Below are 102,375 nucleotides of genomic sequence, written 5' to 3'. Positions count from 1 at the left end.
GACACGCCTCAAAGAATAAGGATTGCTTGAAGCAGTCAAACTTCTTTGGAAGCCCCCACTTCAAATTTTCGCTAGAAAATTAAGTGGGGGTAGTTCACACCGCCACGCTCATGATTGTATCACATCTTGTCCTTAAAGTTCGGCCACGCTGCAATATTTTTTTGCGCTATACATTCCCATTATTTTGTCGTTGCAGGATATCTCCCATCACCAATAGAATGGTATTTGTCGAAGGGCATGCGGCGGTGCCGGAAAAGGCGGAAGAAATCAAAGCGAACGCCATCGCCCGGGCGAAAGACTTGGCGCACACGTTTTAACGGGAGAACGGGTATTGCGCGGAAAATGGCCGCAAACTTGGCTCGGGAGCCTCTTCATTCGGAGAGGCTCCTTTTTTATTGGACAACCAAACCGCCGTGACGTTCATATACGCTGGTGGGGAGCCGTATGGTATAATAAACCATATAGAATGAAGAGTGGGGGTTCCTCGTTGGTGAAGGAATACGAACGATATCGCCTGGTGCGTCTGCACAGCGCGGCGGCAGCGTTGGCGGCCATGCTGTTTGGCTTGCTTTTGTTCGTTGCAGGGCGGCTCCCTTTTTCGCCTAGTTTCTATCATTCTATTCATCTTGCTTTAGGGCTTGCCGCCGTTGTCGTCTGTTGGCTTGTCGCCGTGCAAGGGTGGGCCGTGTTTCCTCACACGCTGTCGATGGAACGGCTTGTGATGGGGGCGCTGTTTTTCTCCTCAGGGACGCTGTTTTCGTTTCATTTTCTCCTTTCATTCTCAGACGTCGGTGAGGCGTCGTTGTTTTCGCTTGCCGCTCGCTTTACGCTCGCTTGGGGGCTGCTCTTTTTATTTTCGCGTCCGGACGAGGTGATGGAGCGTCGCAGCGGCCAGCGTTGGCAGGCGTTTTTAGCCGCCTTTGCTTATACAGTGGCGGTTGGGCTATTCATTCATGTTACGGCGCCGCTTTGGCTGGAAGATCGGACGAGCCGCTGGCCGCTTTGGTGGCAGGCGGGAGAAGGGGCGGTCGGTTTGCTTGATGCGGCCGCGGCTGCGCTTGTATGGCGTCGCTATCGGCAGGGCGGCTCTCCTGCACTCTTGTACTGGCTGATGGCGTTGCTGCTGTTTGCCTTTGGCCAAGTGCTGCTTCTGCTCGGCAACGGGCATGTGCTATGGGGGCAGCTGTACGAAGTGGCCGGATTTTTGTATGTCGTGCGCGCGATGTATGTGGAAACGATCGAAAAACCATATGTGGAGCTGAAACAGCACAAACAGCAGCTGGAAATGATGGCGAACGCCCTTGGCGAGGGATTGATGATGTTAGACCGGGATGGACAAATCGTTTGGATGAACCCGGAAGCCGGTCGGCTGATCGGTGTCGTCCCTGAGGAAGCGAAAGGAAAGCCGTTATTTTCCTTTGTCTCGCTCGCCGGGCCGGATGGGTCCGCGTGGGACTGGAAGCGGCTGCGCCGTGTTGTCAAACAGCTGAAAAGCGGCGAGGTGATTCGCGTCGAGGAGGAGCCGTTTCGCCGCCATGACGGCGTGTGCCTGCCGGTCGGCTACACGCTGGCGCCGGTGATGGAAAACGGTGCGCTGACAGGGCTTGTCGCCGTTTTGCGCGACATGACGGAGAAAAAAGAAAAAGAGCGGCTCGAGCGCGAGAGGGAACAGCTCGACTTTGAACTGTCGCTTGCCGCGAATATGCAACGGGCGCTTTTGCAGACATCGTCGAAGGCGGATTTGCCTTCGTACGTCGACATCAGCGTCCTCAGCGTCCCTGCCCGAGTGTTGAGCGGCGATTTTTATCACTTTGCTGTCCATCAAACATCGGTGTCCGTCGGCATTGCCGATGTATCGGGAAAAGGCATTCCAGCGGCAATGCTCATGACGCTGATGAAATTTATTCTGGACCGGACCGTTCATTACGGAACGCAGCCGCACGTGTATCTTGACCTGCTGAACCGATTCGCCTACGACTACACCGAGCCGTCGATGTTTGTCACGATGTTTGTCGGCAATTACAACGAAAAGACGCATACGTTCTCGTACGCGTGCGCTGGGCACGAACCGGCGCTTTGGTACCGGGCGAAAACGAAACAATGCGTGCCGCTTCACGCGAAAGGGTGCGCGCTCGGGTTGTTTCCGCAATTTTCGTTTGAGACGAAGTCGGTAGTGCTCGAGCCGGGTGATTTTGTGCTGCTGTACACCGATGGGGTGACCGAAAAACGCGGCGAAGAGGCGGACGATGATTTTTCCGTCCTCGCCTCGATGGTTGCCCGCGTCAATTTGGACCAGCCGGCAGCGCAAATCGTCCGCGATTTGTACGAGCATATCAAGGCGTACCACCAATACGAACAAAAAGACGACCAGACGTTGTTGTTGCTCCGCCGCCGCTGATGCCGCCCTAGCCGGCCGGCGGCGGCGTTTTTGGCTGTTACGACGGGTAGGCAGCGGCCAGCTGCCGTTTCAGCTTTTCGATCGCCCGCTTTTGAATGCGGCTGATCGTCATTTGCGAGACGCCAAGCCGTTCAGCGAGCGACCGTTGCGTCTCGCCGCGGCGGAAGACGGCGTCGATGACGATTTGTTCTTGCTCGCTCAGTTTGCCGATCGCCTGCTCTAAATCCATTCGCTCGATCAGCGACTCGATTTCGTTCGCTTCATCCGCGACGAATTCACCGATCGTCGTCGCATCCTTTTCCCCGTCTTGCACCGGGGCGTCGAGCGAAATCGCCTGGTAATGGTCGCGGCCGGCTAAAATCTCGATCGTCTCTTCCACCGATAAGCCTAAATGGGCGGCAATTTCATCTATGTTCGGCGACCGCTCGAGCTTGACGGTCAGTTCGTCGATGGCTTGCTGCACTTTGCTTCCTTTCTCTTTCACCCAGCGCGGCACTTGGATATACCACGCTTTGTCGCGCAAATAGTTTTTCATATAGCCGATCAAGCTTTTCATCGCATACGATTCAAAGTTTGTTCCTTGGTTCGGGTCGTAATGGTCAAGAAGGCGCAAAAACGACAGCCGGCCGACTTGAAACAAGTCTTCGTAAAAATCAGGGCGGCTGCGCGCCATTTTTTTCGCTGCGGCCGCAATGAGCGGCTCAAAACGCACGAGCAACGCTGTCGCCGCTTCTTCCGTCTTCGTTTGTTGATAGGCGGAAATAAGGGCGTCAAGCTTGCTCTTGGACAGAGGAGGGGGATATACAGTCATGGGCATGCTCTCCTTCGCCGTGAAGGCGGAATTTCGTCAGGCGGACTTCCGTTCCGCCTTTGGTCGTGACGCGGACGTCATCCATGAGCGCTTCCATTAAAAAGAGGCCGAGGCCGCCGACTTTCACATCTTGGAGTGGCTTGCCGGACAGCGACGCCGCCTGTTTGATCGCCCGTTTGTAGTCAAACCCTTTTCCCTCATCTTTAATGACGATGGAAAGCGCATCGGCGCTCATCTCAAAACGGAGGTGAATATCGCCGCTTCTTCCGTTGTAGGCGTGAAGCACGACGTTGTTGCACGCTTCGGAGACGGCGACTTTCATATCTTCGATTTCTTCATAGGAAAATCCCATTTTGGCAGCCAGCCCGTATAACGTCAAACGCACGATGTCAAGAAACTGTGCATCGGCTGGAATCGACAGCTGTACGATCGTTTCGTGCTCTTTCATGATTGGCCTCCGATCCTTTCTGACGCATCGTTCATTTCGGAAAAAAAGTAGGATACTCCAGTTAAATCGAACAGACGCCGCACTTTCGGCGGCACGTTTTCAATGGCAAACGGCGCCCCGAGTTGATGCCGCGTTTTTAACAGCGCTACAAACATGCCGATCCCGGTGCTGTCAATATACGTTAAATCTTCGAGACGAAGAACGAGCGGTTTGGACGCATCGCCGGCGAGCGGTTTGACGGTGCGTTGAAATTGCTCGGCTGCCGCCAGGTCCAGTTCGCCTTTTATGTATACAACGTGCCGATCCGGCTGTTCGTCATGAACAAGACGGAATTGTTTCTGATCCATTTCTTTCACCCCACTGTGCGTTTGATGGATATCCCGGTGTTGCGTTGGCGCCGACGGCTTAGCTTGTCCGGCCTTTGGCGTTTACGCTTTCTATACCCATATTTTATACTTGTTGAAACAGGGAATGTCGAATGAAAAGGGGACATGATGATGGAAAGATGGAAACAATGGGCGAAGAGAATAAAAAAGGAGATTTTTGTCCTCTATTCCGCCTGCCGCGACCGGCGTGTTCCGGTTTGGCTGCGGCAGGGGATTGGCGCATTTCCTGTTGGGGAAACAGGTTTCGCTATGGTTGCCTCAATCTGAACATTCACTTCGCTTTGACGCTGGTGTCTTTTGGGCTACAATGATAAAAGGGAAAAAGCCGATGGCAAAGGAGTTGCTCGCAATGCCGATTCTCAAAAACGACTGGGCTCCGCTGCTTGAAGAGGAGTTTCAAAAGCCGTACTACTTAAAGCTGCGCGAGTTTTTAAAAGAGGAGTACCGGACGCGGACGATCTATCCCGATATGCACGATATTTTCAACGCCCTTCATTATACACCGTATGCAAACGTCAAAGTCGTGCTGCTCGGGCAAGATCCGTACCACGGCCCGGGGCAGGCGCACGGGCTTAGTTTTTCCGTCAAGCCGGGCGTGCCGGTGCCGCCGTCCTTAGCGAACATTTTTAAAGAGCTGCATGACGACCTCGGCTGCTACATACCGGATAACGGCTATCTCGTGAAATGGGCCGAGCAAGGGGTGCTGTTGTTAAACACCGTGCTGACCGTCCGCCGCGGCCAGGCGAACTCCCATCGCGGCAAAGGGTGGGAATATTTCACCGACCGCGTCATTGAGCTCGTCAACGAAAAAGACGATCCGGTCGTCTTTTTGCTTTGGGGCCGGAACGCGCAAGAGAAAAAAGAACGGATTACGAATCCGCGCCATCTGATTATTGAAGCGCCGCACCCGAGCCCGTTTTCCGCCGCGCGCGGCTTTTTCGGCCATCGCCCGTTTTCGCGGACGAACGCGTTTTTAACCAAGCACGGACGCGAACCGATCGATTGGCAAATCGAGAACATCGGCGCCCGCGCTGAATGAAGAAAGGGGGAAGACATCATGACGATCTCTTTGGCGGCGGTTGTCGCCAAAATGGAAGACGAATTGCGCAAGGCAAAGGCGGCCCATGACCCGCAGCGGATGCGTGAACATGTCGCTGCCATTCGCGTTTTATGCGATTTGATGCTGGAAACGACAGGCCAGCCGCAGCCGTCCGTTCCGTCTGTCTCGACAGAGTCGCTTGCCGTCGGCGGGCCGATTTCGGTTGCTGGCGGGCTTTCGCTTGGAGCCGTTTCTGTCGGAGGACGTTCTCCCGACATTGACGATGAGGCGAACGGGGAGTCGTTGTTGGATTTTTGAGGGGGCAACGAAACACCGTGGAAAACGGTCTTCTCCACGGGGAATGTTGATCAACAGAACTCCGTTGAATCGCTTGCCTTTGTTTGCGCCAAAAAACAAGAAGCGGTTCACCGGCTTGGATGCGGGTCTTGCCGGTGGCGCCCCCGATGATCGGCTCTGTTGAGTGAAGCGGCTGACACCTATTCGTCATTTGTTATCGAGGAACATTTCCATTATATTAATGTAATGAGGGAAAACAATCTTTCATTAGAAAGGCGGAACAGCTATGAAAACATTCGTCCTTCTCGGCGCGCTCAATGCGTTTTTAGCCGTCGCATTGGGAGCGTTTGGCGCGCACGGGCTGGAAGGGAAGATTCCGGATCGTTATTTGGAGATTTGGAAAACGGCGGTCCAATATCAGATGTTCCACGCATTAGGGCTGCTTGTTGTCGGATTGCTCGCTGGCAAGGCGCCAAATGTCGGGCTGATCGGTGCGGCGGGCTGGGTGATGTTCGCCGGCATCGTGTTGTTTTCCGGGAGCTTGTACGTATTAAGTGTAACGCAGATTAAGCCGCTTGGCGCGATCACTCCGTTTGGCGGCGTCGCTTTTTTGGTCGCCTGGGTGATGATCGGCTATGCGGCGTTGAAATGGCTGTAAGCGAAGCGCGGGCAAGGTGTACCCCGAACAGGAAATCACGCGCCGTCCCAATCATAGAAGGCACCTTTTTTGTTTCGTTTGCCACCATGATAGACAACTGGGCGTCAGCAACTTGTGATGGACGTCGCATCGGATGAAAAAAAGCAGGCTACCCCGGGGCAGCCTGCTCATCGAACATCGGTTTTGCGCTTGCACTCAGCGCGGCGAATAGGAGGCGAGCGGCGTGGCGGAGGCACCGGCAAACGGATATTCGTAGGCGATTTCTCCTTCAAACGTGACGTAATCGAGGTAAATCATCGGGATCAAATAGCGTGTGCCTGTTTGTGGGTCGCTTAAAATGACATGGTCACGTCCAGCCGCTTCAATGACGCCGCGAAACACCTTGGCATTCCACTCACGGTTGTTTTCAAACGTCGCATAGATAGTGGCGACTTTTCCTTTGTTTAACCGTAAAATGTTTTCAATGTACGATTCTTCAATCGGCAGCATCCCTGGAATCGATGGGCCGGTGGTGGTCGGCATCGGTGTCGGGGCCGTAAACGTCGGCGCCTGCAAACCGAACGTCGGAGCGGCGGCTGTCGCCGGTGTCATCGTTGGAGCGGCAGCCGCTTGCGGATAGTAATAATACGGGTACGCCGCCGGATAGTACGGCTGCGGATACGGATAGCCGTATGGATAGGATGCATACGGTTGTTGCCGTTCTTGACCGAACGGCGAATAATAAAATGATTGTTGCTCCTCATCAAGTGGATAAAATTGATTTTCTGGATTGTTCGGCATAAAGAACCCTCCTCAATATTAAGAATAGACACGTGGGCAGTCGGATGGAGTCGGTGCAAAAAAGCAATGCGATTTGTAGCGGCCGACGTTCCACTGGCCAAACCATTGCGGTGGGCACGGTTGACCTTCAGGTGGTTTAAAAAACCAAAGGGCGTTTGTCGCTGGGTGGTAGCGCCAACCGCGGAGCACTTGGCGGGCTAGGCCTATATCCACTTCGCGCGCCCGTTGGTAAAAGTACCCTTTTTGCACCGCCTCAAAGCCTCCCGGGCTTTGAAACACCATTTGCCGGATAGAGCGGATGCCGCGGAAGTCAAGGCAGTCGGCGATGACGCGGTTGACGCCGACGTTGCCGACCATGAGCATCCCAAGCCGCCCGTCTCCTTCCGCTTCGGCTCGCATGAGCCGAGCCAACAACTTCACTTCCTCTTCTGTGTGGGCTACAATGGAGGGAGCGATCTGACCCATATCGTCACCTCAGTCGTTGTGAATTTCGACAGTAATAGGCTATTGATGGAACAGGAAAATGGTGACAGACAGACAGGCGATTTCTCGGAGGAATTTCTGATTTATATGTATGGGGCAGTTGGGCTGGATATGACAGAAACAGGGGAGGTTGACCAAAAAGGGAAACCCGTTGCGCAAGAAAGACTCGTAACATGATGTGCAAAGGGATGACGGCGGAAGAAATCGCTCGTTTGGCTGACCTTTCAGGGGGAGGAGCTCGCCGGTTGCTTGAAGAACAGGAAAATAAGCGAAGGGGCCCTGCCGCGTTTGGGCCCCTCTTTTTTATACATGGAAGAACGAAGGAACTTTTTCCACCGACAAGCGAGTGCCGACAAAAAATGAACCAAACTCGCCAAAGCGGGCGCTCACTTCATCAAAGCGCATTTCATAGACGAGCTTTTTGAACTGGAGTGCATCATCTGAAAACAAGGTGACGCCCCATTCAAAATCATCCAAGCCGACGGAGCCGGTGATGATTTGCGTCACTTTGCCGGCGTATTTTCGGCCGGTCATGCCGTGGGCGCGCATGAGTTCGCGCCGCTGTTCCATCGACAACATGTACCAGTTGTCGTTGCCTTGGCGCCGCTTGTCCATCGGATAGAAGCAAATGTAGTTCGTTTTCGGCAAAATCGGATACAAACGGCGGCGCACCTCTGGAATTTGGTACGGATCTTCGCTGCCGGACGCCAAGTAGTTGCTCAACTCCACGACTGAAACGTACGAATACGCAGGTAATAAATAGTCGGCGAGTTTCGTTTTGTTAAGCGCTGTTTCGATTTCATGCAGCTCATCCAGCGTCGGCCGCAAAATCATGAACAAAATATCGGCTTTTTGCCCGACGATCGTGTAGACGGCATGGCTTCCTTGCTTCTCGCTTTCCGTCGTCTCCCATTGGTCGACAAGCGCTAAAAACTCACTGATCGCTGCCTCGCGCTCTTCGTTTGAAAGTGTTTTCCACGCGCTCCAGTCGATCGTGCGGAAATCATGCAAACAATACCAACCGTCCAACGTTTGGGCCGCTTCGCTCATCATCGTCACTCCTTTATTCAATCAATTGTACAGTACCACTATATCATAGTTTGGCCAAAAAAGCGGGTGTCCGTGCATAAAGCAAAAGATACTGAATTGTTCCAAAAGGTGAATTATTGATTGGAAGGGCTTACGATCGTTGCGTTTTCGTATCGAAGCGGTATGCTTAATGTAGAGAAAGGCTGATGCCTGGAGACAGGCGGGCCAACCGTGAAGGAGGCATGAATCGTGACAACCGATTTATTTACGGCATTAAAAGCGAAAGTAACCGATACGGGTCGAAAAATCGTGTTTCCCGAGGGAACCGATGACCGCATCTTAACGGCGGCGAGCCGTTTGGCGACGGAGCAAGTGCTTCAGCCGATCGTCCTTGGCGATGAGCAAGCTGTGCGGGTGAAAGCAGCGGCGCTTGGCTTGCCGCTTGAAGGGGTGGAGATTGTCAACCCGCGCCGCTACGGCGGGTTTGATGAGCTAGTTTCGGCGTTTGTGGAGCGGCGCAAAGGGAAAGTGACAGAAGAAACGGCGCGCGAGTTGCTTTTCGATGAAAACTATTTCGGTACGATGCTCGTTTATACGGGAGCGGCCGACGGCCTCGTCAGCGGGGCGGCACATTCGACGGCGGATACGGTCCGACCAGCCTTGCAAATCATTAAAACGAAGCCAGGCGTTGGCAAAACGTCCGGCGTGTTCATCATGGTGCGCGGCGACGAAAAATATGTGTTTGCCGATTGCGCCATCAACATTGCTCCTAACAGTCAAGATTTGGCTGAAATCGCGGTCGAGAGCGCCCGGACGGCCAAAATGTTCGGCCTTACGCCGCGCGTAGCGCTGTTAAGCTTTTCCACGAAAGGGTCGGCCTCGTCGCCGGAGACGGAAAAAGTCGTTGAGGCGGTGCGGTTGGCGAAAGAAATGGCGCCGGATCTGATCCTTGACGGTGAGTTTCAATTTGACGCCGCGTTTGTGCCAGAGGTGGCGAAAAAGAAAGCGCCGGACTCGGTCATTCAAGGGGACGCAAATGTCTTTATTTTCCCGAGCCTTGAGGCGGGCAACATCGGCTACAAAATCGCCCAGCGCCTTGGCGGCTTTGAAGCGGTCGGCCCGATTTTGCAAGGGCTGAACAAGCCGGTGAACGACCTATCGCGCGGATGCAGCGCCGAAGACGCCTACAAGCTCGCGCTCATCACCGCGGCGCAGTCGCTTGGGGAGTAAAGAGGCGGCGAACTGAGCAAGAGGAGTCGGAACCGGTTCGTTTTGCCAAAGAATGGGCGATCTCTTGTTTCATGCATGGATTCGTGTCAAAGAAGGCGGCTGGCTGCTGTTTAGCCGCTTTCTTTTTTAACGGATTTCCGAAAGAAGTCTTCCATCTCAAGGAACGCGAAGGGTGTAACCCAGTGAGTAGGTGGGAGATGAATGTCGGTTGGCGTTAGCCAACGGCGTAAAGGGTTCTTGTGTGTGGCTTACCGTTCGGCGAACACGCACAAGTCGCTTGAAGCCTCCACCTCTAAGCGAAGCGTAGGTGGCGGGTAGTTCACTGGCCGTAATCGTTCCAGTTTGATGTGGTATAATGAGAGTGGAACGTTCAACGTAAGGGGTTTGCTGCGATGAGCCATGAATTGCTGCGGCAGCCGAAATGGCGGGTCATCGACCAGTCGCATTTCGGTCCGCTGTTTGATGCGAAACAATCGTTTGCCATCGATGATGCATTATGCACCGCGGTTGGCGCGGGACAGTCGGATGCGGTCGTCCGCACGTGGGTGCATGAGAATACCGTCGTCTTAGGCGCCGCTGATACGAAGCTTCCGTACATCGATGAGGCCATTTCGTTTTTGCGCCAGGAAGGGTATCGCGTCGTCGTCCGCAATTCCGGCGGGTTGGCCGTTGTCCTTGACAGCGGGGTGTTGAATATTTCGCTCATTTTTCCGGAAACGAAAAACACGATTGCCATCGAGCAAGGGTATGAGGCGATGTATGCGCTCATGGCCGCCATGCTTGCCTCATACGGCGCCCGCGTTGAGGCTGGGGAAATCGTCGGTTCGTATTGCCCGGGGAGCTATGACTTGAGCATTGGCGGCAAAAAGTTTGCCGGCATTTCGCAACGGCGCGTGCGCGGCGGCGTTGCCGTGCAAATCTACCTTTGCGTCAACGGGAGCGGAGCCGCGCGGGCTGAGCTTATTCGCCGTTTTTATGAGCTCGGCCGCCAAGGAGAGAAAACGAAATTCGCCTACCCCGATGTTGTCCCAACTGTCATGGCGTCGCTGTCTGAGCTTCTCGGCTGCGAGTTGTCGATCGATGAGCTGCTTGTCGCCCTTTGGCGCACGCTGCAGTCGTTTGGCGGCGAGCTGTATTCGTCTGCCCTCGAGAACGGCGAATGGAATTGGTATGAGCAGTATTGGGCGCGCATCGTCGAGCGGAATGAAACGGCGCTCAAGGGCGAGCTCCTAGCAGGAGAATAAGGGGGCGGTCCGCCCAGCAGCAAGAGCCTGCGTTCATCGCCTGACGCCGCCGGCAGGCAAAAAGGATGCTCCGTGTCTCGGCCGCACCGGAGAGAGTGCGATCAAGGCGCAGCCATGGACAGGGCATCCTTATTTTATTTACTCCGCGATTTTTTCCAAGTTGCCGTTCGGGTCCATGCGGAAGGTCAGTCCCCGCTCTTCTTCCTCTTTTAACACCATTTTGCGCGCTCGGTTGATGATTTTCACGAGCGTCTCAAAATCTTCTTGGACGGTCGACGAATTTTCTTCTAATTTCGCAACCTTTTCTTCAAGTTCTTTATTTTTTTGCTTTAATTCTTCAATTTCGCGGCGCAACCGCTCGTTTTCTTTGATCAGCGTCTCCCGTTTCCGTTCATGGGATTGGAACGTTTTCAAAAAAGCGATCACTTGATCCAGCGTCACTTGTTGCGGCGGGGAGGATGGGATGACGGCAGGCAGCTGCATCACCTCTCCCAGCTCCTCGAGTGATGGCATCGGCGGCTCGTACAGACGCCGCTTTTTCGCGCCGCCTTGTTTGGCGAGCAGCCGTTGCCGTTCTTTTCGCTGTTTTTTTGCCAACTGCAATGCTTCTTCGTAGCGATGGCGGACGACCGCGTTCCAGCGAAAGCCGCAGGCGGCCGATGTCCGGTTCAGCCTGTCGCCGACTTCTTCAAAGGCGTTGAGTTGGGTGCTCCCTTCACGCACATGGCGCAATACGGTCTCTGCCAACAATAAATCGTCTTCTTCCGTCCAAGCGTCTTGCCGTTGTTTCACTGTTCTCCACTCCTTCTTTCAATGCTAGTAAAAGCATGGACAAAATAAAATGAATTTATACGTTGCAAGTTTACAGGATTGACAAGTTGAAAGAATGAAAGGCCGCAAACTTGCAATTTTCTTCGGGAAGCGGTAGAATACACAAAGCAAACGCTGCAGAAAGGGATGACGCATAATGGCAAATGAGTTTCGCGTTTGCGACGACTGCAAGGCGCCGAATTTAAAAACATTGATTCCGCGTTTGAAAAAGCTGGATCCGGATGCGGTCATTAAAATCGGCTGCCAGTCGTATTGCGGTCCGGGGCGGAAAAAAACGTTCGCCTTCGTCAACAACCGCCCGGTGGCAGCGCTGACGGAGGATGAGCTGATTGAAAAAGTGGCTGAAAAGCTGAAAAAACGGTGACGAATCACCTTCTTTGCCGAAAGAAGGTGATTTTTTGTTTTTTCCGTCAATAATGGAGAAAGACGGAGAAAAAAGTCAACTATTTCTTTGCCAAAAGAAACGGCGTATAATAGATGTATGTTGGAGACGGAAGAGGAGGATGCGATGTATTCCGGCGGGCAGCTTGACGAAGAAAAAGTGTTTAAAGATCCGGTGCACCGATACATACATGTTCGCGACAAAGTCATCTGGGATTTGATCGGCACAAAAGAGTTTCAGCGCCTGCGCCGCATTAAGCAGCTCGGCACGACATATTTGACGTTTCACGGCGCCGAGCACAGCCGGTTTAACCATTCGCTCGGCGTTTACGAAATCATCCGCCGCATCATTGACGACGTGTTTGTCGGCCGCGATCATTGGGATCATAGCGAGCGCCTTCTTTGCCTATGCGCGGCGCTCTTGCACGATTTAGGGCACGGCCCGTTTTCCCATTCATTTGAAAAGGTGTTTCGCCTCGACCACGAAGATTTTACACAGGCAATCATTTTAGGCGATACAGAAGTGAACGCCGCCTTGCGCGAAGTGGGCGACGATTTTCCGCAAAAAGTGGCGGAAGTGATCGCCAAAACGTACCCGAACAAGCTTGTTGTGAGCCTCATTTCGAGCCAAATTGACGCCGACCGGATGGATTATTTGTTGCGCGATGCGTACTACACCGGCGTCAGCTACGGCTATTTTGACATGGAGCGCATTTTGCGCGTCATGCGCCCGCGCGAAGACCAAGTCGTCATTAAGCGGAGCGGCATGCATGCGGTCGAGGATTACATTATGAGCCGCTACCAAATGTATTGGCAAGTGTATTTCCATCCTGTGACGCGCAGTGCGGAAGTCATTTTAACGAAAATTTTGCATCGGGCGAAAAAGCTGTACGAGGACGGGTATACGTTTGCGACGAAGCCGACCCATTTTTTATCGTTTTTTGCCGGCCATGTAACGCTCGGCGACTATTTGGCGCTCGATGAAGCGATCATCCTGTTTTACTTCCAGCAATGGCAATACGAGCGGGATCCGATTTTAAGCGACTTATGCCGGCGGTTTGTCCACCGCCGCCTGTTCAAATATACGGAGTTCCATCCGACAAACGAGCAAATGGCAAAGCTGATCGAGCTGACCGGCTTGTTCAAAAAGGCCGGGATCGATCCAGACTATTACTTGGTCGTCGATTCATCGTCCGACTTGCCGTACGATTTTTACCGGCCGGGCGAGGAAGGCGAGCGCCTGCCGATTTATTTGTTGATGCCAAACGGGGAGCTGCGCGAGCTGTCGCGCGAATCGGTGTTGGTTGACGCCATTTCCGGCAAGCGGCGCACCGACCATAAGCTGTATTTCCCAGCTGATTTCCTGGAAGACTTGTCGACGAAGCGGACAGTGAAGAAAAAGATTATGGAAATTTTAAAGGGTTAGGAGATGACGGAGAGTGCTCACAGAGCATGCGAAAGTGATGAAGGCGTTGGCGGCCGCCGGGGAAATTGCCGGCCGCAAAAAGCTGCAAAAAATGATCTACATCGCGAAAAAGCTCGACTTTCCGTTTTACGAGAAATTCGATTTCCACTTTTACGGCCCGTATTCGGAAGAGTTGACGTGCCGCATCGAAGAGCTGTGCGCGCTCGGCTTTTTGCATGAAGTGAAAGAGAAAAAGAGCGGCTATGTGCAATACCGCTATACACTGACCGAAGCGGGCGAACAGTTTTTGCGCCATTACGACTGGGAGATGCCGGGCCTTGCCGAATGCATGCAGGCGATGAACGGACAAAACGCACGCTTTTTGGAGCTTGTCTCCACGGTGCTCTATTTTGAACATTTGTCAAAAGATGAGGTAAAAGAGAAAATCGCTGTCGTAAAAAGCAAGCAGCGCTATACGGAGGACGAGATCGAAGAGGCGTATGCGTATATTGAGGCGCTGCGCAGCCGATGCCACAAGAGCGCTTGTGTGTAGACGGGTGGAAAATGCGGTTTCAACGGATCGTCAGTTGGCCATAGACGAAAAGGTGTCCCATTGTTCCGGGGACACCTTCTTCATTAATGCGGCAAAAACGCCAGCTGCAAAAAGAACAGCACGGCAAGCACGTACAGCAGCAACGGCACATCGCGCCAGCGGCCGCGGGCGATTTTTAAGAGCGGGTACGAGATGAAGCCGAGCGCGATGCCGGTCGCGATGCTGGACGTGAGCGGCATGCTTAAGATGATGAGAAAGGCTGGGAACGCTTCGTCCAGTTCGCGCCAATTGATATGGGCGATGTTGCTGATCATCAAGCTGCCGACGACAATGAGCGCCGGAGCGGTGATGGCGGAAAGCCCGGCGACGGCGCTGACCAGCGGGCTGAAAAAGGCGGCTGCGATGAACAAGACGGCGACCGTGAGCGCGGTCAAGCCGGTGCGGCCGCCGGCGGCGACGCCGGTTGACGACTCGATGTACGCGGATGTCGGGCTCGTGCCGAACATGGCGCCGATCGTGGTCGCGACGGAGTCGGCCAAGAGCGCCTCGCGGGCGCGCGGCAGTGTGTTTCCTTTCATCAGTCCCGCTTGCTGGGCGACGCCGATCATCGTGCCGGTCGTGTCAAAGAGCGTGACAAGCAAAAAGGAAAAGACGACAGCGTACAAGCTGTGGCTGATGACATCGCCAACGGCCGTCAATGGATTGGCGGCGACAAGCCCTTCCGGCAGCGACGGCAGCGAGACGATACCTTTGTCAAAGTGAAGCTGCCCGGTCGCGTAGGCGATGACGCCGGTCGCGACCATGCCGTAAAAGAGCGCGCCGTTGACGCCGCGCATCATGAAAACGAGCGTCACCGCCAGGCCGATGAGCGTCAACACGGCCGACGGGGCATGCAAGTTGCCAAGCGCGACCAAATTTTGCGGATGGGCTTGGATAATTCCGGTCAGCCGCAGGCCGATAAAGGCGATAAACAGCCCGATGCCGGCGGTGATGCCATGTTTTAAGCTGTCGGGGATCACTTCGATCAGCTTGCTGCGGAGCGGGGTGAGCGACAGCAACAAAAACAACACCCCGGCCACAAACACAGCGGAAAACGCGGTTTCGTACGAAATGCCGCCGTGCGAGCCGACGACGGAATAGGCGAAATAGGCGTTCAGCCCCATGCCGGGCGCGATGGCGATCGGATAGTTGGCAAAGATGGCCATCCATAGCGTGCCGACGACGGTTGCGATGACGGTGGCGGTGAACGCCTGTTCAAACGGGACGCCGGCATCTGATAAGATGACCGGATTGACGACGATGATGTACACCATGGTGAAAAAAGTCGTCAGGCCAGCGAGAAATTCCGTTTTGCGGTCAGTCTGTTTCTCTGCGAAACGAATCATGGGCGACCTCCTAAAAACGAACAATGTCAGAAACCATTATAATAATATTCGTTTTTCCCTAAAAATGCAACGGGAGCGCTTCATGCGCCCCCGCTCTTGTGTCACTCTGTGTCGCTCAGCCGTTTTCCAGCGATGGCGTAATGGTCTTTCGTCATTTCCTCGATGAACACAACAACGCTCTCTTTTTTCGCCCCGGTTGTCTCTACAACGGCGTCCGTCACTTTTTCAACAAGCGCTTTTTTCTGTTCATCCGTGCGGCCGGCGAGCATTTTGATCGTTACGTACGGCACGGTTGTCCCCCCATTTCATTGTCGAGTGCTGTCGCGCTTATTATACCACGGGATGAGGAAGTTCAGTCCACTTTTTTCTGCTAATCATGTATACTAAAGATAGTGAATATAGGGAAAAGGAGTTTATGAAGTGGATCGAATTTTGCCGTATTCGTTAAGTGAAATTCCGTACGTGCTCTTGACGCTGGCGTTAGCATTTTCCGTGCATGAGTTCGCCCATGCGTACGTCGCCTACAAGTTCGGCGATCCGACGGCGAAAAACCAAGGGCGGCTGACGTTATCACCGTTTGCCCATTTGGATTTGCTTGGAACTTTGCTGATCTTTCTCGCCGGGTTTGGCTGGGCGCGCCCGGTGCCAGTCAATCGCTTTTATTTCAAAAATCCGCGCCTTGCCGGCATTCTCGTGTCGGTTGCCGGACCGCTAAGCAACCTCGTGCTTGCCGCGCTTGGATTTGTCATTTGGTACGCGATGATCGATTTCGGCATCATGCGGGCGCTGCCGGATTGGTTTGCGGCCGGGTTTGATCTGTTTTTCCAAATTTTTATCAGCTTGAACGCCGTCTTGTTTGTGTTTAATTTATTGCCGTTTCCGCCGCTTGATGGGTATCGTATTATTGAAGACTTGGCCCCGGATGGGCTGCGGGCGAAAATGACGCAGTGGGAAACGTACGGGGCGCTCATTTTCCTTGTTCTCGTGCTGACGCCGCTCGATCGCTATACGATTGAGCCGGTGTTTCAAGTGGCGCTGCCGTTTGTGCTTGAGAACTTGCAGTCACTTGTGGCCAGCTTGTTTATGTAGGAAGGAGGAACAAGCGGATGGAGCAAAAAAAGAAAAAAAACATCGGCTTTAATATCATCAAAGACGACCCGACCGACGGGCACCGCGGCTTTGGCGCCGGGGCATTGAGCCTAGAAAACGTGTCGCCGGTCATCATTGACGTCGAAGCGGGTGAAGCGTTCGTTGATATGGGGGCGATGCATGCCCGCAGCTCTGTTGAGCGCGGCATCAAGTTTTTGCCGGATCGCTCCGCCGTGCCAAACGGCAAGCCGTATTGGATCGTCTGGGTGACGATCGAGCGCCGCGAGGACGGTCCGTATTACGCCGGGGTGACGGCGTGCGAAATGACGATCGACCGTGAGGCGCGCCGCGGTTATAAGTTATTGCCGGAACATGTGAACCGGCTCGATAAATCGCTGAAACGGCATATCATCGTCGATCATATGGACGCTAAGTCGAAGCGGGTGCTCGCCGACTTTTTGAAAGGGCACGACATCGGGATGTGGAACCGCTCGAGCGATGAACTGAAAAAAGGACTCGAAGGCGAATTGTGACGGTTTTGTGAACATGTTTGCCTAAGGGCTTGTTCTTATCTGGAAAAAAGGATAAACTAAATCTACATGTATAACACAGGAAAACTAGGACAAGAAAATCCCCTGCGGGCAAACGCAGGGGATTTTCTTGTTTAAAACCATGGAAACCATTTCTCGAACCAGCTTTTTCCGTCTTCTTTTTTCTTCTTTTTCTTTTCCAAATGGTCGGTGCAATAGTCGGTCGGTTCTGTACCGATGAGATAGTACGTTTTTCGTTTCACCGGACAGGAGTCGGTGGCCAGCTTGCCGTTTTGCGGGTCGATGTAGACGCCGATGACGCCTTTGGTCGGCTTGAACGATTTTTTCGGCTCGCCGGCGAGGCTTTTCTCCATAAAGCGGATCCATATTTGTTTCGCGTATTGCTTTTCGTCAAAGCGGCTCATCGTTTCGCCGCGGTCGTAGCCGGTCCAGACGCCGGCGACTAGTTGCGGGGCGAACCCGATCATCCAGCTGTCCGTTTTCGTCGTCCCGGACTTGCCGGCGTACGGGCGCGTCATTTCATCGGCGATCGATTGCCCGGTGACGGTCGTATAGCCGTTAAGCTTTGGGTCGAACATTCCGGTCATTAAATGGGTCGTCACAAACGCCGCGTCGCGGTCGAGCACTTGCCGGCTCTCCGGCTTATGTTCATACAGCACGTTTCCGTTTGCGTCGACGACTTTTTGAATAAACACCGGTTCGGTTTGTTTGCCGTAGTTGGCGAGCGTGCTGTACGCGGCCACCATGTCGATCACTTTCACGGGCGAGGTGCCGAGCGCCAACGACGGCACTGCTTTCAATCTGCTTGTGATGCCGAGCGCTTTCGCTGTGTCGACGAGTTTGTCGGCGCCGATGAACTGGAGCGTTTTCACCGCAAAGACGTTGTCGGATACGGCGAGCGCCTCGGCGAGCGTGATCGGGCCGTTGGCATAGTAGTCATTGTAATTATGGGGGGTGTACGACGATCGGCCCCCGTCAAACGTAAAGGTGGTCAGTTCGCTGCGCAGTTGGGTCGATGGGGTGAATCCTTGCTCGATCGCCGCGTAATACAAAAACGGCTTAAATGTCGACCCTGGCTGGCGTTCCGCCTGCACGGCCCGGTTGAACGGGCTTTCTTCGTAGTTGCGTCCGCCGATGAGCGCCTTTACTTCCCCTGTGCGCGGATCCATGGCCACCAATGCCGCCTGGATGGCAGAATGGGGACTGATGACTTGCTTAACTTGTTCTTCGGCGATTCGCTGCAGGCGTCGGTCGAGCGTTGTGTAGACGCGCAGCCCCCCGAGCTCAATCGTCCGCTCATCAAGGCCAAGCTTCGTGCGCAGCTGCTGTTTCACAACATCTTGGAAATACGGGGCCACAGGCTGCTCTCGTTCGCGGTGGCGGATGTAAACGAGCTTGTCACGGTACGCCCGCTCCGCTTCTTCGCGGCTGATGTAGCCGGCTTCCACCATGGAGGTGAGCACGATTTTTTGCCGCGCTTTTGCCCGCGCCTCGTTGACAAGCGGCGAGTAGTAATACGGCCCTTTCGGAATGCCGGCGAGCATCGCCGCCTCGCTCAGCGTCAGCTCGCTCGCGTGCTTGCCGAAATAATAGCGCGCTGCTGCCTCGATGCCGTAGGCGCCATGGCCGTAGTAAATCGTATTTAAATAGCCTTCTAAAATTTGATCTTTGCTGTAGTTGGCTTCAAGGCGGATCGTGTACAGCGCTTCCTGGATTTTTCGCGACCACGTTTTCTCATGTGTTAAAAACAAGTTGCGTGCATATTGCTGGGTGATCGTGCTCGCTCCTTGCACTTTGTCCATGGCCTCGAGATTGGCGAGCACCGCGCCGGCGATCCGTTTCAAATCAAACCCGTGGTGTTCGTAAAACTTTCGGTCCTCAACGGCAATCGTCGCCTCGATGACGTGCGGGGAAATGTCACCGAGATGAACCCAGTACCGCTTTTGTCCATGGTCGCTTTCCCCGATTTTGCGGCCGTCGTCCGCATAAAAAATCGTCGTCTGCGGCACGGCGACCGGCGGGGCGCCTTCGATTTTCGCGAACAACACAAAGCTCCCGAGAGCGGCGAAGGCAAAGATGACGAGAAAAAAGCCGATAAAGACGGCGGCGCGCACATATTTCCACGTGCCGCGAAAACGGCTGCCCGGGATCGGTTCCATTGCGCATCACCTCAACGGTTTTGGCGTTGTTTTAGACATGCGGGCGGACGCCCGGCTGAATGCGCCGCCTTGCTTTTGTCAAGGCTTCGCCAGCGAGGTTTTCCGCTTTTTCTTACCAGTATAAAAAAAAATTTTTTATTTTAAACTTGTTCCTCTTGCATTTTTGCTAGATTGCTCTATACTTTTTCATGTTTAGTTTTTCGTTGGCTAAGGAAAACTTGTATAGTAAGCAACGCCCGGAGAAAGGATGTTACCGAATGGAACTTTGGTTTACCGAAAAGCAAACGGAGCATTTTGGCATCACCGCACGCATCGTCCGCACTTTACATACAGAACAGACGCCGTTCCAAAAACTTGATATGGTCGAAACGGCGGAGTTTGGCAACATGCTCATTCTAGACGGCATGGTCATGACAACGCAAAAAGACGAATTCGTCTACCATGAAATGGTCGCCCACGTGCCGTTGTTCACCCACCCCAATCCGGAAAACGTGCTTGTCGTCGGCGGCGGCGACGGCGGCGTCATTCGTGAAGTGCTGAAGCACCCGAGCGTCAAAAAAGCGACGCTTGTCGAAATTGACGGCAAAGTGATCGAGTGCTCGAAAACCTACTTGCCGGAGATTGCCGGCAAACTCGATGATCCGCGCGTCGAAGTGAAAGTCGATGACGGGTTTATGCATATCGCCAAAAGCGAAAACGAGTATGACGTCATTATGGTTGACTCAACCGAACCAGTCGGCCCAGCGGTCAACTTGTTCACAAAAGGGTTTTATGCCGGCATCGCCAACGCGTTGAAGGAAGACGGCATTTTCGTCGCCCAAACGGACAATCCGTGGTTTAAAGCAGACTTGATCCGCAACGTCTACCGCGATGTGAAGGAAATTTTCCCAATCACCCGTTTGTATACGGCGAACATTCCGACGTATCCGAGCGGGCTCTGGACGTTTACGCTCGGCTCGAAAAAATACGACCCGCTTGCGGTGAGCGACGACCGGTTCCATGACATTGAGACGAAATACTACACGAAAGAATTGCACAAAGCGTGTTTCGTCTTGCCGAAATTTGTCGCGGATTTAACGAAGTAAGGGGGCGCAGGCAATGCGATTTGATGAAGCTTATTCGGGCAACGTCTTTATTGGCAGCCATCCGAATTTTGAAGAAAGCGAAGCCGTCATTTACGGCATGCCGATGGACTGGACGGTCAGCTACCGGCCTGGCTCGCGGTTTGGCCCGGCCCGCATCCGCGAAGTGTCAATCGGGCTTGAGGAGTACAGCCCATATTTGGACCGCGAACTCAAAGACATCCGCTACTTTGACGCTGGAGACATTCCGCTGCCATTTGGCAATGCGGCCCGCAGTTTAGAGCTGATTGAGCAGTTCGTGAAAAAGGTGCTTGACGCCGGCAAGTTTCCGCTCGGCCTCGGCGGCGAACATCTCGTCTCTTGGCCGGTCATCAAAGCGGTGTACGACTATTACCCGGATTTGGCCGTCATTCACATGGACGCCCATACCGACTTGCGCGAACATTACGAAGGCGAGCCGCTGTCGCATGCGACGCCAATCCGCAAGGTCGCTGACTTGATCGGCCCGACGAATGTCTTTTCGTTCGGCATCCGTTCCGGCATGAAAGAGGAGTTTGAGTGGGCGAAAGAAAACGGCATGTACATCGCCAAGTTTGAGGTGCTTGAACCGCTTCGCTCCGTGCTGCCGAAGCTCGCCGGCCGCCCGGTGTATGTGACGATCGACATCGATGTGCTTGACCCGGCTCACGCCCCAGGCACCGGGACGGTCGATGCCGGCGGCATTACGTCAAAAGAGCTGCTTTCGGCCATTCACGAGATCGCCCGCTCCGACGTGCGAGTCGTTGGCGCCGATCTGGTGGAAGTCGCACCGATTTACGACCATTCCGAACAAACGGCCAATACGGCGAGCAAGCTTGTGCGGGAAATGCTGCTTGGTTGGGTAGGGAAGTGAAAAATGAGAAAAAGCGTCTAAATCGCAAGTTTGCGAGGGCACTTTTTTCTTTGGTGGGACAAAAGATGCAGGAATATGAGCGTACGGAGCGTAATAATATGTAATGTATTTACAGAAAAAGGAGAGGAGGAATGAAGATGGGCGTGAAGCTGATCAAAATTTCCGTTGTGTACTTTGTCATTGGCGTCTGTATTGGGCTTGGCATGTCGATGACCCATTCGTTTGCGCTGACCCCGGTCCATGTCCATATTAACTTGCTTGGCTGGACGGCCTTGACGCTTGCTGGCATCATCTATCATTTATTTCCACAAGCGGCGGCGACGAAATGGGCGAAAGTGCATTTCTGGCTGCACAATATCGGCCTGCCGGTCATGATGATCGGTCTCATTTTCGTCGTTTACGGTAACGAAGCGTTCGTGCCGGTGACAGCGATTGGCGGGGTGCTCGTCGTGATAGGTGTCATTCTTTTTGCTATTAACGTGTTAAAAAATGTTCGGGCGTCATCATAAAATACCGATGGAACAAAGAGGGTGTCCCAAAAGGATCGGGACACCTTTTCTTATTACCGTATGTAGGCATAAAACAATCATTAAGATAACGATATGTTGTGTGTTGTTTAAGGAAAAACAACCTTTTGGGCCAGCCCCTTTTTTTGCACACTGGAGCGGAAATCTGCCATCGGGTTTGTCCCCTCTTGAATGGAGCGGAACAGTTCATTATACTATAAACTATGACTGTTTGTTCGCAAAGGTGTGTTTATCGATATGAAGGAAACAAACGGCATCCCGGCGCGCCTCCGCCAAGTGGCTGTCATTCGCGACGGTCCGCGCCAAGAGACGGTTGTGCTTGAGGCGGACGGGGTGTATTACATAAAAGGGGAAACAGGCTATTTGCAGTTTGAGGAGGAAAACGAACTCGGGCGGGTGAACAACATTGTGAAAATCGCGCCTGACGAGGTGACCATCCTTCGCTCCGGAGCGGTCGAGATGCGGCAAACGTTCCGCCGCCGGCAAGAAACGCCGGGCCATTACGGAACGGTGTTTGGGCGGTGGGCGATGGCGGCGAAAACGGATGCGATCGAGTTTCACTATGACGATAAGCGGAAGCGGGGGCGGCTCTTTCTCTCCTACGAGCTTTTCTTGCAAAACGAGCGGAGCGGACGCCATACGTTGACGTTGACATTTAAGGGGGTATAAGCCGATGAACATTGTCGGACAAATGAAAGAACAGCTGAAAGAAGAAATTCGCCAGGCGGCGGTGAAAGCCGGGCTCGTTTCGGCTGATGAGCTGCCGGACGTCTTGCTGGAGGTGCCGCGCGACAAGGCGCATGGCGATTACTCGACGAACATCGCCATGCAGCTTGCCCGCATTGCGAAAAAGCCGCCGCGGGCGATTGCCGAAGCCATCGTCGGGCAGCTTGATCGCGAGCGCGTATCGGTGGCGCGCATTGAGGTGGCGGGGCCGGGATTTATTAACTTTTACATGGACAACCGCTATTTGACGGCGGTCGTGCCGGCGATTTTGCAGGCGGGACAAGCGTATGGCGAATCGAACGTCGGCAACGGGGAAAAAGTGCAAGTCGAGTTCGTCTCCGCCAACCCGACCGGCGACTTGCATTTGGGCCATGCCCGCGGCGCGGCGGTCGGCGATTCGCTTTGCAACATTTTAGCGAAAGCCGGGTTTGACGTGACGCGTGAATACTATATTAACGACGCCGGCAAGCAAATTTACAATTTAGCGAAATCGGTCGAAGCCCGTTATTTTCAGGCGCTCGGTGTCGATATGCCGTTGCCGGAGGACGGCTATTACGGCGACGATATCGTCGAAATCGGCAAAAAGCTTGCCGAAGAGTACGGCGACCGGTTTGTCGAAATGGAGGAAGAAGAAAGGCTTGCCTTTTTCCGCGACTATGGGCTCCGCTATGAGCTTGAAAAAATCAAAAAAGACTTGGCCGACTTCCGTGTGCCGTTTGACGTCTGGTATTCGGAAACATCGCTCTATGAAAGCGGCAAAATCGACGAAGCGCTTTCCACTTTGCGCGAGCGCGGCTATATTTACGAGCAGGACGGGGCGACATGGTTCCGTTCGACGGCGTTTGGGGACGACAAAGACCGCGTCTTAATTAAGCAGGACGGCACGTATACGTACTTGCTTCCGGACATCGCCTACCACCAAGACAAGCTGCGGCGCGGATTTACCAAGCTGATTAACGTTTGGGGAGCGGATCACCACGGCTACATTCCGCGCATGAAAGCGGCGATCGCCGCGCTCGGCTACGATCCGGAGGCGCTCGAAGTCGAAATCATCCAAATGGTGAACTTATACCAAAACGGCGAGCGCGTCAAAATGAGCAAGCGCACCGGCAAGGCGGTGACGATGCGCGAGCTCATGGAAGAAGTCGGCGTCGATGCCGTCCGCTACTTCTTTGCGATGCGCTCGGGCGATACGCATTTGGATTTTGACATGGACTTGGCCGTGTCGCAGTCGAATGAAAATCCGGTTTACTACGTCCAATACGCGCATGCCCGCGTCTCAAGCATTCTCCGCCAAGCGGAAGAGCAAAACGTGTCGTACGAAGGCGACCTCGCTTTGCATCATTTAGTGGAGACGGAAAAAGAAATCGAGCTGCTCAAAGTGCTCGGCGACTTCCCGGACGTCGTCGCCGAGGCAGCGCTCAAGCGGATGCCGCACCGCGTCACCGCCTATGCGTTTGAGCTGGCTTCGGCGCTCCATAGCTTCTACAACGCGGAAAAAGTGCTTGATTTGGACAACATCGAAAAAACGAAAGCCCGCCTCGCGTTGGTGAAGGCGGTGCAAATTACGCTGAAAAACGCGTTGGCGTTGATCGGCGTTTCCGCCCCGGAACAAATGTAACAGATGCAACAAAGGAGGGGAGCGACTGCTTCCCTTTTTGTCTGGGCATCATAAGGAAAAACAACGATGGAGGATTTGCTTGTGAAAGAAGTGGCGCTGTCGCTTGTCACCGGCATCGTTGTCGGTTTTTTGTTCACGCTGTTCCGCCTGCCGATTCCGGCCCCTCCGGCGTTGGCTGGCATTGCCGGCATTGTTGGAGTGTATCTCGGGATGCGGCTGTTTCAATGGTTGACATTGTTTTGGAAATGAATAGAAGATACAGGATGGCCAACTGATTCAATCCCGGCCGGCGCCCGCAGCGATCTCACATCGCCAACATGGAGCCGGCCGGGTTTTTTGTTTGGCGGTTTCGGCCGGGATTCCTTTGCCCTTTTGTCCGGGCGTTCGTCCAAGCGCCGGGTTTTGCACGAAAAAAGGCTGATTTTGCCAAGTTCCTCCTCGGGGAAAGCCGCTGTTAGGCGGGTTGGTGATGAACATCGCCGGCTTTTTTCGTGTTGCCTACAACCAGGCGGAAATCAGCTGGGAAATCGATTCTTTGCCGCGGTCAAGGAGCGAACGCTTCCGCCAAAAATCGAGCGTCAGCGGCTCGGCGCGCGTCAGGTCGCGTTGGATCGCCCGCTTGACCACCTGCGTGAACGCGCGGTCGAATACATAGCAGTTGATTTCGCCGTTGAGAAACAGACTGCGCCGGTCAAAGTTGGCGGTGCCGACATCGCACCATTCCTCATCGACGACAATCGTTTTGGCGTGGTAAAATCCTTGGTAAAAGCGGTAAATGCGCGCTCCGGCCTTCAGCATTTGATAAAAATACGGGTAAGCGGCCTCGCGGACAAATAAATGGTCCGCCCGCAGCGGCACAATGACCGTGACGCGCACCCCGCGCCGGATCGCGCGCATAAGCTCGTCAAACAACGGCCGGCTCGGGATAAAGTAGGGGCTGCCGATCATAATTTCTCGTTTTGCCTGCCGGATCGCATCGATATACTGCTCTTCAAGCGCGGCGCCGTCAGTCGCGACAAGCTGGTGGCGGATGGCGCCGGCGTGAAGGGGTGGGAAGTAGCGGCGTTTGTCAGCGACGGTTTTGCCCGTCGCCTCCTCCCAATCGTGCAAAAATTGTTCTTGCAAGTCGTGCACCCCTTCTCCGCTGATTTTTAAGTGATAGTCGCGCCATTCTCCGATGTTAGCATCCTTTCCACTGTATTCGCGGCCGATGTTAAAACCGCCCATATACCCGACCTTTCCATCGATGACCGTAATTTTTCGGTGGTTGCGGCGGTTGAGGCGGTAAATGAAAAACGGAAAGCGCGGCGGGCGGGCGTAGGCGAATTCGACGCCGCTTGCCTTCAGCGAACGGATGAGCGTTTTCGGCAACCCGAGGCTGCCGACCCAGTCCGTCAACAAGCGCACTTCCACCCCTTCCGCCGCTTTTTCCTTTAAAAGTTGGAAAAATGGCGCCGTCGTTTCGTCATGCTTGATGATATAAAACAAAATATGGATATGATCGCGGGCGCGGCGCAGCTCGGCAAAATAATCGGCAAATAAATGCCGTCCATTCACATACAAGGCCATATCGCTCCGCCGCTTTGGGTACACGACTTTTTTGCGCCCGTTGCGGAGGATCAGCCGGCCAAGCTTGTCATCAAGATAAACGAGTGCGAATATGATCACAATAACGGCAATGATGAGCATATTTTTCCCTCCTGTGCGTCGCTTCAGTACTTATTAATGTGTCCTACAACGCGCAAAAATAGCAGAGCGAACACCCGCTTCCGACCTGTCCGCGTTCTTCGCTGCTTGACGTTCCGCTGCACGGGCCCGGCAACGGCAAAATTCTCATAAAAAGGCTATTGACTGAACGCTCATTCATTTGTAAAATAGACGTAAGTATAATTCTGAAAATTTCTTTTGTTATAGCAATACATTCGCTGAAAAGCGGGGGAAGGGGAGAGAAGATGAACGCCTTATTGTTGGTGAACTGGCTCGCGTTTTTTCTTGTAACCGCTTACGCCGTCTATTTGTTTGCGTATGTTGTCAAAACGCGGGCGATGTACATTAAGCTCGGCAAAAAGGTCGAGTTTGATGAAAAAGTGAATGAGCGGCTGCGTAACATTTGGGTCAACGTGTTTGGTCAGAAAAAGCTGCTCAAGGACAAAAAAAGCGGGATCATTCACGTCGTCTTTTTCTATGGGTTTATTCTCGTTCAGTTTGGCGCCATCGATTTTATCATCAAAGGGCTTGCGCCGGGGGCGCATTTGCCGCTTGGGCCGCTGTATCCAGGGTTTACGTTTTTCCAGGAAATCGTCACCCTGCTCATTTTGATCGCGGTGTTTGCCGCTTTTTACCGTCGCTATATTGAAAAGCTCGTCCGCTTAAAGCGCGATTTCAAAGCCGGACTTGTGCTCCTTTTTATCGGCGGACTCATGTTGTCCGTTTTGTTCGGCAACGGGATGAGCAGAATTTGGCACGGCGAAGAGGCGACATGGAGCGAACCGGTCGCCTCGCTCATCGCTGGCGCGTTTTCCTGGGTTGGGGAAACGGGGGCTGCGGCGCTCTTCTTTATCGCCTGGTGGGTGCATTTGTTGATTTTGCTGACGTTCCTTGTATACGTTCCGCAGTCGAAGCACGCCCACTTGATTGCGGCGCCCATCAACGTCTTTTTCAGCCGGCTGACGCGGCCGAAGCTTTCGCCGATCAACTTTGAAGACGAAAGCCAAGAGTCGTTTGGCGTCGGCAAAATTGAAGATTTTACGCAAAAGCAATTGATCGACTTGTACGCCTGTGTCGAGTGCGGCCGCTGTACGAGCATGTGCCCGGCGACCGGCACGGGGAAAATGTTGTCGCCGATGGATTTGATTTTGAAGCTGCGCGACCATTTGACCGAAAAAGGGGCGGTCGTCACGTCGCGGGCCCCGTGGGTGCCTGTGTTCGCCTTTAAAAACACGAAAGGCAACCAGCTCGCGTTCGCTGCGGCATCCGAGCAGGCGGCGGCGATTGAAATGCCGAGCCTCATCGGCGACGTCATCACCGAAGAAGAGATTTGGGCCTGTACGACGTGCCGCAACTGTGAAGACCAATGCCCGGTCATGAACGAGCACGTCGATAAAATCATCGATTTGCGCCGCTATCTCGTGTTGACGGAAGGGCGGATGAATCCGGATGCGCAACGGGCGATGACGAACATCGAACGTCAAGGCAACCCGTGGGGCTTGAACCGGAAAGAGCGGGAAAACTGGCGTGAGCTGCGCGATGATGTGCATGTGCCGACCGTCAAAGAGGCGGCGAAAGCAGGAGAGGAAATCGAGTATTTGTTCTGGGTCGGTTCGATGGGGTCGTATGACAGCCGAAGCCAAAAAATCGCCCTCGCCTTCGCCAAACTGCTGAATGAAGCAGGCGTCAAATTTGCGATTTTAGGCAACAAGGAGAAAAACTCGGGCGACACGCCGCGCCGGTTAGGGAATGAATTTTTATTCCAAGAGCTGGCGACGAACAATATCGCCGAGTTTGAAAAAGCGGGCGTCAAGAAAATTGTCACAATCGACCCGCACGCTTACAACACGTTCAAAAACGAATATCCGGACTTCGGACTGGACGCCGAAGTGTACCATCATACCGAATTGCTCGCCAAGCTCATTGAAGAAGGGCGCTTGGTGCCAAAATATCCGGTAAATGAACGCATTACGTTCCATGACTCGTGCTACTTAGGGCGCTACAATGACGTCTATGACGCACCGCGGAAAATTTTGCGCGCCATCCCGGGCGTCGAGCTTGTTGAAATGGAGCGCAACCGCGAGCGAGGAATGTGCTGTGGAGCCGGCGGCGGCCTCATGTGGATGGAAGAGACGACCGGCAACCGGATCAACGTCGCTCGCACCGAGCAGGCGCTTGCTGTCAATCCGACGGTCATCAGCTCTGGCTGCCCGTACTGCTTGACAATGCTGTCGGACGGCACGAAAGCGAAGGAAGTGGAAGATCGCGTCGCGACGTACGATGTCGCCGAACTGTTGGCGAAATCGGTGTTTGGCGAGGAAAAAGAAGAAGCCGCATCATAAAAATAGTTGCATAGACAATTTATATTTTTTAAAATAATAAGTATAATGAAAGGGGAGGTGTACAGCGGTACGCCTTCTCTTTCGCACTGCTATCGAGCGAGCGTTCAGTCTGTGTTTTTGTAATCGCTTTCTTATTCGAAAAAGGGGGAGAAGGAACCATGGGGAAAACAGTGATTGTGAGCGGGGTGCGCACCCCGTTTGGAAAATTGGGCGGCGCCTTGCAAGCGCTGTCAGCGCCTGAGCTCGGCGGCGTCGCCGTCAAAGAGGCGCTTGTCCGCGCCAACGTGAGCGCCGAACAAGTTGATCATGTCATTTTGGGCACCGTCTTGCAAGGCGGACAAGGGCAGCTTCCGTCGCGGCAGGCGATGCGCCATGCCGGCATTCCGTGGCACGTTCGCACCGAGACGGTGAACAAAGTATGCGCGTCCGGCATGCGCGCCGTGACGCTTGCCGATCAGCTCATCCGTTTAGGCGAGGCTGATATCATCGTCGCCGGCGGGATGGAATCGATGAGCAACGCCCCGTATGTGCTTCCGAAAGCGCGCTGGGGGCTGCGGATGGGCGACAGCACGGTGAAAGATTTAATGGTGTATGACGGCCTCACGTGCAGCTTCACCGGCGTTCATATGGGCGTCTACGGCGGGAATACGGCGAAAGAGCTCGGCATTACGAGGGAGGCGCAAGACGAGTGGGCGTACCGCAGCCATATGCGCGCCATTGCCGCCATCGAAGCCGGGCGGCTGGCGGAAGAAATCGTGCCGGTTTCGATTCCGCAGCGCAAAGGTGAGCCGCTTGTCGTTGAACGCGACGAGGCGCCGCGCAAAGATACGTCGCTTGAAGCGTTGGCGAAACTGAAACCGGTGTTTGACCCCGAAGGCACGATCACGGCCGGGAACGCCCCAGGCGTCAACGATGGCGCTGCCGCGCTTGTGTTGATGAGCCAGGAGCGCGCCGCCCGCGAGGGGCTCGAGCCGCTGGCGACGGTCGTCGCCCACACGGCCATCGCCGTCGAGGCGAAAGATTTCCCGAAAACGCCGGGGCTTGTCATCAACGAACTGCTCCGCAAAACAGGAAAGACCGTTGACGACATTGACTTGTTCGAAGTGAACGAAGCGTTTGCCGCGGTTGCGCTTGCCGCCATTCAAATCGCCGGGCTTGATCCGGAAAAAGTAAACGTCAACGGCGGCGCTGTCGCCCTCGGTCATCCGATCGGCGCGAGCGGGGCGCGCATCATCTTGACGCTCGCCCATGAGTTGAAGCGCCGCGGCGGAGGGCTGGGCATTGCCGCGATTTGCAGCGGCGGCGGTCAAGGCGACGCCATCTTAATCGAAGTATAAAGCATGGCCTGCCGCGTCATCGCGGCCGCGCGCCGTCGAGGCGTGACGCGTCATGCCGCCTGACGGCGTTGTCGCCATACAGGAGGCGGTTTGCTTGGCGGTGGGGCGGCCGCGGTTTTGGAATATGGATGGCCTGCCGCCTCCTTGGGCGCTGCGGCCGCTAGTTTGCGATCTGAGTTGTCCCGGGACGGAGCCAATAAACGAACAAGAGCGTTTGCGAATTTTTCTATATAGGGGGATCGAGTGATGGACGTCAAAACGATTATGGTCGTCGGCGCCGGACAGATGGGGTCAGGCATCGCCCAAGTATGCGCTGTCGCCGGCTATGACGTGTTGTTATACGACATTAGCGAAGCCCAACTCGATAAAGGGCTGGCCACTATCGACAAGCTGCTCGGCCGCCAAGTGGAAAAAGGCAAGATGACAGCCGAAGCCAAAGACGCCGCGCTGTCGCGGCTCGTCCGTTCCACCGACCTGCGTGATGCCGCCAAAGCGGATCTCATCATTGAGGCGGTCGTCGAAAACATGGATGTGAAAACGAAGCTGTTTGCGGAGCTCGACGAAATCGCCCGCCCGGAGGCGATCCTGGCCTCGAATACGTCGTCGCTGCCGATCACGGAAATCGCAGCGGCGACGAAGCGGCCGGAGAACGTGATCGGCATGCACTTTATGAATCCGGTGCCGGTCATGAAACTGGTCGAAATCATCCGCGGCTTGGCGACAGCGGATGACGTATACGAAACGATCGAGGCGGTCACCCGGAAGCTCGGCAAAGTGCCGGTCGAAGTGAACGATTTTCCAGGGTTTATTTCCAACCGTGTCTTAATGCCGATGATCAACGAAGCCATTTATGCCTTATATGAAGGGGTGGCGACGAAGGAAGCCATCGATGAGGTGATGAAGCTCGGCATGAACCATCCGATGGGGCCGCTCACGCTCGCCGACTTTATCGGGCTGGATACATGCTTGTACATTATGGAAACCCTTCACGAAGGGTTTGGCGATGACAAATACCGCCCGTGCCCGCTTTTGCGCAAATATGTGAAAGCCGGCTGGCTCGGCCGCAAGACAGGCCGCGGATTTTACACGTACGAATAAGCGCGGCGGCATCAGCCGGCAATCGGTTTCGCCCATATGCCGTTGAACCGCCTAAGCCATGCATGCGGCGGCGAGGCGGGCGGCGCCAAATGCAACATCGAGCCAGCAACAAGAGGAAGGGAGAGGCCATCTCATGCAATTTCGCTTTACCGAAGAGCAGGAAATGATGCGGCAAATGGTGCGCGAGTTTGCCGCAGCGGAAATTGCCCCGTTTGTCGAGCGCATGGAGCAAGGGGAATTTCCGCGCCCGATTTTAAAGAAAATGGCGGAACTCGGCTTGATGGGGATCACGGTTCCCGAGAAGTACGGCGGTGCGGGCATGGATTTCATTTCCTACATTATCGCCATTCATGAAATTTCGAAAGTAAGCCCGACAGTCGGCGTCATTTTGTCGGTGCATACATCGGTCGGCACAAACCCGATTTTGTACTTCGGCACCGAGGAGCAGAAGCAAAAATACGTGACAAAGCTTGCCCGAGGCGAATATTTGGGGGCGTTTTGCCTCACCGAACCGAGCGCCGGCTCGGACGCAAAAAGCTTGAAGACAAAAGCGGTGCGCCGCGGCGATGTGTACGTCTTGAACGGATCGAAAATTTTCATTACAAACGGCGGCGAAGCGGATACGTATATCGTATTCGCCCGCACGAATCCGGATGAAGCGGGCAGCCGCGGCATCTCGGCGTTCATCGTCGAAAAAGGAACGAAAGGGATGGCGATCGGCAAAGACGAGAAAAAAATGGGGCTGCACGGGTCGCGCACGGTGACGATTACGTTCGAGGATGCGGAAGTGCCGGCGGAAAACTTGCTTGGCCAGGAAGGAGAAGGGTTTAAAATCGCGATGGCGAATCTTGACGTCGGCCGAATCGGCATCGCCGCCCAGGCGCTCGGCATCGCCGAGGCAGCCGTCGAGCACGCCGTCGCCTATGCAAAAGAGCGGGTGCAATTTGGCAAGCCGATTGCCGAACAGCAAGGCGTCGCCTTTAAGCTCGCCGATATGGCGACAGCAGCCGAGGCGGCGAAATGGCTCGTCTACCGCGCCGCCTGGCTGCGCGCCCAAGGGCTGCCGTGCAGCAAAGAGGCGTCGATGGCAAAGCTGTTCGCTTCACAAGCCGCCATGGACAACGCCATCGAAGCTGTGCAAGTGTTCGGCGGCAACGGCTATACGAAAGATTATCCCGTCGAGCGGCTGTTCCGCGATGCGAAAATTACGCAAATTTACGAAGGAACGAGCGAAATCCAACGCATCGTCATCAGCAAACATTTGTAACTGTATAGATGCCATTTGAAGCTTTCACATTTGCAGCTTTTACCGAGCATTGGATTGACTGTCGAGCGACCGAACAACGCCGCTTTCAGACCCATGTATGGGTCTGTGAAGCGAGCGGTTGTTCGGCCTCCCGTCACGCCTTGGCGTGACGGGGGCAAGCCTGTGGCTTGCCCTCGACAGTCGAAAAATAGATAAGCAACTTTTCCGTCAAGGATATGTGAAACTTTTTCGTTGCATCTATATAGGCATGTTGATGAACCAATCCAAACTAGATGCGAAAGCTCTATTCCTAGCTCTATTTGACTATACAATAACGGGGGAATGGAAAGATGAACTTTCAACTAAGCGAAGAACATGAAATGCTGCGAAAAATGGTGCGCGAATTTGCTGAAAACGAAGTGGCGCCGACAGCCGCTGAACGCGATGAAGAAGAGCGGTTTGACCGCAGCATTTTCAACAAAATGGCGGAACTCGGCTTAACCGGCATTCCGTGGCCGGAAGAGTACGGCGGCATCGGCAGCGACTATTTGGCGTATGTCATCGCCGTTGAGGAACTGTCGCGCGTCTGCGCTTCAACCGGGGTGACGCTCTCCGCCCACATTTCGCTCGCCAGCTGGCCGATTTACAAGTTCGGCACGGAAGAGCAAAAGCAGAAGTATTTGCGCGCCTTGGCGACCGGGGAAAAGCTCGGGGCGTACGGGCTGTCCGAGCCGGGGGCCGGGTCTGACGTCGCGTCGATGAAAACGCGCGCTGTAAAAGACGGCGACCATTACGTGTTAAACGGGTCGAAAGTATGGATCACCAACGGCGGCGAGGCGGAAATTTACGTCGTCTTTGCCGTCACCGACCCGGAAAAGCGGCATAAAGGAATCAGCGCCTTTATCGTCGAGAAAGGGACGCCGGGCTTTTCAATCGGCAAAAAAGAAAAGAAACTCGGCATCCGTTCGTCGCCGACGACCGAGCTCATTTTTGAAGACTGCCGCATCCCGAAAGAAAACTTGCTCGGCCGAGAAGGAGAAGGGTTCAAAATCGCCATGATGACGCTTGACGGCGGCCGAAACGGCATTGCCGCCCAAGCGGTCGGCATCGCTCAAGGGGCGCTTGACGCCGCAGTCGATTACGCCAAGCAGCGCGTCCAGTTTGGCAAACCGATTGCCGAGCAGCAAGGCGTCGCCTTTAAACTCGCCGATATGGCGACGGCGATTGAAGCAGCGCGGCTCTTGACGTATCAAGCGGCATGGCTTGAGTCAAACGGCCTGCCGTACGGCAAAGCGTCGGCGATGGCGAAGTTGTTTGCCGGCGACACAGCCATGAAAGTGACCGTTGAGGCGGTGCAAATTTTCGGCGGCAACGGCTACACGAAAGACTATCCAGTTGAGCGGTTTATGCGCGATGCGAAAATTACGCAAATTTACGAAGGAACGCAAGAAATTCAGCGTCTCGTCATTTCGCGCATGTTGACGCGCGATTAACGCCGCGCCTCTGTTCAGCGGCGCCGCGGCGGCTGGCCGCCGTTTGCGCACCGCTCGGCACATCGATGGACTGGCGAAGCCGTCCATTCTGCTTTGCACTCTTAGCGCCCGCACCAACGGCGGGGGGAGCGGGCGCCGCTTCGCCGCCAAACGGGGATAGGGGGGAGAGGAACCGGTCATGAAAAAGCGGGAAGTAATCGCCTCAGTCAAAGACGAAAAGCTCGTGAAAAAACGGCGCAATGAAATGATTAAAGGCGCCATTTCGCTGTTTAAACAAAAAGGCTTCCACCAAACGACGACAAGGGAGATCGCCAAAGCGTCCGGATTTAGCATCGGCACGTTGTACGAGTACATCCGCAAGAAAGAAGACGTCCTCTATCTCGTGTGCGACCGCATTTACGACGAGGTGCGGGAGCGGACGGAACAAGACCTCGGTGCCCACCATGGCACGATCGAAGGGTTAAGGCGCGCCATTGCCCACTATTTCCGCGTTGTTGATGAACTCGATGATGAAGTGCTCGTCATGTATCAAGAAGTGAAAGCGCTAAGCAAAGAATCGCTGCCGTATGTGTTGAATAAAGAACTCGATATGGCGGCGATTTTCGAACATATTTTGCGCGCATGCGTTGAGAGCGGGGCGTTGCAGCTTTCTGAAAGCGAAATCCGCCTGTTCGCCCACAACATCGTCTTTCTTGGGCAAATGTGGGCGTTCCGTCGTTGGGTGCTGCGGAAAATGTATACACTCGATGAATATATCGAACTGCAAACCAAGTTTTTATTAAAGGGGATTATGGAGAAACAGCGAGTCTAAAAGGGGAGAAGAAACGATGGCGCACATTTACCGTCCGAAGCATCACGTCCGCTTTGTGACTGCATCGAGCTTGTTTGACGGCCATGACGCCTCAATCAACATTATGCGCCGCATTTTGCAGGCGAGCGGCGCCGAGGTCATCCATTTAGGCCATAACCGTTCGGTCGAAGAAATCGTCAACGCCGCCATTCAAGAAGACGTGCAAGGCATTGCCGTCTCCTCGTACCAAGGCGGGCATATGGAGTTTTTTAAATATATGTATGACCTGCTTCAAGAGCGGGGCGCATCCCATATCCGCATTTACGGCGGCGGGGGCGGCGTCATCATCCCGCGGGAAATCAAGGAGCTGCACGAGTATGGCATCGCCCGCATTTTCTCGCCGGAAGACGGCCGACGCCTCGGCCTGCAAGGAATGATTAACGTCATGCTTGAAGAATGCGATTTTCCGACCGTGACTGCCGTGACCGATGAAATCGAACGGCTCCAAACCGGCGATGTGCAAGCCGTGGCCCGGCTCATCACGCTGTGCGAATACCGCGCCGAGGCGACGGATGAGGCGGCGGCCGCCGCTGAAGCAGCGATTGCGCAAGTGAAGACGATGGAAAAGCGTGTGCCGGTCCTCGGCATCACCGGCACGGGCGGGGCGGGGAAAAGTTCGCTCACCGATGAGCTCGTGCGCCGCTTTTTAAATGAAATTCCGGATATCAAAATCGCCATTTTGTCCGTCGACCCGACGAAACAAAAAACGGGCGGGGCGCTGTTAGGCGACCGGATCCGGATGAATGCCATCCATTCGCCGCGCGTCTATATGCGGAGCCTTGCGACGCGCCATTCCCGCTCTGAGCTGTCGCCGGCGATCCGCGACGCCATTTCGGTCGTCAAAGCGGCCGGTTTTGATCTCGTCATTGTCGAAACGAGCGGGATCGGCCAGGGCGATGCCGCCATTACCGAAGTATGCGACGTTTCGATGTATGTGATGACAAGCGAATTCGGAGCGCCAACGCAGCTTGAGAAAATCGATATGATCGATTACGCCGATTTGATCGCCATTAACAAGTTTGAACGCAAAGGCTCGGAAGATGCAAAACGGCAAGTGCAGAAGCAGTATCAACGAAGCCATCAGCTGTTTGACCGCGATCTATCGGAAATGCCGGTATACGGCACGATCGCCAGCCAGTTTAACGACCCGGGCACGAATACGCTTTTTGTCGCACTTGTCGATACGATCAACCGGAAAACGGGAACGAACTGGAAGACGAATTTGAAAACCGTTGCCAACGTTGAAAAGCATAACGTCATCATCCCGAATGAGCGCCGCTACTATTTGCGCGAAATCGCGGAGACGGTCCGCTCGTACCACCGCCGCGCCGAGCAGCAAGTCGAGGTGGCCCGACGCCTCTTCCAAATCGAAGGGGCCATCGAAGCGGCGAAGGAACGGGACGAAGCTGAAGACGTGATCCGCGCGCTCGAAACGCTCAAAGCCGATTACGAAGCGAAGCTGACGCCCGAATCGAAGCGCATTTTGGCGACATGGGAAGAGACGAAAGCGAAATATGCGGCGAAGACATTCGTGACAAAAGTGCGGGACAAAGAAATTGTCACCGAACTGACGACGAAAACGTTGTCCGGTTTGGACATTCCGAAAGTCGTCTTGCCGAAATTCAAAGACTACGGGGAAATTTTGCGCTGGGTGTATAAAGAAAACGTCCCCGGCTCGTTCCCGTATACAGCCGGCGTCTTCCCGTTCAAGCGCCAAGGCGAAGACCCGAAACGGCAATTTGCGGGCGAAGGGACGCCGGAGCGCACAAACCGCCGCTTCCACTATTTGTGCAAAGAAGACAAAGCGAAACGGCTCAGCACGGCGTTTGACTCGGTGACGCTTTACGGCGAAGATCCGGACTACCGGCCGGACATTTTCGGCAAGGTCGGCGAAAGCGGCGTCAGCGTTTGTACGCTCGATGACATGAAAAAACTGTACAAAGGATTTGACTTGTGCGATCCGCTCACCTCGGTGTCGATGACGATCAACGGCCCGGCCCCGATTTTGCTGGCGATGTTTATGAACACGGCGATTGACCAGCAAGTCGAGAAAAAAGAGGCCGAGCTTGGCCGCCCGCTCACGCCGGAAGAGTACGAACAAGTGAAAGCGTATACGCTGCAAACGGTGCGCGGCACGGTGCAAGCCGATATTTTAAAAGAAGACCAAGGGCAAAATACGTGCATTTTCTCAACCGACTTTGCCTTGAAAATGATGGGCGACATCCAAGAGTATTTCATCAAGCACCGCGTCCGCAACTATTATTCGGTGTCGATTTCCGGCTACCATATCGCCGAAGCCGGCGCCAACCCGATTACGCAACTGGCGTTTACGCTTGCGAACGGCTTTACGTATGTCGAGTATTACTTGAGCCGCGGCATGCACATTGACGATTTTGCGCCGAACTTGTCGTTTTTCTTCAGCAACGGCCTCGATCCGGAATATTCGGTCATCGGCCGCGTTGCGCGCCGCATTTGGGCGGTCGTCATGCGCGAAAAATACGGCGCCAACGAACGAAGCCAAAAACTGAAATACCATATTCAAACGTCCGGCCGTTCGCTGCACGCGCAAGAGATTGACTTTAACGACATTCGCACGACGCTGCAGGCGCTGTTGGCGATTTACGACAATTGCAACTCGCTGCACACGAACGCCTATGACGAAGCGATCACCACACCGACCGAGGAGTCGGTCCGGCGGGCGATGGCGATCCAGCTCATTATTACAAAAGAGTTTGGCTTGGCGAAAAACGAAAATCCGCTTCAAGGGTCGTTCATTATCGAAGAGCTGACCGACCTAGTGGAAGAAGCGGTGCTGCAAGAGTTCGAACGGTTGAACGACCGCGGCGGCGTGCTCGGGGCGATGGAGACGCAATATCAGCGCGGCAAAATTCAAGACGAGTCGCTTTATTACGAAACGAAAAAACATAGCGGCGAGCTGCCGATCATCGGCGTCAATACGTTCTTAAACCCGAATCCGCCGTCAGAGGAGGAGCTGAACAACATCCAGCTCGCCCGGGCGACGTATGAAGAAAAAGAGACGCAAATCCGCAATTTGCGCGAATTCCAAGAGCGGAATAAAGACAAAGCCGGTCCAGCGCTCGAACGGCTGAAGCAAGTGGCGACAAGCGGCGGCAACATTTTCGAAGAATTGATGGAAACCGTGAAAGTCGCCAGCCTCGGGCAAATCACCCGCGCCTTGTACGAAGTCGGCGGGCAATACCGGCGGAATATGTAGAACGGCGCAAACGTTGCCAAGAGGAGAAAAGGAAGAGACGCCGGTTCAAGAGGAACGAAGGCCGTCCCGCCTGCAGGGGCGGCTCTCTTTTGCTTTTTTCGCCAAATATGTAGCATAAACCCCGACAATTTGTTTATAATGAATGGTATGTATTCCACTTGCATTCATTTGTTTCATTATATAGAAGGGGAGTGCTGAACTTGAGCCTGCAGCAGCAATACTCGCCAGAGGAATTGCAGGAGATGTCGTTCGTCGAACTGGCGAACCTCATTTTGCTTGACAAGCGCGAGGCGCTGCCGTTCGACCAAATCGTCCGCGAAGCCGCGGTATTAACCGGCATGGCGGAAGACGACATCGCCGCGCGGCTTGCCCAATATTATACCGATTTAAACATCGACGGGCGGTTTATTTGCGTTGGGGAAAACGTCTGGGGGCTGCGTGCGTGGTATCCGTTTGACCAGACGGAAGACGAAACGGTGACGATCGTCAAGCCGAAGAAGAAGAAAAAAGCGCTTGATGATGAATACGATGATTACGAAGAGCTGCTTGACGAAGAGGATCTCGATTACGACGATCTTGATGACTACGATGAGGAAGAGCTCGAGCTTGACGACGAAGAGCTGCTCGAAGACGAGGAATTCGATCTGGACGAAGACGTTGCTTTTGACGATGAGAACATTCTCGACGACGAACCGTTTGATTTGGACGATGAACCGCTTGACGAAGAGCTGGATCTCGAGGAAGCGGAGGAAGACGAATAACCGCTTGACTTTGTTTGAGGAATTCGGTACAATGTGTGTTGGGCTCTTGAAAAATGGACGAATTCATCAGTCGCTCCCTTACATATGGTAAGCGGAGCGTTTTTTTATTTGCCCTTTCGCAAACACTGTTATTGTAACTTCGGCAAGGGGGAAGACAAAATGACGAAATACATTTTTGTGACGGGCGGTGTCGTTTCTTCGCTCGGGAAAGGGATCACAGCTGCGTCGCTCGGGCGGCTCTTGAAAAATCGCGGCCTGAACGTGACGATTCAAAAGTTCGACCCGTACATTAACGTCGACCCGGGAACGATGAGCCCGTATCAGCACGGCGAAGTGTTCGTCACCGATGACGGCGCGGAAACGGATTTGGACTTAGGCCATTATGAGCGGTTCATCGATATTAATTTGAACAAATACAGCAACGTCACGACCGGGAAAATCTACTCCGCCGTCATCCGCAAAGAGCGGCGCGGCGATTACCTCGGCGGCACGGTGCAAGTCATTCCGCACATCACGAACGAAATCAAAGAGCGCGTCTTCCGCGCCGGCCGGGAAACGAACGCCGATGTCGTCATTACGGAAATCGGCGGCACGGTCGGCGACATTGAATCGTTGCCGTTTTTGGAAGCCATCCGCCAAATCAAAAGCGACGTCGGCCGCGAAAATGTCATGTACATTCATTGCACGCTTGTGCCATACATCAAGGCAGCCGGGGAAATGAAAACGAAGCCGACGCAGCACAGCGTGAAAGAACTGCGCAGCCTCGGCATCCAGCCGAACGTCATCGTCGTCCGTACAGAAATGCCGATGCCGCAAGAGATGAAAGACAAAATCGCTCTCTTTTGCGACATCGACCCGAAGGCAGTCATTGAGTGCCGCGATGCGGACACGCTCTATGCGGTGCCGCTTATGCTTCAAGAACAAAAGCTCGATCAAATCGTCTGTGAACATTTGCGCCTCAACTGCCGTGAAGCAGATATGACGGAGTGGAAAGCGCTCGTCGAGAAAGTGCGAAACTTGTCGAAAACGACGAAAATCGCCCTCGTCGGCAAGTATGTTGAACTGCCGGACGCCTACATTTCGGTCGTCGAGGCCCTTCGCCATGCCGGCTATGCATTTGATACAGACATTGAGATCCAATGGGTGAATGCGGAGCACGTCACGCGCGACAATGTGGCGGAGTTGCTGAAAGACGCGGACGGCATTTTGGTTCCGGGCGGGTTTGGCGACCGCGGCGTGGAAGGGAAAATCGAGGCGATCCGCTACGCCCGCGAGCAGCGCGTGCCGTTTTTGGGCATTTGCTTAGGAATGCAGCTCGCCTCGATTGAATTTGCCCGCCATGTTGTCGGGTTGTCTGGCGCCCATTCGTCCGAGTTTGACCCGAATACGCCGCATCCGATCATCGACTTGCTTCCAGAGCAAAAGGATGTCGAAGATTTAGGCGGCACGCTTCGCCTCGGCCTGTATCCGTGCAAGCTGCAGGAAGGAACGCTCGCCTACGCTGCGTACGGCGATGAAGTCATTTACGAACGCCATCGCCATCGGTATGAATTCAACAATCAATACCGCCATCTATTAGAAGAGCATGGCTTCGTCTTCTCCGGCACGAGCCCGGATGGACGGCTTGTGGAAATCATCGAGCTGAAAGACCATCCGTGGTTTGTCGCCGCGCAGTTCCATCCTGAATTCACCTCGCGCCCGACGCGGCCGCAGCCGCTCTTCCGCGAGTTTGTCAAAGCGGCGCTGCAATCAAAAGAAGGATATGCCGCCCTAGGCAAGGGGACGGTATAGCCTCCGGCGGCGCAGCAAGAAAGAGGGTGTCCCAACGCAACGGGACACCCTCTCTTTTTAGGCATATTCTTGCAAAATGTCATCAAGCAACACGACAAGCCCATAGTAGATGAACGAAGCGGCGGTCACGGTCGGCATGGCGATGCGACGCCCGTCTTCCGTCGGCACGAGCGGGCGGGACAGTTTGCTGTCGATATGGACAGCGGCCAGCTCCGCCAAGCCCGGCTCGTCTTTGACGAGCGCTGAGACGGCGACCGTATCAACGCCGTGCCCCTGCAGCTGTTCCACGAGGCGGATCGCTTCGTTGTCGTTGGAAAAACGGGCGAATACGAGCGCCCGGTCCGTTTCGTTCCAATCGCCCGCTTCCCTTGATTCGATGCGCGCCGCCTTTGGCAGCCGATCCGGACCGAGAAGCGCGGCGGTGACAACCGCGTCCAATTCGCCTGCTCCGTACAGCCAGATGCGCCCGTCGCCGACGACCGCCTGGGCGAGCAGGCGCGCCCCGTCCTCAAGCGCCCACTCCTCGTCCGCCGCGATTTTTTGCAGCAGCCCGATCGTTTGCGTCGCCAAAATTTTCATCATTTGGCCTCCTTTCGCCGCTATTATACAAAATCCGTAAATGATCCGAAAAGCAAGCAGGAAATACGTTCGGGAAATGCGAAACATTAATAGGGAGAAAACAGGGAATAGAGGTGCATAAATGTGGGCAACAAAATTTTAATCGTCGACGACCAGTACGGCATCCGCATCTTGTTAAATGAAGTGTTTCAGCGGGAAGGGTACGTGACTTATCAGGCGGCCAACGGCATGCAGGCGTTGGAAATCGTCCGCAAACACCATCCCGACCTCGTGCTTCTCGATATGAAAATTCCCGGCATGGACGGCATTGAAATTTTAAAGCGGCTCAAAGACATCGACCCGGACATCAAAGTGATCATTATGACCGCGTACGGCGAGCTGGATATGATTCAGGAAACGAAAGAGCTTGGGGCGCTCATGCATTTTGCCAAGCCATTTGACATCGACGACTTGCGCGCCGCCGTCAAAAGCCATCTTTCTTCGTAAAGCTCTTTTTTGTGTCAGCTGCACTAACGAAGGGAATGGTTGCTGTTTTGCCGGCAAGTTGGTATGCTTATTAACGTAGATGCATTTTGCGCCTGTCGGCCTATGTTTCGCCATGGCGACAAAGACGACGATCAACTAAGGAGGATGTAACCATGCCGTTAGTATCGATGAAAGAGATGCTCAACGAGGCGCTGCGCGGCAAATATGCGGTCGGCCAATTCAACATCAACAACTTGGAATGGACGCAAGCGATTTTAGCGGCCGCCGAAGAAGAAAAATCGCCGGTCATTCTCGGCGTCTCCGAAGGGGCGGCCCGTTACATGGGCGGGTTTAAAACGGTCGTCAACATGGTAAAAGGCTTAATGGAAGACATGAACATCACCGTTCCGGTCGCCATCCATCTTGACCATGGTTCGAGCTTTGAAAAATGCAAAGCGGCGATCGATGCTGGGTTCACCTCGGTCATGATTGACGCCTCCCATCATCCGTTTGAGGAAAACGTCCGCATTACCTCACAAGTCGTAGAGTACGCCCATGCGCGCGGCGTCTCGGTTGAAGCCGAGCTCGGCATTGTCGGCGGGCAGGAAGATGACGTCATCGGCGAAGGCGTCATTTACGCCGATCCGAAAGAATGTGAAGAACTTGTCAAACGGACAGGCATCGACTGCCTTGCTCCGGCGCTCGGTTCGGTGCACGGCCCGTACAAAGGGGAGCCGAAGCTCGGGTTTGCCGAAATGGAGCAAATCCGCGATTTGACCGGCATTCCGCTCGTTTTGCACGGCGGCACCGGCATTCCAACTGAACAAATTCAGCGCGCCATTTCCCTTGGCACATCGAAAATCAACGTCAATACGGAAAACCAAATCGCCTTTACCAAAGTGGTCCGTGAACTGCTTGCCAAAGACCCGAACGTCTACGATCCGCGCAAAATTATCGGTCCGGGCCGCGACGCGATCAAAGCGACGGTCATCGGCAAAATGCGCGAATTCGGCTCGTCCGGAAAAGCGGCGCAATAACGAGCAAACGGCAAGATCGGCCTGGCAGGCAGCTTTCGGTCGTCACCCGGGCTTGCCTGCCTGCGTCCAAATAATGACAAGGAGGGATACGTAGTGAAATTTTTCATTGATACCGCCAATTTGGAAGAAATTAAACACGCCCATGAGCTCGGCATTTTGGCCGGCGTCACGACCAACCCGAGCTTAGTGGCGAAAGAAAACGTTTCGTTCCATGACCGGCTGCGCGAAATTACATCCATCGTCTCCGGTTCGGTGAGCGCCGAGGTCATTTCGACCGATGCGGCCGGCATGATTGAGGAAGGAGAAGAGCTGGCGAAAATCGCTCCGAACATTACCATTAAAGTGCCGATGACGCCGGAAGGGTTAAAAGCGGTAAAAACGTTCAGCGAAAAAGGCATTAAAACGAATGTGACGCTCGTGTTTACCGCCAACCAGGCGCTATTGGCGGCGCGCGCCGGCGCGACATACGTTTCTCCGTTCCTCGGCCGCCTCGATGACATCGGCCATAATGGCTTAGAGCTCATTTCCACGATTGCGGACATTTTCAACATTCACGGCATCGAAACGGAAATCATCGCAGCTTCGATCCGCCACCCGCACCATGTGACGGAAGCAGCGTTGCGCGGGGCGCACATCGCCACCGTCCCGTACAAAGTGCTGATGCAATTGTTCCACCATCCGCTCACCGATCAAGGAATCGAGAAGTTTCTTGCCGACTGGAATCGGCAACAATGAAAATAAGGCGTTTGCCTCTAAAGGCAAGCGGGCTCACCCCGCCCGGCCCGGGGTGGGGTGCTGAGCCCGCCCGGCCTTGTCTTCTCATCCGAAAGGTGAAGCCACTTCCGAGCAAAGAAGGGAGACGACGATGGATAAAATCAAAATCATCGGCGGGGATCGGCTGCAGGGAACAATCAAAGTGAGCGGCGCGAAAAACAGCGCGGTCGCCTTGATTCCGGCAGCGATTTTGGCCGAGTCGCCGGTGACGATCGAAGGATTGCCGGACATTTCCGATGTGCGCATTTTAGGAAGCTTGATCGAAGAAATCGGTGGTTCGTTTTCATTTGACGGCAAGAAGGCGGTCATCGACCCGACGAACATGGTTTCCATGCCGCTTCCGAACGGAAAGGTGAAAAAGCTGCGCGCTTCATACTATTTGATGGGCGCGATGCTCGGACGCTTCAAAAAAGCGGTTGTCGGCCTGCCGGGCGGCTGCCACCTCGGACCGCGCCCGATCGATCAGCACATTAAAGGGTTTGAAGCGCTCGGCGCCACCGTCACGAACGAGCAGGGCGCCATCTATTTGCGCGCTGAGGAGCTTCGCGGAGCCCGCATTTTTTTGGACGTCGTCAGCGTCGGCGCGACGATCAACATCATGCTGGCGGCGGTGCGCGCCAAAGGGCGGACGATTATCGAAAACGCGGCAAAAGAGCCGGAAATCATTGATGTGGCGACGCTGCTCTCCAACATGGGCGCGAAAATTAAAGGCGCAGGCACCGATGTCATCCGCATCGACGGCGTCGAAAAATTATCGGGCTGCCGCCACGCCATCATTCCGGACCGGATTGAAGCCGGCACGTACATGATTGCCGCTGCAGCGATGGGCAATGAAGTCGTCGTCGACAACGTCATCCCGCAGCACGTCGAATCGCTGACGGCCAAACTGCGCGAAATGGGCGTGCGCGTCGAGACGGGAGAAGACCAAATTCTCGTCTGCGGCTCTGATGTTTTGAAAGCGGTTGACGTCAAGACGCTCGTCTACCCCGGTTTCCCAACCGATTTGCAGCAGCCGTTTACCGCCTTATTGACAAAAGCGAACGGCACAAGCATCGTCACGGATACCATTTACAGCGCCCGCTTCAAACACGTCGATGAGCTGCGGCGCATGAACGCCAACGTAAAAGTGGAAGGCCGCTCGGCCATTGTCACCGGCCCGGTCCAATTGCAAGGGGCGAAAGTGAAGGCGAGCGATTTGCGCGCCGGGGCCGCGCTTGTGATTGCCGGACTGATGGCTGATGGGGTGACGGAAATTACCGGCGTCGAGCATATCGACCGCGGCTACAGCGGCTTAGTCGAGAAGCTGTCCGCACTCGGCGCCGCCATTTGGCGCGAAAAAATGACGGATGAAGAAATCGAGCAAGTGAAAAATGTTTGATAGTCCAACAGCAAAGGGGAAGGGGAGAACAGCGATGGAACGAAGCTTATCGATGGAGCTCGTGCGCGTGACCGAGGCGGCGGCGCTCGCCGCCGCCCGCTGGATGGGGCGCGGGAAAAAAAATGAAGCTGATGAGGCCGCTACTTCAGCGATGCGCGATGTGTTTGACACCGTGCCGATGAAAGGGACGGTCGTCATCGGCGAAGGGGAGATGGACGAAGCGCCGATGCTGTATATCGGGGAGAAGCTCGGCAACGGCTACGGCCCGCGCGTTGACGTCGCCGTTGACCCGCTCGAAGGTACGAACATCGTCGCGTCCGGGGGCTGGAACGCCTTGGCGGTCGTCGCGGTCGCCGACCACGGCCATTTGCTTCATGCGCCCGATATGTACATGGAGAAAATCGCGGTCGGCCCGGAAGCGGTCGGCATGATTGATATTGAGGCGCCGATCATCGACAATTTAAAAGCGGTGGCGAAGGCGAAAAATAAGGATATTGAAGACGTCGTCGCCATCGTCCTCAACCGTCCGCGCCATGAGCGGCTCATCCAAGAACTGCGCGAAGCCGGTGCGCGCATTAAGCTGATTAATGACGGTGACGTCGCCGCCGCCATTAACACGGCGTTCGACCATACCGGCGTCGACATTTTGTTCGGCTCCGGCGGTGCGCCGGAAGGAGTGCTCGCGGCGGTTGCGTTAAAATGCCTCGGCGGCGAGCTGCAAGGAAAACTGCTGCCGCAAAACGAGGCCGAGCTCGAGCGCTGCAAGAAAATGGGCATTGACGTCAACAAAGTGCTGCGCATGGACGATTTGGTGAAAGGGGACGACGCCATTTTTGCCGCCACCGGCGTCACGGACGGCGAACTGTTGCGCGGCGTTCAGCTCAAGGGGGCGTACGGCCTCACCCACTCGGTCGTCATGCGCGCCAAATCCGGCACTGTCCGCTTTATCGAAGGGCGGCACAGCTTGAAGAAAAAACCGAATTTGGTCATTAAGTGAGACGTTCCGCCGACGGGCCGGAGCGCCTACACCGCTCATTGGAATCAAACGACGCCATCCCGCGGCTTTCCTTTCCATCCGTCTTGGCGGCGCCGGCATCGAGAGGCGCCGCTTTGCCCGGAACGAAAAAAAGATTGATTAAAAAGCGGAAAAAAGGGTAAAATAGTCGTGTTGCTTATGCAAAAATAAGCTCTGCCATTCTACTTCATTTCAGCCTTCATTATCTTCTTATACGAAATGAGATCCCTTCGCCTGTCGAACGATGCCCGAACAAACACGATGGGAGAATAGGAAACTTTGCAAAGTGTGGTGTCAAAATGGAATTAACGTTAGCGGCTTTAGAAAACATGAAGCTCAAAGAGCTGTATGAGCTCGCCAAGCAATACAAAATTTCTTATTACAGCAAGTTGACGAAAAAAGAGCTTATTTTTGCCATTTTGAAAGCGCGTGCCGAACAAGACGGCCTCTCGTTCATGGAAGGCGTTCTCGAAATCATTCCGTCGGAAGGATTCGGTTTTTTGCGTCCGGTCGGCTATTCCCCGAGCTCGGAAGACATTTACATTTCCGCTTCCCAAATCCGCCGTTTTGATCTGCGCAATGGGGACAAAGTATCCGGCAAGGTGCGGCCGCCGAAAGAGAACGAACGCTACTTCGGCTTGCTTCATGTCGAAGCGGTCAACGGCGAAGACCCCGAAATCGCCAAGGAACGCGTCCACTTTCCGGCGTTGACACCGCTTTATCCGAACCGGCAAATGAAGCTCGAAACGACCCCGGACAAGCTGTCGACCCGCATCATCGACTTGATCGCGCCGGTCGGCTTCGGCCAGCGCGGATTGATCGTCGCGCCGCCGAAAGCCGGGAAAACGATGCTGCTGAAAGAAATCGCCAACAGCATTACGACGAACCATCCAGATGTCGAGTTGATCGTCTTGCTCATTGACGAGCGGCCCGAAGAAGTGACCGACATTGAGCGGTCGGTGCAAGGAGAAGTCGTCAGCTCGACGTTTGACGAGGTGCCGGAAAACCATATCCGGGTGTCTGAACTCGTCCTGGAGCGGGCGATGCGGCTTGTTGAACATAAGCGCGATGTCGTCATTTTGATGGACAGCATCACGCGCCTCGCCCGCGCGTACAACCTGGTCATTCCGCCGAGCGGGCGCACGCTCTCGGGCGGGATCGATCCGGCGGCGTTTCATCGGCCGAAGCGCTTTTTCGGCGCGGCGCGCAACATTGAAGAAGGCGGCAGCCTGACGATTTTGGCGACCGCCCTCATCGACACCGGGTCACGCATGGATGACGTCATTTACGAAGAGTTCAAGGGGACGGGCAACATGGAGCTCCATCTCGACCGCTCGCTCGCCGAGCGCCGCATTTTCCCGGCCATCGACATTCGCCGCTCCGGGACGCGCAAAGAGGAGCTGCTCATCCCGAAAGAACATTTAGAAAAACTGTGGGCGATTCGCAAAACGATGGCCGACTCGCCGGATTTTATCGAGCGGTTTTTGAACAAACTGCGCCGCACAAAATCAAACGAAGAGTTTTTCGCGCTGCTTGAGCAAGAATGGAGAAACGGCGGCCCGCTTCGCCTATAACAAGCTGGCGGAATTTGTCGGGAATCGCCCGTTGCAAATGAGCGGAAAAGCTGTTATAATCTTAACATGTGTGTTTGGACCAACATCGATGTGTTCATACGATGAACCGTCTGCACCGGCCGGGCCGCTTCCGCGAAGCCCCGGCCGTTCCATGCGCGGTGCCCGGCCAAACCGGGAGAAGTCTTGGCTTGGCTGAGCCCGCACGAACGAATAACTCTGTTTCGATGAGATACAGGGCGGAAGGAGATGAAAACGATGAAACAAGGGATCCATCCAGCGTACAAAAAAGTAATCGTCCGCTGCGCATGCGGAAACGAGTTCGAAAGCGGTTCGGTCAAAGACGAACTGCGCGTTGAGATTTGCTCGGAATGCCATCCGTTCTTCACGGGCAAACAAAAATTCGTTTCGGCAGCGGGCCGCGTCGATAAATTCAATAAAAAATACGGCCTTAAGTAACCAAGGACGGACGAAAGCAGGCAAGCGCACCGCTTGCCTGCTTTTTCGTGAAACTAGATGGACGGCCCCTGTCGTCAGGGTGCCCCGGCCGTTTTGGCCTGGCCTGGCAGGGGCGCTCATCGTTTCGATGACAGTGTGGAGCGAAAGGAGAGGGCCCGATGTACGTGATGACGCAGTCCGGCTGGCTCGAAGTCATTTGCGGCAGCATGTTTTCCGGCAAATCGGAAGAGCTGATCCGCCGCATCCGCCGCGCTCAGTTTGCCAAACAGGAAGTGAAGGTGTTCAAACCAACGATCGACAACCGTTACCGCGAAGATGCCGTCGTGTCGCATAACGGCAATTCGGTGATCGCCATTCCGGTCGCGACGCCGGCGGAAATGTTTCGTTACATTTCCGCCGCCACCGATGTCGTCGCCATCGATGAAGTGCAATTTTTTTCTGATGACATTATCGACGTCGTCCAAACGCTCGCCGACCGCGGCTATCGCGTCATCGCCGCCGGGTTGGATCAAGATTTCCGCGGCGAACCGTTTGGGCCGGTGCCAGCGCTGATGGCGATCGCCGAGTCGGTGACGAAGCTGCAAGCGGTATGCACGGTGTGCGGCTCCCCGGCCAGCCGGACGCAGCGGCTCATTAACGGGGCGCCTGCCTCTTATGATGATCCGGTCATTTTGGTCGGCGCCAGCGAAGCGTACGAACCGCGCTGCCGCCATCACCATGAAGTGCCGGGCAAACAGAACAAATGGTACGGCCGCCCGCTTTCCGAACGGGCAGGCGAATGAAGGCGTACATATTCTTGCCTGTTGCGGACATCCTAACAGCAGGGAGGCGAAATGATGAAACGCATCTGGCTGTTAGGGGTTGTTTTGCTTCTTTCTGCCTGCTCGCTCAACCCGGATCACCCGTCCTACCGTCAGCAAAGCGAAGACAAAAACGGCACGCGGCTGATGACGGACGGACGGCCGAAAATCGATGCCGACCGCGACTTGTACAACAACTTTGACGATCCGGAAAAAACGCGGCAAAATCCGAACTTCATCAGTTTGACCGAAGGAAGCGAAAATCAGCGCGCCGATACGCGCAAAGCAATGCAGCTGATCGAGCGGCACACCGACTATCGCCCCGTTTCCGTTTGGTTTCACGGCGGCAATATGTATGTCACCGTCGATGTGCCGGATGAGTTGTCTGCTGCAGAGCGGCGGCGCGAGGCGAGCCGCATCGACAAATTGTTGACAAAAGCGATTCCGACATACGAAATTGTTGTGCGCTTGAACTAAAAGCTCCCGCTTGCGAACAGCGGGAGTTTTTGTTTGGCCTTTTTTCATGATATAATTTGAAATTAGACTGTGTGGAAAAACAGAGGTGAGTGATGTGTTTGACCGGTTGGAAGCTGTCGAACAACGGTATGAGAAGCTGAATGAACTTTTAATGGATCCGGAAGTCATCAACGATCCGAAAAAACTGCGCGATTATTCGAAAGAGCAGGCTGATTTGGCGGAAACGGTGCAAACGTACCGTGAATACAAATCGGTTCGCGACCAACTCGCGGAAGCGAAGGCGATGCTTGAGGAAAAGCTCGATCCGGAGCTGCGGGAGATGGTGAAAGAGGAAATTGACGAGCTGGAAGAACGGGAAGAGGCGCTTGTTGGAAAGCTGAAAGTGCTGCTTTTGCCGAAAGACCCGAACGATGAGAAAAACGTCATTATGGAAATCCGCGCGGCCGCCGGCGGTGAAGAGGCAGCGCTGTTTGCCGGCGACTTGTACCGGATGTATACGCGCTATGCGGAATCGCAAGGGTGGAAGACGGAAGTGATCGAAGCGAGCCCGACCGGCCTCGGCGGCTATAAAGAAATCATTTTTATGGTCAACGGAAAAGGCGCATATTCGAAGCTCAAGTTTGAAAACGGCGCGCATCGCGTCCAGCGCGTCCCGGAAACGGAGTCAGGCGGGCGCATCCATACGTCGACGGCGACGGTCGCCTGCCTGCCGGAGATGGAAGAAATCGAAGTCGAAATCAATGAAAAAGACATTCGCGTCGACACGTTCGCCTCAAGCGGACCGGGTGGGCAAAGCGTCAACACGACAATGTCGGCCGTGCGCCTCACCCATATTCCGACCGGCATTGTTGTCACGTGCCAAGACGAAAAATCGCAAATCAAAAACAAAGAAAAAGCGATGAAAGTATTGCGCGCCCGCATTTATGACAAGTACCAGCAAGAAGCGCGCGCCGAATATGACCAAACGCGCAAGCAGGCAGTCGGCACCGGCGACCGTTCCGAGCGCATCCGGACGTACAACTTCCCGCAAAACCGCGTCACGGACCACCGCATCGGATTGACGATCCAAAAGCTCGATCAAGTGCTCGATGGCCACCTCGACGAAATTATCGAGGCGCTCATTTTGGACGATCAGGCGAAAAAATTGGAGCAAGCGAACGATGCGTCGTAACGTCCACGAAGTCCTCGCCTGGGCTTCTTCTTTTTTACGCGCCCATGGAAAAGAAGAACGGGCAGCGGAGTGGCTGCTGTGCCATCATTTGGCCGTCGATCGGGCCGGGCTGTTCGCCCGCTGGCGGGAGCCGGTTGAGGAAGCGTTGTACGAACGGTTTGCGGCCGATGTGCGTCGCCATGCGATGGAGCATGTGCCGATTCAATATTTGATTGGCTATGAATGGTTTTATGGCCGGCCGTTTCTCGTCAACCGCCACGTGTTGATCCCACGTCCGGAAACGGAAGAGCTTGTGCTCGGGGTGCTCGAGCGCCTTCCCCGCCTGTTTGCCGGCCGCCGTCGGATCGATGTCGTTGATGTCGGCACCGGCAGCGGGGCGATCGCCATCACGCTGGCGCTTGAAAACGAGCGGCTGTCCGTGACCGCCACCGACATTTCCAAAGAAGCGCTCGCTGTCGCCAAGGAAAACGCCGAACGGCTTGGCGCGCGCGTCGCATTTCGATGCGGCGATTTGCTGCAGCCGTTTATACAAGGCGGACAGACGGTTGATGTTGTCGTGTCCAACCCGCCGTACATCCCGGAGATGGATGCGGCGGTCCTTTCGCCTGTCGTAAAAGAGCATGAGCCGCATACGGCGCTGTTTGGCGGCCGCGATGGGCTTGACTTTTACCGCCGCTTTGCCCGCGAGCTCCCGCTTGTGCTCGGTGTCCCTTCGCTCGCGGCATTTGAAATCGGCGCCGGGCAGGGAAAAGCGGTGGCGGCGCTCTTGGCTGCAGCGTTTCCAGATGCTGAGATTGAGGTCGCCGTTGATTTGAACGGCAAAGAGCGGATGGTATATATGACAAGAAAAAAATTAGATTGATAGGTTTAAAATGAAGCGGCGCCGTCCACAATGGAAGATGAAAGGACGGTGCCGATCATGGTGATCAAGGGACATTCGCTCGCGATTTGTTTATATATCACTCTATTAATCACAGGTGTGCTCGTTCACTTGTACGGCCAGCAGACGAACGCCGGGGCAAACACCGTTGTCGCCATTCCCGATGAGGCGATTCGCCTGCGCATCTTGGCGAACAGTGACGCCGACAAAGACCAACAGCTAAAGCGAAAAGTGCGCGATGCGGTCAATGCGCAAATCAACGGCTGGGTGGCGGAGCTTACGTCGGTGGACGAAGCGAAGCGCGTCATCCGCTCGCACTTGCCGGAGATCGAGCAAACAGTCGCCCGCGTGCTTCGCCAAGAGCAAAGCAGCCAGTCGTACCATGTGCAGTTTGGCTCAGTTCAGTTTCCGACGAAAGTGTACGGCAATTATGTGTATCCAGCCGGCACGTATGATGCCCTTCTCATTACGCTCGGGGAAGGAAAAGGGGCAAACTGGTGGTGCGTCTTGTTTCCACCGCTTTGTTTTCTCGATTTTTCCAACGGCGATGCGGTCATGATGGCGGCGAACCGATCGCCTGCCGGAACGAATGAACCGGTGTCGGCTGAGAGCGTCCGGTCAATGGAAGCCGGGTCGACGCAAAACAGCGAGGCCGCCGAAGCGGAAGCTGAGGCGATGCGAAGCGGCGAGCAGGCCATCGAGCAGGACGAACCGAAAGAGGAGAGGGATGCGATGGCGGAAACCGAAGATCGCGCCGTTCCGTCCATCCATGCGGATGGCGAGAAGGACAAAGGGGACACGGATGGTCAAGAATCGTCCTTCGTCGTCATGGCCGAGCCGGAACAGCCGGTGGAAGTCAAATTTTTCTTCAAAGAATGGCTCAGCCATCTCATTCCATAAGCATCTATCCACAAAGTTATCCACAAAAACAACAAGTTTATTCACAATTTGTGAATAACTGTGGGAAGAAATCGGGCGGCGATCTGACGCTTGTAAAAAAATCCGCCATTTTCAAGATGAATCACGGCGATGGAGAAGGTGAAACGAGTGAAAACACGTGTTTGGATTGTGGATAATATTGTTGATAAACAGCAAGTTTATCCACAAATACGAGAGGCGGCCGAATGGCTGCGGGCGGGGGAAGTAGTCGCGTTTCCGACCGAAACGGTGTACGGTTTAGGAGCGGATGCCGCCAATACGGCGGCAGTGGAGAAAATTTTTGAAGCCAAAGGGCGGCCAAGCGACAACCCGCTCATCGTCCACGTCGCCAGCCGTGCGCAAGCGGAGGCGGTCGCCACGCCGCTTCCGCCAGTGGCTGAGACGTTAATGGAGCGGTTTTGGCCGGGGCCGCTCACCCTCGTTTTGCCGAAACGAGCGGGGGCCGTGTCCGAGCGAGTGACGGCCGGGCTGCCGACGGTGGCGGTGCGCATGCCGGACCATCCGCTCGCCCTCGCCTTGATTGAAGCGAGCGGTCTGGCGCTTGCCGCTCCAAGCGCGAACCGCTCCGGCAGGCCGAGCCCGACGACAGCCGCGCACGTGCTCGCGGACTTAAACGGGCGAATCGCTGGGGTGATTGACGGCGGTCCGACGGGCATTGGCGTGGAATCGACCGTGCTCGACTGCAGCGGGGACGTGCCGGTGATTTTGCGTCCGGGCGGGGTGACAAAAGAAATGTTAAGCGAAGTGATTGGTCATGTCGCCGAGGCGGCCGGCGGCGGGGACGAACAGGCAGCGCCGAAAGCGCCCGGCATGAAATACACGCATTATGCCCCGAAAGCGCCGCTTTGGATTGTCGCCGGCCCACCGGCGTTTTTGCAGCAGCTCGTGGACGAAAGCCGGGCGGAAGGGAAAACGGTCGGCGTGTTGACGACCGAGGAAAACAAGGACCGGTATGCGGCCGATGTCGTGCTGCCGTGCGGAACGCGCCGCGAGCTGACGACCGTCGCCCATCGCCTGTACGACACGCTGCGTCGGTTTGATGAAACGAATGTCGATCTCATTTACAGCGAGGCATTTCCGGAAGAAGGCCTCGGCGCGGCGATTATGAACCGGCTGCGCAAAGCGGCCGGGGGGCGCGTGATCAGCGGCTAGATGATGGATGACGCGGCCGGCAGGCGAGAAAAAGCGGCGCCGCCGGGCTGAACCGGCAACAAAACGAAGACGGTTTGGGGGCGGTCTATCTTTCATCCGCGCGGCTCGCAACAAAATGGAGACGGTTTTCAAGGGCGGTTGCAACGGCCTTTGGAAATCGTCGTTTTTTTGTCCATCGCTGCTTTGCCGGGCTGCGGCCGTTCCGTGGGCGTGCAGGGCGGGACAACGCCGCCATTCGCCTTTGGGTTGGCAGGAAGCGGCTGGGCCACGCGCCGCTTCTAAAGAGCTCCGGACGCGCATATGCTAGCAGTAAGGCCAGTCCGGGAGGGAAGAGAAATGGGCGCGTTAATCGGCGAGATCATCGCCCTGTCGCTGATGGCGCTGGCGTTAGGGATGGATGCTTTTTCGGTCGCCCTAGGGATGGGGCTGCTGCGCCTTCGGCTCCGGCAAATTTTTTATATCGGGGTGACGATCGGGTTATTTCATATTGTAATGCCGCTAATCGGCATGTTGGTCGGCCGTTTGTTGTCGCGCGAGTTTGGAAGCATCGCGACATATGCGGGCGGGGTGCTGTTGCTATGGCTGGGCGCGCAGATGATTATGGCTTCGTTCCAGCGGGAGGACGGGTCGCAACTATTTCCGCACGGCGCCGGGCTGCTTTTTTTTGCGTTCAGCGTCAGCCTCGACAGCTTTTCCGTCGGGCTGAGCCTCGGCATTTTCGGAGCGCGGACGATGGTGACGATTTTGCTGTTTGGCCTGTTCAGCACGGTGCTGACATGGCTTGGGCTCTTTGTCGGCCGCCATTTTCAGCAATGGCTCGGCTCGTACAGCGAAGCGCTCGGCGGCAGCATTTTGCTCGCGTTCGGGCTGAAGCTGCTTTTTTCTTAACAAACGGGACGGACCGGTTTTTTCTTCCCAGTCGGGGAAAAAGCGGGCTGCCTGCTTTTTTTTGCTCTTTTCCCTATGGTATATTGATGGTAAGTCATTGATGTGAAGAGGTGGTTGTATGCCATATCGCATTTTGTTCGTTTGCACGGGCAATACATGCCGGAGCCCGATGGCCGCTGCGCTGCTGGAGAATAAGCAGCTGCCAGGCGTCGAGGTGAAATCGGCTGGCGTGTTTGCGGCGGAAGGGAGCGAGGCGTCGGTTCACGCCAAGATGGTGTTGAAGGAAAAAGGAATCGAAGCGGCCCACCGCTCCTCGCAGCTGAAAAAAGAGCATATCGACTGGGCGACGCACGTGCTGGCGATGACATCCGGCCATAAAGACATGATCGTCGAGCGTTTCCCAGAAGCGAAGGACAAAACGTTTACGTTGAAGCAGTTCGTCTCGGGAACAGACGGCGACATCGCCGATCCGTTCGGCGGGCCGATTGAAGTGTACCGGGCGGCGCGCGATGAGCTGGAGACGCTCATTGACCGCTTGGCGGAAAAGTTGCAAACAGAACAATGAGGTAAAGAAGTGAGGGGGAACACAAATGGGGGGGACAAGTCATCGGTTCGGTTTGCGCCTGAAGCTCATCGTTTTTACGACAGCGTTGGCGCTGATCACGTATTCAACGAGCGCCTTTTTCTTGTACGTTTTGTATGATCAGTGGTTCGCCTCATGGAACAAAAGCGTGTTCACGATGATCGTGCTGCTCCTTGGCATCTTTTGGTCCGGAGTGCTTGCCTATTTGGCCGCTGGCTGGATTACAAGGCCGCTGCAACGGCTCGAGGAAGCGGCGGCAAAGGCGACAGAAGGGCATATCGATGAGGATGTTCCGCTGCCCTCTTCCCATGATGAAATCCGCTCGCTGGCTGTCGCGTTCAACCGGATGCTCGGCCATTTGCGCGCCGTCGTCGCCAATGTGGAAGAGAGCGCAGCGCGCACGACGGAAAAGACAGCGGAAATGAGGCAGGCGTCCGAAACAGCGTCAAGCCGTGCACGCGATATTGCAGCGACGATTGACGACATTTCCAAAGGGGCGGCGTCTTCGGCCGAGGCGATCCAAGAAGCGGCTGCGGCGGCCGAGGATGTGCTTGCTATCGCCGTGCAAGTCAAAGAAACAGCCGAGCGAGCGGAACAGTCGGTATATGGGATGGCCGAAACGTTGAAGGCAAGCCGCGATATCACCGATTCGCTCATTAGCGGCATCGATCAGCTAGCTGACGATCAAGAACGGTCGCGGGCGGCTGTCAAGCAGCTCGAAGCACACGCCAATCAAATCGGCAACATTACGTTGCTTGTCGCGGACATCGCCGAACAGACGAACTTGCTTGCGCTCAATGCTTCCATTGAGGCAGCCCGCGCCGGCGAGCACGGCCGGGGGTTTGCCGTCGTCGCCGAGGAAGTGCGCAAGCTGGCGGATGAGAGCGCCAAGGCGGTCAAGAAAATCGCGGAACTGGTCGGCAACATTCAAAATGAAGTCGCCCGTGTGGTGGCGCAAATGGACAAGCAGGTGGCTGCTGCCAACGCTGAGGCGGCGAAAGGGGAGCGCACGAATGAGGCCATTGCGGCCATGGCGGCCTCAGCTGATGAAGTGATCCGCGCCGTCCATGACATCGCTGAGCTGGCGAAGCGTCAAATGGGGCATATGGAGCGGGCCGCGGCGCAAACGCAAGAAGTGGCGGCGATTGCTGAGCAGACGTCCGCCGGCGCGCTCGAAGTGGCGGCGGCGACCGAGGAGCAGGCTGCATCGATCAACGATGTGCATAAACTGGCTGGCGAGTTGGTGGAACAGGCCGAACAATTGCAGGCGGCTGTCGCCCGGTTTCGCACCCGTTGATGCACAGGCAAATATGATTTATCGAAAGGAGGAAGGGCGATTCCTCCCTGGCTTTCGCTATCACGGCGAAGCCTAGGGTTCCTCGCCCGAACGTGATGAAAGTTGCGATTGCTTCTGACCATGGTGGAGTTCGCATTCGTGAGGAAATTAAAGCACTGTTGGATGAAATGGGAATCGAGTACATCGATTTCGGCTGCGATTGCGAAACATCGGTCGATTATCCGGATTACGCGCTCCCTGTCGCGGAAAAAGTGGCGCGCGGCGAATTTGACCGCGGCATTTTGATTTGCGGCACCGGCATCGGCATGACGATCGCCGCCAATAAGGTAAAAGGAGTGCGCTGCGCTCTTTGTCATGACGTCTACAGCGCCAAACTGACGCGCTTGCATAACGACAGCAACATCCTCGCGATGGGCGAGCGCGTCATCGGGCCGGGATTGGCACGCGAAATTGCCAAAGCGTGGCTCGAAACGGAATTTGAAGGCGGCCGCCACGCGCGGCGGATCGGCAAAATCGCCGAGTATGAAAACGGACGCTAAGAAACGGTCGAGGCTTGGCTGTTTGGGCGGAATGAGCGGGCGTTTGCAGCGCGCCCGAAGAGAAGGAGGGGGAACATGGACGCACGATTGACCGAATGGCAGCAGCAATGGCAAACGATTTTGCGCGAATTTCGCCGGCAGGCGCCGCTTGGCCGCGGCCAGATCGTGGTGGTCGGCTGCAGCACGAGCGAAGTGCTCGGTGAACGAATCGGCACCGCCGGGTCGACGGATGTGGCAGCCATGTTGTTTGCTGAACTTGATGCATGGCGGCGCGAAACGGGGATCGAGCTCGCCTTTCAATGTTGCGAACATTTGAATCGGGCGCTCGTCGTCGAACGGGAAACGGCGCGTGTCCATGGCCTCGAGATCGTGTCCGTCATCCCAGTGCCGCAAGCGGGCGGAGCGATGGCCGCGTATGCCTACCGGCAGCTGGAAGATCCCGTTGTTGTCGAAGCGGTCCGCGCCGATGCCGGCATCGATATCGGGCATACGTTGATCGGCATGCATCTAAAACCGGTCGCCGTCCCAGTGCGTGTTTCGGTGAAACATGTCGGCCATGCGTACGTCACGCTGGCGAAGACGCGGCCAAAGCTGATCGGTGGCGCCCGCGCCGTCTATACGTTAGAAAACCCGAACAATTTCTGTTCTTTCTAACAATTTCATTCATTTTTCCTTTGAACTTGCCTAGCTGAAGCTGATAAAATAAAAACGAATATTCACTGATTTCGCATAAGGGGGAGCTATTGATGAACTACTTGCCACAACAAGATCCGCAAGTGTTTGCGGCCATTGAGCAAGAGCGGAAACGGCAGCATGCCAAGATTGAGCTCATCGCCTCGGAAAACTTTGTCAGCCGCGCGGTGATGGAAGCGCAAGGATCGGTGCTGACGAACAAATACGCGGAAGGCTATCCGGGCCGCCGCTATTATGGCGGCTGCGAGTACGTCGACATCGTCGAAGAGTTGGCGCGCGAGCGGGCGAAGCAATTGTTCGGGGCGGAGCATGCGAACGTCCAGCCGCATTCGGGGGCGCAGGCGAACATGGCCGTCTATTTCACCGTCCTGAAACCCGGCGACACGGTGCTTGGCATGAATTTGTCGCACGGCGGCCATTTGACGCACGGCAGTCCAGTCAACTTCAGCGGTGTGCAATACAACTTTGTCGAATACGGCGTCGACCCGGAAACCCATGTCATCGATTATGACGACGTGCGCGAGAAAGCGCGCCTTCATCGGCCGAAGCTGATCGTCGCCGGCGCGAGCGCCTATCCGCGCATTATCGATTTCGCCAAATTCCGGGAAATCGCCGATGAAGTCGGCGCCTATTTAATGGTCGACATGGCCCATATTGCCGGTCTTGTTGCGGCAGGTCTCCATCCGAACCCGGTGCCGTACGCCCATTTCGTCACGACGACGACGCATAAAACGTTGCGCGGCCCGCGCGGCGGGATGATTTTATGCCAAGAACAGTTTGCGAAACAAATCGATAAATCGATCTTCCCTGGCATTCAAGGCGGGCCGCTGATGCATGTCATTGCCGCCAAGGCGGTGGCGTTCGGCGAAGCGTTGCAGGACGACTTTAAAGCGTACGCGAAGCGCGTTGTCGATAACGCCAAACGGCTTGCCTCCGCCCTGCAAAACGAAGGGTTCACCCTCGTATCCGGCGGCACGGACAACCATTTATTGCTTGTCGATTTGCGCCCGCAGCAGCTGACCGGAAAAACGGCGGAAAAAGTGTTGGATGAAGTTGGCATTACAGTGAATAAAAACACCATTCCGTACGATCCGGAAAGCCCGTTTGTCACGAGCGGCATCCGCATCGGCACGGCTGCGGTGACGACGCGCGGCTTCGGCCTCGAAGAAATGGACGAAATCGCCGCCATTATTGGTCTTGTGCTGAAAAACACGGACAATGAACAGGCGCTTGAAGAAGCGCGCCGACGCGTCGCGGCTTTAACGGAAAAATTCCCGCTCTACCAAGACTAAAAATGGGGCAAATGAAAGCATACCGCCGCATCAGCCTGGCGGTATGCCTTTTTCATTCGTTCGCCAGTTGAACAGGCGCTCGTTTTCCAGTAGAATGTATAGAAGTGTACCGCATACATACGGAAGAGGAGATGACTTATGGGAAAAGTGTATGTGTTTGACCATCCGCTCATCCAGCATAAATTGACGTATATTCGCGACAAGCACACCGGCACGAAAGAGTTTCGCGAGCTGGTTGATGAAGTGGCGACGTTGATGGCGTTTGAAATTACGCGCGATCTGCCGCTTGAGGAAGTCGAGATCGAAACCCCCGTCAGCAAAGCGAAAGCGAAAGTGATTGCCGGCAAAAAGCTCGGCGTCATCCCGATTTTGCGCGCCGGCATCGGCATGGTCGACGGCATCTTGAAGCTCATCCCGGCGGCGAAAGTCGGCCATATCGGCTTGTATCGCGATCCGGAAACGTTAAAGCCGGTCGAATACTACGTCAAACTGCCGAGCGATGTCGAGGAGCGCGATTTTATCATCGTCGACCCGATGCTCGCGACCGGCGGTTCGGCGGTGGCGGCGATCGAAGCGCTGAAAAAGCGAGGGGCCAAAAGCATTAAGTTCATGTGCCTCATCGCCGCGCCGGAAGGGGTTAAAGCGGTGGAAACCGCGCACCCGGATGTGGACATTTACATCGCTGCCCTTGATGAGCGGCTGAACGACCACGGCTATATCGTCCCCGGCCTCGGCGACGCCGGCGACCGGTTGTTTGGCACGAAATAACCCGAAGCAGGCCGTTGCCCGTACGGTCGAAAGAGGGGGCCGCGTCCAAACGGGGCCCCTCTTTCGACATCGAAACAGGGACGCGTCCAGAGTGAGTCGGTTGCTGTAGGCAGGGAAGTGTCCAAAAACAAAAATATATCATTATACACCATTTTTGTGAAAAGAAAATGAGGAATTGTCACAAATTATTAATATTTGCTCTGTGTGAATGATGTTTTATGTGGGAACACATTGACATTGACCAAGCGGTATTGTATGCTTACAAGGGGTAGATTGAGAAGGTTTTCACTGTCGGAAATGATCTCTGGTCTAAACGGGCGAGGTATGGTAACCATTATGAAAAAAAATAACCGTCATCCTTTTCGGGCCATCGGCTTGATGTCAGCGATCACATCACAGCTAGTCGGCTGTACATTAGTTGGTTTATTTGGCGGCAGATGGGTTGACCGACAATTGGACAGTGAACCGCTTTTCCTTGTTATTGGTTTGTTGCTCGGCTTAGCATCGGGAGTGTTCGCCACGCTGAAAACAATTCGGCGTTTTTTTGGGGAATAAGAAACAATGATTGATAGGATCATAAAACGAATACAAAAGCAATCGTCGGTGCTAATGGTGGGTTATGCGGTAGGATGGATATTGACCAGTTATGAAGCGTGGTTTTTTAGTTTGCTCATTGGAACAGCAACAGGGCTGTACAGCATTCGCTTGCTGGCCCGGCGTGTCATAAAAGCAGGAGAAGCGATGGCCGAGGGACGGCGCCCTCCTTCGCTTGGGACCATGATTCGATTTGCGCTGGCTGCCGCCGTTGCGCTGTTTGTGTCCCGGTATCCCCAACATTTGTCCGTTATGCCGGTCGTCATCGGCTTGGCCACCCCATATATCCTATTGGTAGCAAATCATTTTTTACATAATGACTAATCAGCTGTGTAGAAAGCGAGGTGAGTATTGGTGGATCATAAGGCGCCGCTTTACGAACTGTTTGGCCTTACATTTAACTTGGCCAACGTATTAATGGTGACCATCACCTGTGTCATCGTGCTGGTTATCGCCATTGCGGCGACGCGCAACCTTTCCATGAAACCAACAGGCTTGCAAAACTTTTTGGAGTGGGTTGTCGATTTTGTGAAAGGAATTATCAAAAGCAACATGGACTGGGAGACAGGGGGACGCTTCCATTTACTTGGCTTAACGTTGATCATGTATGTATTTGTCGCTAATATGTTAGGTCTTCCATTTTCTGTCGTTGTCCATGATGAACTATGGTGGAAATCACCGACGGCTGACCCGGCCATTACATTGGCGCTGGCCATGATGGTTGTAGCCCTTTCCCACTATTATGGCATTAAGTTGCGCGGCGTTTCCGAGTATTTAAAAGGTTTTACGAGCCCAATGTGGATTATGTTTCCTCTTAAAATCATTGAAGAGTTTGCCAACACATTGACGCTCGGTCTTCGTCTTTATGGAAACATTTTTGCCGGCGAAATTTTGCTTGCATTGCTTGTCGGCGGCTTGGCTACAGGTGTTGGCGGAACGATCGCCGCGATCATTCCGACGATGGTATGGCAGGCGTTCAGTATTTTCGTCGGGGCTATTCAAGCGTTTATTTTTACAATGTTGACAATGGTTTATATGGCGCATAAAGTCAGCCATGACCATTAATGATAATATTTTTTTAAAATATCAACTTTTGATCAATAAGGAGGATTTCACAGATGGGTGTATTAGCTGCAGCAATCGCTATTGGTCTTGCCGCGCTCGGCGCGGGTATCGGCAACGGTTTAATCGTTTCTCGTACAGTTGAAGGAATTGCACGCCAGCCGGAAGCTCGCGGCATGTTGCAAACGACAATGTTTATCGGGGTTGCGCTTGTTGAGGCGATTCCGATCATCGCGGTGGTTATCGCGTTTATGGTGCAAGGACGATAACGGATGAGGAGCGCTTGTTAACGGAATGTTAACAAGCGCCTTCCACAACATGGAAGATTACAAAATAAATGGCGAAGATTAGTTGGAAACCTTCGCCATTGCTTTATGTATATGTATCAGTTTTTGTATATTCACCTAATGCATAGCTGCGCGAAAGGAATGTCCGGTCAGGAGATAAGGCCGAAAGGAGTGAACGAAACATGTTGGCACCAGGACAAACATGGGCGCTCGGTGCAACTGCTGGGGCGGTCAATAGCGGGGACATCATTTTTCAGCTTGTCGCTTTCATTTTGCTGATGATTTTGCTCCGCAAGTTTGCATGGGGACCGCTTATGGGCGTCATGAAACAGCGCGAGGAGCATATCGCGAACGAAATCGACCAAGCGGAAAAACGCCGCCAAGAAGCGGAAAAACTGCTGGCAGAGCAGCGTGAACTGATGAAGCAATCGCGTCAAGAAGCGCAAGCGCTCATCGAAAATGCGCGCAAGCTTGCCGAAGAGCAGAAAGAACAAATCGTCGCCTCGGCCCGTGCGGAAGCGGAACGGGTAAAAGAAACGGCGAAACAAGAAATCGAGCGCGAAAAAGAACAGGCAATGGCCGCGCTCCGCGAACAAGTGGCGTCGTTGTCTGTCTTCATCGCCTCGAAAGTGATTGAAAAAGAGTTGACCGAGCAAGATCAACGCAAGCTGATCGAAGCGTACATTAAAGATGTGCAAGAGGCAGGAGGAGCGCGATGAACCAAGAAGTGATCGCCAAACGGTATGCATCCGCTTTGTTCCAAATCGCGCTCGAACAACAGCAGCTTGACCGGATCGAGGAAGACGTCCGCGCCGTACGCCAAGCGTTGGCGGAAAACGGCGAGTTTTTATCGCTTCTTTCCAACCCGAATCTTTCTTTAGAAAAGAAAAAAGCGCTTGTTCGTGAAGTGTTCGCCGGCGTTTCTGCTCCGGTGCAAAACACGCTTTTGCTTCTTCTTGAGCGCCATCGCTTCGGCCTTGTGCCTGAACTGGCCGATCAGTTTATCGCCCTTGCCAACGATGCGCGCGGCATCGCTGAAGCGATCGCCTATTCGGCGCGCCCGTTGACGGACGAAGAACTGCAGGCGCTTTCTGACGTGTTTGCCAAAAAGGTTGGCAAAGCAACGCTCCACATTGAAAATATCGTCGACCCGGAACTGATTGGCGGCGTGAAGCTGCGCATCGGCAACCGCATTTATGACGGCAGCGTCAGCGGGCAGCTTGAACGGATTCAGCGGCAGCTCATTGGTTAACATTTGGAGACAGGGGTGAAAGGCATGAGCATTAGAGCGGAAGAAATCAGCGCGCTCATTAAGCAGCAGATTGAAAACTACGAATCGCAAATCCAAGTGAGCGATGTCGGCACCGTCATCCAAATCGGCGACGGGATCGCGCGCGCTCATGGGCTTGATAACGTCATGTCCGGCGAGCTTGTTGAATTTGCCAACGGCGTGATGGGCATGGCGCTCAACTTGGAAGAAAACAACGTCGGGATTGTTATTTTAGGGCCGTATACCGGCATCAAAGAAGGAGACGAAGTGCGCCGCACAGGCCGGATCATGGAAGTGCCGGTCGGGGAGGCGCTCATCGGCCGCGTCGTCAACCCGCTCGGCCAGCCTGTCGATGGCTTAGGCCCGGTGGAAACGACCGAAACGCGCCCGATCGAGAGCCCGGCGCCGGGCGTTATGGACCGGAGATCGGTGCATGAGCCGCTGCAAACCGGGATTAAAGCGATCGACGCGCTCGTGCCGATCGGCCGCGGCCAGCGCGAGCTCATCATCGGCGACCGGCAAACGGGGAAAACGTCCGTCGCCATTGACACGATCATCAACCAAAAAGACCAAAACATGATTTGTATTTATGTCGCCATCGGGCAAAAAGAATCGACGGTCCGCACCGTTGTCGAAACGCTCCGCAAACACGGCGCGCTCGACTATACGATCGTCGTCACCGCTTCGGCGTCGCAGCCGGCTCCGCTTTTGTTCTTGGCGCCGTATGCCGGTGTGGCGATGGGCGAGTATTTCATGTATAAAGGCCAACACGTGTTAGTGGTCTATGACGATTTATCGAAACAAGCCGCGGCATACCGTGAATTGTCGCTCTTGCTTCGCCGTCCGCCGGGCCGTGAAGCGTATCCGGGGGATATTTTCTACTTGCACTCCCGCCTGCTTGAGCGCGCAGCGAAATTGAGCGATGCCAAAGGCGGCGGTTCGTTGACTGCGCTTCCGTTCGTCGAAACGCAAGCGGGCGACATTTCCGCCTACATTCCGACGAACGTCATCTCGATTACGGACGGGCAAATTTTCTTGCAATCGGACTTGTTCTTCTCCGGCGTCCGCCCAGCGATCAACGCAGGGTTGTCCGTTTCGCGCGTCGGTGGGGCAGCGCAAATCAAAGCGATGAAAAAAGTAGCCGGGACGCTTCGTTTGGACTTGGCCGCTTACCGTGAGCTCGAAGCGTTCGCCCAATTCGGCTCCGACCTCGATAAAGCGACGCAGGCGAAGCTCGCCCGCGGGGCGCGCACGGTCGAAGTGCTGAAGCAAGATTTGCATCAGCCGATTCCGGTCGAAAAACAAGTGTTGATCATCTATGCATTGACGCGCGGCTTTTTGGACGACATTCCGGTTGAAGATGTGCGCCGTTTCGAGAAAGAGTTTTACTTGTGGCTCGACCAAAACGGCCAACACTTGCTTGAGCACATCCGCACGACGAAAGATCTTCCGAACGAAGACGATCTCAATCAAGCGATCGAAGCGTTCAAGAAAACGTTTGTCGTTTCACAATAAGGCCGGCGGGGGCATATCGCCCCCTCATGCCTGTTAGAACCCGTGCAGCAAAAAGGTGGTGAAACCTTTGGCATCGTTACGCGATATTAAAACGCGCATCAATGCGACGAAGAAGACAAGCCAAATTACAAAAGCGATGGAAATGGTCTCGACGTCGAAGCTGAACCGCGCGGAGCAAAACGCGAAATCGTTCGTTCCGTACATGGAGAAGATTCAAGAAGTCGTGGCCAACGTCGCGCTTGGCGCCGGCGGCGCTTCACATCCGATGCTCGTTTCGCGCCCGGTGAAAAAAACCGGTTATCTCGTGATCACGTCGGATCGCGGTCTGGCTGGCGCGTACAACAGCAACGTGCTGCGCCTCGTGTACCAAACGATCCAAAAACGCCATGCTTCTCCGGACGAATATGCGATCATCGTCATCGGCCGCGTCGGGTTGAGCTTTTTCCGCAAGCGGAACATGCCGGTCATTCTCGACATCACCCGCTTGCCGGACCAGCCGTCGTTTGCCGATATTAAAGAAATCGCCCGCAAAACGGTTGGGTTATTCGCCGACGGTACGTTTGACGAGCTGTATATGTATTACAACCATTACGTGAGCGCGATCCAGCAAGAGGTGACGGAACGGAAGCTTCTGCCGCTCACTGACTTGGCGGAGAATAAGCAGCGCACGGTGTACGAATTTGAACCGTCGCAAGAAGAAATTTTGGACGTTTTGTTGCCGCAGTATGCGGAAAGCCTCATTTACGGCGCATTGCTCGATGCAAAAGCAAGCGAACACGCCGCCCGCATGACGGCGATGAAGAACGCAACGGACAATGCGAACGAGCTCATTCGCACATTGACGCTTTCCTACAACCGCGCTCGCCAAGCGGCGATTACGCAAGAAATTACGGAAATTGTCGCCGGAGCAAACGCCTTGCAATAGCGGACTAGCAAGTTAGGAGGGAAAACGATGACAAGAGGACGCGTTATCCAAGTCATGGGTCCGGTTGTAGACGTCAAGTTTGAGAACGGCCACTTGCCGGCGATCTACAACGCCCTGAAAATTCAACATCAAGCGCGCAACGAAAACGAAGTCGACATCGACTTGACATTGGAAGTCGCCTTGCACCTTGGCGATGATACAGTACGGACGATCGCAATGGCGTCCACAGACGGCCTCATCCGCGGCATGGAAGTCATCGATACCGGTGCACCGATTTCGGTGCCGGTCGGCGAAGTCACGCTCGGCCGCGTATTTAACGTCTTGGGCGAACCGATCGACCTCGAAGGCGACATTCCGGCTGACGCCCGCCGCGACCCGATTCACCGTCCGGCGCCAAAATTCGAGGAATTGGCGACCGAAGTCGAAATTTTGGAAACCGGGATTAAAGTCGTTGACTTGCTCGCCCCGTACATTAAAGGCGGAAAAATCGGTTTGTTCGGCGGCGCCGGCGTAGGGAAAACGGTCTTGATCCAAGAGCTCATCCACAACATCGCCCAAGAGCACGGCGGGATTTCCGTCTTTGCTGGCGTCGGCGAACGGACGCGTGAAGGAAACGACTTGTACCATGAAATGAAAGACTCCGGCGTCATCAGCAAAACGGCCATGGTGTTCGGACAAATGAATGAGCCGCCGGGGGCGCGGATGCGCGTCGCCTTGACCGGTTTGACGATGGCGGAGTACTTCCGCGATGAGCAAGGGCAAGACGTGCTGCTGTTTATCGACAACATTTTCCGCTTCACGCAGGCTGGTTCGGAAGTGTCGGCGCTGTTAGGCCGCATGCCGTCGGCCGTTGGTTACCAACCGACATTGGCGACGGAGATGGGTCAATTGCAAGAGCGGATCACGTCGACGGCGAAAGGCTCGATCACCTCGATTCAAGCGATTTACGTCCCGGCCGACGACTATACAGACCCGGCTCCGGCGACGACGTTCTCGCACTTGGATGCGACGACGAACTTGGAGCGGAAGCTCGCGGAGATGGGGATTTATCCGGCCGTTGACCCGCTCGCCTCGACGTCGCGCGCGCTGGCGCCGGAAATCGTCGGCGAGGAGCACTACCAAGTCGCCCGCAAAGTGCAGCAAACGCTGCAACGTTATAAAGAATTGCAAGACATCATCGCCATCTTAGGGATGGACGAACTGTCGGATGAAGACAAACTCGTCGTTCACCGCGCCCGCCGCATCCAGTTCTTCTTGTCGCAAAACTTCCACGTGGCGGAGCAGTTCACGGGCCAACCGGGCTCCTATGTGCCGGTCAAAGAAACGGTGCGCGGCTTTAAAGAAATTTTGGAAGGCAAATACGACCATCTTCCGGAAGATGCGTTCCGCTTAGTCGGCCGCATTGAAGAAGTCGTTGAAAAAGCGAAAGCGATGGGTGTCGAAGTGTGACCCGGGATAGGGGGATTGGACAATGAAAACGATCCACGTGAGCGTCGTTACTCCTGATGGCCCGGTGTACGAAGACGATGTTGAGATGGTCAGCGTCAAAGCGAAAAGCGGCGAGCTCGGCATTTTGCCGGGGCACATTCCGCTTGTCGCCCCGCTCGAGATCAGCGCGGCCCGGCTGAAAAAAGGCGGCAAAACGCAATACATTGCCGTCAGCGGCGGCTTTTTGGAAGTCCGCCCGGACAACGTGACGATTTTGGCTCAAGCTGCTGAACGGGCGGAGGACATTGACGTCCTCCGCGCCAAAGCGGCGAAAGAGCGGGCGGAGCGCCGCCTGCAAAGCCAGCAGGATGACATCGACTTCAAGCGGGCCGAACTGGCGTTAAAACGCGCCATGAACCGTTTGAGCGTTGCGGAAATGAAGTAAAAAGCAGGGGAAAACTCCCCTGCTTTTTTTGATGAAAACAGAAGAATCGTCCGTCAAGGAGAGAGGCAAACGCTCTCTCTTTTTTCGTTCCTCGCATTCCGTCGTTTCAACAAAGATGAAGCGCTTACATGAATGGATACAGTGTTGACAGTGTTAACTTGAAGTTTTGCTGACACGGCTGGATATAAATGTTATAATGAAATCGAAGGAATTATTGAAAAATTTCATCATTAACACCATACGTATGTAGTAAACCGGAAGGGGGGCGAGCGTGTTGAGCAACGTCTATGCGAACAGTTATTTGATTATTTTCGTCTTCCTTTGCCTCGGGGTGCTGCTGCCGATCGGGGCGCTTGCGGTTGGACGCTTGTTGCGGCCGCATGTGCCGGACGAGGCGAAGGCAACGACCTATGAAAGCGGTAACATACCCTTTCACGACTCGCGCATCCAGTTTCAAGTCCGCTATTATTTATTTGCCTTGCTATTTGTGATTTTTGACGTCGAGACGGTGTTTTTATATCCTTGGGCGGTTGTTTACGACCAGCTCGGCCTGTTTGCCTTGATTGAAATGGTGATCTTCATCTTCTTGCTTGCCATTGGTTTGATCTACGCTTGGAAAAAGAAGGTGTTACGATGGATGTAAAATGGGATGGCTTCTCGCAAGCGGAAATGGAAGAAGTGAAGCGCAACGTTTTTTTGACGACGCTCGAGCAGTTAAAAGGGTGGGCGCGCAGCAATTCGCTCTGGCCGCTGACGTTCGGCCTTGCCTGTTGCGCGATTGAGATGATGGCGGTCGGCGGCGCCCATTACGATCTCGACCGGTTTGGCTCGTTTTTCCGCGCCTCGCCGCGGCAATCAGACGTCATGATCGTCTCGGGAACGGTGACGAAAAAAATGGCGCCGCTGTTGCGCCGGTTGTACGAGCAAATGCCGGAGCCGAAATGGGTGATCGCCATGGGTTCGTGTGCAACAGCCGGCGGGCCGTATGTGAAATCATACAGCGTCGTCAAAGGGGTTGACCAAATCGTCCCAGTTGACGTGTACATACCTGGCTGTCCGCCAAACCCTGCGGCGCTCATTTACGGCATTCATAAATTAAAAGAAAAAATTCGCCTTGAAGCCAAAACAGGGAAGAAGGTGTTGTAACCGATGGATGAGGAAAAAGATTTGGCCCAGCGAAAAAGAGAAGCGGCGGAACGGGCGAAGCAGTTGGCGCGCGAAAAGCTCGCCGCCAGGCAAGCAACTGAACAAGCCAAGTCATCCGACAGCGTCCCTGACGACGGTGTGAAAGCGCCTTCGGATTTGTCCACCCAACCGGCAAACAAAGAGACGGATGCAGCGCAGCCGGCATCAGCTGAAGATCTCGCAGCAGCGAAAAAACGAGCAGCGGAGGAAGCGCGGGCGAGGGCGGCGGAACTGCGTCGTCAGCGCGAGGCGGCGTCGGGAGCGGGGGCCGGGGACGACCTTGAGGCGGCGAAGAAGAAAGCGGCGGAAGAAGCGCGGGCGAAAGCGGCCGAACTGCGTCGTCAGCGCGAGGCGGCGGAAAGCGGTGCGGAGGATGATCTTGAGTTGGCGAAGAAAAAGGCAGCTGCGGCCGCGAAGGCGAGAGCTGCTGCATTAGCCAAACAAAAAGCCGCTGAAGCGTCGGGCGACGATGACGAGCTAGCCAAGCAAAAAGCGGCCGCCGCGGCGAAAGCAAAAGCTGCGGCCGCGGCAAAAGCGCGGGCGGCGGCCTTGGCGAAGCAACAAGGCGGCGCTGGCGATGAGGGGGCGAAACAAAAAGCGGCAGCGGCTGCCCGGGCGAAGGCCGCAGCCGCTGGGGAGGATGGCGGGGCGGCGAAGCCATCTGCTTCATCGCCGAACGATCCGCTGCTGCAAAAATATGTCCGAATCATTGAGGAACATCTCGGGCCGGATGTGCTCGAAGACGCGTATATCAACCGGCTGGCGAAAGACGTGCCGACGCTTGTTGTTCCCAAAGAGGCGTACTACAAAGTAGCCGAGTTTTTAAAATACAATGAACAGCTCCGGTTTGACTACTTGTCCGAGCTGCACGGAACCGATTTTCAGACGCACATGGAAGTGTACGTCCATTTGTATTCCTATCCGAACCGGCAGCCGGTGGCGTTGAAAGTCAAAATCGAGCGCGACAACCCGGAAGTCGATTCGCTCGTCCCGCTTTGGCCGGGGGCGAACTGGCCGGAGTGCGAGGCGTACGATTTGCTTGGCATCCGTTTCCGCGGACACCCGAACTTGATTCGAATCTTCCTCGGCGAACAATGGGTCGGCCATCCGCTGCGCAAAGATTATGAGCCGTATGATGCGGAGGTGTAGATGATGCTGCGCACAGAAGAAATGATTTTAAACGTCGGCCCTCAGCATCCGAGCACGCACGGGGTGTTCCGCCTCATTTTAAAAATTGACGGCGAGATCATTCAAGAGGCGACGCCGGTCATCGGCTACTTGCATCGAGGGACGGAAAAAATCGCCGAAGGGCTGCAATACACGCAAATCATCCCATACACCGACCGGATGGACTACTTGTCGGCGATGACGAACAACTATGTGCTTTGCCATGCGGTCGAAACGATGATGGGCATTGAAGTGCCGGAGCGGGCCGAGTATTTGCGCGTTCTTGCGATGGAGCTCGGGCGGATCGCCAGCCACCTCGTTTGGTGGGGGACGTATTTGCTCGATCTTGGTGCGACAAGCCCGTTTTTGTACGCATTCCGCGAACGCGAAATGATTATTAATCTATTAAATGAGCTGTCCGGGGCGCGGCTGACGTTCAACTACATGCGCATCGGCGGCGTTAAATGGGACGCGCCGGACGGCTGGATCGACAAAGTGAAGCAGTTTGTCCCGTACATGCGGGAGAAATTGGCCGGCTACCACGACCTCGTCACCGGCAATGAAATTTTCCGCGAGCGCGTAACAGGCGTCGGGCGGTATACGAAAGAAGAAGCGATCAGCTATTCGCTCAGCGGCGTCAACTTGCGGTCGACCGGCGTCAAATGGGATTTGCGCAAAGATGAACCGTATTCAATCTATGACCGCTTTGAGTTTGATGTGCCGGTGCGCGAGGGCGGCGACTGCCTTGCCCGCTATGAATGCCGGATGGCGGAAATTGAGCAGTCGCTTCGCATCATCGAGCAGGCGTGCGAGCAATTTCCGCCTGAGGGGCCGATCATGGGAAAAGTGCCCCGCATCATTAAAGCGCCGCCGGGCGAGACGTTCGTCCGCATCGAGGCGCCGCGCGGCGAGATCGGCTGCTATATTGCGAGCGACGGCAAAAAGGAGCCGTACCGCCTCAAATTCCGGCGTCCGTCGTTTTACAATCTGCAAATACTCCCGAAGTTGCTCAAAGGGCAAAACTTGGCCAATGTCATTGCCATTCTCGGGTCGATTGACATTGTGCTCGGGGAGGTCGATGGATGATGGAGCAATGGCTTGAATCGACGCCAAGTTGGTCGAACATCGCCCTGTTTTTCGGGCTTGGGGCGTTGCTTTTGGCGGTCGTGCTCGGGTTTGTCACATACGGCATTTTGGCCGAGCGGAAAGTGATGGGGTTTATGCAAGGGCGCATCGGCCCAAACCAAGTCGGCGGCCGCTTCGGACTGTTGCAAACCGTTGCCGATGTGTTGAAGCTGCTTTTGAAAGAGGATACGATCCCGAAAGCAGCCGACCGTCCGCTGTACGTGTTGGCGCCGATCATCGCCTTTACGCCGTCGTTTATGGTGCTGGCGGTATTGCCGTTTACCGATTCGTTCCGGTTCGCCGATATCGGCGTCGGCCTTCTGTATTATATCGCTGTCTCCGGCTTGACGACCATCGGCGTTGTCGCCGGCGGCTGGGCGTCGAACAACAAATACGCTCTGCTTGGCGGCATGCGCGCGGCGGCGCAAATGATTTCGTATGAAATTCCGCTCGTCATGTCAGCGCTTGGCGTCGTGCTTTTGGCCGGAAGCATGAACTTAGTGGACATTGTGAAAGCGCAAGACGATCTATGGTTCATTTTCGCCCAACCGCTCGCCTTTTTGATTTTCTTTGTGGCAGCGGTGGCGGAATTGAACCGGACGCCGTTTGACTTGCCGGAGGCGGAGTCCGAGCTTGTCGCAGGGTTTCATGTTGAATATTCAGGATTCCGATGGGCGTTTTTCATGCTTGCCGAGTATGTGTACATGTTTGCCATGGCGGCGCTTGTGACGATTTTGTTTCTCGGCGGCTGGCATCCGGTCGCGTTTCTCGGCTGGATTCCCGGAGCGGTTTGGTTTGCGTTGAAATTTTGTGCAGTTGTTTTCGTCCTCATTTGGTTTCGGGCGACGTTTCCGCGCGTGCGCGCCGACCAGCTGATGGAGTTCGCCTGGAAAGTGTTGCTTCCGCTTTCGCTCGTCAACATTGTGCTGACGGCGCTGATCAAGTCGTGGTTTTTCTAAGAGGTTGGTGATTTAGTACAAAATACTGCTAGCTCCACCTGTTTCTCAATTAGAGAAAAACTGTGGAATCAGCCTTCTTTTTTGGCGAAATGCCGTTGATTTGCTCGTAACAGCAGTTTGTCACCGGCCTTCTAAATCGAAAAGTGGACGAGGCCCAATCCGGCTTAGGCAAGGAGGCAGCCGCGCTGATGTGCATGGCCGCCCTGCGCTTTAGGGGACGGTTATGCCGGAACGCCATGTTCCCATGAGAGGGGGAGACCGATGATCGGATTAATGAAAGGATTGGCGTATACGTTAAAAGAGTTGACGCGTGAAAAAGTGACGTACGATTACCCGCACGAACCGCTCCCGCTCCCGGACCGGTTTCGCGGCATTCAAAAATTTTATCCGGAAAAATGCATCGTCTGCAACCAATGCGTGAACATTTGCCCGACCGAATGCATCCAGCTGACTGGGAAGAAGCATCCGGATCCGACGAAAAAAGGAAAAGTGATTGAGACGTACAATATTAACTTCGAAATTTGCATTTTGTGCGACTTATGCACTGAAGTGTGTCCGACGGAAGCGATCGTCATGACAAACAACTTCGAGCTCGCCGAATACAGCCGCGATGCGTTGTACAAAGATTTGGCCTGGCTGGATGAAAACGATACGAACGTAAGAAGGGAGAATAAGCCGTGAGCGGAACCGACATCGCCTTTTTCCTGCTCGCCCTCGCGGCGATTGCCGGCGGGGTGACGATGCTCCAGCTGACGAACGTCGTCCATATGGTCATCGCCCTCGTCATGACATTTGTAGGCATTGCCGGGCTGTACGTGCTGTTGTCCGCCGAATTTGTCGCTGTTGTGCAAGTGCTTATCTATTCCGGAGCCATCACGATCATCATGCTGTTTGCCATCATGTTGACGCGCCATCACACAGACGAAAGGGAGCGCCAAACGACCGGCGGCGTCTGGCATCGGGCTGTTGCCGCCATCTCGGTTATCGCCTTTGGCCTTGCCGTCTACTTCGGCATCCGCCAGCTCGACTTCGGCGCTGACGGCAGCGCGCTTTCGGGCGACAACGCGAAGGCGATCGGCAAGTCGCTTTACTCGTATTATACGATTCCGTTTGAAATCGTGTCCGTCATTTTGCTCGTCGCCTTGGTCGGGGCGATTGTGCTGGCGAAAAAAGACGGCAAGGAGGCGGGGGACGAATGACGTTATCGGCTTACTTGGCGTTGGCGCTCATCTTGTTTTGCATCGGCTTGTATGGGGCGCTGACGAAGCGAAATACGGTCATTGTGCTCATATGTATTGAACTGATGTTAAACGCGGTCAACCTCAATTTCGTGGCTTTTGCCAAATACGGCCCCCATCCCGGCGTTCACGGGCATGTATTCGCGCTGTTTGCGATCGCCGTGGCGGCGGCGGAAGCAGCCGTTGGCTTGGCGGCGCTCATCGCTTTTTACCGCAACCGGAAGACGGTTCAAGTCGATGAAGCCAATTCATTGAAACATTAGAAAAGGGGATGGGGAACGATGATGAACCTAGCTTGGGTTGTGCCGCTCTTCCCGCTTTGTTCATTTGTCTTGCTGCTGTTGTTTGGGCGGAAATGGAAGAAAGCGAGCGCCTATGTCGGCATCGCGGCTACGTTGCTGTCGATGTTGGCGGCCATTGGTGTGCTCGCCGACCGCCTCGGCGGGACGACGCATGAGGTGAATTGGACATGGATGACCGTCGGCGACGTGACGCTCACAGCCGGGGTTTCCGTTACGGCGTTAAACGCCTGGATGCTCGCAGTCGTCGCGGTTGTCAGCTGGCTCGTCCATATTTATTCGCAAGGGTATATGGCGGGAGACGAGCGGTTTTCGACCTTTTATGCGTACTTAGGGCTGTTTACGTTTGCGATGCTTGGGCTTGTGCTGTCGCCGAATTTGCTGCAGGCGTACATCTTTTGGGAGCTCGTCGGGCTTGGATCGTTTTTGCTGATCGGTTTTTACTTCTATAAGGAAGAAGCAAAAGCGGCGGCGAAAAAAGCGTTCATCATGACGCGCATCGGCGACGTTGGCTTTTTTATCGGCATGATGTTGCTCTTTTGGCAAACGCACAGCTTTGATTACGATGACATTTTCCGCGCCGTCGGCGACGGCACGCTGTCGCCGGGGATGACGACGCTCGCTGTGATCTTGATTTTCATCGGCGCCATCGGCAAATCGGGGCAATTTCCGCTCCATACATGGCTTCCAGACGCGATGGAAGGCCCGACGCCGGTGTCGGCGCTCATCCACGCTGCGACGATGGTGGCGGCCGGTGTGTACCTTGTGGCGGCATTGTTTCCGCTGTATGAGGCAAGCCATGCAGCCATGATGACCGTGGCGACGATCGGCGGGGTGACGGCCATTTTTGCCGCGACGATCGGATTGGTGCAGACGGATATTAAGCGCGTTCTCGCCTATTCGACCGTCAGCCAGCTCGGTTATATGATGTTGGCGCTTGGCGCCGGCAGCTATGTCGCGGCCATCTTCCATTTGACGACGCATGCGTTCTTTAAAGCGCTCCTCTTTTTGGCCGCCGGGAGCGTCATTCATGCCGTCCGTACGCAAAACATCGAGGAAATGGGCGGACTTTGGCAGCGGCTGCCATGGACCGCGCCGCTATTCCTCATTGGGGCGCTGTCGATCAGCGGGGTTCCGCTGTTTGCCGGCTTTTTCAGCAAGGACGAAATTTTGGCCGCCGCCTGGACGAACGGGCCGCGCCTCCTCTTTTGGCTCGCGGTTGCGGCCGCATTGTTGACGTCGTTTTATATGTTCCGGCTCTTTTTCCTCGTCTTTGCCGGGCCGGCGCGTCATCAAGGCGAGGCACATGAAGCGCCGGCGTCCATGGTCGGGCCGATGGCGGTGCTCGGCGTGCTGTCGGTCGCTTCTGGGTACATTCAAACGCCGTGGTTCGGTTCGTTTCTCGGCGAGTGGCTGACGGACGGATCCTACCATCATGAAGCGGCGCCAGGATGGATCGCGGTGGTGGCGACCATTGTGTCGCTCGCCGGGATTTTCCTTGCCTGGCTCATGTATGGGAAGCGGGCAGTGCCGCGCGACTGGCTGTCGGCGCGCGCTCCGCACACGTATGAATTGTTGCGCCATCGCTATTACATCGATGAACTATACCGGTGGACGATTGTGGCGTTCGTGTCATTCGTTAGCCGCCTGCTTGCGTATGTCGACCGCTTCCTTGTAGAAGGGCTCGCCCGGCTTGCCGCCGGCATTGTCGGCGCGGCCGCCTCGGCTGGGTCGCGCGGGCAAAACGGGCAGGCGCAGACGTATGGGGCGGTGACGGTGGCCGGATTGGCGATTTTGGTCGTCATCTTCGCGTTGACAGGGGGAGACTGGCTATGATCTTTTTATCGCTGCTTGTCTTTTCACCGCTGTTAGGCATCCTTTTATTAGCGTTTGTCCGCAAAACGGATACGAAAACGATTCAATGGCTCGGAACCGCCGCCACCGTGCCGCCGCTCTTTTTGGCGCTGTTTGCCTTCATCCAGTCGGGGCGCGGCTTTCGCCTTGAGCAGCTCGATGAGGCGCACGATTGGGTGCGGCTTGCCAACCTTCCGTTTTTAACGGATGCAGCGTATGTGATCCGCTATGAGCTCAGCATCGATGGGCTGTCGCTTGTGTTTCTCGTCTTGACCGCCGTGTTGGCGACTTTGGCGGCTGCCGCGTCCTTGTTGGTCAAAGCGGAGAAAAAAGGATATTTTATGTGGCTGCTCGCATTGGAGATCGGCATGCTCGGCGTATTTGCAGCCGCCAATTTCATCTGGTTTTTCCTCTTCCTCGAAGTGACGCTTGTCGCCATGTTTTTGCTCGTCGGCAAATGGGGCGGGTTTGAGCGCGAACGGGCGGCCTACGGCTACTTGGTGTATAACGGGCTCGGCTCGGCGCTGCTGCTTGTTGTGATCGCCGTCCTTGTCGCCCGCACCGGGACCGCAAACTTCGCGTTGCTCCGTGAGATGTTACATAACCCGGTCGCTCAAGGGCAGCTGATCGCCCCGCTCACCGAAGAGGGGCGGCATTGGCTGCTTGGCGGGCTGTTGTTGGCGTTTGCCGTCAAGCTGCCGGCCGTTCCGCTTCACCGCTGGCTCATTCGCGTGCACGTCGAAGCGCCGCCGCCGGTCGTCATGCTTCACGCCGGGGTGCTGTTGAAGATTGCGGCGTACGGGATGATCCGCTTCGGGATCGGCTTGTTTCCGGACGAGTTTCGCACGTTTGCTGGCGCCATCGCGGTGGTGGGAGTCATAAACGTATTGTACGGCGCGCTGTTGGCGCTCCGGCAGAGCGAGTTGAAACATGTGCTCGCCTATTCAAGCGTGTCGCACATGGGCGTGGTGCTCGTCGGACTCGGGGCGCTCAATGAAGCCGGCATCCAAGGAGCGGTCTTTCAATCGGTCGCCCACGGGCTGATCGCCGCCTTGTCGTTTTTGCTCGTTGGCATTCTCACGGAGCGGATGCGGACGACCGAACTGAACCGCCTTGGAGGGCTGACGAAAGCGATGCCGGTCTTTTCCGGGTACTTGTTAACCGCCGCGCTCGCCTTGCTCGGCTTGCCGGGCCTTGCCGGATTTGTCGGCGAATTCACCGCTTTTCTCGGGCTGTTTGCCACGAAGCCGGCGTTGGCGGCCGCCGGGGCGCTCGGACTGATTTTTGCCGCCGTCTATTCGCTGCGGGCCGTGCTTGAGATTACGTTCGGCCGCACTCGTGAGCCGCAGGCGCCCAGTTTGCGTGAAGCGCAAAGGGATGCTGCCGACTTGCGCGCAAAAGAAGCCGTGCCAGCGTTCATCCTCGTCGCCTTGATTGTGGCGGTTGGCGTCTATCCGCAGCTGTTGGCGGCGCCGCTCGCCGCCGCGCTTGAGACGATGATGAACGGATTAGGAGGTTGATCGATATGAACGACGTATGGCAGGCAAATTGGGGCATGATGGCGCCCGAATGGGTCATCCTTGCGGCGGCGGTTGTGCTGTTGTTGATCGATTTGGCGATGCCGAGCGAAAGAAGCCGCCGCCCGCTCGCCTGGGGCGCGGCGGCTGCCGCTGTCATTGCGTTGGCGGCGACGGCGGCGATGATTCCGGCCGATCCGGTTTCGATTTTGCATGATACGTTCCGGCTTGATGGGTTTGCCAAGGCATTCAAGCTCATCCTGCTGGCTGGAGGAGCGCTCGCCTTGCTGCTGGTCGTCGATTGGGAGCCGAAAGAAGGCGGCCGCTACCGCGGCGAATTTGCCTACATGATGCTGTTTGCCTTGCTTGGGGCGATGATGGTGGCCTCAAGCGGCGATTTGTTGACGCTGTTTGTCAGCATCGAGCTGCTTACGGTCTCGTCTTACATTTTGGCCGGTTTGCGCAAAACGGCAACGGCGTCCAACGAGGCGGCGCTCAAATACGTCATTAACGGCGGCATCGCCACCGCTATCATGCTGTTTGGCATGAGCTATGTGTTCGGTTTGACTGGAACGACAAACCTGGGCGACATTGCGCGCCGGCTGCAAGAGACGAACGAGCCGTACGTGCTCGGTTTCGCCTTTCTCCTTTTGTTGATCGGCGTTTCGTTTAAGCTGGCGACCGTTCCGTTTCATATGTGGGCGCCGGATGTATATGAAGGGGCGCCGGTTCCGGCGACAGCGTTTTTCAGCGTCGTGTCGAAAGCGGCGGGCTTCATCCTTTTGCTCCGCCTGTTTGTGACGATGTTTGCCGCCGCGCCGGCTGCCGGTCGGGATCCGTCGTCGCTCTTGTTGTCGATGCAGCCGGCGATCGCCGTTTTGGCCGGATTGACGATGATCGTCGGCAACGTTGTAGCGCTCCGGCAGCGGAGCCTAAAGCGGCTGCTCGCCTATTCAAGCATCGCCCACGCCGGCTACTTGCTCGCCGGGGTTGCCGCGATGTCGTGGGCGATGATCGATTCGCTTTGGATTTACTTGCTTGCTTATGTGTTTATGAATATCGGGGCATTTGCCATCGTGGCGCATATCGTTAACGAAACCGGCTCTGATGATTTAGCTGGGCTCGCTGGCTTATACCGACACCGTCCGCTTTTGGCCGCGGCGCTCGGGCTGTTTTTGCTCTCGCTCGCCGGCATTCCGGGGACGGCCGGCTTTATCGCCAAGCTCCATTTGTTCATCGGCCTTGTCGTCACCGAGCCGGGCCATTACGTGCTCGCGGCGGTGATGGCGGTGACGACGGTGATCTCGTATGTATACTACTTCAATTTGCTCGTTCAACTCTTTTTCCGTCCGGCTTCCCTCGCGCCGCTTGGCCGGCTGCCGGCCGGGCTGTCGGCCGCTGTCGTCGTATGCGCGCTCGGAACGCTGGCGATCGGCTGGATGCCGGGGCTTGCCTACGATGTGCTCGCCCAATTTGGGCATTTTGGCGATTTTTTGCCGTAACGGTACAATAAGGGGAGAGGGAACCCTCTCCTCTTTTTGGTTAAACAGAGGGGAAAGCGCCTCATCAAGAGGATGGGGGACGTTTGCATGATTTAGGAGGAGGTGGAGCGCGGTGATGCCCATCATCGGTCAACAGGCGCTGCTGTCGATTATCATTCATTTAGTGTTCATGGCGGTGACGTGGTGGACGCTGCAAGCTGTCCGGCTTGAAGTGCTTCTGAAGCCGAACCGCGTCGTCCAAGGGCGGCTGCTGTACATTTTATTGACGATTGCGATCGGCTCAACGGTTGCGAACTTTTTCCTCGACTATTGGGCATGGTCGACCGATTTGCCGTATTTGTTTCGCGACTAGCAGCGCCCCGTCCGCGGCAGGGCAGGCTTCATGCCGCCGACACGCTCGTTTTGGCCGCAACAGGCTATGCGATCGGCCGCGCGCTGCCGACGCATCTTCCATATGGCGCCATTGATCTGCATGGGTGGTCGGGTCTTTTTCGGCCGAGTGGACGATCCGTCCACTCTATTTTTATGCATGAAAACGATTTCAAAAATCGCCGGTTGTCGATTTTTTGGACGTATGTTCCCTGTCCTGGTGGCAACAATAACAAGTAAGGAGAGGAAGGGAACGAAGATGAGAAAAAACCGGATGAAATGGCTGTTGGCGCTCATGCTGGCCAGCCTGTTTTTCGCCGCCTGGCAATACCGGACGGAAGGCGCGCAGGGGGACGAATGGTCAAAACCGATGGAAACGATGGCGCACACGCTGGCGCAACACGGTGCTTCGCTTGGCCGCTGGGTCATTTACACAAGAGAGTATGCCCACGATATTCAAAATGATGCGGACTTTTTCAAAAAAATGGAGGAATTGAAACAAACATATCGTTCGTTTCACTGGTCGTTTGCCAAAAGCGGACATTGGCAAAAAGCGATCGGCAAAAACGAGCACGCCTTCTTCCAAGAACAAATCCAGCTCGTGATGACCGTCACAAACGGCACGCCGCAAACGTATATCCTCTATGAAGCAACGGGCCCCAAATGGAGCCGGATTGGGTGGAAAGAAGCAGCACGCCGCATTCAAATGAAGACGAACGGCCTATTTGTGAACGACCCTACATTTTATGCTTGTATTGAAGGCGAGTTCAATGGTAATATGAAAGGTGGTTTGTTCGATCAGGCTTCTCGGCTGGTGCGCGACTTTCAAGCGAAACCGGTCGAGTGGCTGCGGGAAGAGTCATTCGTTTCCCTGTCTGCATATACTGGGCAGTGGAAGAACGTTCTCCCGGCCGCCAAGCAACAGCCGATCAACCTGCAACTCGCCTTGAGGGAAAGATTGGGCGGCAAGACGCGCGTCGTTGTTGGAACCCCAATCATTACCATTGAATATTAATATAGAGAAATTGGACGCGGAGGGGAATACCTTGGAAAAGATCATCGTCCGTGGCGGAAACCGGTTGAGCGGCACCGTCAAAGTGGAAGGCGCAAAAAATGCCGTTTTGCCCGTCATTGCTGCCACCTTATTAGCGACAAAAGGAACTAGCACGATTCATGATGTGCCTGCTCTTTCCGATGTATATACAATCAGTGAGGTGCTCCGCTATTTAGGCGCCGATGTGCAAATCGCCGGCAATACGGTAACGGTCGATGCGACCGCTCCGCTGACGGTGGAAGCGCCGTTTGAATATGTGCGGAAAATGCGCGCTTCCGTGCTCGTCATGGGACCGCTGTTGGCCCGCAACGGCCGCGCCCGCGTCGCCTTGCCGGGTGGCTGTGCCATTGGTTCGCGCCCGATCGATCAACATTTAAAAGGATTTGAAGCAATGGGCGCCTCCGTGAAAGTCGGCAACGGCTTTATCGATGCAGAAGTGAACGGCCGTCTCCGCGGCTCCAAAGTATACTTGGACTTTCCAAGCGTTGGGGCAACGGAAAATATTATGATGGCCGCGGTGCTCGCGGAAGGTACAACTGTGATCGAAAACTGCGCCAAAGAGCCGGAAATTGTCGATTTGGCGAACTTTTTGAACGCGATGGGCGCCAAAGTGCGCGGCGCCGGGACCGGCACGATCCGCATCGAAGGGGTCGACGAGCTCGTCGGCACGTCCCACACCGTCATCCCGGATCGCATTGAAGCTGGCACCTTTATGGTGGCAGCCGCCATCACCGGCGGCAACGTCCTCGTGCAAGGAGCGGTTCCCGAGCATTTAAGTTCGCTCATTGCCAAAATGGAAGAAATGGGCGTGACGATTATCGAAGAAGAAAACGGTGTGCGCGTCATCGGTCCGGAAACGTTGAAAGCCGTCGACATTAAAACGATGCCATACCCAGGTTTTCCAACTGACATGCAATCGCAAATGATGGCGCTCCTGTTAAAAGCGGAAGGCACGAGCATGGTCACCGAGACCGTCTTTGAAAACCGCTTCATGCATGTGGAAGAATTCCGCCGGATGAACGCTGATATTAAAATTGAAGGGCGCTCTGTCATTATTAACGGTCCGTGCCAGCTGCAAGGCGCTGAAGTAGCGGCCACCGATTTGCGCGCTGCCGCCGCTTTGATTTTGGCTGGACTTGCGGCGGACGGCTACACGCGCGTGACCGAGCTTCGTCATCTTGACCGCGGCTATGTCCGCTTTCATGAAAAACTGGCCGCGCTCGGCGCTGACATTGAACGCGTTCGGGACGAAACAGAACAACTCGACCCGATCCAAGCGATCGAATGGAACGGATAATGGCGAAAAAACGACCGTGAACTGCTTGTTTCGGCGGGGAATGGTCGTTTTTTTTTTTGCATTCTCTCACGCCCAGACTTAAAAACGGGAATTGACGCTTATCGAACGGTCGTTTTTTGCATTCTCTCCCCCCGCTTGGCCGGCCAATGCCGGCTCTCCGCTTTCCGCTGCACGGAGGAGGGCGCGCATCCGCTCGTTCAAGGACAGGAGGAGACGCGAAAGAAAACAGTCATATATACTTGTCCGAGCCCATAACTATAAGTAACGAACGGAAGCCATGCAGGCATTGATTGATCATGTCCGCTTGGGCTTAGAAAATGCATATTGGGGGCTCGGCTATGGTGAAACGACTGAAACCGGTCATCGTACTTGCACTATGCCTGTTTGTGGCCATCCTCGTCATTCCTGCCGCGCTTGTCCTGCCGTTTTACGACGGGAAGGTGGCGAAATTGACGGAACAGTTGCAGAAGCACGAACAACTCCAGCGTTCGCAGGCAGCCGAAGGGCCGTCCATTGACGTGGCGGTTTACCGAAGCAAAGAACAGCGCGTGGAAAAAATCCCCCTTGAACAGTACGTCATCGGAGTGGTGGCGGCGGAAATGCCGGCCGAATTTGAGCTCGAGGCGTTAAGGGCGCAGGCCTTAACGGCACGAACGTACATCGTCAAACAGATGCTCGCCAACCAGCCGTTCCGCCTGCCGCAAGGGGCGAATGTGACCGACACAGTGGCGCACCAAGTGTATTACAGCGATGACGAACTGCGGAAGTTATGGGGAAGCGATTACGACTGGAAGATCAAAAAAGTGACCAAAGCGGTTCTGGATACGCGCGGGCAAATTTTAACGTACAACAACGAACCGATTGAAGCGCTCTTCTTTTCCACAAGCAACGGGTATACAGAAAATTCCGAATCGTACTGGCAAAACGATATCCCGTATTTAAAAAGCGTCGCCAGCCCATGGGACAAACAATCCCCGAAGTTTTATCAGCGAAAAACGATGTCTGTCGTTGAATTTGAGCAGAGGCTCGGAATCGTGCTGCCAAAAGACGGATCCGTCGGTGTCATTTTGTCGCGCACGCCCGGCCGTCGAGTCGGTGAGGTGAAAATCGGCGGAAAGACGTTCACGGGCCGCGAAGTGCGTGAACGGCTCGGTTTGCCGTCGACCGACTTTACGTGGGTGCGGAAAGGCGAGAACATCATCATCACGACGAAAGGCTACGGCCATGGCGTCGGCATGAGCCAATACGGCGCCAATTTTATGGCCCAGGAAGGAAAAACGTACGCCGACATCGTGAAGCATTATTACCGAGGCGTCCGCATCTCTTCAGCGACCGCCTTTTTGAACAAGTTGACCGCCAAACAATGACGGGGCGTCCGCTCCGATTTTTTTTGCATAAAATGCGGGGGAATATCAAAAAATAAGTGAAAAAAATTGTATTCGGCGTGTATATCTTTTCCTCTTTCTGTTCAAAATGGTTGCTGAGGTGATGAACATGAGAGAGGAACAAAAACAACCGTCGCTGAAGCGTTTCTTCCGCAAGCGTTGGGTATTTCCGGCTATTTATCTATCTTGCGCAGCGTTGATCGTCGCGGGCGCACTTTGGTTTCAAGCGGGCAAACAAGAGAAGTCGGGTGAAAACGACACCGTGAAAAACGGCACCGCCCAGCAGGAAAACCCGGCTGTTCCGGTCAATGAAACGGTCGAAAACATCGCGATGCCTGTGCTTGACCCGAACGCCGTGCAAGTCAAAACACCGTTCTATGATGACAAATCATCAGAACAGGAACAGGAAGCAGCCCTCGTCTTTTACGATCATACGTACCATCCGAACCAAGGGATCGACCTTGTGCGCCAAGACGGCAAAACGTTTGACGTTACGGCTGCGTTAAGCGGCACGGTAACGAAAGCGGAAAAAGATCCGATTTTAGGCTACGTTGTGGAAATCAATCATGAACAAGGGGTCACGACCGTCTATCAATCGCTCGCTGACGTGAAAGTGGAAGCAGGCGATACGGTGAAACAAGGCGAAGTGATCGGCAAGGCAGGGCAAAGCGAGTTTAACAAACAAGCAGGCATCCACGTCCACTTTGAAATTCGCAAAGACGGCCAACCGGTTAACCCGATCGATTATATTGATCAACCGTTGACCGCCTTGACCGACAAAGCCGAAGACAACGCTGGAACAGATAACGCCAACGCAAGCGAAGAGAAGAACGTGACGCCAAGCGACGAAACCGCGCCGAGTGAACAAAGCCCGGCCGAGGAAACCGAACAAACGCCGGCTGATGACAACAAAACGGCGCCAAGCGACCATGAGCAAGACCAACATGATGACACGTCTTCCTACAAAACGCCAGATGCCTCGATCGGCATGGCGAGAGCTTGATCGACATAGCGCCTGACAAAAGGAAAAGACCCTCTGTTTGCAAGACAAACAGAGGGTCTTTTTCTCGTTCAAGAGGAGCGCAACGGAAAGAAAAGGTTTCCCACGCACCGCTTCAACCGATATAATGATAGAAAAATGGATGCGCAGGCGGGTGACAAGGCAGTGAAACTAGACGACATTGACCGCAAAATTCTGGAACTGTTGATTGAAGACGGCCGCATGTCGTACGTCGACATCGGCAAAAAGCTGAACCTTTCGCGCGTCGCCGTCCGCGAGCGGGTCAACCAGCTCGTCAAACACGGCGTCATTGAAAAGTTTACCGTTGTCATCAATTCGGAGAAATTCGGCAAACAAGTGTCGGCGTTTTTCGAGGTTGACTGCGAGCCGGCGTATTTGGTCGAAGTGGCGCAAAAGCTGGCGGAGAATCCGAACGTGGCGAGCTGCTACCAAATGACCGGCCCAAGCACGCTCCATATGCACGTCCTTGTCGAAGACTTTGCCGCCCTCGAAAAATTCATCAACAATGAACTGTATGCGTTAGAAGGCATCACGAGAGTGGAGAGTCATATTTTGCTTCGCCGCTTCAAGAGCCGGACGGGGTTGAAGTTGTAGCGGGCTATGAAGCAAAAAACTTTATCAGAATATTAGATCTATTTTTTAAACAATGCTGGAAATAGTGCCTGTGTTCTTTTAAAATGGATGGAAAGAGGAAATACTCCGTTTGTTAAGAACTTGATCCAATTTGCTTAACAAAAGAAAGGGGCATGCCGGCCATGGACTACTTATACCACCCCTACCCATCGCAGCGGATGACGGTGTTTGCGAAAAACGGCGTCGTCGCAACGTCGCAGCCGCTGGCGGCCCAGGCGGGGCTTGACGTGCTGAAAAAGGGCGGCAACGCCATCGATGCTGCCATTGCCGCCGCCGCCTGTCTGACGGTCGTCGAACCGACATCGAACGGCATCGGCGGCGATGCGTTCGCTCTCGTCTGGACGAATGGGAAACTGTACGGGCTGAATGCGAGCGGCTATGCGCCAAAAGCGATCTCAATCGAAGCGTTGAAAGAGCGCGGCTATACCGAGATGCCAAAGTACGGCTTTGCCCCGGTGACGGTGCCGGGCGCGCCGGCGGCGTGGGCAGCGCTGGCGAAGCGCTTCGGCCGCCTGCCGCTTGCCGAAACGCTCGCTCCGGCGATCGCCTATGCGGAAAACGGCTACCCAGTATCGCCGGTGCTGGGCAAATACTGGGCGAACGCTTATCGGGTGTACAAAGAAGCGCTGAATGGGCCGGAGTTCGCCTCGTGGTTTGCGACGTTTGCGCCGGGCGGCCGCGCGCCGAAGATCGGGGAAGTGTGGGCGTCTCCGGATCATGCGGCGACGCTCCGCTCCATTGCCGAAACGGAGGCAGAAAGCTTTTACCGCGGCGAGCTGGCGGAAAAAATCGCCGCCTTCTCGAAGCAATACGGCGGCTTTTTGGCGGCGGACGACCTCGCCGAGTACGAACCGGAATGGGTCGAGCCGATCTCCGTTTCCTATCGCGGCTATGAAGTGTGGGAAATCCCGCCGAACGGGCAGGGGCTTGTCGCGTTGATGGCGCTCAACATCATGAGCGGGTTTGACGTGCCAAGCGTCCCGGATGTCGAGACGCACCACCGGCAAATCGAAGCCATGAAGCTGGCCTTTGCCGATGGCAAAGCGTACATCACCGACCGCCGTTATATGAGCTGCAGCCCAGACGAGCTGTTGTCGGAGTCGTTTGCCGCCATGCGCCGGGCGCAAATCGGCGCGGAGGCGCTCACGCCGGAGCCGGGGACGCCGCCCAAAGGCGGCACGGTCTATTTAGCCGCCGCCGACGGCGAAGGGAATATGGTGTCCTATATTCAAAGCAATTACATGGGCTTCGGCTCCGGCCTCGTCGTCCCAGGCACGGGCATCGCCTTGCACAACCGCGGCCATAACTTTGTCTTCGATGAACGCCATCCGAACGGGCTGGCGCCGCGGAAAAAGCCGTACCATACGATCATCCCTGGCTTTTTGACCAAAGGCGGCACGCCGGTCGGCCCGTTCGGCGTCATGGGTGGATTTATGCAGCCGCAAGGGCATTTGCAAGTGATCATGAACACCATCGATTTTGACTTGAACCCGCAAGCGGCGCTCGATGCGCCACGCTGGCAGTGGATGGAAGGAAAAACGGTGCTCGTTGAGCCGCACTTCCCGCGCCATATCGCCGAAGCGCTCGCCCGCAAAGGGCATGACATTCGCTTTGCCTTAGACGGAGGTCCGTTCGGCCGCGGACAAATCATTTGGCGCGATCCTGACACCGGCGTGCTTGCCGCCGGGACGGAGCCGCGCACGGACGGGGCGGTCGCCGCTTGGTGAGACTCACGATAAAGGGATGACTTCGATGAACCAATGGCATTTATTTCTTGCTTTTTTCCGCGTCGGCATGCTCGGGTACGGGGGCGGGCCGTCCTCGATCCCGCTCGTGCGCGCCGAAGTGGTGACAAAATACCGGTGGATGACCGATGAAGAGTTTGCGGAAATTCTCGCCATTGCCAACGCCTTGCCCGGCCCGATCGCGACGAAGCTCGCTGGCTATATCGGCTACCGTGTCGGCGGCGCGCTCGGCTTAGTGAACGCCGTCTTGGCGACGACCGCCCCGACGGTCGTGCTGATGATCGTGCTGCTGGCCGCGCTGTCGTCGTTCAAAGACACGCCGTGGGTGGCCGGGATGACAAAAGCGGTGTTGCCGGTCGTGGCGGTCATGTTGGCGGAAATGACGTGGCAGTTCGCCAAGCAGGCGCGCGCCGCCCTCGGCATTTGGCCGGCCGCTCTGCTCCTTCTTGCCTGCTTTTTGGCCTTGCAGTGGCTCGGCCTTCATCCGGCGCTTGTCGTCGCCATTTTGCTGGTGGCGGCGTTTGTCGGCCGAAGCAAGCCCAAGGCGGCGGATCGAGACAAAGGCGGAGAAAGGAGGGCGTCGTCATGATTTATTGGCAGCTGTTTCTCGCCTTTTTTTGGCCCGGCATTTTGGGCTATGGCGGCGGCCCGGCGTCCATCCCGCTTGTCGAGCACGAAGTCGTCGATCGCTATCAGTGGATGACGGTCAATGAATTCAGTGAAGTGCTGGCGATCGGCAACTCGTTGCCCGGCCCGATCGCGACGAAAATGGCCGGCTATATCGGCTATGAACAAGCCGGCATTCTTGGCGCCGCCGTCGCCGTGTTTGCGAGCGTCGCCCCGTCGCTTATTTTGCTGATGGCTCTTTTGCAGCTCTTGTACAAATGGAAAGACGCGCCGCAAGTAAAGCGGCTCACCGCCTACATCCGCCCGGCGATCGCCGTCATGCTTGGGATCATGGCGATCGACTTTTTTCGCGAGTCGTACGAAGGAGCCGGGCTCGTCCAAATGGTGTGTCTCGCTGCCGCCAGCGCCTTGTTGATGTTCGGCAAATGGCGCCTCCATCCGGCGTACGTCATCGCCTTGGCGCTCGTGTACGGGGCGGTGTTTCTCTCGCCATGAATGGCCTCTATGGCTAAAGAAAGATGGAAGGGATGCTTCCTCACAGTGACGGAAGCCTCCCTCTTGTCGTCATTGTTGCCGTTGACAGGCGAACGGGCGCCCTCTCTCACCGGGCTGTTGGCCAACTCGGCACGAGCGGCGTTTGGCATGCGCCGCATGCGGCCGGCCGTTTGACTTGTCATTCGCCCGAAGCCTCACTGCACCGTAAACGTCACTTTCGCCCGCGCGTTCGGCCAGTTTTGGTCGGCGAGCCACCACTCAAGCGTATACGTTCCGGGCTCCAGGCCGCGGAACGTTTCCTGAAAGGACAGTTCTTCCCCTTGTTTTAACGTGCGCTCTTCGTAAATTTGTGCAAACATCTTCCCTTCGCTGTACTGCTTCACCTTTTGGCCATCGCGGTACAAAATGTAGTCATACTTTTTCGAGCTCGTGAACGTCACCGTTTGCACGCGCTCCGTTTGGTTTTTGACCGTAAACGTAAACACGTAAGCATCGTTTTGCTTTTCGTATGTGAGCGACGGCTCCAACGTTCCGGCGATGATCCCTTTCCCGCCTGCGGGCGCTGGTTTGCCCGCTGGAGCGGGGCCAAGCAAATCATCTTTCGCCTGCGGGCGCTCGTTGCCGCTATTATACATAAACAGCGCACTCGCCGCCGCCACCCCGGCCAACACGGCTGCGACGCCGATCATTTTTCCTTTGCCCATGCCAGCTCCTCCTTTTTTCCTCTCTATACATATAGTCGTTTCCCATTTCCCTTCCGTTACAAACCGCAAAAAAATTGTGAAAAAACCGTTGTCCGCCTTGATATTTCTGGTATATATGCCCGATTTGTCTAATAAAATGTTACAAATTGAACAGCAATGAGAGTGGTTGAGGTGGGGATCGTTCACAACCGGCAAGCGACGCGATGAAGACGCTTCTAAGACATCCAACGAAAGCGGCGCCCATCATTGGCAAGACGAGTCTCATTTCACACTTCTCACTTCTCACATCCAACTTAGGGAGGGCGAGTGGTGTGCACGATTACATCAAAGAGCGTACGATCAAGATTGGCAAGTATATCGTGGAGACGAGGAAAACCGTTCGCGTCATCGCGAAAGAATTTGGCGTATCCAAAAGCACCGTGCATAAAGACTTGACCGAGCGGCTGCCGGAAATCAACCCGGAACTGGCCCAAGAAGTGAAGCAAATCCTCGATTACCATAAATCGATCCGCCATTTGCGCGGCGGGGAAGCAACGAAGAAAAAGTATAAAAAGCAAGCAGTGAAAAACAACTGACTTTTTCCTTGCCATCTGCCGTTTGCAGTATCATTCCGGGAGGCAAATATGGTAGAATAATCTATTAGGAATGATTTTAGGGCAGAGGCAAGGAGGAGCATGTATGTTCTCACGAGATATCGGCATTGACCTAGGCACGGCGAACGTCCTCATTTTCGTCAAAGGCAAAGGCATCGTGCTCAATGAGCCGTCCGTCGTGGCGATCGATAAACACACGAACAAAGTGCTCGCAGTGGGCGAAGAAGCACGACGAATGGTCGGACGTACTCCTGGGAATATTGTTGCCATTCGGCCGCTCAAAGACGGCGTCATCGCCGACTTTGACATTACGGAAGCGATGCTGAAGCATTTCTTAAGCAAGCTCGACCTAAAAGGCTTTTTCGCCAAACCGCGCATTTTGATTTGTTGCCCGACGAACACGACATCGGTCGAACGGAAAGCGATCAAAGAGGCAGCAGAAAAAAGCGGCGGCAAAAAAGTGTACTTGGAGGAAGAGCCGAAAGTCGCAGCCATTGGCGCCGGAATGGACATTTTTCAGCCGTGCGGAAACATGGTCGTTGATATTGGCGGTGGCACGACCGACGTGGCGGTTCTCTCGATGGGGGACATTGTCACCGCCTCTTCCATTAAAATGGCCGGGGACAAGTTCGATATGGAAATTTTAAACTACATTAAGCGTGAATATAAGCTGCTCATCGGGGAACGAACGGCCGAGGAGATTAAAATCAAAGTCGCAACGGTATTCCCAGGCGCACGGACCGAAGAAATCGACGTCCGCGGCCGCGATCTCGTCACCGGACTGCCGCGCACGATCACCGTCCGTTCGGAGGAGATCGAACGGGCGCTTCGCGAGCCGGTGTCCTTGATTGTACAAGCCGCGAAAAGCGTGCTCGAGCGCACGCCGCCGGAACTGTCGGCCGACATCATCGACCGAGGCGTCATCTTAACGGGCGGCGGCGCCCTCTTGCATGGCATCGATCAGTTGCTTGCCGAAGAGCTGAAGCTGCCGGTGTTCATCGCCGAAAATCCGATGGACTGCGTCGCCCTTGGCACCGGGCTGATGCTTGAGAACATCGACCGCGCGCCGAAATCGCAGTTGGTGTAAAAAAGGAAAAGCAGGGGATGCGGCTGCCGCCCCCGCCCGCCTATAATGGAATCAACAAGCCGCCCGCCAACGCCGGCAGCGGCTTTCTGCCACGAATTTTCATGGACAAGCGAGGGAGCTGTCATGCTAAGAGGATTGTATACCGCCGCGAGCGGCATGCTCGCCCAGGAGCGGCGCGTCGAGATGCTGACCAACAACTTGGCGAACGCCGAAACGCCGGGATACAAAGCTGATGCAGGAGCGATGAGAGCGTTTCCGGAACTGTTGATGAGCCGCCTCGAGGACGAGCCGATCCCGACCGCCCCGCCGCGCGCCATTCTGACGCAAACGGCGATCGGGCCGCTCCAGACGGGTGTCTATATGCAAGAACTCATCCCGAACTTCCGCCAAGGGGATATTAAAGAAACCGGTCTCTCCACTGATGTAGCCTTAGTCGATGGACAAGTCCCGGTCGACCCGGCAAGCGGGCAGCGCGGGGCGCTCTTGTTTGCCGTCGAAAACGGCCAAGGCGACATCCGGTACACGCGCAACGGCCATTTCACCGTGAGCCCGGACGGCTATTTAACCACGCAAGACGGTTGGTATGTGCTCGATGGCAACGGCGAGCGCATCGCCGTTCCGAATGAAACGTTCGCCGTCCGCGACGACGGGACGATCATCGCCGGAAACCGGGAAATCGCCCGCCTTGGCGTCGCCTTCGCCGCCAACCCGCAAACATTGGTGAAGGAAGGAAACGGCCTGTTCCGCAGCACGGCAGGGCCGTTGCCGCAGGCGCCCGGCAATGTCACGTATACCGTCAAGCAGCGGTTTCTCGAACGGTCGAACGTGGACGTTGAGCGGACGATGACCGACTTGCTCGCGGCTTACCGAACGTTTGAAGCAAACCAAAAAATCATCCAAGCGTACGACCGCAGCTTGGACAAGGCCGTCAATGAAGTCGGCCGCCTGAAATGATGACAAAAGGAGGACAAGCCCGTGCTTCGTTCGATGCTCACCGCCGCCAACACGATGAACGCCTTGCAAGAGCGGCTCGATACGATCAGCCATAACATCGCCAACAGCAACACCGTCGGCTTTAAACGGCGCGAAGCGAGCTTCGCTGAGCTCCTCGCCCAGCAAGTCGACCGCCTCCCCGCCGACGAAGCGCCACGTGAGACGCCAGCGGGCGTGCGCTATGGCAACGGGGCGCGCCTCGCTTCGACAATGCTTGTGTCTGCTCAAGGAACGCTCGTCGAGACCGGCCGCGCGCTCGATTTCGCCTTCACCGCCGCCAACCAATGGTTTCGCGTTCAAGTCGCCAATGCCAACGGTGACACAACGATCGGCTACACCCGCGCTGGCAACTTTTCTGTCACTCCTATGGACGGGCGTCTTGCCCTCGTGACAAGCGACGGCCGCCCGGTGCTCGATGAAGCGAATCGGCCCATCGAATTTCCCACCGGCACAACCGGCTTTCAGCTCTCCCCAACCGGAACGCTGACGGCCACTGATGCCAGCGGTGCGGTTGTTGCCCGCGTGAACCTTGGCGTCACCGCCATTGATCGTCCGCAGCTTCTCGAAGCCCAGGGCGACAACGTCTTCACCTTGCCGGATGTCCCTGGCGCCGCTCGGGAGCTCAACGGCAATTTGCGTGGCCAAATCGGCGTCAAGCAAGGCGCCTTGGAACAGTCGAACGTCGACCTTGGCGAGGAAATGGTCGGCCTGATGGCGACAAGCCGAGCGTATCAGCTGAACGCCCGCGCCATTTCCATTTCGGAACAAATGCTCGGGCTGATTAACGGCATGCGCTCCTCATAAGGAGGATCGCGATGAGTGACGAGAGGCATCAAGAACCTATGCGCTCGCCGTCTTCCCGGATGGCGAGGCGGAAAGGCCGAGTAAGAAAGAGCCCGCCGACTCCCGCCGAACCGGAAGCCCAAGCCCTTCCGGCTGAAGAGGAGGCGGCCGCGCCGCGCCGTTTCGCGCGCACCCGGCTCATCCGGATTGGGCTTCGGCTCATCATCGTCGCCGCCTTGATGGCCTTAAGCCTCGCCGCCGGCGCGGTCGTTGGCTACAGCGCCATCGGCGACGGAGCGTGGATTGACGTGTTCCGCCCCTCGACGTGGCAGCACATCCTCGACTTTGTCGAAAAAGGGACGTAAGCAGCACCTCGCCGCGTCATCGTCTTGATGATCATGAAAAAGGAGTGTTTCTATGCTTGACATCCAACAAATCCAAGCGATCATCCCGCACCGCTATCCGTTTTTGCTTGTTGACCGCATTCTGGAAATCGAAGAAGGAAAGCGCGCCGTCGGCATCAAAAACGTCAGCGCCAACGAAGCGTTTTTCGCCGGCCACTTCCCCGAATACCCGGTCATGCCCGGCGTGTTGATCGTCGAGGCGCTCGCCCAAGTCGGCGCCGTCGTCCTCCTGCAAAGCGAAGAAAACCGCGGCCGCCTCGCTTTTTTCGCCGGCATCGACAACTGCCGCTTTAAGCGGCAAGTGAAACCAGGCGACCAAATTCGCCTGGAAGTCGAAATCCTCCGCGCCCGCGGCGCCATCGGCAAAGGCAAAGGCACCGCCACCGTCGACGGCGAACTCGTCTGCGAAACAGAGCTCATGTTCGCCCTTGGTGAGAAAACAAACGGCTGACCAACGCGCGCTCCTTTGCGGGGCGCGTATGTTCATTCCCCTAAACGCCACCCCCGCATTTGTTTCATTCCCCTTGCATGAAATGCGCTCTTCTGGGAAAGATAAACAAGGACCGGTCTTACATAAGGTCACAACAACACGAAGAAAGGAGAAGGTGCCATGAAAAACAAGGCGTTGCTGTTCAAACTGTTCAGCGCTCTTGTCGCCCTCTTTTTAGCGGCCGGATGCAATGACGACAACGACAATCCGCCGCCGCCAAACAACAATCAAAACGATGTCAACGACCAAGACGTGAACCCGGCCGATGACATCAACCAAAACGATGACGTCGACAACGACAAAGACAATGACGGTATCCCGGACAACCGCGATACCGATTTGAACGACAACCAAAACAATCAACTCCCGCCGGGAGACGACACGAACAACGGACCGGGCGACGATGAGCGCGATACTGTTCCGGACCGCGAAGACCCAATTGAAGACCCGCAAGACGCTAACGACAAAGACAATAAAGACGAATAACGAAAAAAGGCTGCCGATCGAGGCGGCCTTTTCGTTTCGCCAAAATTAGTACCGATTTCGGCTAGATATGTTTCGCTTCATTCGCTATAATGGGAATGTCGATTCATGTTCGAAAGATCGGGACAGAGGTCGAACATCGGGATGTTCTTGCGGAGGAAACAGCAGTACAACCTTCCCTTTTGCATCAGAGGGGGCGTACGTACCGCGAACGTCAACCAAGAAGGAGACAGACAAGAGAGGGGGAATACTGGTGGAAGAAACAATCAGCCTGCGCGAACTGTTCGAAACGTTGCGCAAACGGCTTTGGCTCATCGTCCTGATCACCGCGCTAGCGACTGTTGTAAGCGGTGTGGTCAGCTATTTTCTATTAACGCCGATTTATCAGGCATCGACACAAATTCTCGTCAACCAAGCGAAATCGGAGCAGCAGCTCTACAACTTCAATGAAATCCAAACGAACGTGCAGCTCATCAACACGTACAGCGTCATTATCAAAAGCCCGACCATTTTGGAAAAAGTGAAAGACGAGCTCCGCCTTGACCGGACGATCGACGAGCTGAACGAACAGATTCAAGTCTCAAGCGAAAAAGACTCGCAAGTGTTCTCCGTCACCGTCCAAGATCCCGATCCTGCCTTGGCGGCTGAGATCGCCAACAAAACCGCGGAAGTGTTCAAAAACGAAATCGTCAAAATCATGAACATCGACAACGTCACCATTCTCTCGAAAGCGGAAGTGAAAGAACATCAAGCCCCGGTCAAGCCGAAGCCATTGCTGAACATGGCCATCGCCTTTGTCGTCGGCTTGATGACGGGTGTAGGGCTTGCGTTCTTGCTTGAATATTTGGACAACACGATCAAGACGGAAGAAGACGTCGAAAAACATCTCGGCCTGCCGGTGCTCGGCGCGGTCAGTTTGATCACGGCTGAAGGCGGCCAAAAAGCGAGACGCGAATCCGCCATTCCACAAACAAGAGGTGAAACCATTGGCTCGTAAACCAGCAACATCGATCCGCAAAGCGGAGCGGAGGCTGATCACATTTGACAATCCGAAATCGCCCATCGCAGAGCAATATCGGACGATCCGGACGAATATCCAATTTTCATTCATTGATGCGCCGCTTCGTTCCTTAATTGTCACGTCAACGGGGCCTGGCGAAGGAAAGACGACCACCGCGGCGAACTTGGCGGTCGTCTTCGCCCAGCAAGGGAAAAAGACGCTACTTGTTGATGCTGATTTGCGCAAACCGACGGTCCATTACACCTTCCGGTTAAACAACTACATGGGATTAACGAACGTTTTGACGGGCTCGGCGCCGCTGTTGTCGACGTGCCAAGCGACCGAAATCGACCACTTATCAATCTTAACGTCTGGCCCGATTCCGCCGAACCCTGCCGAGCTCCTCAGCTCGAAAGCGATGGCGCAATGCCTCGAACAGCTGTATGAGACGTTTGACCTTGTCGTCTTCGACACTCCGCCTGTCTTGGCCGTGACAGACGCGCAAATTTTAGCCAATCAATGCGACGGCACCGTCTTGGTCATCGAAAGCGGCGGCACCGAAATCGAAGCGGCGGTCAAGGCGAAAGAACTGCTCGAAGCGGCCAACGCCAAACTGCTCGGCGTTGTCTTGAACAAGCGGAAGCACCGTGACGGCGGGTACTATTACTACTATCAATACAAGTAACCACAAACGGCTTCCCGACCGCGGGAAGCCGTTCTGATAGAGAAAAGGGGAGAGAACCGTTGAGAAACTTCGTCTTCATCCTTTTGCTCACCGCCGCTTGCCTTGCCTTCATCATAACCGGGCATTTGTACTGGGAGCGAAAAATCGACGCCACCGTGCAGGCGGCGCGGGCGAAAGTCGAAACATCCGCCAAGCAGGAAACGGAGACGAGCCAAACGGAAGTGATCCTCGCCCGCGCCAAGCAGCTGCCAGCGGCCGCGCAAGCTGCCATCAAGCGGGCGGTGGAGGAACACCGTCCGATCCGCCTCGTCATCGCCGGCTCCGAATCAACGCCAGAGAACGGCGGCTGGCCTGAGCGGTTGAAACAAGCGCTCGATGACGCCTACGGGAAAGGCGTGTTTCACATCACCGTCCACGAATACGACGGCTTGACCACCGCCGACGCCGACCGACAGCGCATCGCCGCCGACTGGGCCAAGGACAAGCCGGATCTTGTCCTGCTTGAACCGTTTTTGTTAAACGACAACGGTGTCGTGACGATCGACGACACTCTTGCCCATATCAAATCGATCATCGACGAGCTCAAATCGGCGGCCCCGAATGCGGTCGTGATCTTGCAGCCGCCGAACCCGATTTACAACGCGACCTACTACCCGCGCCAAGTCGAGCAGCTTGAAGCGTTCGCGAAAGAGAACGGCTATCCTTACCTCAACCATTGGCACGCCTGGCCTGACGATCAAAGCGAAGAGCTGAACCGCTACGTCGACCCGCAAACCGACTTGCCGACCGAGGAAGGAGCCGCGCTTTGGGCCGATGCGCTCGCCAAGCGCTTCATCGCCCAATGAAAACGCGCACCTCTTAAGGTGCGCGTCTCATTTACTTCGCCGCCGTCGCTTTCAGCTCCAGATGCTCTTTCAACTCATTCGAAATCGCCAGCCGTTCGCTCTCTGGCACGATCAAGTAATAAATGCCATTGATTTTCGTCCCTTGTCCCGTAATATGCAGCTGCTTAATGTGCTTGCGGGCGTCTTTGTAATTCGCTTGAATTTCTTTCATTTCCTCAAACGTCAAGTTCGTTTTCACGTTTTTCCCGATCGCTGCGAGCACATCGCTGTAATTCGTGAGCGACGAGAAGCTGGCGCCTTTCTCAATAATCGCTTGAATGATCTGCTTTTGCCGGTCCTGGCGCCCGAAATCGCCGCGCGGGTCCTCTTTCCGCATGCGGGAGTATTTCAGCGCCTCGTCCCCGTTCAACGTAATCTCGCCTTTCGGGAAGTGCGTTCCTTCATACGTAAACGCGAACGGGTTGTTCACCGTCACGCCGCCGACCGCATCGACGATGTCGCGGAAGCTTTCCATGTTGACCTTAATGTAGTAGTCAATGGGAATATCTAAAAAGTGTTCCACCGTCGCCATCGTCATCTCCACTCCGCCAAAGGCGTACGAGTGGTTGATTTTATCTTTCGTCCCTTTTCCGATAATCTCCGTTCTCGTATCGCGCGGCACGCTCACCATGTCAATCGACTGCTTGTTTGGATTCACCGTCATGACGATGAGCGTATCGGCGCGTCCTTTATCCCCTTTCCGTTCATCGACGCCGATCAACAAAATGGAAATCGGCGTCTTCCGTTCAAACGAAACGTTTTCTTTCCGCTTCTCCGACTTCCAGTTGACGTTCTCGTGCATTTGGTTCGCCGTCTGTTTCACATGATGATAAATGGAATAGGCGAATATTCCTGCTCCAGCGAATAACACGACGAGCAATCCCGTCACCCAGCGGAGCCATGTTTTCTTCTTTTTTCGACGTTCTGCTCTCATGGGCACTCTTCCTTTTCCATTCAGAAATTTTCGTGCATACCATTTCGATTATAGACCGTTTTCGAAAAGAAGACAACTGACAGCCGCATTGGCGGGCGTTCCAGCTTGCCCCCTAATCAGTGGAATTTGCCTTCCATTTCGACAATGTTCGACAAATCTCATCCATTGATAGCCTGTTTTTCCTATGTTACCATAATAGGTGTTTAGTAGAGCGAAAAAAGGAGGAGTGGACGATGATCGACATTCATAGCCATATTTTGCCTGGCGTTGACGACGGAGCGGCGGCGATGGAGAACGCCATCGCCATGGCGCAAGCCGCAGCCAAGGAGGGGATTACAACGATCATTGCCACTCCCCATCATCAAAATGGAACGCATGACAACCCAAGACCAGCCGTCCTTTCCTTGGCGGCGGAACTAAATGACGAATTGAAACGGCGCGGCATCGCCTTGAACGTGTTTCCAGGCCAAGAAGTGCGCATCCACGGCGACTTGCTTGACGGCCTTGCCCGAGGCGAGGTGATGACGCTTGCCGATACATCATACATGTTGATCGAATTTCCGCCCGATCATGTGCCGAAATATGCGGAGCAACTCCTCTTTGATGCCCAAGTGAAAGGGTTTATCCCGATCATCGCCCATCCGGAGCGAAACGCCGAGATCATCGAAACCCCCGAGCGGCTCTACCAGCTCGTCAAACGCGGCGCCTTGTCCCAGCTGACGACATCAAGCATTACGGGCCATTTCGGCAAGAAAATCAAAACGTTCTCGTTTCAGCTGATCGAAGCGAACTTGGCCCATTTCATCGCCTCGGACGCCCACAACACGAAAACGCGGCCGTTTCGCCTCCGCGAGGCGTACGAGGTGATCCGGAAAGAATACGGGACAGACATGGTGTACTACTTCCAAGAGAACGCCGAGCTGCTCGTTCGCGGCCAAGCCGTGTTCCGCGACGAACCACAGCGGGTGAAAAAGAAAAAGTTCCTTGGCCTCTTTTAGAAATAGTTGGCAGTATGATATAAAATAATTTAGAAATACTTCTTTTCTTTTGCCCGTTCGTTGTCGAAACATGGCTTGTTTCTTGTAGAACGATTCAGAATGATGTCGACCGACATCCAATAGCGGCGGCTCTTTCTTTAAGACAGTTTGGCTCGCGCAGCAAGAGATTCATAGCGGCGGCTTCTTTGTCTTAAAGACAGGCCGTTTTCTTCGTTGATGCCGTTTCGTTCGGTGATGTCTCCTTACCGTTATCAATGGAGGCACTCGGCCATGCCGTGGGTGGGGACGATGACGGTCCTGGCACCTTAGACGCCCGTCGTCGAGGGTGTGGCGTGAGGGCGGGTTAGATGCCCGATCTAACTTATTTTGTTTCTATGTGCTTCACTGGCCATGCTATAATCAGAGCAAGGAGGTGAAGCCATGAGCCAAGAGCTGAAAGAATTGCTTCGTTCCGTCTTGCAAGAAGAACTGAAACCAGTCCACGACAGGCTTGAGCGGTTGGAAGGCACAGTCGGACACATTCGCCAAGACGTATCCCAGCTTCAGAAGGAAGTCACCCAACTGCAAGAAGGTCAACGGACATTAGAAACCACGGTTTCCCAAATTCAAAAGGATGTTGCCCAGCTCCAAGAAGGGCAGAAGGCGTTGCAGCGTGATGTCGCCCAACTGCAAGAAGGTCAACGAACATTGGAAACGACGGTTTCCCAAATCCAAAAAGACATCACTCAGCTGCAACAAGGCCAACAAACATTAGAAAACGAGATGGCCGGCATGAAGCAGACGCAAGAACGAATCCTCGAAGAGCTGCGCGTTTCCAAACACAATCAAGCACTCATTTTAAACGATGTCACCAGCATAAGAAAATCCGTCGATGTCACCGTCTCGTACTTGCAGCGCCGATCCGATGTGATGTTCGACAAACTGATCGATCATGAAAAAGAGATTTTAAATCTGAAATCAAAAATGCCAAACTAAGTCCCAAAAAGGGGCTGTTTTTTATGCCCATATGCATCGGCGCATCGGCGTAGCCAGCGTTGCACCGATGCGCGGGGGCATATGGGCCAAAATACATAGGGGGTTCCATCAATTGAAAAAAGTGCGCAAAGCGATGGTCTCGGCGGCGAAATCCAGCTCACCGACGCGATTCAAAAGCTCAACGAAATCCAGCGCGTCTTCGCCTACGAATTCGAAGGAAAGCGCTACGACGTCGGCGAAAAGCTCGGATTTATTAAGACGACGATTGAGTTTGCGTTGCAATACGATGAATTAAGAGACGATTTACTCGCATTTATGGAGAAAATTGTTACGGAAACAAAACAAGAATGATGAATGCTTAATAACGAGCCATCGCGATTCATCATGTCTCTTTATTAAGCATTCCTATATATGAAGGGAGACGCAATGCGTTGGCATATCGAAAACGATTAACGTTTTTAATGATATTGGACTCATTGATCGTGTTAACGGCGATTTACGTTAGTTTGTTTACGCTTCATCCAGGAATACAAATATGGAAGTATGAATCCGTTCTTTTATCGGCGCTGACGCTGCTTGTCAGCCATCATTTTTTTGCATTTACATACCGTTTGTACCATAAGGCATGGGAGTACGCAAGCATTGGCGAATTAACGGCGATTATCAAGGCAGTCACCTTTTCGATTATCACAACGTCGGTTGTTCAGTTTGTGGTCTTTCAAGATATTTACGTCCGCGCGTTAATGATTACGTGGATGATCCATATTATTCTCATCGGTGGTTCGCGGTTTGTCTGGAGAGTGTTCCGCGATCGCTACATAAAACCAAACGCGAATAAACGGCGGACGCTGATTATCGGCGCGGGCGCTGCGGGAACGATGGTCGCGCGGCAATTAGTGAATAACCCCGAAGCGGAATTAAAGCCAATTGCGTTTATTGATGATGACCCTAATAAACAAAAATTGCAGTTTTTCAACATTCCTGTGATGGGAACGACGAAAGATATTGAAGATGTCGTTCGCGCGCTGAAAATTGAACATATCATCATTGCGATTCCTTCGTTGACAAAAAAGGAACTGAATCGCATTTTTGAGCAATGCGCGAAAACGAAAGCAAAAACGCAAATCGTTCCGAAACTCGAAGATATCGTGACTGGAAAAGTGTCTGTCAGCCAGTTTCGCGATGTGCAAGTGGAAGACTTGCTTGGCCGTGAACCGATCGAACTTGATATCGAAAGCATTTCCAGTTACATCGAAAACAAAGTCATTTTAGTCACGGGAGCCGGCGGTTCGATTGGTTCGGAAATTTGCCGGCAAGTATGCCGATTTAACCCGAAAAAAATCGTTCTGCTCGGCCACGGAGAAAACAGCATTTATCAAATCGACATGGAACTGCGCAATCAATATAAAGATCAAATCGACATTGTTCCAGTGATCGGCGATATTCAAGACCGTGAGCGCATGTTTGAAGTGATGGAAGAACATAAGCCGCATGTCGTCTACCATGCAGCGGCGCATAAACACGTTCCGTTAATGGAATACAACCCGAAAGAAGCGGTCAAAAACAACATTCTCGGCACGAAAAACGTCGCCGAAGCGGCCGCTACATTTGGTGTTCAAACCTTTGTATTAATTTCGACGGACAAAGCAGTTAACCCAACCAATGTGATGGGTGCGACAAAACGCTTTGCGGAAATGATTATTCAACAATTGGACAAGCAGAGCAAGACAAAATTTGTTGCTGTCCGATTTGGAAACGTCCTCGGCAGCCGCGGCAGTGTCATTCCGTTATTTAAAAAACAGATCCAAGCCGGCGGTCCGGTCACCGTCACCCATCCGGAGATGACGCGCTACTTTATGACGATTCCGGAAGCATCCCAGCTTGTCATCCAAGCGGGGGCGCTCGCCAAAGGCGGGGAAATCTTCGTCCTAGACATGGGCGAACCAGTCAAAATCGTCGATCTCGCGAAAAACTTGATTAAACTATCCGGATACACCGTCGAAGAAATCGGCATCGAATTTACCGGCATCCGTCCTGGTGAAAAGCTGTTTGAAGAGCTGCTTAATGAAAACGAAGTCCATCCAGAGCAGGTGTTTCCGAAAATTCATATTGGGAAAGCAACGATGGTGGACGAAAAAATCCTTAATGACTTTATGGAACAATTTGAGTCGATGGATAAGGATGAGGTTAGGGAAAGATTGTTGGGGATTGCGAATAACCGATTTGTATCAACGATTTCGATCAATTCTGCGGCCAATCAATAGTTGTTCTAAATTAGGCGGCTAATTGATGAAAGGTGAAAAGAAGCACGTAAAGCAATCATTCCAGTTGTGAGGTTAGGAACATGCTTTTTACCAGCAACGAAAGCAATGCCGAAAGAAATGTTACCAATCGTTGATAAACCAATGATTCAATATATTGTCGAAGAAGCTATAGAGTCTAGTATTGAAGATATTATTATGGTTACGGGAAAAGGAAAAAGAGCGATTGAAAACCATTTTGCGGATTAGCAACTAAATATATGTAATTTGGGGAGCGATAGCCATAATGAAAGTTCTAATTGTTGGAAGTGGTTATGTAGGATTGACTACAGGGAGTGCACTTGCATATTTAGGGCATGAAGTAACTTTATTAGATAAAAACGAAGAAAAAATCATGCGTTTAAGGGATGGAGAAGTTCCAATTTATGAACGTGGGTTGTCTGAAGTTCTAGATGAATCAAAACAAAATATTCAATTTATATCGAGCTGGAATGATTTTGATTCAAACGTTGACATTGTCATTATTGCAGTTGGTACACCGAATAAAGGAAATGGCGACGTTGATTTATCTTATGTTGAGACTGTAGCCAAAAGTATTGGTGAAAAGCTAGATGAGAAATCTAATCCTATTATAGTGAATAAATCTACTGTACCTATTGGATCGGCTCGGCGTGTAAAAAGCATTATTGAAGATGAATTAAAAAAGCGCAATATTTTAAAAGAAATTGATGTTGCATCAAATCCAGAGTTTCTCCGTGAGGGAGAAGCATTATTTGATACATTTTATCCGGACCGCATTGTTATAGGTACTGAATCAGAAAGAGCAAAAAATAGCTTATTAAATTTATATCAGCCAATTTTAGAACAAACGTTTACACCACCTAGGGCAGTTAAGCGTCCAGAGGGGTTTCCACTACCAAGTGTAATTACAACAAGCCCAACAAGTGCAGAGTTAATTAAGTATGCAGCAAATTCATTTCTAGCTATGAAAATATCTTTTATTAATGAATTCGCTGGTCTAGCTGAATTGGTAGGCGCTGATATTACAGAAGTAGCAAAAGGGATTGGACTTGATAAACGAATTGGCTCAAGATTCCTTAATGCCGGTATAGGTTGGGGAGGTAGTTGCTTTGGAAAAGATACAGCTGCTATTCTCCATACAGCTAGTCAATATAATTATGAAATGCCTTTAGTAGAAGCAACGGTTAAAACTAACTATAAACAGCGTGAATTAGTTATAAGAAAACTTCAGTCTGAATTGAAAGTTCTAAGAGGAGCAACTATAGGGATTTTAGGTCTTGCCTTTAAACCTAACACAGATGATTTGCGAGACGCACCATCATTGGATATAATCCGCGGGTTAATTGAACTTGGTGCTAATGTAAAAGTTTTTGATCCTGTAGCTATGGAGAATTGTAAAAAGCAATATCCTGATATAAATGTAATATATACTGAATCAGTAGAAGAATTATTTGAAGGCTGCGATGGTATAGTTTTAGTAACAGAGTGGGAAGAATTTTTGCATTTGCCATATCAAAACTTAGCTGAACGAATGAAGAAAAAATTGATTGTTGATGGACGTAATGTTTTAGATAAAGAATTGTTAAAGAAATCAGGAATTATTTATCGAGGAATAGGTAGGGGGTAAAAAATTTGAAAGTTTTAGTTACGGGAGGAGCAGGATTCATTGGGAGTCACCTTGTAGATTCACTATTAGCTGATGGTCATAATGTAATAGTGGTTGATAATTTTGACCCCTTTTATAATAGGAGTATAAAGGAAAAAAATATTGAAAAGCATTTGCAATCTAAAAATTATACTTTATTTGAAAAAGATATACGTGATCGTGAAGCAATAGACAAGATTTTTAATAGGTATAAACCGGAAGTAGTAGTACATCTCGCGGCAAAAGCAGGTGTCCGCCCTTCGGTTGAAAATCCAAATGAATATGTTGAAGTTAATATTAATGGTACGGTAAATTTACTGGATGCATCCGTTAAGTATAAGGTTAAAAAATTTATTTTTGCTTCCTCAAGTTCAGTATATGGATTGAATGAAAAAGTTCCATTTTCTGAAGATGATCCTATTTTGAATCAAGCCTCTCCGTATGGCGCTACTAAAGCAGCTGGAGAATCTTTATGCCGAAGCTATAGCAATTGTTATGGTCTTCCAATTGTTGCTTTAAGATTTTTCACCGTATACGGCCCTCGTCAAAGACCGGATCTTGCTATTCATAAATTTGCTAAAAAAATATTAAATAATGAACCTATTACTTTGTTTGGAGACGGTTCAACGTGTCGAGACTACACATATATAGATGATATAATTTATGGTATTAGAGCTTCTATCGATTATTGCCTAAAGGGTTATGAAGTGTTTAATCTTGGGAATGATCGTCCAATACAATTACTAGATTTAGTTAAAAACTTAGAAAAAGTTCTAGGAAAGAATGCCAATATACAATGGCTGCCTGAACAAACAGGGGATGTTCCACGAACTTGGGCAAGTGTTGAAAAATCAAAAAAGTTACTAGGTTATGAACCAAAAGTTGATATAATGACAGGGCTTATGAATTTTGTATTATGGATTAATGGAAAATAAAAGCTGTTAAAAGAAGTATTGCAACAAAGAAAAAAAGTGAATAGAGTGATTTATTTTAAATAATAAAATTCGATAGGTGATTGATACAAAAAAGGTATTGCTTTGCGCAACAGTAGACTAATCATTTTAAAGCTTTTGATTTGCCATATATGAAATGGTTTCAAGAACAAGGACGGGAAGTTCATGTAGCTGCAAATGGTGATATGGAACTCCGGTATGTGGATAGAAAGTTATAATATTCCTATTCAACAATCTCCTTTTCATATTAAAAATATTGAGGCTTATAAAGAGCTTAAGAAACTTATTGACAATAAAATTACAAGATAATTCATTGTCATACTCCGGCGGGAGAAGGGCTTGCGCGTCTAGCTGTAAGACAAGCACGAAAACGTGGGATGAAGTTTCTATATACAGCGCATGGATTTTACTTTTGTAAAGGTGCATCGCTGATAAATTGGATTTTCTTAGCTATCGTGATGATATTGCATTACTATTACCTATGTGTGATTTAGTAGTTGTTTCAAGTTTCCGAGAGGGATTTCCTATAAATATACTAGAGGCAAAGGCATGTGGTTTACCATTAGTAGTGAACAGAAATAGAGGACATTGTGAATTAGTTAAAAATGGGATTAACGGATATATTATCCTAGATAATAATCATGTTTTGTTGGCTGAAAGGTTACGCAGGATATAAATAGAGAATTGCATAATTTTATGATGTTTCAGAGTATCAAAAATGTAGAGAGATATTCGCTTGCAAGGGTTATTAAAGAAATAAAAAAACTGTAGATGAGCATTTTTCATTACAATAATTTCCATGGTTAGAGAGACAAACAGGGTACCCCTTACGCGATACGGAGCTGTTTTTTGATCACATCAA

106 protein-coding genes and 4 pseudogenes are annotated in these 102,375 nt (G+C 54.2%); 96 read left to right on the top strand and 14 right to left on the bottom strand.

Annotated features, from left to right (window positions below; genetic code table 11):
* Positions 1 to 221: 221 nt before the first annotated feature.
* Positions 222 to 317 (top strand): annotated as a pseudogene (locus CV945_RS02500) (FMN-dependent NADH-azoreductase); the annotation flags it as partial.
* A gap of 173 nt (positions 318 to 490) precedes the next feature.
* Positions 491 to 2,398 carry a SpoIIE family protein phosphatase gene (locus tag CV945_RS02495; protein WP_044745354.1) on the top strand — a complete coding sequence of 636 codons (1,908 nt, stop codon included), beginning with the start codon at positions 491 to 493 and terminating at the stop codon, positions 2,396 to 2,398.
* 37 nt (positions 2,399 to 2,435) lie between these two features.
* Here CV945_RS02495 and CV945_RS02490 read toward each other — a convergent pair whose 3' ends face one another.
* The 3 genes from CV945_RS02490 to CV945_RS02480 are packed head-to-tail and all read right to left on the bottom strand — an operon-like array spanning position 2,436 to position 4,004.
* Positions 2,436 to 3,209, bottom strand: a complete 774-nt coding sequence (locus tag CV945_RS02490; RefSeq protein ID WP_100659072.1) for a sigma-70 family RNA polymerase sigma factor — start codon at positions 3,207 to 3,209, stop codon at positions 2,436 to 2,438.
* A complete protein-coding gene (gene rsbW / locus CV945_RS02485) occupies positions 3,169 to 3,657 on the bottom strand; it encodes an anti-sigma B factor RsbW (protein WP_011232890.1) in 489 nt (162 codons plus the stop codon). Before rsbW ends, CV945_RS02490 begins: the two co-directional genes overlap by 41 nt.
* The gene (locus tag CV945_RS02480; RefSeq protein WP_100659071.1) at positions 3,654 to 4,004 is read right to left on the bottom strand and encodes an STAS domain-containing protein; all 351 of its coding nucleotides are present in this window, start codon (positions 4,002 to 4,004) and stop codon (positions 3,654 to 3,656) included. Before CV945_RS02480 ends, rsbW begins: the two co-directional genes overlap by 4 nt.
* 388 nt (positions 4,005 to 4,392) lie before the next feature.
* Here CV945_RS02480 and CV945_RS02475 point away from each other — a divergent pair, with 388 nt between their 5' ends.
* The 3 genes from CV945_RS02475 to CV945_RS02465 all read left to right on the top strand — a co-directional run bounded on the left by CV945_RS02475 (position 4,393) and on the right by CV945_RS02465 (position 6,037).
* The gene (locus CV945_RS02475; protein ID WP_011232888.1) at positions 4,393 to 5,082 is read left to right on the top strand and encodes a uracil-DNA glycosylase; all 690 of its coding nucleotides are present in this window, start codon (positions 4,393 to 4,395) and stop codon (positions 5,080 to 5,082) included.
* A gap of 18 nt (positions 5,083 to 5,100) precedes the next feature.
* The gene (locus tag CV945_RS02470) at positions 5,101 to 5,400 is read left to right on the top strand and encodes a YwdI family protein (RefSeq protein WP_063167150.1); all 300 of its coding nucleotides are present in this window, start codon (positions 5,101 to 5,103) and stop codon (positions 5,398 to 5,400) included.
* A 265-nt stretch (positions 5,401 to 5,665) separates the two neighbouring features.
* Entirely contained in the window at positions 5,666 to 6,037 is a 372-nt protein-coding gene (locus CV945_RS02465; protein WP_015376087.1) for a DUF423 domain-containing protein, read from the top strand.
* A 195-nt stretch (positions 6,038 to 6,232) separates the two neighbouring features.
* On the opposite strand, the gene gerQ is transcribed toward CV945_RS02465, so the two are convergent.
* The 3 genes from gerQ to hemQ all read right to left on the bottom strand — a co-directional run bounded on the left by gerQ (position 6,233) and on the right by hemQ (position 8,350).
* Positions 6,233 to 6,817 (bottom strand): spore coat protein GerQ, encoded by a 585-nt coding sequence (gene gerQ / locus CV945_RS02460; RefSeq protein WP_044745350.1) that lies wholly within the window; start codon positions 6,815 to 6,817, stop codon positions 6,233 to 6,235.
* A gap of 18 nt (positions 6,818 to 6,835) precedes the next feature.
* Positions 6,836 to 7,282, bottom strand: a complete 447-nt coding sequence (locus CV945_RS02455; protein WP_011232884.1) for a cell wall hydrolase — start codon at positions 7,280 to 7,282, stop codon at positions 6,836 to 6,838.
* Between the two features lie 321 nt (positions 7,283 to 7,603).
* Entirely contained in the window at positions 7,604 to 8,350 is a 747-nt protein-coding gene (gene hemQ / locus CV945_RS02445) for a hydrogen peroxide-dependent heme synthase (RefSeq protein ID WP_100659070.1), read from the bottom strand.
* A gap of 228 nt (positions 8,351 to 8,578) precedes the next feature.
* Here hemQ and pta point away from each other — a divergent pair, with 228 nt between their 5' ends.
* Together pta and lipL are read left to right on the top strand one after the other, a co-directional pair.
* On the top strand, positions 8,579 to 9,559 hold the full coding sequence (pta, locus tag CV945_RS02440; protein ID WP_100659069.1) for a phosphate acetyltransferase: 981 nt from the start codon (positions 8,579 to 8,581) through the stop codon (positions 9,557 to 9,559).
* A 392-nt stretch (positions 9,560 to 9,951) separates the two neighbouring features.
* Positions 9,952 to 10,803, top strand: coding sequence for an octanoyl-[GcvH]:protein N-octanoyltransferase (gene lipL / locus CV945_RS02430; protein WP_011232881.1), 852 nt, complete (start codon positions 9,952 to 9,954; stop codon positions 10,801 to 10,803).
* Positions 10,804 to 10,941: 138 nt separating this feature from the next.
* Here the strand turns inward: lipL and CV945_RS02425 are convergent, their stop codons facing one another.
* Positions 10,942 to 11,595, bottom strand: a complete 654-nt coding sequence (locus CV945_RS02425) for an RsfA family transcriptional regulator (protein WP_033011014.1) — start codon at positions 11,593 to 11,595, stop codon at positions 10,942 to 10,944.
* A 175-nt stretch (positions 11,596 to 11,770) separates the two neighbouring features.
* On the opposite strand from CV945_RS02425, the gene CV945_RS02420 reads away from it, so the two are divergent.
* The 3 genes from CV945_RS02420 (at position 11,771) to CV945_RS02410 (ending at position 13,973) form a co-directional block, all read left to right on the top strand.
* A complete protein-coding gene (locus CV945_RS02420) occupies positions 11,771 to 11,998 on the top strand; it encodes a YuzB family protein (protein WP_025948348.1) in 228 nt (75 codons plus the stop codon).
* Between the two features lie 144 nt (positions 11,999 to 12,142).
* A complete protein-coding gene (locus CV945_RS02415) occupies positions 12,143 to 13,441 on the top strand; it encodes an HD domain-containing protein (RefSeq protein ID WP_095860278.1) in 1,299 nt (432 codons plus the stop codon).
* A 13-nt stretch (positions 13,442 to 13,454) separates the two neighbouring features.
* Entirely contained in the window at positions 13,455 to 13,973 is a 519-nt protein-coding gene (locus tag CV945_RS02410) for a YwgA family protein (RefSeq protein WP_033011011.1), read from the top strand.
* A gap of 83 nt (positions 13,974 to 14,056) precedes the next feature.
* Here the strand turns inward: CV945_RS02410 and CV945_RS02405 are convergent, their stop codons facing one another.
* Positions 14,057 to 15,358 (bottom strand): NCS2 family permease, encoded by a 1,302-nt coding sequence (locus CV945_RS02405; RefSeq protein WP_100659068.1) that lies wholly within the window; start codon positions 15,356 to 15,358, stop codon positions 14,057 to 14,059.
* A 101-nt stretch (positions 15,359 to 15,459) separates the two neighbouring features.
* Positions 15,460 to 15,648 (bottom strand): 2-hydroxymuconate tautomerase, encoded by a 189-nt coding sequence (locus CV945_RS02400; protein WP_031406583.1) that lies wholly within the window; start codon positions 15,646 to 15,648, stop codon positions 15,460 to 15,462.
* Between the two features lie 130 nt (positions 15,649 to 15,778).
* On the opposite strand from CV945_RS02400, the gene CV945_RS02395 reads away from it, so the two are divergent.
* Entirely contained in the window at positions 15,779 to 16,447 is a 669-nt protein-coding gene (locus tag CV945_RS02395) for a site-2 protease family protein (protein WP_033011009.1), read from the top strand.
* A gap of 17 nt (positions 16,448 to 16,464) precedes the next feature.
* Positions 16,465 to 16,980, top strand: a complete 516-nt coding sequence (locus tag CV945_RS02390) for a YwhD family protein (RefSeq protein ID WP_063330595.1) — start codon at positions 16,465 to 16,467, stop codon at positions 16,978 to 16,980.
* 131 nt (positions 16,981 to 17,111) lie between these two features.
* Here the strand turns inward: CV945_RS02390 and CV945_RS02385 are convergent, their stop codons facing one another.
* A complete protein-coding gene (locus tag CV945_RS02385) occupies positions 17,112 to 19,157 on the bottom strand; it encodes a transglycosylase domain-containing protein (RefSeq protein WP_100659067.1) in 2,046 nt (681 codons plus the stop codon).
* A gap of 257 nt (positions 19,158 to 19,414) precedes the next feature.
* On the opposite strand from CV945_RS02385, the gene speE reads away from it, so the two are divergent.
* From speE to CV945_RS02355, 6 genes are all read left to right on the top strand, one after another.
* Positions 19,415 to 20,242, top strand: coding sequence for a polyamine aminopropyltransferase (gene speE, locus CV945_RS02380; RefSeq protein WP_100659066.1), 828 nt, complete (start codon positions 19,415 to 19,417; stop codon positions 20,240 to 20,242).
* Between the two features lie 13 nt (positions 20,243 to 20,255).
* Complete coding sequence (gene speB / locus CV945_RS02375) at positions 20,256 to 21,131, top strand: agmatinase (protein WP_096226036.1); 876 nt, start codon at positions 20,256 to 20,258, stop codon at positions 21,129 to 21,131.
* 131 nt (positions 21,132 to 21,262) lie between these two features.
* Positions 21,263 to 21,640, top strand: a complete 378-nt coding sequence (locus tag CV945_RS02370) for a cytochrome-c oxidase (RefSeq protein ID WP_080729614.1) — start codon at positions 21,263 to 21,265, stop codon at positions 21,638 to 21,640.
* A gap of 255 nt (positions 21,641 to 21,895) precedes the next feature.
* Positions 21,896 to 22,327 (top strand): YwiB family protein, encoded by a 432-nt coding sequence (locus CV945_RS02365; protein WP_033010742.1) that lies wholly within the window; start codon positions 21,896 to 21,898, stop codon positions 22,325 to 22,327.
* Between the two features lie 4 nt (positions 22,328 to 22,331).
* A complete protein-coding gene (argS, locus tag CV945_RS02360) occupies positions 22,332 to 24,005 on the top strand; it encodes an arginine--tRNA ligase (protein ID WP_063330598.1) in 1,674 nt (557 codons plus the stop codon).
* A gap of 81 nt (positions 24,006 to 24,086) precedes the next feature.
* Complete coding sequence (locus CV945_RS02355; RefSeq protein ID WP_100659073.1) at positions 24,087 to 24,254, top strand: XapX domain-containing protein; 168 nt, start codon at positions 24,087 to 24,089, stop codon at positions 24,252 to 24,254.
* A gap of 249 nt (positions 24,255 to 24,503) precedes the next feature.
* Here CV945_RS02355 and cls read toward each other — a convergent pair whose 3' ends face one another.
* Positions 24,504 to 25,694, bottom strand: coding sequence for a cardiolipin synthase (gene cls, locus CV945_RS02350; RefSeq protein ID WP_033010745.1), 1,191 nt, complete (start codon positions 25,692 to 25,694; stop codon positions 24,504 to 24,506).
* 263 nt (positions 25,695 to 25,957) lie between these two features.
* Between cls and CV945_RS02345 the strand changes: the two genes are divergently transcribed.
* From CV945_RS02345 to CV945_RS02305, 9 genes are all read left to right on the top strand, one after another.
* A complete protein-coding gene (locus CV945_RS02345; RefSeq protein WP_100659065.1) occupies positions 25,958 to 28,054 on the top strand; it encodes a (Fe-S)-binding protein in 2,097 nt (698 codons plus the stop codon).
* A 158-nt stretch (positions 28,055 to 28,212) separates the two neighbouring features.
* Positions 28,213 to 29,391, top strand: a complete 1,179-nt coding sequence (locus tag CV945_RS02340) for an acetyl-CoA C-acetyltransferase (RefSeq protein WP_033010747.1) — start codon at positions 28,213 to 28,215, stop codon at positions 29,389 to 29,391.
* A 246-nt stretch (positions 29,392 to 29,637) separates the two neighbouring features.
* The gene (locus tag CV945_RS02335) at positions 29,638 to 30,489 is read left to right on the top strand and encodes a 3-hydroxybutyryl-CoA dehydrogenase (protein WP_033010748.1); all 852 of its coding nucleotides are present in this window, start codon (positions 29,638 to 29,640) and stop codon (positions 30,487 to 30,489) included.
* A 133-nt stretch (positions 30,490 to 30,622) separates the two neighbouring features.
* Positions 30,623 to 31,756: an acyl-CoA dehydrogenase gene (locus CV945_RS02330; RefSeq protein ID WP_033010749.1), complete on the top strand. Its 1,134-nt coding sequence runs from the start codon at positions 30,623 to 30,625 to the stop codon at positions 31,754 to 31,756.
* Between the two features lie 329 nt (positions 31,757 to 32,085).
* Positions 32,086 to 33,228: an acyl-CoA dehydrogenase gene (locus tag CV945_RS02325; RefSeq protein WP_044745366.1), complete on the top strand. Its 1,143-nt coding sequence runs from the start codon at positions 32,086 to 32,088 to the stop codon at positions 33,226 to 33,228.
* Between the two features lie 178 nt (positions 33,229 to 33,406).
* Positions 33,407 to 34,039 carry a TetR/AcrR family transcriptional regulator gene (locus CV945_RS02320; protein WP_095860125.1) on the top strand — a complete coding sequence of 211 codons (633 nt, stop codon included), beginning with the start codon at positions 33,407 to 33,409 and terminating at the stop codon, positions 34,037 to 34,039.
* Positions 34,040 to 34,055: 16 nt separating this feature from the next.
* Entirely contained in the window at positions 34,056 to 37,313 is a 3,258-nt protein-coding gene (gene icmF, locus CV945_RS02315) for a fused isobutyryl-CoA mutase/GTPase IcmF (RefSeq protein ID WP_100659064.1), read from the top strand.
* Between the two features lie 200 nt (positions 37,314 to 37,513).
* Positions 37,514 to 38,074, top strand: coding sequence for a DNA-directed RNA polymerase subunit delta (gene rpoE / locus CV945_RS02310; RefSeq protein ID WP_100659063.1), 561 nt, complete (start codon positions 37,514 to 37,516; stop codon positions 38,072 to 38,074).
* A gap of 159 nt (positions 38,075 to 38,233) precedes the next feature.
* Entirely contained in the window at positions 38,234 to 39,865 is a 1,632-nt protein-coding gene (locus CV945_RS02305) for a CTP synthase (protein WP_044745379.1), read from the top strand.
* Positions 39,866 to 39,922: 57 nt separating this feature from the next.
* Here the strand turns inward: CV945_RS02305 and CV945_RS02300 are convergent, their stop codons facing one another.
* Complete coding sequence (locus tag CV945_RS02300; protein ID WP_033008417.1) at positions 39,923 to 40,444, bottom strand: DUF2529 domain-containing protein; 522 nt, start codon at positions 40,442 to 40,444, stop codon at positions 39,923 to 39,925.
* Between the two features lie 123 nt (positions 40,445 to 40,567).
* On the opposite strand from CV945_RS02300, the gene CV945_RS02295 reads away from it, so the two are divergent.
* From CV945_RS02295 to CV945_RS17745, 51 genes are all read left to right on the top strand, one after another.
* Positions 40,568 to 40,930, top strand: a complete 363-nt coding sequence (locus CV945_RS02295) for a response regulator (protein WP_033008416.1) — start codon at positions 40,568 to 40,570, stop codon at positions 40,928 to 40,930.
* A gap of 152 nt (positions 40,931 to 41,082) precedes the next feature.
* Positions 41,083 to 41,946 (top strand): class II fructose-bisphosphate aldolase, encoded by an 864-nt coding sequence (locus CV945_RS02290; protein WP_033008415.1) that lies wholly within the window; start codon positions 41,083 to 41,085, stop codon positions 41,944 to 41,946.
* A gap of 93 nt (positions 41,947 to 42,039) precedes the next feature.
* On the top strand, positions 42,040 to 42,681 hold the full coding sequence (gene fsa / locus CV945_RS02285) for a fructose-6-phosphate aldolase (RefSeq protein ID WP_033008413.1): 642 nt from the start codon (positions 42,040 to 42,042) through the stop codon (positions 42,679 to 42,681).
* Positions 42,682 to 42,811: 130 nt separating this feature from the next.
* The gene (locus CV945_RS02280) at positions 42,812 to 44,098 is read left to right on the top strand and encodes a UDP-N-acetylglucosamine 1-carboxyvinyltransferase (RefSeq protein ID WP_100659062.1); all 1,287 of its coding nucleotides are present in this window, start codon (positions 42,812 to 42,814) and stop codon (positions 44,096 to 44,098) included.
* 34 nt (positions 44,099 to 44,132) lie between these two features.
* Positions 44,133 to 45,095, top strand: coding sequence for a class II fructose-bisphosphatase (glpX, locus tag CV945_RS02275; protein ID WP_033008411.1), 963 nt, complete (start codon positions 44,133 to 44,135; stop codon positions 45,093 to 45,095).
* A gap of 317 nt (positions 45,096 to 45,412) precedes the next feature.
* A complete protein-coding gene (gene rho / locus CV945_RS02270; protein WP_033008408.1) occupies positions 45,413 to 46,687 on the top strand; it encodes a transcription termination factor Rho in 1,275 nt (424 codons plus the stop codon).
* Positions 46,688 to 46,942: 255 nt separating this feature from the next.
* Positions 46,943 to 47,143 (top strand): 50S ribosomal protein L31, encoded by a 201-nt coding sequence (gene rpmE, locus CV945_RS02265; RefSeq protein ID WP_008880715.1) that lies wholly within the window; start codon positions 46,943 to 46,945, stop codon positions 47,141 to 47,143.
* 158 nt (positions 47,144 to 47,301) lie between these two features.
* A complete protein-coding gene (locus tag CV945_RS02260) occupies positions 47,302 to 47,925 on the top strand; it encodes a thymidine kinase (protein ID WP_100659061.1) in 624 nt (207 codons plus the stop codon).
* A gap of 54 nt (positions 47,926 to 47,979) precedes the next feature.
* The gene (locus tag CV945_RS02255; RefSeq protein WP_033008404.1) at positions 47,980 to 48,420 is read left to right on the top strand and encodes a hypothetical protein; all 441 of its coding nucleotides are present in this window, start codon (positions 47,980 to 47,982) and stop codon (positions 48,418 to 48,420) included.
* Positions 48,421 to 48,514: 94 nt separating this feature from the next.
* Positions 48,515 to 49,591 carry a peptide chain release factor 1 gene (gene prfA / locus CV945_RS02250; RefSeq protein ID WP_100659060.1) on the top strand — a complete coding sequence of 359 codons (1,077 nt, stop codon included), beginning with the start codon at positions 48,515 to 48,517 and terminating at the stop codon, positions 49,589 to 49,591.
* Positions 49,581 to 50,453, top strand: a complete 873-nt coding sequence (gene prmC / locus CV945_RS02245; RefSeq protein WP_033017325.1) for a peptide chain release factor N(5)-glutamine methyltransferase — start codon at positions 49,581 to 49,583, stop codon at positions 50,451 to 50,453. The genes prfA and prmC overlap by 11 nt, the downstream gene beginning before the upstream one ends.
* A gap of 30 nt (positions 50,454 to 50,483) precedes the next feature.
* The gene (gene spoIIR / locus CV945_RS02240; RefSeq protein WP_100659059.1) at positions 50,484 to 51,371 is read left to right on the top strand and encodes a stage II sporulation protein R; all 888 of its coding nucleotides are present in this window, start codon (positions 50,484 to 50,486) and stop codon (positions 51,369 to 51,371) included.
* 129 nt (positions 51,372 to 51,500) lie between these two features.
* Positions 51,501 to 52,562, top strand: a complete 1,062-nt coding sequence (locus tag CV945_RS02230; RefSeq protein ID WP_044745375.1) for an L-threonylcarbamoyladenylate synthase — start codon at positions 51,501 to 51,503, stop codon at positions 52,560 to 52,562.
* Between the two features lie 336 nt (positions 52,563 to 52,898).
* A complete protein-coding gene (locus CV945_RS02225; RefSeq protein ID WP_033017319.1) occupies positions 52,899 to 53,450 on the top strand; it encodes a manganese efflux pump MntP in 552 nt (183 codons plus the stop codon).
* A 118-nt stretch (positions 53,451 to 53,568) separates the two neighbouring features.
* Positions 53,569 to 54,015 (top strand): low molecular weight protein arginine phosphatase, encoded by a 447-nt coding sequence (locus tag CV945_RS02220; protein WP_033017317.1) that lies wholly within the window; start codon positions 53,569 to 53,571, stop codon positions 54,013 to 54,015.
* Positions 54,016 to 54,040: 25 nt separating this feature from the next.
* Positions 54,041 to 55,330, top strand: a complete 1,290-nt coding sequence (locus CV945_RS02215) for a methyl-accepting chemotaxis protein (protein WP_100659057.1) — start codon at positions 54,041 to 54,043, stop codon at positions 55,328 to 55,330.
* 95 nt (positions 55,331 to 55,425) lie between these two features.
* Positions 55,426 to 55,869: a ribose 5-phosphate isomerase B gene (gene rpiB, locus CV945_RS02210; RefSeq protein WP_100659056.1), complete on the top strand. Its 444-nt coding sequence runs from the start codon at positions 55,426 to 55,428 to the stop codon at positions 55,867 to 55,869.
* Positions 55,870 to 55,944: 75 nt separating this feature from the next.
* Complete coding sequence (locus tag CV945_RS02205; RefSeq protein ID WP_033008389.1) at positions 55,945 to 56,523, top strand: TIGR01440 family protein; 579 nt, start codon at positions 55,945 to 55,947, stop codon at positions 56,521 to 56,523.
* 92 nt (positions 56,524 to 56,615) lie between these two features.
* The gene (glyA, locus tag CV945_RS02200; RefSeq protein WP_100659055.1) at positions 56,616 to 57,854 is read left to right on the top strand and encodes a serine hydroxymethyltransferase; all 1,239 of its coding nucleotides are present in this window, start codon (positions 56,616 to 56,618) and stop codon (positions 57,852 to 57,854) included.
* A gap of 138 nt (positions 57,855 to 57,992) precedes the next feature.
* On the top strand, positions 57,993 to 58,622 hold the full coding sequence (gene upp / locus CV945_RS02195; protein WP_033008386.1) for a uracil phosphoribosyltransferase: 630 nt from the start codon (positions 57,993 to 57,995) through the stop codon (positions 58,620 to 58,622).
* Positions 58,623 to 58,958: 336 nt separating this feature from the next.
* Entirely contained in the window at positions 58,959 to 59,177 is a 219-nt protein-coding gene (locus tag CV945_RS02190) for an AtpZ/AtpI family protein (RefSeq protein ID WP_044745371.1), read from the top strand.
* 6 nt (positions 59,178 to 59,183) lie between these two features.
* A complete protein-coding gene (locus tag CV945_RS02185) occupies positions 59,184 to 59,540 on the top strand; it encodes an ATP synthase subunit I (protein WP_033008385.1) in 357 nt (118 codons plus the stop codon).
* A gap of 30 nt (positions 59,541 to 59,570) precedes the next feature.
* Positions 59,571 to 60,281 (top strand): F0F1 ATP synthase subunit A, encoded by a 711-nt coding sequence (gene atpB, locus CV945_RS02180; RefSeq protein ID WP_100659054.1) that lies wholly within the window; start codon positions 59,571 to 59,573, stop codon positions 60,279 to 60,281.
* Positions 60,282 to 60,334: 53 nt separating this feature from the next.
* Entirely contained in the window at positions 60,335 to 60,547 is a 213-nt protein-coding gene (gene atpE, locus CV945_RS02175; protein WP_003253662.1) for a F0F1 ATP synthase subunit C, read from the top strand.
* A gap of 200 nt (positions 60,548 to 60,747) precedes the next feature.
* Complete coding sequence (atpF, locus tag CV945_RS02170; protein WP_044745370.1) at positions 60,748 to 61,284, top strand: F0F1 ATP synthase subunit B; 537 nt, start codon at positions 60,748 to 60,750, stop codon at positions 61,282 to 61,284.
* The gene (locus tag CV945_RS02165; RefSeq protein ID WP_044745369.1) at positions 61,281 to 61,817 is read left to right on the top strand and encodes a F0F1 ATP synthase subunit delta; all 537 of its coding nucleotides are present in this window, start codon (positions 61,281 to 61,283) and stop codon (positions 61,815 to 61,817) included. Before atpF ends, CV945_RS02165 begins: the two co-directional genes overlap by 4 nt.
* Positions 61,818 to 61,841: 24 nt before the next feature.
* The gene (gene atpA, locus CV945_RS02160) at positions 61,842 to 63,350 is read left to right on the top strand and encodes a F0F1 ATP synthase subunit alpha (RefSeq protein WP_044745368.1); all 1,509 of its coding nucleotides are present in this window, start codon (positions 61,842 to 61,844) and stop codon (positions 63,348 to 63,350) included.
* 67 nt (positions 63,351 to 63,417) lie between these two features.
* Positions 63,418 to 64,275: an ATP synthase F1 subunit gamma gene (gene atpG / locus CV945_RS02155; protein ID WP_011232826.1), complete on the top strand. Its 858-nt coding sequence runs from the start codon at positions 63,418 to 63,420 to the stop codon at positions 64,273 to 64,275.
* Positions 64,276 to 64,302: 27 nt separating this feature from the next.
* Entirely contained in the window at positions 64,303 to 65,724 is a 1,422-nt protein-coding gene (atpD, locus tag CV945_RS02150; protein WP_025039365.1) for a F0F1 ATP synthase subunit beta, read from the top strand.
* Between the two features lie 22 nt (positions 65,725 to 65,746).
* Complete coding sequence (locus tag CV945_RS02145; protein ID WP_015376059.1) at positions 65,747 to 66,148, top strand: F0F1 ATP synthase subunit epsilon; 402 nt, start codon at positions 65,747 to 65,749, stop codon at positions 66,146 to 66,148.
* A gap of 274 nt (positions 66,149 to 66,422) precedes the next feature.
* A complete protein-coding gene (locus CV945_RS02140; protein ID WP_033010835.1) occupies positions 66,423 to 66,791 on the top strand; it encodes an NADH-quinone oxidoreductase subunit A in 369 nt (122 codons plus the stop codon).
* Complete coding sequence (locus CV945_RS02135; RefSeq protein ID WP_050367976.1) at positions 66,782 to 67,294, top strand: NuoB/complex I 20 kDa subunit family protein; 513 nt, start codon at positions 66,782 to 66,784, stop codon at positions 67,292 to 67,294. The genes CV945_RS02140 and CV945_RS02135 overlap by 10 nt, the downstream gene beginning before the upstream one ends.
* 3 nt (positions 67,295 to 67,297) lie before the next feature.
* Positions 67,298 to 68,482 carry an NADH-quinone oxidoreductase subunit C gene (locus CV945_RS02130; RefSeq protein ID WP_100659053.1) on the top strand — a complete coding sequence of 395 codons (1,185 nt, stop codon included), beginning with the start codon at positions 67,298 to 67,300 and terminating at the stop codon, positions 68,480 to 68,482.
* A gap of 3 nt (positions 68,483 to 68,485) precedes the next feature.
* On the top strand, positions 68,486 to 69,586 hold the full coding sequence (locus tag CV945_RS02125) for an NADH-quinone oxidoreductase subunit D (RefSeq protein WP_033011809.1): 1,101 nt from the start codon (positions 68,486 to 68,488) through the stop codon (positions 69,584 to 69,586).
* Positions 69,583 to 70,584 carry an NADH-quinone oxidoreductase subunit NuoH gene (nuoH, locus tag CV945_RS02120; RefSeq protein WP_094239352.1) on the top strand — a complete coding sequence of 334 codons (1,002 nt, stop codon included), beginning with the start codon at positions 69,583 to 69,585 and terminating at the stop codon, positions 70,582 to 70,584. The genes CV945_RS02125 and nuoH overlap by 4 nt, the downstream gene beginning before the upstream one ends.
* Before the next feature lie 261 nt (positions 70,585 to 70,845).
* Positions 70,846 to 71,265, top strand: a complete 420-nt coding sequence (gene nuoI, locus CV945_RS02115) for an NADH-quinone oxidoreductase subunit NuoI (protein ID WP_025949605.1) — start codon at positions 70,846 to 70,848, stop codon at positions 71,263 to 71,265.
* On the top strand, positions 71,262 to 71,783 hold the full coding sequence (locus CV945_RS02110) for an NADH-quinone oxidoreductase subunit J (protein ID WP_100659052.1): 522 nt from the start codon (positions 71,262 to 71,264) through the stop codon (positions 71,781 to 71,783). Before nuoI ends, CV945_RS02110 begins: the two co-directional genes overlap by 4 nt.
* Positions 71,780 to 72,085, top strand: a complete 306-nt coding sequence (nuoK, locus tag CV945_RS02105; protein WP_033011766.1) for an NADH-quinone oxidoreductase subunit NuoK — start codon at positions 71,780 to 71,782, stop codon at positions 72,083 to 72,085. Before CV945_RS02110 ends, nuoK begins: the two co-directional genes overlap by 4 nt.
* Positions 72,086 to 72,103: 18 nt before the next feature.
* Positions 72,104 to 73,957: an NADH-quinone oxidoreductase subunit L gene (gene nuoL, locus CV945_RS02100; protein ID WP_100659051.1), complete on the top strand. Its 1,854-nt coding sequence runs from the start codon at positions 72,104 to 72,106 to the stop codon at positions 73,955 to 73,957.
* Positions 73,954 to 75,495 (top strand): NADH-quinone oxidoreductase subunit M, encoded by a 1,542-nt coding sequence (locus tag CV945_RS02095; protein WP_063330497.1) that lies wholly within the window; start codon positions 73,954 to 73,956, stop codon positions 75,493 to 75,495. The genes nuoL and CV945_RS02095 overlap by 4 nt, the downstream gene beginning before the upstream one ends.
* 5 nt (positions 75,496 to 75,500) lie before the next feature.
* Positions 75,501 to 76,994, top strand: coding sequence for an NADH-quinone oxidoreductase subunit NuoN (gene nuoN / locus CV945_RS02090; RefSeq protein ID WP_100659050.1), 1,494 nt, complete (start codon positions 75,501 to 75,503; stop codon positions 76,992 to 76,994).
* 112 nt (positions 76,995 to 77,106) lie between these two features.
* Positions 77,107 to 77,346: a DUF1146 family protein gene (locus CV945_RS02085; protein WP_033011771.1), complete on the top strand. Its 240-nt coding sequence runs from the start codon at positions 77,107 to 77,109 to the stop codon at positions 77,344 to 77,346.
* A 276-nt stretch (positions 77,347 to 77,622) separates the two neighbouring features.
* Complete coding sequence (locus CV945_RS02080; RefSeq protein ID WP_100659049.1) at positions 77,623 to 78,378, top strand: YwmB family TATA-box binding protein; 756 nt, start codon at positions 77,623 to 77,625, stop codon at positions 78,376 to 78,378.
* A 31-nt stretch (positions 78,379 to 78,409) separates the two neighbouring features.
* Positions 78,410 to 79,714 carry a UDP-N-acetylglucosamine 1-carboxyvinyltransferase gene (gene murA / locus CV945_RS02075; RefSeq protein ID WP_100659048.1) on the top strand — a complete coding sequence of 435 codons (1,305 nt, stop codon included), beginning with the start codon at positions 78,410 to 78,412 and terminating at the stop codon, positions 79,712 to 79,714.
* Positions 79,715 to 80,052: 338 nt separating this feature from the next.
* The gene (spoIID, locus tag CV945_RS02070) at positions 80,053 to 81,081 is read left to right on the top strand and encodes a stage II sporulation protein D (RefSeq protein ID WP_100659047.1); all 1,029 of its coding nucleotides are present in this window, start codon (positions 80,053 to 80,055) and stop codon (positions 81,079 to 81,081) included.
* A gap of 127 nt (positions 81,082 to 81,208) precedes the next feature.
* Positions 81,209 to 82,102 carry a stage II sporulation protein SpoIIQ gene (spoIIQ, locus tag CV945_RS02065; protein ID WP_100659046.1) on the top strand — a complete coding sequence of 298 codons (894 nt, stop codon included), beginning with the start codon at positions 81,209 to 81,211 and terminating at the stop codon, positions 82,100 to 82,102.
* 162 nt (positions 82,103 to 82,264) lie between these two features.
* Positions 82,265 to 82,714, top strand: a complete 450-nt coding sequence (locus tag CV945_RS02060; protein ID WP_015376050.1) for an Lrp/AsnC family transcriptional regulator — start codon at positions 82,265 to 82,267, stop codon at positions 82,712 to 82,714.
* A 161-nt stretch (positions 82,715 to 82,875) separates the two neighbouring features.
* Entirely contained in the window at positions 82,876 to 84,480 is a 1,605-nt protein-coding gene (locus CV945_RS02055) for a gamma-glutamyltransferase family protein (protein WP_100659045.1), read from the top strand.
* Between the two features lie 25 nt (positions 84,481 to 84,505).
* The gene (locus CV945_RS02050) at positions 84,506 to 85,087 is read left to right on the top strand and encodes a chromate transporter (protein ID WP_100659044.1); all 582 of its coding nucleotides are present in this window, start codon (positions 84,506 to 84,508) and stop codon (positions 85,085 to 85,087) included.
* Positions 85,084 to 85,620 (top strand): chromate transporter, encoded by a 537-nt coding sequence (locus CV945_RS02045; RefSeq protein WP_033011782.1) that lies wholly within the window; start codon positions 85,084 to 85,086, stop codon positions 85,618 to 85,620. Before CV945_RS02050 ends, CV945_RS02045 begins: the two co-directional genes overlap by 4 nt.
* Before the next feature lie 45 nt (positions 85,621 to 85,665).
* Positions 85,666 to 85,794: a hypothetical protein gene (locus CV945_RS17745; protein ID WP_255407700.1), complete on the top strand. Its 129-nt coding sequence runs from the start codon at positions 85,666 to 85,668 to the stop codon at positions 85,792 to 85,794.
* Between the two features lie 20 nt (positions 85,795 to 85,814).
* Here CV945_RS17745 and CV945_RS02040 read toward each other — a convergent pair whose 3' ends face one another.
* Positions 85,815 to 86,324: a BsuPI-related putative proteinase inhibitor gene (locus CV945_RS02040; protein WP_033011785.1), complete on the bottom strand. Its 510-nt coding sequence runs from the start codon at positions 86,322 to 86,324 to the stop codon at positions 85,815 to 85,817.
* Positions 86,325 to 86,635: 311 nt separating this feature from the next.
* Here CV945_RS02040 and spoIIID point away from each other — a divergent pair, with 311 nt between their 5' ends.
* The 10 genes from spoIIID to CV945_RS01990 all read left to right on the top strand — a co-directional run bounded on the left by spoIIID (position 86,636) and on the right by CV945_RS01990 (position 93,687).
* Entirely contained in the window at positions 86,636 to 86,899 is a 264-nt protein-coding gene (gene spoIIID / locus CV945_RS02035; protein WP_008880665.1) for a sporulation transcriptional regulator SpoIIID, read from the top strand.
* A 103-nt stretch (positions 86,900 to 87,002) separates the two neighbouring features.
* Complete coding sequence (gene mreB / locus CV945_RS02030; protein WP_033011787.1) at positions 87,003 to 88,004, top strand: rod shape-determining protein; 1,002 nt, start codon at positions 87,003 to 87,005, stop codon at positions 88,002 to 88,004.
* Between the two features lie 123 nt (positions 88,005 to 88,127).
* Complete coding sequence (locus CV945_RS02025; protein WP_050367962.1) at positions 88,128 to 88,958, top strand: flagellar hook-basal body protein; 831 nt, start codon at positions 88,128 to 88,130, stop codon at positions 88,956 to 88,958.
* Positions 88,959 to 88,979: 21 nt separating this feature from the next.
* Positions 88,980 to 89,801 carry a flagellar hook-basal body protein gene (locus tag CV945_RS02020; protein WP_100659043.1) on the top strand — a complete coding sequence of 274 codons (822 nt, stop codon included), beginning with the start codon at positions 88,980 to 88,982 and terminating at the stop codon, positions 89,799 to 89,801.
* Positions 89,802 to 89,812: 11 nt separating this feature from the next.
* A complete protein-coding gene (locus CV945_RS02015) occupies positions 89,813 to 90,145 on the top strand; it encodes a DNA-directed RNA polymerase subunit beta (RefSeq protein WP_100659042.1) in 333 nt (110 codons plus the stop codon).
* Between the two features lie 52 nt (positions 90,146 to 90,197).
* Entirely contained in the window at positions 90,198 to 90,635 is a 438-nt protein-coding gene (fabZ, locus tag CV945_RS02010; protein ID WP_064213655.1) for a 3-hydroxyacyl-ACP dehydratase FabZ, read from the top strand.
* A gap of 159 nt (positions 90,636 to 90,794) precedes the next feature.
* Positions 90,795 to 91,160, top strand: coding sequence for a hypothetical protein (locus tag CV945_RS02005; protein ID WP_100659041.1), 366 nt, complete (start codon positions 90,795 to 90,797; stop codon positions 91,158 to 91,160).
* A 250-nt stretch (positions 91,161 to 91,410) separates the two neighbouring features.
* Positions 91,411 to 92,154 (top strand): YveK family protein, encoded by a 744-nt coding sequence (locus CV945_RS02000; RefSeq protein ID WP_100659040.1) that lies wholly within the window; start codon positions 91,411 to 91,413, stop codon positions 92,152 to 92,154.
* Positions 92,144 to 92,842, top strand: a complete 699-nt coding sequence (locus CV945_RS01995; RefSeq protein WP_100659039.1) for a CpsD/CapB family tyrosine-protein kinase — start codon at positions 92,144 to 92,146, stop codon at positions 92,840 to 92,842. Before CV945_RS02000 ends, CV945_RS01995 begins: the two co-directional genes overlap by 11 nt.
* A 59-nt stretch (positions 92,843 to 92,901) precedes the next feature.
* Positions 92,902 to 93,687, top strand: coding sequence for an SGNH/GDSL hydrolase family protein (locus CV945_RS01990; protein ID WP_100659038.1), 786 nt, complete (start codon positions 92,902 to 92,904; stop codon positions 93,685 to 93,687).
* Between the two features lie 31 nt (positions 93,688 to 93,718).
* Here the strand turns inward: CV945_RS01990 and tagU are convergent, their stop codons facing one another.
* On the bottom strand, positions 93,719 to 94,660 hold the full coding sequence (tagU, locus tag CV945_RS01985; protein WP_033026594.1) for a polyisoprenyl-teichoic acid--peptidoglycan teichoic acid transferase TagU: 942 nt from the start codon (positions 94,658 to 94,660) through the stop codon (positions 93,719 to 93,721).
* Positions 94,661 to 94,893: 233 nt separating this feature from the next.
* On the opposite strand from tagU, the gene CV945_RS01980 reads away from it, so the two are divergent.
* The 8 genes and pseudogenes from CV945_RS01980 to CV945_RS01945 all read left to right on the top strand — a co-directional run.
* Positions 94,894 to 95,658: a tyrosine-protein phosphatase gene (locus CV945_RS01980; protein ID WP_100659037.1), complete on the top strand. Its 765-nt coding sequence runs from the start codon at positions 94,894 to 94,896 to the stop codon at positions 95,656 to 95,658.
* A 420-nt stretch (positions 95,659 to 96,078) separates the two neighbouring features.
* On the top strand, positions 96,079 to 96,633 hold the full coding sequence (locus tag CV945_RS01975; protein WP_100659036.1) for a hypothetical protein: 555 nt from the start codon (positions 96,079 to 96,081) through the stop codon (positions 96,631 to 96,633).
* 126 nt (positions 96,634 to 96,759) lie between these two features.
* Positions 96,760 to 96,984: pseudogene (locus tag CV945_RS17435) on the top strand (UTP--glucose-1-phosphate uridylyltransferase); the annotation flags it as partial.
* Positions 96,985 to 97,064: 80 nt separating this feature from the next.
* Positions 97,065 to 98,897 carry a nucleoside-diphosphate sugar epimerase/dehydratase gene (locus tag CV945_RS01965; protein ID WP_100659035.1) on the top strand — a complete coding sequence of 611 codons (1,833 nt, stop codon included), beginning with the start codon at positions 97,065 to 97,067 and terminating at the stop codon, positions 98,895 to 98,897.
* Positions 98,898 to 98,951: 54 nt separating this feature from the next.
* Positions 98,952 to 99,134, top strand: a pseudogene (locus tag CV945_RS01960) (sugar phosphate nucleotidyltransferase); the annotation flags it as partial.
* 46 nt (positions 99,135 to 99,180) lie between these two features.
* Positions 99,181 to 100,542 (top strand): UDP-glucose dehydrogenase family protein, encoded by a 1,362-nt coding sequence (locus CV945_RS01955; RefSeq protein WP_100659034.1) that lies wholly within the window; start codon positions 99,181 to 99,183, stop codon positions 100,540 to 100,542.
* 5 nt (positions 100,543 to 100,547) lie between these two features.
* Positions 100,548 to 101,495 carry an SDR family NAD(P)-dependent oxidoreductase gene (locus CV945_RS01950; RefSeq protein ID WP_100659033.1) on the top strand — a complete coding sequence of 316 codons (948 nt, stop codon included), beginning with the start codon at positions 100,548 to 100,550 and terminating at the stop codon, positions 101,493 to 101,495.
* Positions 101,496 to 101,574: 79 nt separating this feature from the next.
* A pseudogene (locus tag CV945_RS01945) lies at positions 101,575 to 102,186 on the top strand (glycosyltransferase); the annotation flags it as partial.
* Positions 102,187 to 102,375: the final 189 nt, after the last annotated feature.

The organism is Geobacillus sp. Manikaran-105, assembly GCF_002809955.1.
Classification (GTDB): Bacteria; Bacillota; Bacilli; order Bacillales; family Anoxybacillaceae; genus Geobacillus; species Geobacillus thermophilus.
The sequence above is the reverse complement of the archived record's forward strand: the minus strand, read 5'-3'. Positions and strand labels throughout refer to the sequence as shown.

Bases quoted from the DNA above. Each gene is read 5' to 3' on its own strand.
- rho (WP_033008408.1), top strand. From the start codon at position 45,413: ATGGAATTAACGTTAGCGGCTTTAGAAAACATGAAGCTCAAAGAGCTG.
- CV945_RS02055 (WP_100659045.1), top strand. From the start codon at position 82,876: ATGGACTACTTATACCACCCCTACCCATCGCAGCGGATGACGGTGTTT.
- CV945_RS02455 (WP_011232884.1), bottom strand. From the start codon at position 7,282: ATGGGTCAGATCGCTCCCTCCATTGTAGCCCACACAGAAGAGGAAGTG.
- CV945_RS02490 (WP_100659072.1), bottom strand. From the start codon at position 3,209: ATGACTGTATATCCCCCTCCTCTGTCCAAGAGCAAGCTTGACGCCCTT.
- CV945_RS02320 (WP_095860125.1), top strand. From the start codon at position 33,407: ATGAAAAAGCGGGAAGTAATCGCCTCAGTCAAAGACGAAAAGCTCGTG.
- CV945_RS02040 (WP_033011785.1), bottom strand. From the start codon at position 86,324: ATGGGCAAAGGAAAAATGATCGGCGTCGCAGCCGTGTTGGCCGGGGTG.
- CV945_RS02015 (WP_100659042.1), top strand. From the start codon at position 89,813: ATGAGTGACGAGAGGCATCAAGAACCTATGCGCTCGCCGTCTTCCCGG.
- cls (WP_033010745.1), bottom strand. From the start codon at position 25,694: ATGCTCATCATTGCCGTTATTGTGATCATATTCGCACTCGTTTATCTT.
- CV945_RS01975 (WP_100659036.1), top strand. From the start codon at position 96,079: ATGAGCCAAGAGCTGAAAGAATTGCTTCGTTCCGTCTTGCAAGAAGAA.
- nuoK (WP_033011766.1), top strand. From the start codon at position 71,780: ATGACGTTATCGGCTTACTTGGCGTTGGCGCTCATCTTGTTTTGCATC.
- prmC (WP_033017325.1), top strand. From the start codon at position 49,581: ATGCGTCGTAACGTCCACGAAGTCCTCGCCTGGGCTTCTTCTTTTTTA.
- CV945_RS02365 (WP_033010742.1), top strand. From the start codon at position 21,896: ATGAAGGAAACAAACGGCATCCCGGCGCGCCTCCGCCAAGTGGCTGTC.
- speB (WP_096226036.1), top strand. From the start codon at position 20,256: ATGCGATTTGATGAAGCTTATTCGGGCAACGTCTTTATTGGCAGCCAT.
- glpX (WP_033008411.1), top strand. From the start codon at position 44,133: ATGGAACGAAGCTTATCGATGGAGCTCGTGCGCGTGACCGAGGCGGCG.
- CV945_RS01955 (WP_100659034.1), top strand. From the start codon at position 99,181: ATGAAAGTTCTAATTGTTGGAAGTGGTTATGTAGGATTGACTACAGGG.
- rpiB (WP_100659056.1), top strand. From the start codon at position 55,426: ATGAAAGTTGCGATTGCTTCTGACCATGGTGGAGTTCGCATTCGTGAG.
- rsbW (WP_011232890.1), bottom strand. From the start codon at position 3,657: ATGAAAGAGCACGAAACGATCGTACAGCTGTCGATTCCAGCCGATGCA.
- tagU (WP_033026594.1), bottom strand. From the start codon at position 94,660: ATGAGAGCAGAACGTCGAAAAAAGAAGAAAACATGGCTCCGCTGGGTG.
- atpE (WP_003253662.1), top strand. From the start codon at position 60,335: ATGGGTGTATTAGCTGCAGCAATCGCTATTGGTCTTGCCGCGCTCGGC.
- icmF (WP_100659064.1), top strand. From the start codon at position 34,056: ATGGCGCACATTTACCGTCCGAAGCATCACGTCCGCTTTGTGACTGCA.
- CV945_RS02050 (WP_100659044.1), top strand. From the start codon at position 84,506: ATGAACCAATGGCATTTATTTCTTGCTTTTTTCCGCGTCGGCATGCTC.
- spoIIR (WP_100659059.1), top strand. From the start codon at position 50,484: ATGGAAGATGAAAGGACGGTGCCGATCATGGTGATCAAGGGACATTCG.
- CV945_RS02480 (WP_100659071.1), bottom strand. From the start codon at position 4,004: ATGGATCAGAAACAATTCCGTCTTGTTCATGACGAACAGCCGGATCGG.
- CV945_RS02205 (WP_033008389.1), top strand. From the start codon at position 55,945: ATGGACGCACGATTGACCGAATGGCAGCAGCAATGGCAAACGATTTTG.
- CV945_RS02300 (WP_033008417.1), bottom strand. From the start codon at position 40,444: ATGAAAATTTTGGCGACGCAAACGATCGGGCTGCTGCAAAAAATCGCG.
- CV945_RS02255 (WP_033008404.1), top strand. From the start codon at position 47,980: ATGAAACGCATCTGGCTGTTAGGGGTTGTTTTGCTTCTTTCTGCCTGC.
- spoIIQ (WP_100659046.1), top strand. From the start codon at position 81,209: ATGAGAGAGGAACAAAAACAACCGTCGCTGAAGCGTTTCTTCCGCAAG.
- nuoI (WP_025949605.1), top strand. From the start codon at position 70,846: ATGATCGGATTAATGAAAGGATTGGCGTATACGTTAAAAGAGTTGACG.
- atpA (WP_044745368.1), top strand. From the start codon at position 61,842: ATGAGCATTAGAGCGGAAGAAATCAGCGCGCTCATTAAGCAGCAGATT.
- CV945_RS02370 (WP_080729614.1), top strand. From the start codon at position 21,263: ATGAAGATGGGCGTGAAGCTGATCAAAATTTCCGTTGTGTACTTTGTC.
- nuoH (WP_094239352.1), top strand. From the start codon at position 69,583: ATGATGGAGCAATGGCTTGAATCGACGCCAAGTTGGTCGAACATCGCC.
- CV945_RS02340 (WP_033010747.1), top strand. From the start codon at position 28,213: ATGGGGAAAACAGTGATTGTGAGCGGGGTGCGCACCCCGTTTGGAAAA.
- atpD (WP_025039365.1), top strand. From the start codon at position 64,303: ATGACAAGAGGACGCGTTATCCAAGTCATGGGTCCGGTTGTAGACGTC.
- CV945_RS02405 (WP_100659068.1), bottom strand. From the start codon at position 15,358: ATGATTCGTTTCGCAGAGAAACAGACTGACCGCAAAACGGAATTTCTC.
- CV945_RS02130 (WP_100659053.1), top strand. From the start codon at position 67,298: ATGGATGAGGAAAAAGATTTGGCCCAGCGAAAAAGAGAAGCGGCGGAA.
- CV945_RS02185 (WP_033008385.1), top strand. From the start codon at position 59,184: ATGATTGATAGGATCATAAAACGAATACAAAAGCAATCGTCGGTGCTA.
- CV945_RS02230 (WP_044745375.1), top strand. From the start codon at position 51,501: ATGGAGAAGGTGAAACGAGTGAAAACACGTGTTTGGATTGTGGATAAT.
- hemQ (WP_100659070.1), bottom strand. From the start codon at position 8,350: ATGAGCGAAGCGGCCCAAACGTTGGACGGTTGGTATTGTTTGCATGAT.
- CV945_RS02045 (WP_033011782.1), top strand. From the start codon at position 85,084: ATGATTTATTGGCAGCTGTTTCTCGCCTTTTTTTGGCCCGGCATTTTG.
- glyA (WP_100659055.1), top strand. From the start codon at position 56,616: ATGAACTACTTGCCACAACAAGATCCGCAAGTGTTTGCGGCCATTGAG.
- nuoN (WP_100659050.1), top strand. From the start codon at position 75,501: ATGAACGACGTATGGCAGGCAAATTGGGGCATGATGGCGCCCGAATGG.
- CV945_RS02145 (WP_015376059.1), top strand. From the start codon at position 65,747: ATGAAAACGATCCACGTGAGCGTCGTTACTCCTGATGGCCCGGTGTAC.
- CV945_RS02470 (WP_063167150.1), top strand. From the start codon at position 5,101: ATGACGATCTCTTTGGCGGCGGTTGTCGCCAAAATGGAAGACGAATTG.
- CV945_RS02215 (WP_100659057.1), top strand. From the start codon at position 54,041: ATGGGGGGGACAAGTCATCGGTTCGGTTTGCGCCTGAAGCTCATCGTT.
- CV945_RS02280 (WP_100659062.1), top strand. From the start codon at position 42,812: ATGGATAAAATCAAAATCATCGGCGGGGATCGGCTGCAGGGAACAATC.
- CV945_RS02290 (WP_033008415.1), top strand. From the start codon at position 41,083: ATGCCGTTAGTATCGATGAAAGAGATGCTCAACGAGGCGCTGCGCGGC.
- gerQ (WP_044745350.1), bottom strand. From the start codon at position 6,817: ATGCCGAACAATCCAGAAAATCAATTTTATCCACTTGATGAGGAGCAA.
- CV945_RS02335 (WP_033010748.1), top strand. From the start codon at position 29,638: ATGGACGTCAAAACGATTATGGTCGTCGGCGCCGGACAGATGGGGTCA.
- CV945_RS02325 (WP_044745366.1), top strand. From the start codon at position 32,086: ATGAACTTTCAACTAAGCGAAGAACATGAAATGCTGCGAAAAATGGTG.
- CV945_RS02390 (WP_063330595.1), top strand. From the start codon at position 16,465: ATGGAGCAAAAAAAGAAAAAAAACATCGGCTTTAATATCATCAAAGAC.
- CV945_RS02135 (WP_050367976.1), top strand. From the start codon at position 66,782: ATGGATGTAAAATGGGATGGCTTCTCGCAAGCGGAAATGGAAGAAGTG.
- rpmE (WP_008880715.1), top strand. From the start codon at position 46,943: ATGAAACAAGGGATCCATCCAGCGTACAAAAAAGTAATCGTCCGCTGC.
- atpF (WP_044745370.1), top strand. From the start codon at position 60,748: ATGTTGGCACCAGGACAAACATGGGCGCTCGGTGCAACTGCTGGGGCG.
- CV945_RS02415 (WP_095860278.1), top strand. From the start codon at position 12,143: ATGTATTCCGGCGGGCAGCTTGACGAAGAAAAAGTGTTTAAAGATCCG.
- CV945_RS02125 (WP_033011809.1), top strand. From the start codon at position 68,486: ATGCTGCGCACAGAAGAAATGATTTTAAACGTCGGCCCTCAGCATCCG.
- argS (WP_063330598.1), top strand. From the start codon at position 22,332: ATGAACATTGTCGGACAAATGAAAGAACAGCTGAAAGAAGAAATTCGC.
- CV945_RS02080 (WP_100659049.1), top strand. From the start codon at position 77,623: ATGAGAAAAAACCGGATGAAATGGCTGTTGGCGCTCATGCTGGCCAGC.
- CV945_RS02220 (WP_033017317.1), top strand. From the start codon at position 53,569: ATGCCATATCGCATTTTGTTCGTTTGCACGGGCAATACATGCCGGAGC.
- CV945_RS02475 (WP_011232888.1), top strand. From the start codon at position 4,393: ATGCCGATTCTCAAAAACGACTGGGCTCCGCTGCTTGAAGAGGAGTTT.
- CV945_RS02305 (WP_044745379.1), top strand. From the start codon at position 38,234: ATGACGAAATACATTTTTGTGACGGGCGGTGTCGTTTCTTCGCTCGGG.
- CV945_RS02345 (WP_100659065.1), top strand. From the start codon at position 25,958: ATGAACGCCTTATTGTTGGTGAACTGGCTCGCGTTTTTTCTTGTAACC.
- mreB (WP_033011787.1), top strand. From the start codon at position 87,003: ATGTTCTCACGAGATATCGGCATTGACCTAGGCACGGCGAACGTCCTC.
- CV945_RS01980 (WP_100659037.1), top strand. From the start codon at position 94,894: ATGATCGACATTCATAGCCATATTTTGCCTGGCGTTGACGACGGAGCG.
- CV945_RS02420 (WP_025948348.1), top strand. From the start codon at position 11,771: ATGGCAAATGAGTTTCGCGTTTGCGACGACTGCAAGGCGCCGAATTTA.
- CV945_RS02095 (WP_063330497.1), top strand. From the start codon at position 73,954: ATGATCTTTTTATCGCTGCTTGTCTTTTCACCGCTGTTAGGCATCCTT.
- speE (WP_100659066.1), top strand. From the start codon at position 19,415: ATGGAACTTTGGTTTACCGAAAAGCAAACGGAGCATTTTGGCATCACC.
- CV945_RS02385 (WP_100659067.1), bottom strand. From the start codon at position 19,157: ATGGAACCGATCCCGGGCAGCCGTTTTCGCGGCACGTGGAAATATGTG.
- fabZ (WP_064213655.1), top strand. From the start codon at position 90,198: ATGCTTGACATCCAACAAATCCAAGCGATCATCCCGCACCGCTATCCG.
- upp (WP_033008386.1), top strand. From the start codon at position 57,993: ATGGGAAAAGTGTATGTGTTTGACCATCCGCTCATCCAGCATAAATTG.
- CV945_RS02005 (WP_100659041.1), top strand. From the start codon at position 90,795: ATGAAAAACAAGGCGTTGCTGTTCAAACTGTTCAGCGCTCTTGTCGCC.
- CV945_RS02465 (WP_015376087.1), top strand. From the start codon at position 5,666: ATGAAAACATTCGTCCTTCTCGGCGCGCTCAATGCGTTTTTAGCCGTC.
- CV945_RS02165 (WP_044745369.1), top strand. From the start codon at position 61,281: ATGAACCAAGAAGTGATCGCCAAACGGTATGCATCCGCTTTGTTCCAA.
- CV945_RS02025 (WP_050367962.1), top strand. From the start codon at position 88,128: ATGCTAAGAGGATTGTATACCGCCGCGAGCGGCATGCTCGCCCAGGAG.
- CV945_RS02190 (WP_044745371.1), top strand. From the start codon at position 58,959: ATGAAAAAAAATAACCGTCATCCTTTTCGGGCCATCGGCTTGATGTCA.
- CV945_RS02260 (WP_100659061.1), top strand. From the start codon at position 47,302: ATGTACGTGATGACGCAGTCCGGCTGGCTCGAAGTCATTTGCGGCAGC.
- CV945_RS02225 (WP_033017319.1), top strand. From the start codon at position 52,899: ATGGGCGCGTTAATCGGCGAGATCATCGCCCTGTCGCTGATGGCGCTG.
- lipL (WP_011232881.1), top strand. From the start codon at position 9,952: ATGAGCCATGAATTGCTGCGGCAGCCGAAATGGCGGGTCATCGACCAG.
- CV945_RS02330 (WP_033010749.1), top strand. From the start codon at position 30,623: ATGCAATTTCGCTTTACCGAAGAGCAGGAAATGATGCGGCAAATGGTG.
- nuoL (WP_100659051.1), top strand. From the start codon at position 72,104: ATGATGAACCTAGCTTGGGTTGTGCCGCTCTTCCCGCTTTGTTCATTT.
- spoIID (WP_100659047.1), top strand. From the start codon at position 80,053: ATGGTGAAACGACTGAAACCGGTCATCGTACTTGCACTATGCCTGTTT.